Here is a 115343-nt window from a genome sequence, read left to right on the forward strand (position 1 = left end):
GCAGGTTCAAATCCTGCCCCCGCAACCAATCTTGTCATTACAACAAAACCCCGTCAGAAAATCTGGCGGGGGTTTTGCGTTAACGACAAAACTCCGCAGACTTTATGTGACGGCGGCCCCAGGTGCCAAGCTCATCAAGCCGCCAACCACTAGCCTGCCCGCGTTCAGCGCATCACAATAGACGCCAAATATACGTCCGTTCTTGCGCACAATCGTGATTATTCGACACGGCCTTGGAGTCCATAGAGCGAAACTGTGAGCCTTGGATTGTCGGCATTGAATATGACGGGTTTGCCGTTACTGGCCATAGCGTTCCTGAGCGCTTCGCTGCAGAAGGCTGCAATCGGTTTGTTGTCAAACCTCCGCGGGAGGGCCGATATAGAAGCCATCGAGGAAGAAATTCAGCGGGTTTGCCTGTCTTCGTACCAACGTTGATTTAAGGCAGAAGCTCGGTCGAGCCTGCATGCCGGGGCAATGCGGAAGGTGAGGGATGCACTATCCCTCACCTTTGAAATCAATGAAAAATTTCTGCAATGATGGTGCCGAAGATGAATGTTCCGGCGTTGGCGACCAGCGATACGACGATGATGCGCCAGCCAAGCTGTTTCAGGATTGGCAGATCCTTTGCCAGTGATAGGCCAGCGAAAGCGAGCACTGGAGTGACTAACGGCAACAGCGCCATCTTCGTCGCGAGGGGGCTCACATATGCCGCAAGAGGTGAAAAAGGGGCCGTGGCCAAGATGGCGAGCAGCGAAACCCAGCAGACAAGAGGAATCTTGAGGAACGCCAGCGTGTGGTGGATCAGGTAGCCGCAGATTGCAATGCCTCCCATGATGAGCATTGCTGGCAGTGCGACAGTCGGTGAGGTTCCGGTTGCGATCCAGTTGCCAATCAGCGCGGTGCTGCCAGAAACGATCAACGTTAGGGCCATGAGCCATAGTGGCGTGTGTTCAGCTTTTGAAACAGACGAAAGGGCCTCGTTCATTTCGTTCGACGTGCCCCGGGTGTTGCCATACACGGAACGCTTTGGCGACAGGATCGGTTCAAGCTTGTTATAAAGCCAGTTGGCAATTGGTAGCGACAGGAACAGAGTAAAGTAGGTGCCAACAGTGGTGGTCAAGAGGTTGGCCGCAGCCGCAAAAGCAGCAATCTCCTTGGCGTCAGCTGGATGCTGCGCCGTTATGGCTGCGACGGCCGCAGACATCATGCTGCCAGAGCCGACACCGGCACCCATGGCCAGAGACCATGGATGGAAAATGCCAAGACCCGCCATGGTTCCGGCCAGAAAGGCGATGAAGAGGGCACCGAGCACTGTTCCAATAACATATTCCGCAAGCACGCCTCGACCTTCTGCCGAGTTCATGCCGTAGCGTTCAGAAATAATGGCAACGGAGAATTCCCGGCCAATGGAGAATGTTGCGCCAACAGCTTCACGCTTGATACCGAGCATCAAAGCGAGCGGCAGGGCAAAGACCATTGTGCCAAGGAAGTGGCCAAGTTCCTGAAAGACAAGCGCCCAGCCCGCCGAGGCGATCTTCGGCAGCGATTCTCCAATGATGAAGCCAAGCTTTACAACGAAGAACGCGATTGCCACCTGAATCAAGGCCGAGGCTGTGAACTGTGCCTGCACCGACGAGGCACGCTGCCCCGGCATGTTGCGATGGATGATGCTGATGACCGCTCCGATGAGGAGCGCCCAGACAATTGGAAACAGCACGACGTTGGTGATCCCAAGCGGGATTGTTATGTTGCCGATGGTCTCAGCTACCAGAACAGCAAAAATCATCGCCACGCTGATAAGAATGAAGTGAGCGAACAGATTGCGCGGTGATGCCGCCGCGCCGGAGGTTGGCGTGTAACTCGACATGTGCATTCCCCTTTTTTTGTTTTGCCTTGGCCGTTGCACGGAGCCAGGACTGCTGGAACATACGCAGTGAACGTCACCGCTCGTGGTTTGTGTAGCAGGCCAGTTCGGGACATTGTGTTGCAATTGATGCAACAAGGGGTTGGAGGAGGGAGAGAACCATCGGTAGTCGGCCTTTAAGACAAAAAGGCCGCCGCCCACGATGCGCGGGCTGCGGCAAGTGCATGTCCGTTTCGTTTTGTAAGAGCCGGTTCAGCGGTCAGCCAGCGACATAGCCGAATGTCACCGCCGGCTGGGCGGCGGTTTCCACCCACACACTCTTGGCCTGTGTGTAGGCCATCAATGCATCCCGGCCGCTGGAACGACCGTAGCCACTGCGGCCGAAGCCGCCGAAGGGCGACATGACGCTGATCGTCTTATAGCCGTTGATCCAAAATGTCCCGGCGCGCACCTGTGCCGCAATGCGATGAGCGCGACCGACATCCCCGGTCCAGACGGCCCCCGCCAGACCGTAAGGGTTATCATTTGCCAGGGCAATTGCCTCCTCCTCTGTGTCGAAGGGGGTGACGCCAACCACAGGTCCGAAAACTTCTTCTCGGGCAATGCTCATCTCAGGCCTGACGTCGTCCAGGATGGTCGGCGCGAAATAGTAGCCGCCCGTGTGATCAAGGCTTTCCGGCCGTGCTCCACCCGCGACCAATTGCGCGCCTTCGCCGATGCCCTGCTGCACCATGTCGCCAATCTTCGTCCATTGGCGCAGATTGTTGATCGGACCCATGTGGGTCGTATCGAGAGAGGGATCACCGACGGGAATGCGGCTCGCGGCTTCGACATACTGTTCAACGAACTGGCGATGGATGGAGCGGTGGACCAAAAGGCGCGACCCGGCAACACAGCTTTGCCCAGCACCACCAAAGATGGCTGCCTGCGCTCCGGCAATGGCTCGCGAAACATCAGCATCGCTAAAAACAATGTTGGCGGATTTTCCGCCAAGTTCCAGAATGCAGGGTACGACGTTTCGGGCGGCACTGGCAGCAATCATCGAACCGGCAGCGGCAGAGCCGACAAAAACCACCAGAGCGGTCTTGGAATGCGAGACTGCGGCCTGGCCAGCGGTTGGTCCGGCACCCGCCAGCACATTGACAAGCCCTTTTGGCGCACCGCCTTTTTCGCAAAGGAGGCCCAAAATAAGGGTGCTAAGCGGTGTCAGTTCTGATGGCTTGATGACCACGCCGTTGCCAGCGCAAATTGCAGGCGCGATCTGCCAGCCGCCGGTAAACAAAGGCGCGTTCCATGGGGTGATCTGGACCACGACGCCGACCGGCTCATGTCGCGTGTAATTGAGGTGGCTCGTTGGGACCGGTATGACCTCGCCATGCAGCTTATCGCACCAGCCAGCATAATATTCGAACATTTCCGCGACCTTGATCACCTCGCCACGAATGTCACGGATCGGTCGCCCAGCCGAGCGGCTTTCGATTTCGGCAATAACTGCGGCATGTTCGCGGATCTTGCGACCGATTTCGTTCATCACCCGTCCGCGAGCAGAGGCCGTGAGCGTCATCCACTCCCTTTGTCCGCGTTCGGCAGCCAGCATTGCCGCATCCACAACGCTTTGATCGGCATCGGCAAACGTCGCAAATTCCTTGCCGGTGGAAGGGTCGGTCAAGCTCAGGGTTTCACCCTTGCCTGTCATCAATTCCCCACCAACCAGGCTACCGATGACGTCGCTGCCGAAGAGATCTTTCAGAAGTTCGCGGATTCGCGCACCGGGTTCCACGCTCGTTTTCAAAGTGTCCATTTATCTGTTCCGCCTTTAGTTTTTCTGCTTGAACGCGCCCATGCGCGTGAAATCGTCACTGTCTGCCAGATCGGCAGAGCCGGCCCACAAGCTCGCGACCTGCTCTGACAGCGGAAGCTGTGCTCCGGTGCTGTCGGCCAGCTTCTTGGCCAGCCGCACATCCTTGCGCATCAACCCCATGGAAAAACCGCTATCGAAGCGATCGGACATAACCCAGGTGGGGAAATGGACGTCGCTGATCATCGATTTGCCGGAGGCGGCGTTGACCACGCGAAGTGCTGCTTCCGGATCAATGCCAGCCGCAAGGGCGAGTTTCAGCCCTTCACTGGTTGTGATCATGTGGGCTGCCGCAAGCAGATTGTTGACGAGCTTTGCCACATTGCCCGCACCACTTGGCCCCACATGCAGCGCCTTTGCGGCCATGGCCTCAATGACGGGACGGGCAAGGGCGAGGTCTTCTTCAGAACCGCCAATCATCATTGTCAGCTTTCCTGATGCTGCACCCGCTGGACCACCACTGACGGGCGCATCCAAAAACCCATGGCCAAGGGACGCCAGCCTGTTTGCGAGATCACGGCTGACATCGGGTTCCGAGGTGGAGGTGTCGATGATGATCACGCGCTGGCCAGACTTTGCCTGAAACAAATCCAGATGACTTTCAACGACCCCTGATACATCCTGTGCCGTGGGCAGTGAGAAGACAAGAAAATCGCTCACGGTGATCACCTCGCCGATCGTCAACAGAGGTTCGACACCAGCGTCTTCGGCGAGCTTGCGGCGATCCGCAGACAGGTCGAATCCGACCGTTCGAAATTTTTTAGTGACAAGTGTCTGGGCCATCCCAAGTCCCATGCTGCCAAGCCCGATGACCCCCACGGTCGTTGTTGCGTCCGGCATCTCGTTCCATCCTTCTATTGGGCGCGATTTGGTCACGCGCCTTGACCTTGTCAGGCTGACATCAGAGGCCGTTTCACGCTAGCGGTGGCATCAACAACAATGCGTTGCAACGAGGGCAACACCCCGTCAATTGCTCTTGAAGGCCGACATTGCCGTTGCGAGATGGCTTGCAAGCCGTGTAACTGAATTGGGAAGACGACGGCGTGCCTTGACCATCAGATGAGCGCATGCCTCGTTCAGCAGCGGATCGGAAAGCTCAATTGCTTCGACGGTTCCGCGCGCAAGCTCTGTCGCAACCGCAAAGCGCGGCAGATACGTTACGCCAAGACCCGCGACCACAAAACGCCGCAGCGCGTCTACAGAGGTTGTGACCACCAGCGGTGCCATGGCGTGTCCGTTATTCGCGGCCACGCGACCAACAAGATCGGTCACGCCATGCCCTTTCCCCAGCAGGGCGCAGGGTAGAGACATGCACTGGATAAGCGGAAGCGTCTGCTGCCCCACCAGCGGGCTTGATGGATGAAGGATGGCGCATAAAGGCTGCCGTGAAATTGCAAGTGATCTCACCTTCGGCTCTATAACCGGATTGTAGGCGATGCCGATGTCGGCGTCCCCGTCAATCACGGCCTGCATGACCCCATCCGTCCCACCAAGGTGCAAATCGTAGCTGACCGAGGGATAGACATCGGCAAAGGCTTTCAGCCCATGCTCGATCAGGTCTGCCAGAAAGCCCTCACCACAGCAAATGCGTACACGACTTTGCTGAACACCCTTTAACTGTTCCAGTTGTTCCTCGAGAAGTCCTCCGTCCTCCAGAACCCGTTTGCCATGCTCGAGTACGAGGACACCGGCGTCCGTCAAACTCACCCCACGGCTGCTGCGATGAAAGAGCGGCAGGCCGACATTTTTCTCGATATCCGCCACCTGTCGGCTGACGATGGAGGGGGCAATCGACAGATGGTCCGCAGCACTGCGGATCGACGTGTAGCGAACCACGGCCATGAAAATCCGAAGGGCCTTGGCGTCAAGTATCTCCATGTTTTATCTTCCATTGGTATCCGCCACTGCAGGCAAATATTCGCAGTGGCAATCCGGCCATCCTTACACTGGCTTGCCGGTTCCTGAAAAGGCGACGAAAACATTGCCATAGATCGCAGCATCAGTCAGCCGTATGCTGTCTTGATTGATAACCGCCGGAACCGCGCTTTCCTCCAGAATGGCTGCAACGCGATCGATATCAGGCACCTTGATGTGAACCGCTACGCAGCAGGGGCCGTCGCTCTGGTTCAGGTCCACTGGCAGAGCACCGTAACGGCGCTCAATGCCTGCTCGGTTCGTCACCACATAGGCACCGCGCCCGCTCCGGGCACCGAAGCCATCCTCAAGTGCAAACAGGCTTGCCTCGCCGTAAAGCCCTGCCAGACGCTGACGTACGGCAGGCTGGTGCTCTTCGTCTGCCATGATGGTCAATTGCGAATAGCAAATTGCGCCATTGCGGTGCGTGCTCCATTGCGGCACATAGATCAGATCGGGCCGATGCTGCTGGCAGATGAAGTTGGAAAGGCGCGGCATCGCGTCGGACGCCAGGATCTTCAGCGTCGTTGCCGTACGGTCGGGCGTTCCATCAACACGTTTGACGTCGCGTCCGAATTCGATGGTACCTTGGCAATCGATCCCACGCCGCGCAACCTGTTCAGCATCGGCTTCCGCCGCATCGCTGTTGAGCGCTGTCAGGGCAATGCCTTCGCGCTTGCGAAGATGGTCATGAACGAAACGACCAAAACGAAAATTGCCAGCTGCATAGCTGTCCAGCAGGGTCTCGTCGTAGATGCTGACAAGCTCGATCAGCGAGCGATCCATGATCGCAATGCATGTGCTGGTTCCCCACGGATGGCGGCTTTGCGGCGCAAAGGTGAAGCCCAGCGCGCGATAGCGCATGACAGCTTCGTCAAGATCGCGCACGGCAATCAAGGGGTGATCGATGCCAAGAAATCCGGTCATGCTGAAATTCCTCTTCCATTAAATGCCTGTGAAAGACGCTTCCGTGCGCGGCTTGCTCGTTGCCGGGACACCGGCCACGGTTGTCTCTGGTTCAACATCGCGCAACACAATTGAACCAGCCGCAATCACACTGCCCGCTCCGATATCTATGCCGCCGAGAAGAATGGCATCCGCGCCGATCGTCACATTCGCGCCCAGCCGTGGATGGCGCCGCGTGCCGTTGTCTTTCAGCGTGCTGCCGAGGGTTACCCCGTGCCAGATGCTGACGTTATCGCCGATGATCGCGGTTTCACCAACCACGAAGCCAAGACCGTGATCAAGCCAGATCCCTTGGCCGAACACTGCGGCCGGATGGATATCCGTCGAAAAGGCCCGTCCGAACAACGTCTTCAGGGCCAGCGCAAGATCCGTCTTTGCGCTCATCCAATAATAATGCGCCACTCGATGGCCAAGAAGCGCATGGATGCCCCGCGAATAGAGCAGGGTGGCCGAAAGTCCACCAGGCTCGAAATTCTTGCGCGCGGTCGTCTCAATATCGGTGATGGCAGCACGAAAGCCGTCAGTGTCAGAGTTGAAAGCAACAGTAGCAAGGTTCCGAACATTTGATGAATCGCTCTGGCCTCCCGTTGCGCTGGCCAGAACATCGGCGAGCAAATCAGCGGGATTGTTCGCGGCCTCCGGTGAAAGACCAAGCAAAGCGGGAATCTCCGGCTGACGCCGGTACAGGTTCTGAACCTCTGCCACAAGGCGTTGGGCAAAAAGTTCAATGTCACTCTCCTGACCGTTCATGGCGGACATTCTTTCTCTCGGTAAAACTCTGATGGTCGAAGTGTTCACAATATCACTCGCCAGGTCTAGTTAATAATTCTAAGGTTACTCATTAGCAAAACAGGATGGTTTCAGTGGATTTGCAGAGACTTCGAACCTTGCGTGAGCTTCACCGTCGAAAGACAATGGCAGCCGTGGCCGATGCCTTGCTAATCTCTGCTTCTGCCGTGTCGCAGCAGATTGCGCTTTTGGAAGAGGACGTGGACACGAAGTTGATTGAGCGTCGCGGTCGAGGCGTCACCTTCACGCCTGCCGGGCTCAAGCTGGTTGCGCATGCGGCAAACATCTTGGGGCTGGTTGAAGTGGCCAGAACCGACCTTGCCGAATTGAAGCAGACCATAGCGGGCGAGATCCGGATTGCCGCCTTTCCGTCTGCTGCTGCAACGATCGTGCCTGCCGCCCTTCAGATGATACAAGAGCGTTATCCGCAGCTCGATGTTATCCTGACCGCGATGGAACCTTCAGAGGGACTGGCGGCACTTCGTGCCTGGCAGACCGATCTCGCTCTCATCGACGACCTTACTGCAACCACCGGCGCAACAGACGAGCGCGTGGACCGGATATCCCTGCATGAGGATGAGCTTTTTGCCATTCTCCCTGCATCGCACGCGCTTTCCACTGCCAAGACCGTGACCTTGCAGGATCTGCATAAAGAGAAATGGGCACTGGATGTGGCCTCGCATGTCTACAGCGATGTGCTCCGCGACCGCTGCAGGCAGGCGGGCTTCGAGCCGCAGGTCAAAGGCTTTTGCAATGATTTCGAGGTGGTGTTGGCCTTGATCAGGGCGGGCTGCTGCATATCGGTGATGCCCGGTCTGCGCCTACGGCACATGGAGCGCGACATTTGCGTCAAGCGCTTGAGCCCGCCGATAAGCCGAAGCATCATGATGGCCGTACGGGCAAATGAAAGGCGCAACCCCGCCGTGGCTGTCGTTGTTGATGCATTGCAGCAGGCTGCGGGCGGCCTCACAAAAGCTGAACCCATCCAGCAATCCTCTTGAAATCTGGAGGCGTTGCGTAAGAAACAACATTGCGTTGCGCCGGTTTACGCTTCAAACGCACGGCACAAATTGCCAAGATGGCAGATGTCACCTTCGCTCAAAGCTCAGGAATTCGAAATGATTGCTCTTTCGTCAGAGAAACTTCAAGAGGCCGTTCGCTGGCGGCATCATCTGCATGCCCATCCTGAGCTCGGTTTTCAGGAGACCGAAACGGCACGTTTCATTGCAGAACGGCTTTCCGAATGGGGTTATGCCGTTCGCACCGGCTACGGTCGCACCGGCGTTATTGGCACTCTGACAAAGGGAAGTTCGCGCAAGGTGCTGGGTATTCGCGCCGATATGGACGCGCTTCCCATCCTTGAGGAAACCGGAGTTGACCATGCCTCCAAGACCGCAGGGGTGATGCATGCCTGTGGACACGATGGACATGTGACGGTGGCGCTCGCCGCAGCACGGGAGCTTGTCACCGAAACGTTTGACGGAACGGTTCATTTCATCTTCCAGCCGGCCGAAGAAAATGAGGGCGGTGCCCGCGCGATGGTCGAGGACGGCCTGTTTCGCGATTTTCCCATGGATGCAGTGCTGGGGATGCACAATTGGCCAGCCTTGCCGGTTGGCACTCTGGTTGCGCGTGATGATGACATGATGGCAGCTTTTGGCACATTCGAAGTGCGGGTTATTGGCCGTGGTGCCCATGGCGCGATGCCGCATGAGGGGGCCGATCCGCTTTTGGCCGCCTCCCAGATTGTCAGCGCGCTCAACACCATTGCCAGTCGCAATGTCTCGCCCTTAAAGGCCTCTGTCGTGTCGGTCACACAGATCCACGGCGGCGACGCCTGGAATGTGATCCCCGAACGTGCCATGATCCGCGGCACAACACGCTGGTTCGACGCCGATGTGGGTGATACCTTGCAGGCAAGGATCGAGCAAACCGCCCGGTCCGTGGCCGAAGGGTTCGGATGCCGCGCCGAGATCGACTATCAGCGCCGCTATCCGGCAACGATCAACAATGCCGCAATTGCAGCCATGGTCCGCGCAAGCGCTGCCGCCATAAACCTGAATGTGTTGGATGCAGCGCCATCGATGGCGGCGGAAGACTTCGCCTTCATGCTCAACGAAACACCTGGCTGTTATTTCTGGCTGGGCGCTGCTCGGACCGGGGGTGACAATCCCGGCCTGCATTCGCCCCGCTTCGACTTCAACGATACCGTCATTCCCGGCGCTGTCGAGATGTGGCGTTCGACAGCGATCAATTTCCTCGCATAGGGCGAATATTCGAGATTTTGGACAAGCACCGCCATGGCAAGACGGTCGAATATGGCTCTGCGCGGCAGATCATAGCGATACCAAACCAAGACTATACGCAAATCTTGCTCACCACCGTGCCGGATATGCGGATTGGCAGGCTCGATGAGAAGCTGAAAAAGCAGATCCTTTGTCCATGATGCCCCACGCATGACCCCGTTCGCGTTCCCTGTGACGATCCGATCATGGTGCACTGCGCTATAGCACTGGCCAGGCGGGAAATTCATTGACGAACTTATAAGATTCATAATATGACTCATATTATGAGTTGAGGATAGGAGACATCGATGTATCTTGGAACGCAGCTTCCGGCCCGCCATGATGATGATTATCGGGTTATGAAGCAGCTGGGCGTCAACCATGTGTCGGCCAACCCGGACGGTTCATGGCTCGATTGGGACCGTGAAACACTTGAAAAATTCCGCGACAAGCTTGAGACCTTTGGCCTGACGCTCGACATGTTGCTTTTGCCCATGCCGTCTTCACCGGTCGACACGCAGGAATGCAAGGACATCCTGCTTGCAGGCCCATCGCGTGATCAGCAAATCGATTCCATCTGTAACCTGATTGAACAATGCGGTGCGGCGGGAATTGCGTCGGTGCGCTATAATTTCAACTATATCGGCATTCCGCGAACCCCTATGGAACCGGGCCGGGGCGGCTATATGGCCGAGGCCTTCCGCTGGGATCTGGTGGATGCAGATGCAGAAGGCCCCGCCGGGGTATTGGCGGAAGAAACGATCTGGGAGCGTATAGACTATTTTCTGGCGCGCGTTGTTCGGGTCGCGGAGAGCGCCAATGTTCGTCTGGCCTGCCATCCACACGATCCGGCGACACCGCCGGGCTATATGGGCGTTACGCGTGTGCTCGGCACGGTGGACGGCATGAAACGCTTCGTTCAGATGCATGAAAGCCCCATGCATGGCTTGAATTTTTGCATTGGCACATTGGGCGAAATGCTCGAAAACGTCAGCGATGCGCCCGACGTGACACGCTGGTTTGGCGAGCGCGGCAAAATTATGAACGTCCACTTCCGCAATATTGCCGGAAATCGCTATTCCTTCCGCGAGAGCTTTCCAGACGATGGCGATATCGATATGGCGAAGGTCATCGAGGTGCTGCGTGAAACCGGCTACCAATACATGGTGATGCCAGACCATGCGCCAACCCTTGCTGGTGAAAACCAGCAGCAGGTGGCTTTTGCCTATTGCTACGGCTATATCGCAGCCCTTTTGCAAAGCCGGACCTGAGGTATTCTACAGAAGGAATGACGTTTTACAGCGCCGTGCACCATACAAGGTCAACGGCGCTGTAAAGCGCGGCGCATTGTATTGAATTGTATGAAACAGCGCTGTGAGCATTCCCCTGTGTGGGTCATCTTTCAACATTGGTAGTTGTATGATGAATCCATCGGAGTTCAGCGAAAATAACGCGTTTTTGGCTATGCCACCTTCAGCCAACACCCGGAATTGGCGAATGCCGAAATGCGGAGCAGAGAGGCTGCACGATTCCCTGAAAGGGCAATTCAACGGCGAATATATCGCCGCCAGTGCCGTTTTTCTCAAGGCTGGTGATATAGGCGGTTTTTAACTCGCGTCCGGCAAAACAGATATTGGTGGGATTGGACACAGGCACCGTGATCTCTGCATCGATCCTGCCTTCCGGCGTCAGTCGCAACACACGGCCGGAATCACTTGCGGCAATCCAATAACACCCATCCACATCCATCGCCGCCCCATCAGGCCTTCCGCCGAGCGTTTTATAATCAGCGAACAGGGTGGGGTTGGTTCGCTCTCCCGTCTCGGGATCAAAGCGATAGCACGTCACTCCCACATTCGATATGTGAGAATCCGAGACATACATCCTGCGCCCGTCGGGGCTCCATGCAAGGCCGTTTTGCACGCGAAACTGTCCGCCGCGCGGTGTCACATCGCCGTCTCGCTCCAGCGAAAACAATTGACCCCAAGCGTCCGGCTCCGCAGGCGTTGGCGACAGCGAGCCAGACCAGAAGCGCCCTGAAGGATCGCAAGCACCATCATTCATGCGCCAACCAATACCAAGCTTTGGGCCAAAACCAAAGGTAAAAACCGGGCCATCCCTGCTGAGTTCGAGGTGAGCAAACCCTCTTTCGGTGCCAGCGGCGAAATGACCGTCACAGGATGGCACAAGGCAGCCAATGGTGAAGGCGAGTGGAAAATCCGTGACGCAGCCCGTTGAAATGTCGAGCTGAAACAGACGCCTTCCGACGATATCCACCCAATAGAGGCAAGCCTGCTCCGCGTGCCATACCGGGCTTTCCGCAAGAGCGGAGCGGGGCGTTGCCACCCGTTCAGCTTCGAAGCGGCGTATGGAGGCAGAATTGGTCATGGCTTGCGTGCAATCCGTTTTTCGCTTTTGCGGTCAAAAATCAACAGCTTTTCCGCATTCGGACGCAACGAAATCACTTCTCCGGGTTTCAAGCTGCTGCGCTGTTTTGAGGCCACGAAAACCTCACCCAATGGCGTATCGCAGATGACCGTGGTGTCCGAGCCTGTGGTTTCCACCGCCTTCACCTTGCCCGCGATTGCGCCCGCTTCGCCATTGTCCGTGATATCGAAATGCTCGGGACGAATGCCTGTCAGCACATCACGGCCACCTTCAACCGTGTAACCGTGCGGCAGGAGAATGCTGGAATTGCCACCTTCAAGCCGCAAGCTATCCGCGCTTTCGCCAATTTTGGCGGGCATCATGTTAATAGCTGGTGAGCCGATAAAGCCGGCCACGAAAACACTATCGGGCGTATCATAAAGCTCAAGCGGCTTGCCTGCTTGTTCTACGCGGCCATCGCGCAACACCACGATCTTTTGCCCCATGGTCATGGCTTCCACCTGATCATGCGTCACATAGACCGATGTTGTGCCGAGCCGACTGTGCAGATCACGGATCTCTCCGCGAACCTGCACGCGCAGTTTGGCGTCCAGGTTCGACAGTGGCTCATCGAACAGGAAGGCGCTTGGGTCGCGGACGATCGCCCGGCCCATGGCAACGCGTTGACGCTGTCCGCCGGAGAGCTCGCGCGGCAACCGCTCCAGCAAGGCCTCCAATCCCAGCATTTGCGCAACCCGGTCGGTCTTTTCGATGATCTCTGCTTTGGGGCGGTGAGCCAGGCGCAGCGCAAAGCTCATGTTTTCCCGCACTGTCATTTGCGGATAGAGCGCATAACTTTGAAACACCATGGCAATGTCGCGCTGCTTGGCCGAAAGCCCGGTGACATCGCGCCCGCCAAATGTGATGGTGCCGTGTGACAAGGGTTCCAACCCCGCAATGATGCGCAGGAGGGTTGATTTTCCCGATCCACTTGGCCCAATCAACACGCAAAACTCGCCTTCATCGATGTCCACGGACACGTCGCGGATAACGTCGACTGCGCCGAAAGACTTCGAAACGTTATGGAGTGCGATACTGCTCATGCCTTTACCTCTTGGAGTTCACGCAACTGGCCTCAGCCCTTGACGGCGCCGGACATCAGCCCGCGATTGAACTGCTTTTGCAGCAACAGATAGACGATGACGCTTGGTGCCATTGCCAGCATTGTCGCTGCGATGAATACATTGGGACTGATCAATTCATCGGCCTTTAACATGCCGAGAACCACAGGAACCGGATAGAGCGACTGGTCGTTGATGACGATCAGTGGCAAGAGATACTGGTCCCAGATCATGATGAAGCCGAAGATAATCACGGTGCCCAGGGCCGGTTTAACCAGAGGCAGGATCACCTTGGTAAAAATTTGAAACTCATTGGCACCGTCAATCCGTGCGGCATCCTCAAGCTCCTTTGGCACAGCGCGCATGAATTCAGTCAGCATGAAGATAGAAAAGGCCCAACCAACAACCGGCAGGATCATCGCCGCATAGGTGTTGTAAATAGAGGCATCGACAATCGGCAATTTGCCCTGGATGACCAGATAAAGCGGAATGGCAATCACCTCGTCGGGCAGCATCATCGTGCACAAAAACAGCAGGCTGACGATGGCGGCACCGGGGAATTTCTTGCGCGCCAGCGCATAGGCGGCCATGGCGCTGACAATGACCTGACATGTGGTGCCAACCACCACGACAATCAACGAGTTCATCAGGTAGCGCCAGACCTCATGATCAACCAGCGCTGTTTTGAAATTGGCAAGTGTTGGCTGTTCCGGCCAAAAGAACATTTGTCCCGGCTGGAGAACACGACCGCTGAACGCGCTCACCGCGATGCCCCAGAACGGTCCGACAAAAACAACAAGCACGACGGCGAAGAACAGGAGCCGCAAGGCCTTAAGAGAAAGCTGACGGGTCATGGCGCTAGTCCTTTGCAATCCATGCCTTGAGCCGCAGATGGATCAGGGTCAGTAGGATGGTGAAAATCAGCAGCAGGAACGACACGGCAGACGCATAGCCATAGTTGAACTCGTTGAAACCCGCCTTGTAAATATAGGTCATGATGGTTTCGGTCGAGCCAGCCGGTCCGCCGCCGGTGGTGGCATAGACCTCGGCAAAGACCCGAAAGCCGCGGATCAGGGACAGAATGATGACCACTGAAATGGCCGGGATGCTTCCCGGCAGCGTCACATGCAGGAGCTTGCGCCACCAGCCTGCACCATCCACGTCGGCGGCATCATAAAGCTCACGGTTGATACCTGCCAAGCCCGCGATGAAGATCATCATGTCGTAGGGCGTGTCCTTCCAGACTTCGAGCAGCACAAGCGTACCAAGAGCCTGATGCGGATCACTGAGAAAGCCTTGCGGGGCAATACCGAGATAGCCAATCAAGGTATTGACGACACCGTAAGGCGCTGAATTGAAGATCAGTTGCCAGACCTGTGCCAAAACGGCGGCACTGGTGATGGCGGGCAGGAAGATTGCCGTGCGAATAATGCCGAGGTGGCGTGCCGGTCCTTCAAGGCCAAGTGCTAAGGCGAAGGCGAAAATAATTGAAAACACCAGCGAAAAGATGACGTAAATTGCCGTATGCCCAACGGCAATCGCCAAATCCTCGCTGGCGAAGGCGCGGGTAAAATTCGCGAACCCCACCCATTTGCTGGCGCTGTAAAATTGCACGTCGTAGAACGACATCTGCAATCCGCTCAGCATCGGATAGAATTTAAACCAGGTGAAAATAATCAGCGCTGGCAGCAGAAACAGCCAAGGTGACAGGCTTTCGCGCGAAAACCGACCGCGTTTGCCAAATCTTGCATCTTGCGAAGACATAACCGGCTTGGGGGAGGTGTCTGGCATCACGTCTCCATGTTCATAAAAAAGGGCCGCCGTCGGGCTATGCGACGGCGCGCCCGGAGTTCAAATCGGTTATTTCGCAAGAACGCCTTGAGAGGCGAGGGTGGTGGCGATATCGGCATCCAGCTTTTTGAGACCTGCCGGAATATCAGAGTTGCAATCGGCGAGGATCTTGTTGAAGCCATCGGCGATCAGCATGCGGAAGGGCTGCCAATCTGGAACGGCTGGCACATAATGGCTATGCTTGGCATAGGTTTCAGCAAACACATCCCAACGCGGGTCCTTGCGAACCTTTTGCAAGGATGGATCGTCGATCACAGGCAAGCGCACCATGGGCGGCAAGCCGTTATCAACGGCCATACCGGTCAACTGTCCCTGAGGAGAAATCAGATATTCCGCAAACTTGCGCGCTGCATCAGCATGTTGGCTTCCCTTCATGAAATAGATGCTGGTGCCTTCTGCAAGCGATTCAGGACCGCCACCGGGACCGCTTGGTGGTGCAACCACCTCGAATTTGTCCTTGCCAGGCTGCGTATCATAAGCCGAAATATTGTAAGGGCCGGTCAAATACATGCCGGTCTGACCAGACCGGAAAGCCGGATTCACATCTGCCGTGGTGGCATTGATTGCACCGGGCTGCGTTAGCCCTTCGCAGACCATGGAGCGCACGAATTTCATGGTTTCTGCACCGGCCTTGGAGGAAAGTGCGGGGACATAGCCGCCATTCTTTTCCTCTACGAACTGACCGCCAGCCTGCCAGAGAAAATTGCTGATGAACCAGGATGCGTAGCCGCGTGTGGTGGAGGCTGGCATGGTGAAGCCATAGGTGTCGTTCTTGCCGTTTCCGTCCGGATCCTTCTTGGTGAAGGCCTCGGCGACGTCATGAAGCTCCTGCCAGGTTGTCGGGGCTTTCAAGCCAAGCTTGTCCAGCCAATCCTTGCGGATGAACAGGCCAAAGGATTGAGCCGACATGGGAACCGCATAATATTTGCCATCGTTGGACTGCGCGCTTTTCCACGCCGCTGGCAGCACTTTGTCGCCCCCCGTGATGTCTTTCGGGTTAACCTCTTCAAGAATGCCGATCTTGAGAAGATTTCCCAATTGCCCTGAATCGTTGAGGACAAGATCTGGCAGGTCGTGGCCTGCCGCTGCGCGCACAACGCGCTGCTCGAAATCATTCATCGCCTTGTAGAGTTCGACTTTGATGCCGGTTTCCTTGGTGAATTGTGCGGCCATCTCCTCAAGGGTTTTGATGGATTCCGTTGTTTCGCGCGACCAGACCTTGATTGTCTCTGCGCTGGCCATCTGCGGGGCAATCAACAACCCCGCTGAAAGCGCAGTCATCGCTAAAAAATTCATCCTGCTCATTGCAATCCTCCCTGTTTTATTTTCCGGTATCATTGCGCGGACCATCCGGGTGACCTTCCCCGGATGTCTTCCCAAGGAAGACTTGGCCTTCAGATGTGCAATGAGCCTCCCAGCTCGCTGGACCCGCGCGGCGTCAATCTCACACCGTGTTTCAGGCGGCCTTCTGGCGTTGGTAGGGCGCGATCAGCGCCTCCAACATGCCTTCTTCTTCCGCCGATAAATCGCAAAGAGGGCTGCGAACCGCGCCCGCATCAAACCCTATCAGCCGCACACCTGCCTTGATGGCCGCCACCGCATATCCTTTGCCGCGATTGCGAATGGCCATGAAAGGATAGAAGAATTCGTTCAAGATGCGCTCGCACTTGGACCGTTCACCGGCCCGCAATGCCTTGTAAAACTCAACGGCAAGCGCCGGGACGAAATTGAACACCGCCGAAGAATAAGTGGTGAAGCCCGCACCCAGATAGGCCTCCGCAAACAATTCAGCCGTCGGCATGCCGCCGAGATAGGTCAAGCGATCACCCATTTTTGCCGAAACGTGGCGCACCAGACCGATATCACCGGTTCCGTCCTTAAATCCCACCAGATTGGGGCATTCGTCGCAAAGGCGCGCCAGTGTGTCGGGTTGCAAGATTGAATTGTCGCGATTGTAAACCATCACGCCAATGCCCACCGACTGACAGACCCGCTTCACATGGTGATAGAGACCCGCCTGTGGCGCATCAATGAGGTAATGCGGCAAAAGCAGAATGCCGTCAGCACCGGCCTTTTCCACCGAGCGGGCGATGTCTACTGCAATCTCTGTTCCGTAGCCGCAGCCAGAAACAATGGCCGTGTTGCCCGCAGCTTCTTTCGCAGCCCTGACGATGTCTGGGATTTCGTTTGGTGTGAGCGAAAAAAACTCACCCGTTCCGCCTGCTGCGAAAAGCACCGGCGCATCATATCCCGACAGCCACTCTACATGACGCTGATAGCTGTCCTTTGCAAAAGCGCCCGACGTGTCGAAATGCGTCACGGGAAAAGATAAAAGCCCTGATCCCAGCGCTGTCTTGATGTCTTGCGGATGCATTCAGTCGCCCTCTCAATTCCTGAATTGAGATAAATGCTAGCAGCTGATGGCAGGCGCGTCAACAACTCATACTATAAATTCATCAAACTTCTCTGATGGGCTAAGCGATACCGGGATAAGCTGCCTTGTATATGGATTTTCATTGCCGCTTTGGCGGCAGATTCGTCGCCATTTGTCACCGCCTCGACAATGGCTTCATGCTCTTTGTGAATCTGCAGAAGATAATTGCGCTGAGATGCAGGTTCAGCACCTTGTGCCAGCGCCGAGCGCGGAATCAAATTCTGGCCAATCATCACCAAAATCTCAGCAAAACGGGGATTGCTTGTTGCACGAGCAATCGCCAGATGCAGTGCAAAATCGGCCTCAGCCGTCGGCTTTCCCGCCTCGAGAAGGATGAGGAAATCGCGGTGGCGTTCCCAGATTGCGCCTTCCTGCTGGGGTGAGCGACGCAAGGCGGCAAGCCCCGCAGCTTCTACCTCAACGGCCAAGCGCAATTCAAGAAGCTCCAGCACCGAGGACATATGATCTCGGTTAAAATCTTGAAAAGGAAGAGAAACTGGAACGGGAGGTGACAGCACGAAAACGCCAGCGCCCTGGCGCGGCTCCACCAGTCCGTCGGATTTCAAGGCAGCAATTGCCTCGCGGACCACAGTGCGGCTGACCGCATAGCGCGCCGTCATCTGTGCTTCGCTCGGCAGGCGATCACCTTTTTGAAATTCGCCAGCGACAATTGCGGCTCTCAGCTTTTCCACCAATTGGGTGACGAGTGTTGCCTTGCCGCCCTGCTCTGGGGTGTGCTGTTTTGTTTCGCTTATCAATAATTCCATTCCCTTTGCCTTGCGTGGCAACAATGTGCGGGCAACAATCTCACAGCTTTCACGCGACTTCAAGAGAATTGCCACAAACTCATATGATAGGTTGTCGTATAGCCTTGCTTGGTTTAAGGTTCTGCTATGACATTTTCATCGAAACCGCGCATCGGGAGACTTCCGTGCATCGACTCTTGATTACCGGCGCAGCTGGCGGCATTGGCCAGATCATGCGCCGGAAGCTGGCTCCTTTGGCCAAAATATTACGCCTTTCCGACATCTCAGACATGGGGGTCGCTGCTGAGAATGAAGAGCTTGTAATCTGCGATCTGGGTGACAAGCACGCGGTGATGGAATTGTTGCGCGACTGCGACGCTATTGTTCACCTCGGTGGCATGTCTGGCGAGGCACCTTATTCGCAGATATTGAACGCCAATATTACCGGCAGTCTCAATCTTTTCGAAGCGGCCCGCGCCCATGGGATGCCGCGAATTCTGCTCGCCAGTTCGCAGCACACTGTTGGCTTTTATCGGCAGGATGATTATCTCGAGACCAGCGCACCGATGCGCCCGGATGGCCTTTATGGTCTGTCGAAATGCTTTTCGGAGCTCATGGCGCAGATGTATTTCGATAAATTCGGTCAGGAGACGGCCATTGTGCGGATCGGCTCCTGTTTTGAAACACCGCGAGACCATCGCATGCTTGCGACCTGGCTCTCCTTTGACGATTTTGTCTCGCTGACTGAGCGCGTGTTTTCGGTGCCAAAGCTCGGTTGTCCGATTATCTGGGGTGTTTCAAACAATGATACGCTATGGTGGGACAATAAATCTGCCAATTTCCTGGGTTGGAAGCCAAAGGACAATTCGGGCGATTATCGCGCGTCTATTCTAGCGAATGTTCCCAGACCTGATCCCGGCAGTGTCAGCGCCCTTTTCCAAGGTGGCGACTTCACGCAAAAGCCGATTGTGCACGATCTGTAGACGAGGACTGGTCCGACTTGGTAAAGTGTTGCCAGTTTTGTGCTTTGCCCGCGTCGCGGAAGGCAGAAGCGACTGTCTGGACATGCCCATAAAAAATGGAGAGGGCACGCCTGATCTTTGATAGGGGTTAGCACAAGAGGCCAGACAATGCCATCTCGCCACGAGTTGGCGCTTCGTGCAGCGCAAACGTTTGGAAAATCTCAGAATCCGCATCCCTATCGGGCTGAGAAATGGTCGTCATGCCGCAACGTTATCCCGAGCCTAGAGTCTGTCTGGTTCAATGTGAACCTGACAGACTCCAGGCTCGGGTTTTATGAAATGTGGGATTGCGGCGCGCAAGGTTACGATCTGTGCAACAAGAGGGTCTTGAGCCATTCATGAACAGGCGGGGCGGCGGCCAGCAGAGAGCCGCCTTCTGTTGGTGTGGTGCCAACGAGGGATGTGACGCGCGCGCCGGTTTCTTCGGCTATGAGTTTGCCTGCGGCATAATCATAGTAGCTCAGGCCATCTTCGAAATAACCGTCAAGGCGACCGGCGGCGAGATAGGCGAGGTCGAGCGCTGCGGAGCCAAGGCGACGAATGCCAGCAGTGTCATTTGTTGCCTGGTCCAAAGCCCGAAAGAAGGCGTCTCGGCTGATGGCCTTCAATTGTCCGCGAACCGGCATGGACATGGAGATGATGGCGTCTTCGGGCTGTTTTGGCTGAATTTTCGCCAAGCGCGTGCCATTCAGCGCTGCACCTTTGCCACGCACGGCGGTGAACATGTCTTTGCGCAACGGATCATAGACAATGCCGAGGATTTCACCTGCGTCATCGCAGAGCGCGATGCTGACAGCAAAATACGGAATGCCCCAGATGAAATTGCTGGTGCCGTCCAGCGGATCGACGACCCATCTTTGTGCGGCATCGGCCCTCTTTACGCCGGTTTCCTCGCCTAAGAAACCGTAATCGGTTCCGGCTTTTGCAAGCACAGATGCAATTGCCGTTTCGGCTGCGATATCAGCCTTGGATGCATAATCACCAAGCGCCTTGCGCTGCACAGCGTCTCTTGGCATCTGGCCGAAATGAGCCAGCAATTCCTCGCCGCCAGCAAGGGCCGCTGCGCGGGCAATGTCCATCAGATCATCAAGTGGCAGGTCTGTCATGGTTTATGCCCCGGTTGGAAGATAGGTAAAACGCTCAAAAGCGACGCCAACGGGCGTGCCGAGATCGAGTGCATTACGGGTTTCGATTGAAATCAGTGGGCCATTCTGCAGTCGCAGGCCGTGCGTCCAGGCCTTGCCCATATAGCGTCGATCTTCGACCACAGCATTGAACAGGCCGTGGCCGCATTCTCGAACAATGACCTGCTCGGGTCGCACCATCAGTGTGGCGGGGCCGGAGCGGTTTTCATCGGCAAGAGGCAGCCTTGGTCCATCCGAGAGGAGAAACCCTTCGCCATCAAATGTGCCATCAAGGAAGTTGGCACTGCCGACAAATTCGGCAACAAAGCGGTTGGCTGGTCTTGAATAGATCGTCTCTGGATCGGCGAGATGTTGCACCAAGCCGTGTTGCATCACGGCGATCCGATCCGACATTTCCAAGGCTTCTTCCTGATCGTGCGTGACATAGATTGCTGTCAGGCCGAGCCGCTTTTGCAGGGTCCGCAATTCGTGACGGAGGGAAACGCGCAGGCGGGCATCGAGATTGGACATGGGCTCGTCCATCAAAAGCAGAGGCGGATCAATAACGAGGGCGCGGGCCAGCGCAATGCGCTGTTGCATGCCACCGCTCATCTCCGAAGGATAGCGCGTTTCTACGCCATGCAGCTCCACTTGTGCCAGCGCAGCGCGCACTCTTTCCGTGATGTCGCTTTTGGCAACCTTGCGCAGTTTCAGGCCATAGGCGACATTGTCGAACACCGTCTGGTTTGGCCAAAGTGCATAGTTTTGAAAGACAAAGCCGATGTTTCTGTTCCAGGCGGGAATGGTGGTCACGTCCGCGCCATTAAACAGGATGCGGCCGTGATTGATGGGGTGAAAACCGGCGACGGCGCGCAAAAGTGTGGTTTTGCCGCAGCCGGACGGCCCAAGCAGGGTGAAAAATTCACCGGGGCGGATCGTGAAGCTGACATCCTTGAGCACGGCATTGCTGCCGAAGCTCTTGGAGACACTGTCGATCACGACTTCGCAGCCTCGGGGCTCAGCTCCGGTTTCAGCTTGTTTTGAAAGAGTTTCAACCACCGGATTTTCCTTGGGTTTGGCCATAGCGAACGATGAAATAAAGCGGGATGTAGATGATCAGCATCAGCAGAATGGTTTGCGCCGCGGAAACGCCGAAATCGGCATCAACCAGTGTGTTTTCGAAGATCACTGCAGTCATCGGCTTCCACGGCGGGCGATAGAGAACGATGGTCGAGGAAAGCTCGGTCACGATATGCAAAAACGTCAGTGTCGCACCCGTTACAGCGCCTGCGAGAACCAGAGGGGCTGTGATGCTGATAAACACCCGCATCGGCCGCGCCCCGAGGCTGATTGCGGCCTCCTCGAGTGCTGGGTGCACGCGGCGTAAGGCTGCCTCGGACGCTTTAACAGTAAAGGGCAGATTGCGGATCAGATAGGCCAGCGCCAGAATGAACCATGTGCCAGTCAGCTGCAGTGGTGCCTTGTTGAACATCATGATGAGGCCGATACCCAGAACGGTGCCGGGAATAACATAGGGCATCATCACCGTCAGGCTGAGAATGGGCGCAATGATCCTGTATCGCTTGCGGATAATGACATAGGCGATGCCAAGTCCGAGTGCGGTTGCGCAAAACGTGCCGGCAATGCCGAGTGAGAGGGTGACCCAGGCAGCGCCTAAGCCGGTTTTGAACATGGTCGTGTAATTGGCGAGCGTAAAGATTGCCCGCGGCAGCCCAACTTTCCACTCGAGGAAGCTGGAGACGAGCACGGTCAGATGAGGAGTGAAGGCCATGAGCAGCGCCAGCCCCACAGCCAGCAAGATCAGGGCGTGTCCAATTGGTGATAGTGGCTTTTTGTCCAGACTGCGCGACGAGACAACGGCGAAGCCACGCCGCGCGAGATAGATCTGCTGTGCCATCAAAAACAGGCTGGAAATGCCGATCAGCACGACAGAGCCGGTGGCCGCCAGCGCTGGATTGCGGCCCGCTTCGCTGAGAAACGATGTGTAGATGAGCACGGGCAGCGCGTTGACATCAAGGCCGATGATGCGTGGGGTTCCGAAGTCGGACAGGGCGGCCATGGTCGCGAGATAAAGGCCGGTGATGATGCCAGGAAGCGCCAAAGGAATTTCAATCGAGAAACGGACGCGGGAGGGAGCGGCACCCAGACTTTCGGCCGCTTCAATATGGCCGGCATCAAGGCTGCGAAATGAGCTGTGGCTGAGCAGGAAAATGATCGGGAAGACCAGCCAGGTGATGACCCATATCACGCCATGCAGACCGACAATCGACATGTTGTAGCCGAGATAGGTGGTTATGACACCGTTGCGGCCCAAGAGCAGACGCCAGGCATAGGCCCCCAGAAACGGCGGCGACACAGAGGCCATGGTGATCAGAAATACGATTGCAGTGCTGCCAGCGACTTGATAGCGGGCGAGACAATAGGCAAGCGATACGCCAATCACGGCGGCAAGCGCGGTTGATGTCAGGGCAATAATCAGGCTGTTGACGGTTGCCGAGAGCGTCTCGGACCGCGTGAAGAAGTCGAGATAGTGAACAGCAGACAGCGACAGCGCCGAATTTTCGAAGGTGACGTAGGCATTGGCGGCGTGCGACAGCACCACCGAAGTGTCCGCCTGCTGTTTGATGTCGAGAATGGCAGGGGCGGAGTTGGCGAAGAGGCTGCGCGGTGCTTGCTGAGACAGGGTGAAGCGGGTTTGCCCGATGGTGAGTTCAACGCTGCCGTTTTCATTCCTGCGACCTGAAAGGTTTTGTGGACTGCTCAAAAGCAGGGTTTGCGCGTCCTTGGTCTCGATCGTCAGGTCTTGGGCGGACGTGAGTGCGACATCAAGCTGACCGTTGCGTGCTTTAACACTGTAGCGGCTGGTCATTTCCGGGACGGACTGAAGGCCGTCCCGGTTGTGCAGCATCGTGAAGCGGCCTCCTTCTTCAAGGAGCGAAGCCGCCATCAGCCGGAGTTGCGGGACGATAATCGTCAAGCCGCAAAGCAGAAGCGCGACGATTGAGAAGAGAAGCCAATTGTCGCGCAGTAGCCTCATTTGCTGCGAACTTCCTGAAAGCGGGCGACCACGACAGCGCGCGGATCCATGGCTGACACAATATTCAGCGAGGCAATGTCGGGAAGGGCGGCAGGCGGAGGCGTGTCCTTGCGTGCCGAACGGCGCACGGTGGCATCACGTACGATTTCATGGGCAGCCTTGGTACCAAGGAAGTCGATGAAGCTCTTGGCTTCGGTGAGATGCTGCGCCCCCTTGACGATTGCCTGGGCATCGATCTGGCCCGTGACAGCATCGGTTGGATAGACGATTGCGATTGGCAAACCCTGAGCTTTCCACTTGGCACCAAGATCCTCGTTGATCCAGCCCACGGCGGCTTCGCCGTCACGCACGGCATTGAAGGCATCGTCTGAACCGGGTGCGATGCGTGCGGATTTCGCGAGCTTGCCAATGAAATCCCAACCGAAATCGCCAGCCAAAGCCGATAGAATTGTGTAGCCGGTGCCGGATTTGGCCGGATCTGGAATGATCAACCCGCCCGCTTTGGCGAAATCTGGCGATAGCAGGTCTTTTTGCGTCTTCGGCATGGAAGCGGCATCGATCCGCTTGGTGCTGACAATCAAAGGCTGGAGAAGAACCGTAAAGGGATGCCAGACATGATTGGGATCGACGGTCACCATATCGGCATCAGACGGGCTTTGATAGGCTTGAAACAGCGCTGCGTTTTCCTCAAAGGTCTGGGTTGGGCCGCCCCACATGACGTCTGCCGATGCATTGCCAGCCTCGGCGCGAATGCGCTCGACAATCTCGCCCGTGCCGCCGCGCACAATCGTGACCTTCACGTCCGGATGGGCTTTGGCAAATGCCTCCAGAATGGGCGCGGAGGTCGTTTCGCCATGGGCGGTATAGACCACCAGTTCGCCGGCATTGGCGATGCCGAGAAGTGATGCTGACGCCAATGCGCCCGCCAGTATTCGCCGCAAGGTCCATTTCAGCATGTCAGTTCCCTTTCAAGTTAACGATGAGGAAGGCCGCCAATTAATTCCATTAAGAGGATTAAAAATCAAGTGGCGGTTTGGGCCAATAGACCTAATATATTGCAGTTATGTGACGAAAATGATCTTCCGTGCTTTTTATTGCTTGCTTGACGGGTGATTTTTCGCCTGATAAAATCCTGTGAATAGAATAAATATGAGCGATTTTCATGACCCTTATGGGCAACAATCACACCTATTCGGGCCGATATAACCGGCGTCTCGTTTTTGATCTTATCCGCTCAGGAGAGGCGGTAAGCCGGCGGAGCCTTGTTGATGCCACGGGATTGAAGCCCCAGACGATGTCCAACATCTGCAAGGATTTAATTGATCGGATGCTGGTGGTGGAAACCACCCGGCTTGAGGGTGCGCGCGGCGCACCCCAAAAGGCGTTGCGCATTCGGGCAGAGGCGGGGTGCAGCCTTGGGGTTCACATTGATCGTGATGGTCTTCTTGGAATCCTCTGTGATCTTTCCGGGCGCGAACTTGGGCGGGAGAGGGCGACCGCTTCTCTCGCTGACCCCAGAGATACGATCAGTGCGATTGCCGAGATGGCAAAGCGTCTGAGGCTTTTGGCTCCCGATGCTGCGGCTTGGGGCGTCGGGGTTGCCATGCCGACCCTGCAGGAAGCGGAGTTTGAGCACTCCGTTGGCCCGCCGGGATGGGATGCCTGGAGCCGTCTGCCCGTGGCCGAAGCCATTGAAGAGGCTTGTGGTCTTCCTGTGATCATTGAAAATGATGCAACAGCAGCAGCCGTTGCCGAATTGAGGATCGGGCGGGCCTGTGGTCTTAGCCACTATATTCATGTGTTCGTTGGTCATGGTTTGGGTGCCGGGATTATCAATGACGGCATGCCGCTTCAGGGATTTTGGAACAATGCCGGGGAAATCGGCCTTCTGACCTGGCCGTCCGAGCTGGCATGTGTGGAAGCCGCAGGTCAAACGCCGTTTTCGATTGATGAGCTTGCCGCGATGCTGGGCCGCGAGAGCGGTGAGATTTTCGCACCCGGCCAGTTGGAGGCTCTCTATAGTCAACGCGATAGCGTGCTGATGCGATGGCTTGATCTTAATGCCCGACGGTTGCGCCTGCTGGTTTCGCTTTTGGAAAACATGCTTGATCCGCAGACCATTGTCGTTGGCGGACATTTTCCGGCCGTTCTGATCGATTCTCTGATTGATAGAGCCTATCCGCTTTTGCCATCTGTGAGCGCGCGCAGCGAGCGCGAGATGCCGCGCCTGTGCGCGGGCGCACTCGGGCCGGAAGCAGCAGCCCTTGGGGCTGCGATGTTGCCGGTGATTGCCCACGGCAGCCCGGACTTCCGGCGTCTTTCTTTCATGCGTGGCCGCAGTCAGTCCATTGATTTTGAGAGGCGTTTTGATCGTGTCGCGGGTGCGCCGTCGGACGATGATACGTCACTGTAATCCATTAGCCCTTACGAACGGAACTATAGTATGAAGATCGCAGTCGCCGGGCTTGGCTTTCGGCTCGCCAATGTCATTGCCTCATTTCGAAAGGCATGCCCCGAACTTCAGGTGGTCGGTCTTGTCGATCCAAATCCTGCAGGGCTGCCTGCTCTTGTGTCGGCGGGCATGCCAGAGCCGCGTGCTTTTGAGACGGTTAGCGAAATGCTGGCTGCAACGCAGCCAGACCTGTTCATGGTCGGCTCTCCCAATCTCTTTCATCTGGAGCATATCACGGCTGGATTGCGGGCCGGGGTGCGGGTTTTTACCGAAAAGCCTGTGGTGATCGACGAGGATCAGACCATGAAAATGGCGGCCCTTTTGGCGGAATATGGCCATGACCGCGTGCTTGTTGGCTTGGTTTTGCGTTACTCCGATCTCTATCGGGATCTGCGAGCCGCGCAAGCCAATGGTCATATCGGCTCGATAACCTCTATCGAGGCATCAGAGCATATCGCACCGTATCATGGTGCGTTTTTCATGCGCGACTGGCGCCGCCATACGCGCTATGCTGGCCCCTTCCTGTTGGAAAAATGCTGCCATGATATCGACCTCTACGGCAGCGTGGTTGGCCAGCGGGCCTCTGCCGTCGCCAGTTTTGGCGGGCGCAAGACGTTTATTCCCGAAAACAAGCCAGAGCACCTGTCCGCTTTTCAACAGGAGCAATATTATCAAAAGCCAAGTGGCTGGCAGGAAGGCGACGCTGTGTTTGAAAGCGACGGCGATATTATCGACTATCAGACAGCGATTGTCGAATACGACGGCGGAGCCACCATGGCTTTTCACACCAACCTCAACGTTCCCGATCAGTTTCGTCGCTTCTGTGTGATCGGCACGAAGGGCATGGCGGAAGGCGACTTTATCCGCAATCGTTTCCAGGTCTATTCGGCCATCTCGGGTGAAAAGCTGGTGGAGCGCAGCTATGATGGCGTTGAGAGTGATCATTATGGAGCGGATGATCAAATGGCGTCAGATATTTTTTCGCATCTCACGCAAGGTGCGCCGTTGCCGGTCAATATTGTTGCCGCTCTGGAGGCTGGACTGGTGGCAATCAAGATTGAAGAGGCGCGCCGCACAAGACGCACCCTTGAGCTTGCCGAAACGTGGCAGCGATTTGACGATGCGCTTGATGCGCCCCGTCTTGCCGTGTGATGGGCCAAAGCTATGAATGATACCAGTCTTTCCCCATCTATTCGCATTCGTAACGCCCGCGCAACCGACGAGGCTGCGGTGCTGGATATTTGCCTGCGCACGGCCGATCGCGGTCATGATGGCACCCACTGCTATAGCGATCCCCGGCTTCCGGGCTTTGTGTGGGCGTTGCCCTATCTGCGGATTTGCCCGGAAAATGCCTTCGTGATCACCTGCGACGACGTGGTGATGGGTTATTGCGTTGCGGCTTCTGACACCGTTCTTTACGAGGACCGCCTTGAGACCGAGTGGTGGCCGATGTTGATGGCAGAGCTTGAGAGTTTTTCTGCGACCACAGCGCAGGATGAGAATGTGCTGGCCTATATTCGAAACGCCCCGCGGACCCCGCCGCAGATAACGGCACCCTATCCGGCCCATCTGCATATCAATCTCCTGCCAGCGCTGCAAAAAGGCGGCCATGGCGCGAAGCTCATGCACCATCAGCTGCAATCTCTTCGCGATGCCGGTGTTTGCGGCGTGCATCTCGGCATAGACCCGCGCAACGAGGGCGTCATGCGCTTTTACAGCAAATTCGGCTTTGCCGAAATCGACCGGACGCCTTCGATCATCATGGGGAAAAGTCTGGTTTGAGCGCCGGGAAAATTCAAGGGGCGTTCAACGGAGCATCGTGCAGAAAATCGAAACCGGCACGATGCTCTAACCTCCCCGCACAGATCGGCGCCAGATCAGGTCTGGCTCCAAAAGCAGGCGCGATACGTGGAGCAGATTATCGGTTTCCTGTGGGTCGCAAAGCCATGAAACCGCGGCATTGGCAATGGCCTGCAAGGGCTGGGCAAAGGTTGTCAGCTTATACGATTCCCAAGCTGCCTGCTCAATATCATCGAAGCCGACAAGACAGAGTTGCTCTGGCACGCTCAGGCCAAATTCGAGACGTGCGGCATCCATGAAGCCACAGGCCAGCAGATCAGTGGCGCAAAAGACGGCTTCTGGCCTGATCGCTCGTGTCAGCAACCGATGTGCCAGAACCTTTCCGGCCTCATAGCCGGTCCAGCCAAACCGCTCCACGCACACCTCCATGCCCAATGCTTTGGCGGCAGACACGAAGCCCCGTTCGCGGGCCATGAGGCTGGGCGTTCCAGCCTCTGAATTGGCAAAAGCAACAGTGCGACAACCGGCTCTCTCGAACACCAGCGCGACGCGGCGTCCAGCCTCCTCATCCTTCAGATTGATCCTTAATGGTCCCGGCTGGTCGTCATCACGGTTGATCAGCACCATGCGCTGGCCATTCTTCAGGCAGAGCTGGGTGATCGATTTATCCGGCAGGCCCGACAGGATAATGGATGCTTCTGCCTGATAGCGGATTGCCTGTCGCAGAGCGTTGCCCACACTGTCATCGGAGCGATCCGTGTTGATCAGCATAACAACTTTGCCAGCGTTTTGCAGGTGGATTGTCAGCTCTCTGAGCAGCGCCGAGCGATAGGGCGTTGCCGCATCGGAAACAATCAAACACACAATGCCGCTTTCGCGGCGCATCAGCCCCCGCGCCAACTGGTTAACGTGATAGCCCAACTCTTCCGCAGCCTGCAGCACCCGGCGGCGCGTTTCTGCAGACACGCTGGCTCCCGGCGTGAAGGTGCGCGAAACCGCAGACCGCGACACGCCTGCGCGTTCTGCCACATCATGCGCACTGATAAAGGGCTTTGAGGCCACGCCTTCCACCTTTCAAAATCGATACCCCACTCCCCATAGAATGCACAAGAGTGCATCATAATAAAGAGCCCAATATCAAGAAAAGACGATATTTCAGGCTTGACTTGCACCAAAGGGGCGGGCAGTCTTTGCACACGCTTGCAAGCGTGGCGGTGTGGAGGCCGTCGAATGGGAGGAAGATCATGAAATTGAACCGTTTAATCGCGCTTTGCCTCACTGCAGGCGCATCCATGTTTGCCATAGAGGCCCATGCCGCCGGTGATTTGAACATCATTTGCTCTGCCGATCCGGAAGTGTGCGACGTGATGAAAGCTGCTTTCGAGAAGCAGTCTGACATCAAGGTCAATATGGTGCGGCTCTCGGCGGGGGAGACTTACGCAAAAATTCGCGCTGAAGCCCGCAACCCCAAGACCGACCTTTGGTGGGCGGGCACGGGTGATCCGCATATGCAGGCGGCAGATGAAGGCCTGACGCAGGAGTATAAATCGCCCCTGTTCGACCAGTTGCAGGGCTGGGCGCAAAAGCAGGCAGAAAGCAGCGGCTTTAAAACTGTCGGCGTCTATGCTGGTGCACTTGGCTGGGGCTACAATACCGAAATTCTTGCCAAGAAAGGCCTGAAGGAGCCAAAATGCTGGGCCGATCTCCTTGATCCGTCCTATAAGGGCGAGATTCAGATTGCCAATCCCAATTCATCAGGCACAGCCTATAACACGCTGGCAACGCTTGTGCAGATCATGGGCGAGGACAAGGCTTTTGACTATCTTGCCAAGCTGAACGGCAATATTTCCCAATATACCAAATCGGGTTCAGCACCGGTGAAAGCCGCAGCGCGAGGCGAGGCAACGATCGGCATCGTGTTTATGCATGATGCTGTGGCCCAGACGGTTGCTGGCTTTCCGATCAAAACCGTGGCCCCCTGTGAGGGAACCGGTTATGAAATCGGTTCGATGTCGATCATCAAAGGGGCTAGAAACCTGGACAATGCCAAAAAATGGTATGACTGGGCTTTGAGCGCTGAAGCGCAATCGCACATGAAGGAGGGCAAATCCTTCCAGCTTCCATCCAACAAAAACGCGGAAATTCCGAAAGAAGCGCCCCGTTTTGAAGCGATCAAGCTGATCGATTACGATTTCAAAACCTATGGCAGTTCGGAAAAGCGCAAAGCGCTGTTGTCGCGCTGGGACAAGGACATCGGCGCACAGGCCAATTGATCCAATCTGGAGTTTGTCGGGCAACACGGAAACCCGTCAGAAACGCGCGCCCGGCGGCGCTCTTATTCGCGCCGGGCGCTTGATCCTCTTAAAATGGATGACATCATGACCAATAGCATCCGTCGGCTGGACTGGGTTCTGCTGGCCAGCCTTGTCGCGCTGACCTGCTTGCCCTGGTACCGCATTGAGTCAGGCTTCTTCGGCCTTGGCTGGTTGTCCGGCTTTCCCAATGATCCGCAATCGGCACCCGCCGTTCTGGAAATCATCCTGTATGGCAAAGCTTGGTTGATAGCCTTCGTGGCCGTCTTTGGCCTTGCCCTTTGGGCGCGCTGGATCAAGGAGCCACACAGGCGAGGGGCCGTGCTGGTCGCCTGCGGGGCGTTTGGCGTTTTGTTTCTGGCCTTGCAGGGGCTCGCCATCACATCGATTGGCTGGACCTGGCATTTTCCCGAATTGCTGTTTGGGCCGCTATCTGACGGCCAATCGTCCATAGGGGCCGGGGCGACGCTGACCGGCATTCTTTGCGTGTTGCTGTTTTCGTTCGGCTTAGCGGATCGGGGCGTGATGAAGGGCGATGCCTTTGTGGTCAGCGCCATCAGCCTGCTTATTTTTCTCGTGGTCATTTTTGTCTTCTATCCGGTCATCAGCATGTTGGTGGCAGCCTTTCAGGCGGTCGATGGCTCGTTTGACCCAGATGGTTTCATCCGCAATATGCAGGACCCGTCGATCTGGAGCCTTGATTGTCTGATGGGCGGCGCGCGCTGCGGCGTGGCGTGGCGTACATTCTGGCTGGCCATTCTGACTGCCACGGGCGCCACCACGATTGGCCTGTGCTTTGCGCTCATCGCCACCCGCACCCGCTTTCCCTTCAAACCGCTTCTGAGAGTATTGACGATTCTGCCGATCATCACGCCGCCCTTTGTCGTGGGCTTGGCGCTGACCCTGTTGTTTGGGCGTTCCGGCATGGTCACCGAGGCCTTATCATGGCTCTTTGGGATTGAGCCCGGACGCTGGCTTTATGGACTGACCGGTATCTGGATTGCACAAGTGTTGTCGTTTACGCCGATTTCCTTTCTTGTGCTGATCAGTGTTGTGGAAGGGGTCAGCCCGTCCATGGAAGAGGCGTCGTTGACGCTTCGGGCCGATCGGTGGCGCACATTCTGGAAAGTTTCACTTCCCCTGATGAAGCCTGGCTTGGCCAATGCCTTTCTGATCAGTTTTATCGAAAGCATGGCGGATTTTGGCAATCCCATGGTGCTGGGTGGAAGCCATGGCGTGCTGTCCACCGAAATCTTCTTCGCCGTGGTTGGCTCACAAAACGATCCTTCACGGGCCGCCGTGCTTGCCATCATCCTGCTTGCCTTCACCATGTCGGCCTTTCTGGCGCAGCGGTTCTGGCTGGCGGGCAAGAGCTACGCAACCGTGACCGGAAAAGGCGATTCCGGCTCCCATATTGCTTTGCCCCGGCCGATTTCACTGGCTGTGCATTCTGTTGTTTTGCCATGGATTGCCTTTACCATCGTGGTCTATGGCATGATCTTCTATGGCGGTTTTGTCAAAACCTGGGGTCTCGACAATAGCCTCACCTTCCAGCACTACATCAAGGCCTTTTCCATGGGCTGGCGAGACAGCGGCGGCATTGCCTGGACCGGGGTGGCGTGGAATTCCTTCTGGACCACGATGGAAATTGCGCTGATTTCTGCACCGCTGACGGCCATTGTCGGCCTTCTGACCGCCTATCTGATTGTACGTCAACGGTTTGTCGGGCGCGGATTGTTCGAATTTGCCTTGATGATGAGCTTTGCCATTCCCGGAACGGTCATTGGCATCAGCTATATCATGGCGTTCAACCTGCCACCCGTTGAGATGACCGGCACGGCCTTGATCCTCGTTGCCTGCTTTGTATTTCGCAATATGCCGGTGGGCGTGCGGGGCGGCGTGGCCGCCATGAGCCAGCTGGATAAAAGTCTGGATGAGGCGTCGCTAACCCTTGGGGCCAACAGTTTTCGCACTATCCGCAAGGTCATTCTGCCTTTGCTGCGCCCAGCCATCACCGCAGCCCTTGTCTATTCCTTCGTGCGGGCCATCACATCCATCAGCGCGGTCATCTTCCTCGTCAGCGCCCAGTATAACATGTCCACCGCCTTCATCGTTGGACTGGTGGAAAATGGCGAATATGGCGTTGCCATTGCCTATTCCTCGGCATTGATCGTCGTCATGACGGTGATTATCACCGGCTTCCAGCTTCTGGTGGGACAGCGCAGACTTCGCCGCGAAAATCGCATCACCCTTTCAGCACCCGCTGCAGCCAATGCACCCGCTATTATCAAGGAGACAGCCGCATGAGCAAAACCGCTCCCGGTTCCGTCGTGTTTGAGAATGTCACCAAAACATTCGGATCCTTTACCGCTATTCCCGATCTGTCGCTGACCATTGAGCCGGGCACATTGGTGACCTTGCTGGGGCCTTCCGGCTGCGGCAAAACCACCACGTTGCGCATGTTGGCAGGCCTCGAACATCCCAGTGCGGGCCGTATTCTGATTGGCGGCAAGGACGTCACCATGCTGCCCGCCAATGAGCGGGATGTGTCGATGGTTTTTCAGAGCTATGCGCTGTTTCCGCACATGAGTTCGCTGCAAAATGTTGCTTATGGTCTGGAATCCTCCGGCATCAAAGGCAAAGAAGCGCGTGAACGCGCCGAAGACGCGCTGACGCTCGTGGGCCTCTCGGGCATGGGCCACCGCTTGCCCGCCGAGCTTTCAGGCGGCCAACAGCAGCGTGTTGCCGTGGCCCGCGCGCTCGTGCTGGAGCCGCAAGTGCTGCTGCTGGATGAGCCGCTGTCCAATCTGGATGCACGCCTGCGCCGCCGGGTGCGCACCGAAATTCGTGAATTGCAACAGCGGCTTGGGTTTACAGCCGTTTACGTCACCCACGATCAGGACGAAGCACTGGCGGTGTCTGATCAGATCATCGTCATGCAGGGCGGCAAGATTGCCCAGAAGGGCACACCAAGGCAATTGTATGACCGCCCGGCCTCCGCCTTCATCGCCGATTTCATGGGCGAGGCCAATGTGCTGGCTTGCACGGTGACCGCCATAGACAACGGAACAGCTCTGGTCGATATCAACGGCCTGCACCACCGCATGCCCTGTGATGCCATCTCATTAGGCCCGGCAGAGCTTGCCGTGCGCCCCAATGCGATCTGCCTTGAGCCTGCAAAAGCAGGGGATGGTTTTACCGGCAAGATCATCCATTCCGCCTATCTCGGTGACCATGTGGAGTATGAGGTGGAAACGGCCAGTGGCAATCTCTTTGTCGTTGGCCCCGTGGTTGAGACCCCGCTTCAGCCTGCTACCACAGTTGCTATCAGCCTCAACAATCAGGGTATTGCCTTTATTGGCATGTAACCTTTCCTTTCTGCCAAGGATTTTCGTGATGACCATACAGCCCAACCTTGAAATAGAAGCGCGTTTCGCACTGGCCAAAACGGCGGCACAGGAAGCGGGTGCGCTTGCCTATCGATATTTTCAACAGCGCGAAACTTTGGTCATCGAAACCAAGCATGATCCGCAGGATGTTGTTTCCATTGCCGACCGCGAAGTGGAGCAATTGCTGCGCGCGCGTTTTGCGCAAACCTTTCCCGGTGATGGCGTTTTGGGCGAGGAATATGGCCTTGAAGAGGGAACCTCCGGCTTCACCTGGGTTGTGGACCCGATTGATGGCACCAGCCCCTTTGTCAACGGCATGCCAAACTGGTGTGTGTCCATCGCATTGCTGCAGGCAGGACGCCCGGTGGTGGGGGTGATTTACGCGCCCTGCCATAACGAGCTGTATGCCGCAGCCGATGGACTGGGGGCAAGCCTCAACGATCGCAACCTGAGCCTTGATCCCGCCCGCACCATCCGCAATGCCGTGACGGGCATTGGTGCCAACAATTATGTCACCCCGGCTCTTGTTGCGGGAATTGTCGAGCGACTTTTGGAGGCGGGAGGCAATTTCATTCGCAATGGCTCAGGCGCATTGATGCTGGCTTATGTCGCCGCTGGCAGGCTGGTTGGCTATTATGAACCCTATATGCATGCCTGGGATTGTCTGGCGGGCTATTGCCTCGTCAATGAAGCGGGCGGCTGGTGTCATCCTTTTCCCAGCCAAGGAGCGGGATTGGTGAAAGGCGCGCCCGTGCTGGCCTGCGCACCGGGCGCGGTTGAAGACTTGCGACAGATCGCAGGCATTTGACATTCGTCAGGTATGGCAGTCTGTCAGGTTCAGATTGAGCCTGACAAACCCCAGCGCCCTCCATCTTATTTGCCCGAGGAAAAGAGCCGAAAAGCGCAAGCTGCGCTTTTCGGATAAATCCGATGGGAGCACGAAAACCGAGAGCGTCATGCGGTTCTTGAATGCACAACACGCCGCCCACGGTGGAAAAACAGACTTCATTATTTCAATAATCGTTGAATTATTGAAATTTTAATGCATAAGCTCAAAAGCCACAACCGTTCGCGGCACAAGTGGCAGGACGGCAGGGCAAACGAAACCGGGTTTTCAGGGTGGGGATAAAAATTCTGAGAGCCGAGAAATCGCTTTTCCGCAGCAGCAGGATGTTCAATGCAAGAACAACAGGTTTTGGCGGCATTCAGCGCGCTTTCGCAGCAGACGCGTTTGCGTGTTATTCGAAAGCTTGTGGTGGCAGGCCCTACGGGGCTGGCGGCAGGGGTGATTGCTGACGCGGTGAATGTGTCTGCATCCAACATCTCATTCCATCTGAAAGAATTGGAACACGCCGGATTGATCACCGCCCAGCGCGAGGCGCGGTCGATCATCTACAGCGCCAATTATGACACGCTTGGCGGCCTCGCGCGCTTTCTCATGGAGGATTGTTGCGCTGGCCAGTCTGCCACCGGTTGCACGCCTCGCGATGAAACCGCTTCAGATTTGTAAGTCACTGATAATGTGAATTTTCTGTATGCAATGGAAGGACTCTCATGGTTGATCTGCCAGCTGCCGCGCTTGACTTCATCCGCCAGCCTGATCTGGATGCGCTTCGCCCGCCGTTATCACAGCACAAGCCGCGTATTCTGATCCTTTATGGGTCGCTGCGTAAAATCTCGTTCAGCCGATTTCTGGCGCAAGAGGTGGCACGGCTTTTGGAGCACTTTGGCTGCGAGGTGCGGATCTTCAATCCTGAAGGGCTTCCTCTGCCCGATGGCGCACCGGAAACCGATGCCAAAGTGCAGGAATTGCGGGCGTTGTCGCTGTGGTCTGAGGGCCATGTCTGGATCAGCCCTGAGCGCCACGGTGCCATGACCGGCATTATGAAAGCGCAGATTGACTGGTTTCCATTGACGACCGGCTCCGTGCGCCCAACCCAAGGCAAGACATTGGCCGTCATGCAGGTTTGTGGCGGTTCACAATCGTTCAACGCGGTTAATCAGCTGCGCATTCTGGGTCGGTGGATGCGGATGATCACCATTCCGAACCAGTCATCGATTGCCAAAGCCTGGCAGGAGTTTGATGAACAGGGCCGCATGAAGCCCTCAAGCTATTATGATCGCATTGTTGATGTTTGCGAAGAACTGGTCAAGTTCACCCTTTTGACCCGCGATGCCTCTGATTATCTCACGGATCGGTACAGCGAGCGCAAGGAAGATGCTGCAAAATTAGAACAGCGGGTGGATTTGAAATCCCTATGAGCGAGCGCCCGCCAATTGCCACCATTCTCGCTCTGGGCCTGACCCAGATCATTGGCTATGGAACCCTCTATTACAGCTTCAGCATTCTCGCGCCGGATATGGCAAAAGATCTTCACTGGTCCAGCGAGTGGATTTTTGCAGCCCTCTCCGTTGCTCTTCTGCTGGGCGGCCTGAGTGCGCCGTGGCTTGGTAGGGCCATGGACCATTTTGGGGCGGGTTGGGTGATGACGGCGGGTTCTGCAATCGCCGCAACTGCCCTTGTCGCCTGCGCTTACGCACCCGGCAAAACAGGCTTTGTCGCGGCTCTGATTGTGATCGAGGTTGCCGCCAATCTGGTGCAATATGGGGCGGCCTTTGCGCTGCTTGTGCAGGCAAGCCCCCACACGGCCCAACGCAGTATCACCTATCTCACGCTGATCGCCGGTTTTGCCTCAACGATCTTCTGGCCAATCACCACTCTATTGCACGCCCATCTGTCATGGCAGAATGTCTATCTGGTTTTTGCGGGGCTGAATTTGCTCGTTTGCCTGCCTGTGCACGCCTGGTTGGCTTTTGGGCTTGCCAGAAACACAACCCGCAAGCAGGATAGCGCAAAAGAGGTGGTTGAGGGGTGTCTTGGCCCAGACATACGCCCCCTTGGTTTTCTGCTGATGGTGGTTGGCTTCTCTTTGCAATCTCTCGTCAGTGCAGCAATTCTGGTGCATATGGTGCCGCTGCTGTCGGGGCTTGGGCTGGGGGCAACCGCTGCCATTGTCGGTACGGTGTTTGGTCCGTCGCAGGTTCTCAGTCGGTTTACCAATATGGTGCTTGGCGGCAATCTGCCGCCACTGGCTCTGGCAACCATTGCCTCCGCATTGATCCCCGGCGGCGTGCTGATCCTTATTGTTACAGCGCCCTCGGTTGTGGGAGCCATGGCCTTTGCCCTTGTCTTTGGTCTGGGCAGTGGTCTCTTCAGCATTGTCACCGGCACATTGCCGCTGATGCTGTTTGGCAGCGATGGTTACGGTCGGCTTCAAGGCAAAGTGATGGCCGCACGGCTGATTGTTTCGGCCACCGCACCCTTTGCGCTGGCGTTTGCAATTGTGCATATCGGTACATTTGTGTCGCTCACCATCACAGCGGTGCTGGGCGCTTTTGCCGTCGTCGCATTTCTTTCAATTGCACATCTGCAACGCCGTGCACCCTCTCTGGTGCAGAAAGCCTCGCTGTAGCGCTTATGCAGATTTGGCTTTGTCAAAATATTTGCGGCCCATCCACAGTGCCATTTGCACCAGCAGGATCAGCACCGGCACTTCAACCAATGGGCCGATCACGGCGGCAAAAGCCACTTTTGAGCTCAACCCGAAAGCGGCAATGGCGACGGCAATGGCCAGCTCGAAATTATTGCCAGCCGCGGTAAAGGCCACTGCCGTTGTGCGCGGATAATTGCTGCCAACAGATTTCGCCATCCAGAAGCTGATCAGAAACATCACGAAGAAGTAGATGATCAGCGGAATGGCAATTATCACCACATCGCCCGGCAGGCGCACCACATCGCCACCCTTGAGGCTGAACATGGCAACAATGGTAAACAGCAGCGCTGCCAGTGTGATCGGGCTGATTTTGGGCAAAAATACCGTCTCGTACCATTCCCGTCCTTTGGTGGCGGTGAGGATGCGGCGTGACAGATAGCCCGCCAAAAAGGGAATGCCGAGGTAAATCAGCACCGCTTCTGCGATTGTCCAGAACGAGACCTCAATCACACTGCCTTCGAGACCAAACAGCGGTGGCAGCACGGTGAGAAACAACCAGGCGTAAACGCTGAAAAACAGGATTTGAAAAATGGCGTTAAACGCAACAAGTCCGGCAACATATTGGTTGTCGCCCTTGGCGAGTTGGTTCCAAACCAGCACCATGGCGATGCAACGGGCAAGGCCAATCAGGATCAGACCCGTCATATATTCAGGATAATCGCGCAGAAACACCACCGCCAGCGCAAACATCAGCACCGGACCAACAATCCAGTTTTGCAGCAGGGAAATGGCCAGGACGCGCTTATCGGCAAACACTTGTGGCAGTTCTTCAAAGCGCACTTTTGCAAGCGGCGGATACATCATCAGGATCAGGCCAATGGCAATGGGAACATTGGTGGTTCCCACAGACAGGCTATCAAGGGCGGCTGGCAGGCCGGTGAAAACGGTGCCCAGCAGAACGCCAAGTGCCATGGCGACAAAAATCCAGACCGTCAGATAGCGGTCAAGAAAAGACAGCCGCAGTGTTGGTTGTTTCGGGCGCATGGGCCTTCTCCTGACAGATGTGATGATCCGCAGCCGTAATATCCAGGGGCAGCGAACAAGTTTGCATAACGGCAAGAATGTTAAACGACCCGGTTGCCATTGGGATCAATCACCACCTCGCCGTCCTCCTTGGTAAAGGCGGCTTTTTGGTCAAGGGGCAGAATATCAAGCACCGCTTCCGAAGGCCTGCAAAGCTTGACACCCATGGGCGAGACAACAATCGGGCGGTTGATCAGGATGGGATGCTGCATCATCGCATCAACCAGTTGCGCATCGCTCAGCGCCGGATTATCCAGACCAAGTTCAGCAAAGGGTGTGCCCTTTTCGCGCAAAAGATCGCGCGGCTGCATGGTCATGCGGGCAATCAATTGCTCCAGCAGGGCGCGCGACGGTGGTGTCTTCAGATATTCCACCACATGCGGCTCAATCCCGGCGTTACGGATCATCGCAAGCGTATTGCGCGATGTGCCGCAGTCTGGATTGTGGTAAATGATGATATCCATGCAAGTGCTCATGCGTGATTTGGCCTTTTAGGGTGAAACAGAAAATCTTGGATACGGGAAGCTCGCGGGTGACATGCCGTGGTCGTTACGACTTGGCTTTTTGAGGAGAGCAGCAGGGCGCAAGATCGGCAATCAGCGGTGCGCACAGTTCAGCCTTGCCGCCGCAGCAATCTTTTAAAAGAAACAGCGTCAATTCACGCAACTTTTCCATCTCCGCTCGATAGGCAATGACCCGACTTTGTCGCTCAGACGAAACCAACCCCGCCCGAGACAGAATGTTGAGATGGCTCGACATGGTGTTTTGCGGCACTTCAAGAGTGCGGGCGATTTCGCCGGCAGGCAATCCCTCCGGCTCATGCTTGACGAGCAGGCGAAATGTTTCAAGCCGAGTTGGCTGAGCGAGTGCCGCAAGGACGAGAATTGCGTTTTCAATTTCCATATATCCAGAATAATAGAAATGAGTCTATTGTCAAGATCATCTTCAAACGATGCCATTTCTGAGCGCCTGGATTTAGCTCTTCGTGGCCTTTGCAATCCTCGGCTGCTTCATCCATGTTTTAGGATTTTTTTGAGGCGATACAGGGCGCTCCCTGATTGACAAATGCGGGCGATCGCGCTTCTATTTGAACAGGTTTGAACAGGTTTGAACAGGTTTGAACATGTTCATTATACAGGTCTGGATAAATCGGTCTTTATGAAAAACACATTGTCGCCAGGCGCGCCTAAACCCAAGCAGATCGCCAATGAACTGGAGCAGGACATCCTCTCCGGCAAGCTCGGCTTCGGGGATCGCCTGCAAAGTGAAAGTGAGATGGTGCGGCGCTTTTCTGTGAGCCGCAACACGTTGCGCAAAGGTCTTGAAGAGCTCAACAGCCGAGGTTTGATCACCACCAGGGTAGGCATTGGTTCTTTTGTGACCTTCAATGGCAAAACCATCAACGATGCTTTCGGGTGGTCAAAGGCGCTGGCCGATGTTGGTGCGGCAACCGCCACACGCATGTTGCGGATTGAAGTGCTGGAAGATGCGGCTCTTTCGGAAATGCTGGGGCTGGAGTTGAACACCTATATCGCCATTGATCGCCTGCGCTACCTTGTTGAGGACGACCGGCCCATTTCGCTCGAGCGAAGCCGTCTTCCTTTGGTGCCAGAGTTGGAAATGGTGCCGCTGAAGGGGCTTGCTGCGGGCTCCTTGCGCGAAACCCTGCGCGAGGCAGGCCTTGTGCCAGCCAGCGGCGAGGAATGGGCTGATATTGAAATGCTGAATGCCATGGATGCGGATCTTCTCAAATGCCCGGAGGGATCGGCATTTTTACGCACACGACGGCTAAGCCGGGATGAGGAGGGCAGGCCGATGGAATATGTTGTCAGCCTGCTTCATCCAACGTTTTTTGCTTTGCATCTGGAGTTCTGACCATGACGGCAGCTTTGTCGATCAAACGTGACCGGGCGCTGGCCGCACTGATGGGTGGTGCACTTGGCGATGCCATGGGCATGCCCACGCAACTTTTGTCGTCCCGGCAGATCCATGCGAGCTACGGCAAGGTCGAGGATTTTGTCGCGCCCACGGACGATCACCCCGTCTCAAAGGGACTGCCAGCTGGTGCCGTTACCGATGATACGGAGCAAACGCTTCTGCTCGGCGATGTGCTGCTCCATTCCGACCAAGGTTTTGATCATCTTCGCTGGATTGATGCGCTGGTGCGCTGGGAAGACGGCATACGCGCGCGCGGCGGCTATGACCTGCTTGGCCCGTCCACCAAGCGTGCCATCGATGCCATTCGCAATGGTGTTGCACCCGAACGGGCAGGGCGGTTTGGCGATACCAACGGTGCCGCCATGCGCATAGCACCCGTCGGCATTTTGGTGCCGCCATCCGACGCGCTGATTGCGCGGGTGGCAGACACGTGCCGCGCCACTCATAATACCTCTATTGCCATATCGGCCGCAGCCGCTGTCGCAACGGTTATCAGTGCAGGCATTGATGGTCTGGGATGGTGTGATGCGGTTCTTAAAGCGGTTGATGCCGCTCGCGCTGGCGAAAGTCAGGGCGCTTGGGTGGCCGGTGGGCGGCTGTCATCGCGCATTGCGCTGGCTTTGGAGATGGCGGCCCGCGTCAAGACAGAGGCCGATATTCGGGCAATGTTTGATCTGCTCGGCACCAGCGTTGCCTCGCAGGAATCTATTCCCGCGGCCTTTGCAACGCTTGTGGTTGCCGAGGGCGATTGCTGGAAGGCGGCCGTGATTGCGGCCAATCTGGGTGGCGATACCGACACCATCGGCGCAATCGCGTGCTCCATGGCTGGCGCTTGCTCTGGCATGGCATCTCTTCCCGCTGATAAAATCCAGAAATTGAAAGGTTTTGACGCCAAAGCCGCAACGGCGTTGGCCCATCAACTGCTTGATCTCAGATTGAGCAATTCAGGCGGTAACGCCAATGGATGAACCGCGGCTTCTGCATTTTGGAAGTGCTGTTGTGGATTTCATTTACCGGATCGTGCATTTGCCGCAGCCTGGTGATGATTTGATTGCATCCAGCTTTCTACAGATGCCGGGTGGCGGCTTTAACATGATGGTTGCTGCGCGCCGCAGTGGCGTGAAGACCGTGTTTATGGGCCGGATCGGTGACGGTGTTGCAGGCTCCCTGCTGGAAAAAGCGTTTGAGCAGGAGAAGATTGATTGTCTTTTGCCAAAAATACGCGGTGAGGACACCGGGGTGTGCATCGTCTTGGTGACGGGTGACGGCGAGCGCACCTTCGTCTCCCATCCCGGTGCCGAAAGCAGGCTGCAGGCCGCCGATCTTCAAGCCATCAAGACAGGGCCGAACGACTGGTTTTTCACGTCGGGCTATACGCTTGCCTATCCCGAATGTGGTGCCCAACAGGCCGAATTTATTGCAGGCTTAAGGCCGGAGCAAACATTCGTTTTCGACCCCACGGGCATTGTCGGCGAAATTGCGCCGCCCATTCTGGCATCGGTTTTGAAGCGCACCGACTGGTTGAGCTGTAACCGCGACGAGGCCCGGACCATCACAGGCCTAGTAGAGCCTGAGGCTATGGCAGACGCATTGCTCAACATCCATTGCCCGCGCAGCAGAGGTGTGGTGATCCGCCTTGGAGCGGAGGGGGCCTATCTCGCTGAGCGTAACCAGAAGCTGCACTTCGCGCCAGCCTTCAAGGTTGCGACCATCGACACCAATGGTGCAGGCGATTGCCATGTCGGAGCGTTCATAGCCGCCTTGATGCGGGGCGAAACACCAACATTTGCTCTGCGCTATGCCAATGCGAGTGCGGCGCTTTCCACCACCAAACACGGCGGTGCGACCGCGCCGACACGCACAGAAATCGATCTGCTCCTGACCGGCACCGGGGAAGAATGATCGATCAATAAAAAGGACGACGGTGCAGCCACTGAGAGGAACATGTCATGAAAACATTCACAATGCTGACGGCCTCCGCCGTATTTGTCGCCCTTGCCCAAACTGCATCGCTTGCTGCCGAGGTCCATGTCCTGAACTGGAAGGGCTATGGTGCTGATGAGCCTTGGGCCATTGCCGCCTTTGAAAAAGCCACCGGCAACACGGTGATCAACGACTTTTTCAACTCCGAGCAGGAAATGCTCACCAAGCTGCGGACCAATCCGGGCCTGTATGACGTCGTGATGATCAATGCCGCTTTCAATGATCAGGCAACATCCGAGGGATTGATTGAGCCGATTGATGCCTCAAAAATCGCCAATTATGCCGATCTTGGTGCCGACAAGAGTAAATCGCCCATGCTCAACCACAATGGCAAGGTCTATGGCGTTCCATGGGTCTGGGGCCTGACCTCGATTGCCGTCAACGACAAGGCCTTCGATAAAACGCCAACCTCGATTCAGGTGATGTGGGACCCAGCCCATAAAGGCCGTGTGGTTTTGCGTGACGATGCGCTTGAAGCCATGCAGTTTGGTGCAATCGCCACCGGCCAAAATATCAATAACATCAAGGATCTGGATGCGGTGAAAGCCAAGCTCACCTCATTAATGCCGCAGATCCGCACGTTCTGGAGTGCAGAAAACGACTGGAACCAGATGGTTGCGGCAAACCAGATCGACGTTGGCACCTATTGGAGCGGCTCGGCGGGACGCGCCAAGAAAAATTTCAAGCTGCCCGTGACTTTTGTGGTGCCAGAAGAGGGTGCTGTGGGTTGGCTTGATGCCTTTTCCATCCCTAAAGGTTCCAAGAATGTGGCCGGTGCGGAGGCTTTCATCAATTACATGATTGATCCCTCCTTCTACGTTCAGTGGGATAATAAAGTTGGCGCACCGGTGTCTGCCAATACCAAGGCGGTGGCGCAATTGCCGGCTGATTCTTTTAATCGCGCCGTGTTGGGCGACCCCAAAGTCGCAAACCGTATTCAGTTTCAGGCACCGGTGCCGGATGACGTGCGTCAGAAATATCTGCAAATCTGGCAGGAGCTCAAGGTCAACGTCAAGTAACGGTCTTGCAGGCGGGAGGACAGCAGATGGCAGGTGGTTCATCAAACATCTCACGCAAAGGCGCTGCTGCGAAGGCAGCACCACTGCTGCTTCCCGCCTATCTTTGGTTGACACTTGCGATCTTTTTGCCGCTGTCGGCCATGATCTTCTTCAGTTTTGCAAGCAATATGCCTTTGAGCGGCAAGCCGTGGTCGCTGACGCTCGGTCATTACGGCGCTTTCATCTCAAGCGACATCTACGCCAGATTGTTGCTGACCTCGCTCAGACTCGCGTTTGACGTGACATTCTGGTGTTTGGTTTTGGGCTTTCCTGCCGCTTATGTGTTGGCCAAAGTGCTCAAGGGTCGCAGCCGTGAGGTTGTTTTCCTGCTGGTCATTTTGCCGTTCTGGAGCAACGGACTTGTGCGGGTGTTCTCCTGGGCCATGGTGCTGAGAAGCGGCGGTATTCTTGATAGCATCTTGAATGCCATCCTGCCGTTCAAGATCAATATTGATCTGATGTATTCCTATCCAGCGGTGATCATCGGCCTTGTGCACTCCTATGTGCCCTATATCGTGCTCACCTGTTATCTCAGCTTGCAGGCCATTGATGACAGCATCATCGAGGCTGCGCGCTCGCTTGGTGCGTCACGCTTCACGGTGTTGAGGCGCTTGATACTGCCGCTGTCTCTGCCCGGCATTGTTGCTGGTGCTGTGCTGGTGTTTGTGCCCGTGATCGGATCTTTCATGGAGCCACGCATTCTGGGTGGTCGCACTGGCACGTTTTACGGCACTGTGATCGAAGACCAGTTTGTTGCCGTCTACAATTGGCCGTTGGGTGCCGCTCTGTCTTTCATCTTGCTCGCGGTGGTTTTGCTCATTCTGGCGTTGGCGTCGCCCATCCTGCGGAGGTCGTGATGAAGAGGCTAACGCGCCTGCTGAACGGTTTTGGGCGGCTCTATATCGGCCTGCTTTTGGCGTTTCTGTATTTGCCCATCATCATTATGGGGCTTATGTCTTTCAATGCGTCGCCTTTTTATATGCTGCCTCTGGAGTGGTCGACAATCTGGTATCAGGCGCTCTGGCAGGATCATCAGTTGATCCATGCGGCTTTGAACAGCCTGAAAATTGCGATTTTGACGACAGTCATCGCCACAACATTGGGCACGTCAGCCTCTCTTGCGCTGTTTCGGTATGATTTCAAAGGCAAGGCAATTTTGCAGGCTTTGCTGTTGCCGCCCATTGCCATTCCGTGGCTGATCACCGGCACAGCGATGCTGATCTTTTTCTTTGGCGTGGGCATTGGCCGTGGCTTGCATGCCATTCTTCTCGGGCATGTTGCTCTTGCCTTGCCCTACGTGATCATAGTGGTGAATGCGCGGCTGAAAACCTTTGCACCAGAGCTGGAAGAGGCGGCACGCTCGCTTGGAGCCAACCAATGGCAAGTCACGTGGCGCGTCACACTGCCTTGGCTTTCGCCCGGCGTAATGGCTGGCGCACTCTTTGCCTTTGCGGTGTCGTTTGATCAGTTTGTCGTTTCCTATTTTCTGGCCACACCCGGCCAGACCACGCTTCCCGTGGAGATTTATGCCGCGATCCGCAAGGGTTTTACCCCGGAGATCAACGCCGTCTCGACCATCATCATCGTGGTGTCCATGGCCCTGATGCTGATCACCGCACGCTTCTACAAATTCGGAGGAAATGACTGATGGCCAGTGTCGAGGTCAAAAACATCTCCCGCAGCTTTGGCCTTTATAAAGCGCTGGACAGTGTTTCCATTCGTTTTGAGGATGGTGGTTTCTATGCACTTCTCGGTCCCTCCGGCAGCGGAAAAACCACGCTTTTGCGCATGATCGCAGGTTTCGATTTTCCTGATCAGGGCCAAATCGAAATGAACAATGAGAGCGTTGAGCAGGTGCCACTGGAAAAGCGCAATATTGGCATGGTGTTCCAAAACTATGCGCTGTTTCCCAATATGAATGTGTTCGACAATGTGGCCTTTGGCTTGAGTGTTCGCGGGCTGGCGCGGGCTGATATTCGCAAACGTGTTGGTGATGCGCTGGATCTTGTGCAATTGGCCCATTTGGGTGCGCGCCGTCCTCATCAGCTTTCAGGTGGCCAGCGCCAGCGCGTGGCACTGGCGCGTGCCATCGTCATCAATCCTCGCGTGCTCTTGCTTGATGAACCCCTCGGTGCGCTCGATAAATCGTTGAGACTGGACATGCAGGTGGAACTCAAGCGTATTCAGCGCGAGATCGGCATCACCACCATTTTCGTCACTCATGATCAGGAAGAAGCCCTGACCATGAGTGACCGCATCGGTATTCTTCGCGCTGGCCAACTGATTGAGGAAGGCACGCCAGAAGAGATTTATAACCGCCCCCGCACTTCGTTTGCGGCCACATTTTTAGGCGAGGCCAATATTTTTGAAGGGGTTTGGAAATCCGGAGCGCTTGAACTCGCTGATGGCAATCGCATCCCTTTGCCGGGCCATGTCAGTCTCGGCTCGGATGGCGCATCTGGTCGCTGCATGGTCAGGCCTGAGCGCATCAAAGTGCTGACAGGCCATGACCAGAAACCTCTCAATCCAACAGACACAATGCTGACAGGCCATCTGACGCGTCGGCTGTTTTCAGGCAACTGGACAACGCTGTTTGTTGATCATGCGGGCCAGAGCCTGCGTGTGGGCGTTCCCAACGATAGCCCTTTGCCAATTGCTGAGGGCGATGCGCTCACCCTGACATGGACGGCTGATAGCGCGGTGCCATTGCGGCATTGATCACGCAGGCCGCGTTCAGTTTTGTGTCAGCATTGCGCCATAACACCCCCCTGAACATTTCGTTTGAACCTCGCGAGGCTGCATTGCGCGTGAAAACTAGAGTCTGTCAGGGAAAACCGGATTCCACTTTTTCCTGACAAACTCGAAGCGATGGATCGGCTGAAAATCGACTACATAATTCTTTAAATCGGAGTCAACTTAAAGAATTATGCAGAAAATCAAAAGTGTTACAGCGTTCTTTGCGCAGTTGATAAAATGCAAGGCTCTGTAAATTGTTAGCTTATCTTGCTGCGCGCCTGCACAGCCTGCCCGATATGCCCAGCAATGGTTCGCCGCTGCACCTTCTATCGATGTGATAGTTTTCTTTCTTAAGTGATTCAAAATGTGGAGAAAAATTATGCAGTAGCGCAGGTCGCAGGCGCGTGTTATCCGAGAAAAATTGGCAGACTGAAGAGTGCTTGTCACGCCGCACGGCTGGTCCTTGAAGATGAAAATACTGTGAAAGCTTTAGTAGAATGAACAAGGATCGTGCCATTGTTTGGGGTTTGCTCTCGCTCCTCATCTTGAGATTGCTGGCGATGCTATGGGTGCCGCTCACGGACCCTACAGAGGGGCGTTATGCTGAAATTGCCCGCAAAATGGTCGAAACCGGCAACTGGATAACACCGCAGTTTGATTATGGTGTGCCCTTTTGGGCAAAGCCGCCATTGCATACCTGGGTGTCGGCGGCAGGAATTGCGCTGTTTGGTGCCAATCCTTTTGCCGCAAGACTTGGCATATTGATGGCAACCCTCGCAACACTGGCTATCCTGTGGCGCTGGGGATGCTCGATTGTCGAGCGGCGAACGGCCTCGGTGGCCGTGTTGTTAACCGCAAGCTCCGGGCTGTTTTTCGTCTGCGCTGCCTATGTTCAAACCGATATGCTCCTGACACTTGGTGTCGTTGCCTGCATGGCGGGCTTTTATGGTGGACTGAAAGGTGATCGCCGTTGGGGATGGTTGTTTTTCATAGGGATCGTTATTGGCCTTTTGGCGAAAGGCCCTGTTGCAGGCGTTCTTTCAACCTTTCCCATTTTTATCTGGATGCTCTGGCGCGGCGGCTGGCGCGATCTTGGCCGTTTGCCTTGGGTTGGCGGCACAATCATGTGTGTGGTGCTGGTTGTGCCATGGTACGTTGCGGCAGAAATCGCCACGCCGGGCTTTCTCCACTATTTTCTGATTGGCGAACATATCCAGCGCTTTTTACAGCCGGGCTGGAAAGGTGATCTTTACGGTGCGGGTCGCGAACAGCCAAGAGGAACAATATGGTTGTTCTGGATTGCAGCCACCTTGCCTTGGAGCCCGCTTATCCCGCTTTTGATCTGGCGTCAGCGAAAGGGGAGCATGCGTGACAAAGATGGTCTGCGGCTCTATCTTTTGCTGTTTGCCCTCACGCCGCTGTTGTTTTTTACTGCAGCTGCCAACATTTTGATCGCCTATGTGCTGCCCGGCATCCCCGCCGCAGCCCTGCTTGCTGCGATCTTGTGGGCCCAAACCGGGCGCTCTGGTGTGCGCTGGATGACGATTGGCATGATTGAAATCGTGGTGCTTGCGCTGATGGTCATTGGTGCTTCGTTTATGAGCATCAGCACCTCGCCCCTGCCCAGCGACGGCCCGATTGTGTCGGCCTATTCGGGGCAAGGTCGCCTTGCTATCCTCGATTCACGCAGCTTCTCTGCCGAGTTTTACACCAAGGGCAAGATTACCAGATTTAAAACACCGAATGAGCTTGCCCAGTGGATGAAGCCCGGCGACGGTGTGTTGGTGCGAAAAGATGAGCGCGCCGCCTTTGTTGCTCGTTTCGGAACCTCCGTTCACCCGTCTATAGAGGATGCAAATTACATTCTCTTTATCTGGAATGGCCCTGTCAAAACATAGATCTGCCAAAACATAGATCTGGCGAAAGCTTCAGAATGCGTGTGGATGGTGGTGATTGCCCAACCATTGAGAAAAGCGTTTAACAGCAGAGTTGGAGCGTGAACAAAAACCGCGCAGGATCGTTAGCCTGTGTGGCGAATGGAGATTGATATGAGTGTTGCGTTTACCAAAGAAGACAGTGCTGAGACAGCAGCGGAAACGCAATTGCCCGAGCGCCCCATTTCGCCCCATCCCAATTTTGTCACGCTATCGGGATTAAAAGCGCTGGAATTACAGCTGACGCAAGCCCGCGCTGACTATAATGTGGCGAGCACCATTGAGGATGTCAATGAACGGCGGCGTCAAATGGCAAGTCCATTGCGCGACCTTAATTATTTTACGGAACGGCTCCATACAGCGCAGGTCATGCCTGAACCAGCCACGGGCGGTCGCGTAGCCTTTGGCAGCACAGTTACCTTTGCGCGCGACGATGGGCGCGTGCAGACCTATCGGATTGTTGGAGAGGATGAAGCCGACCCGAAGGCGGGGTCAATTTCCTATGTTTCCCCTGTTGCAAAAGCTTTGATGGGAAAATCGGTCGGCGATGAGGTCAGTCTGGGGCCGCAGGCTTTGGAAATTACAGCCATCAGTTAACGCCGAACACCTCGCATCTTTTTGGCTGAGGTGGCGCTGCTCTATTGAAACCCAGGCATCCTCCTCCTTTGCATGCAATGGTGATCGAAAGGTTGACTCCGATTGTTGACTATGGTTGATTGTTGACAATCGATCACCGAGTGCGAAGGCCCGCCATGACCGTTTCACAGTCGCAGAATTTTATGCGCGTGCCAAAGGCGACGTTTCGTGCGCATATTGCCGATGGCTTGCGAAACGCGATTTTAAGCGGAGAAATTGCGCCGGGTGCACAGGTGACAGAGCAAAGTCTGGCCGAGCAGTTTGGCGTTAGCCGTGGGCCATTGCGAGAGGCCATGCGCCAACTGATTGATGAAGGTCTTCTTGTGACCGTACCTTACACCGGTACCCATGTGGTGGAGCTTTCTGTTGAGGATGTTCGGGAGATTTATTCTCTGCGGGTGACGCTCGAGATATTTGCATTTGAATTGGTCTGGTCACAGCGTGATGAGGGTTTTCGGCGTGGTCTTCTGGCCCGCCATGACGCCCTCACGCATTGCATTGATGCACAGGATGATGTCGGCAGCATTCATGCAGAGCTTCAGCTTCACGGCTTTGTTTATGAGGCGTCCGCTCACAAAATTCTGATCAAGACATGGGAAAGTATCCGCGGCCGTCTTCAACTTTACTGGGCAGCCCATCATCGTGCCCACGGAATTCGCGGCCCGCGCCGTGATGGTCACGACAGCTATGTCGCCACAGCACTTGGTGAGGATCTGGCCGCGATGCGCGCGGAAATCCACAACCATATGGCTCGGGGCGGGCAGCAGACGGAAGATTTCCTGTTGGGTCTGGCAAAGCACAAAGACCCAGCCACGTTTGCATAAAAACCATCATAAGAAGCCTTAAAGGCCATTGAACAGGTTATGAACCACAGAGGACGAACTCCATGAGCACCAATCGCAGAACATTTATGGCCCTATCCGCAACTGCCCTGGCCAGCAGCGCATGGCCAGCATTTGCGCAAGGCACATCGACGCTCGACCGTATCAAGCAGGACAAGCAACTTCGCATCGGTGTGACCTCGGCAGAACCATGGTTTTTCAAAGATCCGATGACGGAAAAATGGACCGGTGTTGGCGTTGCCATGGGTGAAAAGCTTGCCGCCAATCTTGGCGCAACTCTGGTGCCGGTTGAAACCACCTGGGCCAATGCAGTGGCGGCGTTGCAGGCCAATCAGATTGATCTGATGTTTGTTCTGGACCCCACCGAAGAGCGCAAAAAGGCAATCGATTTCCCCGAAGCTCCGCTGTTCTATTATGCCATGGGCGCGCTGGTGGCGCAGGATTCGCCCATCAAGTCATGGCAGGATATCGATAAATCCGGCATTCGCATTGGCGTCACCTTGGGCACGTCGCTCGACAAGAACGTGACAGCCATGGTCAAGACGGCGGAAATCAACCGTTTCTCCAACAATGATGAGGCCATTGCCGCTTTCGCGTCTCGCAGGGTTGATGTGGTGGTGCAGTTTCACCCCGCTCTGGTGGTGCAATATGCCCGCCTGAAACTGGGCAAGGTGATTTTGCCAACGCCTGTTAATCCCGTTGCCACCAGCGCAGGCCTTCGCAAGGAAGCCAACCCGGCTTTCCGCGATTGGGTGAGCGAACAATTTGCCACGCTCTACAAGGAAGGCGTGCCAGATCAAATCTTTGATGCCTATTTGAAATCAAAGAACATTGATCCGAAGGGCATTCCCGGTCTGGTCAAGGAAGCCTGGCAATAAGCCGATAGACTTGCGGGAGGGCTTTGTTCTTCCCGCCCAATATCACCTCGCAATAAAACGACGCTCGCCAGTATCCTGAGCGACAAGGGCTTCGCACGTCTAAAGGGTTCAGCCGTTATGAACTACCAATGGGATTTTTCCGGTGTCTTTGCGAGGTGGGATCTGCTGCTCACAGGCTTGGTCAATACGATTAAAATCGCTGGGATTTCGATTGTTCTCGGCGTGCTGGTGGGCCTTGTTTTGGCCTTTGCCAAGCTTTCGCCGCGCCGATATTTCTCCTTGCCTGCGTCGATTTTCATCGAGTTTTATCGCAACACACCGCCGATCATTCATTTTTTCTGGTTCTTTTATGCGCTGCCGATGCTGGCCAATATTAGCCTTGATCCGTTCACGGCTGCGGTTTTGGCGCTCTCCACCCAATCGGGCGCGTTTTATGCCGAAGTGTTCCGAGGCGGCATTGTCTCGATCGAACAGGGGCAATGGGAAGGGGCAAAATCGCTTGGCATGAGCCATGGGCAGATGATGCGCCGGATTATTCTGCCGCAGGCGATGACCCGCATGTTTGCGCCTTTTGTCGAGCGCTCGTTTGAGCTGACCAAAACCACGGCGCTGGCTTCAACGCTGGCCTATGCCGATCTTCTCTATCAGGCGATGATTGTGAACAGCGAGACGTTCCGACCACTGGAAGTCTACACCACAATTGCCCTGATGTATGTCATCTTGCTGGTCACGGCCAGCACGCTCGCGCGGATCGCTGAAGCGCGTCTGACAGCCTACCGCTGAGGAATGTTGCGATGAATTATCAAATTGATTTTCCGCTCATCCTTCAAAGCCTGCCCGTCTTGTTTCGCGGCTTGCTGGTGACGATTGAGCTGTGGGTGCCGAGCATTCTTCTTGGGTTGGCGGGTGGATTTTTGCTGGCTTTGGCGCGGCTATCGAAACGCAAGGCGCTTCGAATTCCAAGCCTCGTTTACATTGAGCTGTTTCGCGATACGCCGGTGCTGATCCAGCTGATCTGGTTTTTCTATGCCTTTCCAATCATCATCGGCGTGCAATTGTCACCCTTTACCGCAGCACTGCTGGGTCTGGGGCTGAATACGTCGGCCTATAGCGCCGAGATTTTTCGAGGTGGCATCCAGTCCATCGGTCATGGGCAATGGGAAGGCGCAAAGGCGCTGGGCATGCGCCAGTCCAAAATCCTGCGCCGGATCATTTTGCCGCAGGTGTTCAAGCGCATGCTGCCGGCCTTTACCAACCGCGCAATTGAGGTTGCGAAAATGTCATCGCTGGCATCGGTGCTCTCAGTGCATGAGCTGATGTATCAGGGGCGGTTGTTGAGTTCGACCTATTACCGCCCGCTCGAAATTCTCACCACGGTCGCCTTCATTTATTTCGTTCTCATCTACCCCGGCACATGGCTGTCTGCGCGCCTTGAAAAGCGCCTTGCGGCAAAAGCCTGATCCTGCTGGTTAAAGGAGCCCCCATGAGTGAGCCTATTCTTCAGGTGTCGAGCCTGCACAAAAAATTCGGTGATCTTCACGTTCTCAAAGGCATTGATTTTTCGGTTGAGCCGGGCGAGCGCGTGGCCATCATTGGCGGCAGTGGTTCTGGCAAAAGCACGTTTTTGCGCTGCCTGAACTTTATGGAAATGCCCACCAGCGGCACGGTTGCCCTTGACGGCAAAGAGATTGGCAAACCAACCGGCAAAGATGGTGCGCGCCTTTATCCCGAAGCCGAGCTTTGTGCCGTGCGCGAGCGGGTTGGCATGGTCTTTCAGCAGTTTAACCTGTTTCCTCACATGACGGTGCTGGAAAACACCATGGAAGGGCTTGTGACCGTCAAGGGCATGAAGCGTGCGGCGGCAAAAGAACGCGCCATAAAAGAGCTTGAAAAGGTTGGCCTTGGCGGAAAATTCGATGCCTATCCGGGCCGTCTTTCTGGCGGACAGCAGCAGCGCGTGGCTATTGCCAGATCGCTGGCGATGGAGCCTGAGATTTTGCTGTTTGATGAGCCAACGTCCTCGCTTGACCCCGAATTGGTGGGTGAAGTGCTCACCGTGATCCGCAAGCTGGCCGAGGAAGGGCGCACCATGTTGCTGGTCACCCACGAGCTTGGCTTTGCCTATCACTTCGCCACCAAAGTGATTTTTCTGGCCGATGGTGTTTTTCACGAAATCGGCACGCCCGATGAGGTGTTGAAAAATCCAAAGCAGGAGCGCACCCGCGCTTTTCTCAACCGCTTCACCGAGTTCGCGTTCTGACCGAACGAATCTGATACAAAAACAAGGACTTTTACCATGAACGCAGTTGCCGCCAGCAATACCAGCTCTCAGGGCTATATGGCCGATCCTCGCAATGACAATGTTTTGATTTACGTAAACGGCGAATATTTCAAACGTGATGAGGCCAAGGTGTCGGTGTTCGATGCTGGCTTTGTGTTGGGTGACGGCGTTTGGGAAGGGGTTCGTCTCGTCAACGGCAAAGTCATCGCACTCGATGAGCATCTGGATCGCCTCTACGAAGGTGCCAACTCCATTCAACTGGATATTGGCATGACCCGCGAAGAGCTGACCACCACGCTCTGGCAGGTGTTTGAGAAGAACGGCATGACCGATGGTGCCCATGCGCGCCTGATGATTACGCGCGGCAAGAAAAAAACGCCCAATCAGGACCCCCGTTTTGCCATGGGGCAGGCGACTGTCGTGATTGTTGCCGAATTCAAGCTGCCCAAGCCAGAGTCCAAATCAAAGGGTCTGTCGCTTTTGACATCGGCTGTTCGGTGCAGCACGCCCGATGTGTTTGACCTGCGGCTCAATTCTCACAGCCGCCTGAATTTCATTCATGCGCTCATTCAGGCCATCAATGCTGGTGCCGATGAAGCCTTGATGCTCGACCCCCATGGCTTTGTGGCCAGCTGCAATTCCACCAATTTCTTCATTGTGCGCGGGGAGGAATTGTGGACCTCGACCGGACGTTTCAATTTCAACGGCATCACTCGTAAAAAAGTCATAAAGCTCTATGCAGAAGCGGGCTACGTTGTGCGCCAGCATGATTTTACACTTGCGGAGGTTTATGGGGCGTCTGAAGCCTTTGTGACAGGCACGCTTGGCGGCATTACCCCGGTAACCCGCATTGACGGTCGCCCGGTGGGGGATGGCAAGCCCGGCCCGATCACGCAGCGCATTGCAGATCTCTACGCTGAATTTATCGCGCGCTAGAGTTTGTCAGGGAAAAGTGGTTATCAGTTTTTCTGATCAGACATACGAAAACAAAACAATCGAGCGTCTGCCCGGTTCAATCTGAACCGGGCAGCGTTTACGAACGGAGCAGATTGAATGGTCAATCTTGACCAGTCCGGGGGCGTCAAGGCGGCGACCCCGGACAGAAAATGGTTCAAAATACCACATCGTCTGCGCGCCATTGTGCGTGCAGACGAGACTTGGCTTGTTGTGCTTGCCGCTTTCATTGGTGTCATGGCGGGCGGCTGTGTTGCGTTTATGGTGGCAAGTATCCAGTGGTTTCACCACGTTATGTTTGCCATTGAGGGCACCGAGGTCAGTGGTGCCGCCTATATCGAGCCTTGGCGCGCCGCTCTTCTCCCCGCAATTGGCGGTATGTTGCTCGGCCTGGTCGGTTGGATTTCTTTGAGGCGCGCCCGCATCGCCATCATTGACCCGGTAGAAGCAAACGCGCTGCATGGGGGGCGCATTCCCATGGGTGGCAGCCTGCTTCTGGTGCTGCAAACCATGATTTCCAACGGTTTTGGTGCCTCTATCGGCATGGAAGCTGGTTATACGCAGATAGGTTCGGCGATAGCCTCTCGGCTTGGACAAATCTTCCATGTGCGCCGCGGAGATTTGCGCATACTGGTGGGCTGTGGTGCCGCAGGTGCCATTGCTGCCGCCTTTGATGCGCCTTTAACCGGTGCGTTTTATGCCTTTGAGCTGATTATCTCGACCTATTCCATTGCCTCACTGGCCCCCGTGGTGGTGGCCTCGATTACCGCCGTTGGCGTGGTGCGCCTGTTGTTGACCCAGCCATCCTTTGAGGTTGGCTTTGCCGGAAACTTGAGCGCGTCGGATTACTCGCTGGTGCTGGTCATGGCCATTGTCAGCGCGCTTGTGGCCATCATCATGATGCGCACGGTCACGCTTGTGGAGATGCTTTTTGCCAAGAGCCGTCTGCCGGTGTGGATCCGACCCACCATTGGCGGTTTGTGTGTGGGCGCGATGGCGCTGGTGACACCTGCTGTGTTGTCATCTGGCCATTCGGCGCTGCATGTCGGCTTTGGTGCCTATTATACCGTGCCCGTACTTTTAACGATGATTTGCCTCAAGGTGCTGGCGTCCGCCATCTCCATTGGCTCTGGCTTTCGCGGTGGCCTTTTCTTTGCCTCGCTGTTTTTGGGAGCAATGCTTGGCAAACTGGTGGCGATTGGCTGGATGATCCTGTTTGGCCTGCAAATTCCGGGGTTAGTGGTGGCCATTGTCGGCATGTGCGCCATGGCCACGGCTGTGCTGGGTGCGCCGCTGACCATGGCGTTTTTGGCGCTGGAAACCACGGGCAGCCTGCCTTTGACCATTGCCGTTCTAGCGGCTGCCGTGGTGTCCTCGGTCACAGCCCGCCGTATTTTTGGCTATTCTTTTGCCACATGGCGCTTTCATCTGCGCGGCGAATCCATCAGGAGTGCAGCGGATATTGGCTGGATTCGCGAACTCACGGTTGGCCGCATGATGCGCAAAGATGTGCGCACCGTGATGGATGACACGGATATTGCAAGGCTCCGGCGCGATTTTCCGCTTGGGGCAACCCAACGGGTGATCATCGTTGATCGTATGGATCGTTACATCGGTATTGTGCTGATTGCGGAAATCCATGGCGAGGTGCCAGATGGCTCAACAGCACGCGATCTGGTGCATTTTGCCGATACGGCTCTTTTGCCCAATTTGAATGTGCGCGAAGCAATGAAGGCGTTTTCAGCGGCAGAAGCCGATGCGCTTGCCGTGATTGACAGCACGGAGAGCCGAAAAGTGATTGGTTTGCTGGCCGAGCAACATGCCATGCGCCGCTATAATGAGGAGCTGGACCGTCGCCAAAACGAAGGAAATCCATATACTTGACATCGAAAATGCCAAGCTCTGTGGCTGATAATCTCCTTCAATGAGCGTGTTTCTTGGCACATGGGGTTGAAATGCGTGCTGAAGGGTGATCACGATCACCGTGTTCAGTCCTCGTCTTCCCCTTGTTTAAAAGCCGAGAACAGCATGTCGATTTCAAACAGATTATACCGGCCTTTTGAAAATTTTATTCGACCCCTCGATATTGCCTATCGGCCCATGCCGACGAAGGGGCCATTCGCGGTTCTCATGCATTTTATTGGCATGTTTCGCGGTGTGCTGATTGCCCTTGCGCTGTCATCCATGGCGATGGAAGCCATCAATCTCGCCATTGTCTGGGGGCTTTCCGTCATTGTCGATGGTGTGAGCCAAAAGGGGGCGGCGCAATTCTTGCAAACAGAGTGGCCGCTTTTGGCATGTCTCGGGATTTTGATTTTTCCCGTCATGCCCATCGTTTCCTTTTTGCTCAACACGCTCAATTCGCACACGCTGGGCATTGGCATGCCAGCGGCCATTCAATGGCAGGGGCACAAAGCGGTTGAACGCCAGGATCTCGCGTTTTTCCATGATCTGTTTGCAGGGCAGGTGGCTTCGCGGCTGCAACAGGTATCGTCTGCTGTTCAGCAGCAAATTATTGCGGCATTTCAGGTGGTGCCGCGCTTTTTGTTGCAGCTTGTCGGCTCGGTGTTTTTGCTGCTGACTCTATCCTGGCAGCTTGCCTTGCCGGTAGTGGTCTGGATTGCGTTGAATGTCGCGCTCAGTGTCAAGCTGGCACCGATCTTCACCGAGCGATCGCGCAAAACAGCCAAGCAACGGAGCCTGGTGTCGGGTGCCATTACCGATCTTTATAGCAATATGCAGATGATCAAGCAGTTTGCTGCCGAAGACAGCGAAGCCGGGGCCGTTCGACGGATCATTCAGAGGAGCATCGATACACAACACGCCGAGCAGCGCATCTATCGTACCTCAGAGCTGATTGTTGTGGTCCTCAATATGGTGCTGTGGCTGGTGATGTTGTGGATTGGCTTTGCAGGCCTTCTTCATAAGACCCTGACGGTTGGTGAGTTTGTTGGCTCCGTCTATATTCTGCAAAGGCTATCAACGCAGATTTATACATTTTTGGGCATGGGCCAGCAGATTTTTCAGGCCATGGGAACCATCAAGGACGCCATGCCTGTGATGACAACGCCACCAACCATCACCGATCAGCCTGATGCGGCAAGCCTTGAGGTGCGCAAGGGTGAAATTCGTTTTGAGGATGTCTGTTTCGCCTATAAGGCGGGAAAACCGGTTGTCGATCACTTGTCGTTGACAATTCAACCCGGCGAGAAAGTCGGGCTTGTTGGTCTTTCCGGGGCTGGAAAAACAACACTGGTCAGCTTGTTGCTGCGGTTTTATGATATTGGCGCAGGACAGATAACAATTGATGGGCAGAATATTCGCGCTGTCACGCAAAGCAGCCTTCGCCGCAACATTGGCGTGATCGCCCAGGATGTGGCGCTGCTGCATCGCTCAGTGGGTGACAATATCCGTTACGGCAGGCCAGAGGCCAACCAAGAGGCAATCGAAGCGGCAGCCAAAGCCGCCAAGGCTGACAGTTTTATCGCGGATCTGACCGATGGTGAAGGGCGCAAAGGCTATGACGCTTTTGTGGGAGATCGCGGCATCAAGCTTTCCGGAGGTCAGCGGCAGCGGGTTGCCATTGCGCGGGTGCTGCTAAAAGATGCGCCAATTCTGGTGCTGGATGAGGCGACATCGGCCCTCGATAGCGAATCAGAAGCCGCCATTCAGGAAAAGCTCGACCTTGTCATGCAGGGCAAGACCGTGATTGCCATCGCCCATCGGCTTTCCACCATTGCCATGATGGATCGGATTGTTGTTCTGAACCAAGGCCGCATCGTTGAAGAGGGCAGCCCGGCCGAGTTGATCGAACGAGACGGTCTGTTTTCCCGTTTGTGGCTGCGGCAAACCGGCGGCTTTATTCCCGAAGATCTCGGTGCTTGATCTCTCCTTGCATGTATTCCTATCGGCACCTTTGGCTACAATCCTGAATTGCTTCTTTCGACGGCATTTCAGTTATTGACCGCGCCCGCTTGACAGATGCCGAACCACTCCATAATAAATTCGTCAGCGTACCGAACAAAATAAGGATGAGCTGCGTGTCTGGTTCGGCCAACAAATTCAATGTCGGAATATCCATTGCCCATCATGAACGCGAAGTCGGCTCTCACCAAAGCTGCGTCATCGGTATAGACCTTGGCGGCACCAAGCTGCTCGCCGGGATTGCCAACGCTGATGGCGATATTTTGACAAGCCTTGAACAGCCGACCCATCATGGTGAAGACGGCTCTGTGCTGGATCAAATGGTTGCGCTGATTGCCACACTTCTTGCCAATGTCGGCCGCACCCCAGGTGACCTGCTGCGCGTCGTCATCGGTGTTCCTGCGGCAGTGGATCCCAAAACCGGCCTCGCGTCGCTCTCGCCAAATTTGCGCCTGCCAGCCGACCGCTCTCTTGCAAACGTGATGACGGCAGGCTTGAGCGCGCAAAATATCAGCTGTCCGGTTGTCGTCGAAAACGATGTCAACCTTGCTGCCCTTGCGGAATCGACGATTGCTTTGCCACAGGGTGATGACACCTTGGCCTTTATCTCGTTTGGAACCGGCGTTGGCATGGGTTTGGTGGTCAATGGCGCGCTCTGGCGCGGCGCTTTTGGCCGGGCAGGCGAGATTGGTTATCTGCCTTTCGGCGCGACACCCCATGCGCACGCACCCGGTTCGGAAAATGGTCTGTTTGAGGATGCCGTCGGTTCAAAGGGCATCCGCGCCCGGTTTTCCTCCGATCGCCAAACAGTGACCGACTTATTCGCCAATGCTCGACAGGGCGACGGTGCGGCCCAAGCCGCCATTGAAGAAATTGCCCAAAATGCTTCGGTTGGGTTGGCGGCTGTCCATGCATTGCTTGATCCCTCCATGACAGTGATTGGTGGCGGCATCGGCACGCAGACGGAGTTTTTTGAGGCGTTGAAGCGCCACTTGAAGCCTTTGTTGCCTTTTGAGTGCCGGATTGAGCCAAGCCGGTTTGGCGGACAGGCGGGCATGATCGGGGCTGTGACGCTGGCCATTCAGGGAGCAGTCAAGCATTTTAAGGGCTTGCAAGACGTGTGTTAAGTTTTTGTTTTTCGCCGGGTGGAAACAATGGGTGCCTGCATATCTAACGCAGCGCCAAAGGAGAGCGACATGGAACAGGTGAAACCTTTGGCGCGAGCCAGACAAGACGGCTTGGTGGAGAGCGAACAGCCGTTGCAGCTGGCCTTTATGGCTCCTCGCTTGCAAGGTGATTTCTTCCCGGAAGGACGTCTGGAGCTTTCCCTTTGGGGCTGCGGGCGCATGGCCAATATTTTTCTGGCACCATGGAGCGGCCCTTTCACCTATGCGCCAAACCGCATTACAGCAGACGGCCACGGATTGTATGTGGCCCAATCGGCTCCGGTGCTGGCCATCGTCGGCGCATCGATCAAGTCCGTTCGCCCGGCGCGCCGCTGTGCCTGGTGGGGCACGCTGACGGAGCCACAAAAGATTGTCCGGCAGGGTGCGCGGCGTATCGCGACAACCCCTTGGGGCATCACCATTGTCGAAGAGCGCGGCAACGGTGTGGTTGTCATTGCCGCAGGTGCAAGCGTTGAGGAAGCAGAGCGCGGCATGGCGCTGTCGGTCGATGTCATCATGGCCGAAGCCGGTGCCTATATTGAGCGCTGCGATCTTCTGCCTGTCGCACCGCCTTTGTTGCGCAGCATGGCTGTGCAAAGCGCCCATGCGTCGCTCTCCAGCATTCGGCGGGCTGAAGATGGATCGTTCTTGGGGCTTGCCGCAGGGCAGGCCTATAGCGCGCCGACGCGGACCTATTATCGCGATGGCTATTGGACGCTGCAAGCGCTGTTGTTTCTCGATATTGAGGCCGTGCGTGACCAGATTGATCTGTTGGCAACCGGCATCCAGCCCGATGGTGAAGCACCAAGCGGCGTGATTTTGACCGGGCCGCAGCAGGGTGAGGAATGGGAGAAATTCCGCACCACCAATGCCGATTACATGGAGCACAAGCGCCGCACCGACTGGTGGAGCGATCATTTCGACAGTCCGTTGTTTTTCATTTTGACCATCGGCGACTATATCCGTGTGAGCGGTGACAAGACGGTTTTGACCAAGCATTGGCAGACAGTCGAGACGATTTTCCGTCGTTATCTCGGTTTCGATCACAATGGTCTTGGCCTGCCGATGAAGCCGCGCCATGATCGCGATTGGGCGGATAACGTCTATCGCCATGGCTATGTGGCCTATAATCTGGGTCTCTGGGTTGGGGCGCTGGATTTTCTGGCAACCTATGCCGGTGACATCAGCGCGGATGTGGCGGAAGAAGCACGCCAAACGGCCATAAAGGCCCGCTCATCGCTGGATGAGGCGTTGCTGACCCCAGGTGGTTGGTATGCGGATTACGGCACCAAGCAGGATTTTCTTGAGGACCACCTGACGCTGGACAGCCTGACCTTGCTGCGGTTTGAGGCTTGCGGCAAAGAGCGTGCCAAGATTGTTCTTGGCAAGGCAGAAGTTATGCTGGAAACCCGCAACAATGATAAGCAGCCCTACGGTGATTGGGGCGTGATGTGCGCGTGGCCCCCATTCAAGCGGCCTGCCGACACCCGTGCCAAATCAGCCTTTGCCTATCGCTACCACAACGGTTCTGATTGGCCTTATCTCTCTGGTCTCTATGCCGAGCAGCGTTTGAAATACGGCCTGAACGGCTGGGATTATCCGATGTTGCGTTGGTGGAAAACCAGTCTTGAAAATGGCTGGATCGGCTCAGTTGAATATTTCGCGCCGCCATTTGGTCGCGGCTCGCTGCTACAGGGGTGGACCGGTATGTCTGCTGCGGCCATTTTGGAATATAAGCCGCAGATCGAAGCCGCCATTGCTGCGGGCTTGACAGAATAAATGAAAATGGCCGGGGAGACCCGGCCATTTTTCTACTGCATAATTCCTTAAATCGGAATCGATTTAAGGTGAAAATTATGCCGCACATTAAAAGCAATACAGCGCCGAGCGCCATATGTGGCGCTCGGCGCTGTATTGCTTGATGACGATGATGATCAGGCTGCAAATCGGGCGTCTGCGGCAGCAGAGTCCAAAAACCAAAGAACACGATTGTGGGTTTGCAGGGCCGAGGCCGGACAATCTTCTGAAAATGTGCCGCAATGGGCATCGCGCACGGCATCTGCTTTTGCAGCACCCGTGGCGAGCACCACAATTTCGCGGGCTGATAAGATTGTGCCAATGCCCATGGTGATCGCGGAACCCGGCACTTTTCCACCGTCAAAAAACTTGGCGTTTGCGGCCAGCGTCTCCTCATGCAACTCCACCAGACGTGTGCGGCTGTCAATCGCGGAACCCGGCTCGTTAAAGCCGATATGGCCATTGCGACCGATGCCGAGCAGTTGCAAATCGATGCCACCCGCTTTGACAATCATGGCTTCATAGTCGTTACCAGCGGCAGCCGACGCATCAAGGGATGCCTCTGGCAGAAAGGTTCTATTCTTGTCGATATCGACATGATCAAAAAACAGTCTGTCCATTGTGCTGCGATAGGAGCCGGGATCAGATGGAGACAAGCCAGCATATTCATCGAGATTAAACGTGGTGACACCTGAAAAACGGACATCGCCGCGTTGATAGGCTGCGATCAGGTGGGCATAAACCGGCTCCATGGTGGCACCGGTTGCAAGCCCCAGAACGGCATCTGGCTTTGCCTTCACCGTGTTGATGATGTGGGCCGCAACCGCCTGCGCGGCCGCGTCAGATGTGGGAAAGATGTGCCGCTGGCTTGAGGAGGTCTGCATAGTCAGTGTGCCTTCGTCGTAGATGAGCAAGTCCAAAACATCAAACCGAAACGTCGAGCGATGTTTTATTATTATGGTGCAATCAGGCTGCCATCCGCTCTGCGCTTGGCAAATGATAGACCGCTTTCCCCATGGAAAATATGAATATTGGCCGGGGTGACGCCAAATTCAATCAGATCATTTTCATCAACCGCAACATGGCCAGAGAGATGTACAATGGTTGACGTGTCGCTGCCCTCAATTTTTCCATAGACATAGGTTTCCGTGCCAACACTCTCGGAATAATCGGCGCGGAAGCTGATCTTGTGATCACTCGCTGGCGATTGTGCGCGCAAATGGAAGTGATTGGGGCGAATTCCCAAGGTTACGCTTTGGCCGACAGAAGCCGTTGAGCCATCGACCGGCACCGCAACAAGTCCAAGGCCAGCAACTTCGACGGTGACTTTTTCGGCTTCCACCTGACGGAGTGTGCCCTCATAAAAATTCATCTGGGGGGAGCCGATAAAACCGGCCACGAATTTATTGGCAGGAAAATCAAACAACTCAAGCGGTGCGCCAAATTGCTCAAGATTGCCGCCGTTCAAAACCGCAATGCGGTCTGCCATGGTCATGGCTTCAATCTGGTCATGGGTCACATACACCATGGTCGCCCCCAGCCGCTTGTGCAGACGGCTGATTTCACCACGGGTTTGAACCCGCAACGCAGCGTCCAGATTGGAAAGCGGTTCATCAAACAGGAAGATTTTGGGGTCGCGGACGATGGCGCGTCCAATGGCCACACGTTGGCGCTGGCCACCAGACAATTGTTTTGGCAAGCGATCAAGCAGCGGCTCAATTGCCAGCATGCGGGCGGCTTCCGCCACCTTGCCATCAATCTCCTGCTTGCTGAGCGAGAGGTTTTCCAACCCGAACGACAGATTTTTGCGCACCGTCATATGGGGATATAGTGCGTAAGACTGGAAGACCATGGCAATGCCGCGATCGCCGGGCTGCAGATGGGTCACATCCTCATCGCCGATGACGATCTGTCCTTTGGATGTGGTTTCCAGACCCGCAATGATTCGCAGCAGCGTGGATTTTCCACAGCCGGATGGGCCTACCAGCACCACGAATTCGCCGTCGTTCACCGCCAGATCAATTCCGTGGAGAATAGGGTGGGCTCCATATTGCTTGACCACGCTCTGCAGCGTTAGACCTGCCATTGTCTCTTCCCTTTGCTTGGTTGCTTCACGCAGGCTATAAGGCGCGAACACAATTCATAAGCTCACTCTGCGTATTTCGTCATAGTTCGTCAAGGTGCCGAACATAAAATTCGACAAACAGGCGTTTCTTGGTGGTGATGAGGGAATGCGCGCTTGACACTTTGTTTTTCTCATATTTAATTCGTCTTGGTAACGAACAAATTCGAGCTGCATTGAATTCCACCAGAGGTAGCTCGCCGCACACTTTTCGTGAAGCATGGTTCATCAGGGGCAGGAGTCCTTGGAAAAAAGGGGAATGTGATGAATATTTTGAAGTGGATGGGCAGCGCCGCATTGGCGGTCACGGTCATGGTGTCAACAGCGTCGGCAGCCCAGCTCAAGGTTCTGTGGTATATTGACGACGATGCACAGGAAGCGGTGGTTCGCAGCCTTTTGGACGAATATACAGCCGCCCATCCTGAAACGACCTTCGATCTCCAGATCACGCCTTACAGCGGTATGATTCAGAAGTTTCAGCAATTTGCGGCGTCTGGCATTATGCCCGATGTTGCGCTGACATCCTCGATGGAACCAATTATTCGCCCATTCCTCGCTGACTTCAATAAAGAGATTGGCCCTGAGTGGATCAACGATTTCGTCAAAGGCTGGGCCGATGGCGCGCGCCTTGGTGACAAGGTTATTGCAGCCCCGCTTGATGTGACTTCCACCGGCATGTTCTTCAACACAGATGCCTTCAAAAAAGCCGGTGTGGAAATTCCGTCTCAGGAAAAGGGCTGGACCTGGGAAGAGATGGTTCCCAAGCTGAAGCAGGTGGCTGAAAAATCAGGCACGCGCTATCCTCTGGTTTGGGATGTCTCGGCCAGTCGCTGGATTGTGCATCAATTCCAGTACGGCAATCACATTTTCTCGGAAAAAGCCCCTGTCAAGGTGGTGATGGACGATGCCAAGTGGACCAAGTCTCTGGATGATTTCATTGCCATGAGCAAGGATGCCATGCCGCCCGGTCTGTGGAGCGGCGCAAGCTCGGATAATCCAAAAGAGCTGTTCATGGGCGGTCAGGCTGTTGCCTACATGTCTGGCAGCTGGCAGATTCCAACTCTGGCTGAAAAGGCCAGCTTCAAATGGCAGGCAGGCCCCACGCCTTCGGGCACGGTTCGCTCTTCCATTTATGGCGGCGACTATCTGGTGGCCTTCAACACCAGCCCCAACCTGAAAGAATCGATCTCCTTCATCAAGTGGATGACGGGACCAAAAGCACAGGCTGAATTTGCCAAGAAAATGGGCGTTATTCCCGCCAATTTGAAGGCTGACACCGTGGACTACGGCAACACCATGGCGTCTGACGCGGTCAAGACCATGCAGGGCGAGCTGAACGCAAGCCCGGTCTATGCCGCCACTGACCAAGCCTGGCCGCAGATGCAGTCCGTTTGGGGTCCAATGAAGGCAGCCGTGTCGCAAGCCGTGGCTGGCCAGATCACCTCCGCAGAGGCGATTGCGCAGATCCACAAAGCCGCAACCGACGCAGTTGAGGCCCAGCAGTGAGCGCTCATCTCACACCAACGAAGACGGCGGCCACTCGGCCGTCGTTTTTCCAGTGGCGGACGTTGCGGCGGTTGTCGTGGCCTTACTTCCTGATCCTGCCAACCATGGCGCTGATCGTGGCTTTTTCCCTCTATCCGCTGGTGCAGGGCTTTTATATGTCCTTGTTCAAGCGCGGTGTGGTGGTGTTGCCGCAGGTGCCGCAAACACTGCCGCAATATGTGGGCTTTGATAATTTCATTCACCTGCTCGACAATGCCGATTTCAGGGTCACATTGCTGAAAACGGTCGGTTTCGTGGTCGTTGCCGTTCCGCTGAATATTATCCTGTCGCTGTCTCTCGCCATTCTTTTGCAACCGCAGACCCGGCTGTTTGCCTTTGCCCGCACGGTGGTTTTCTTCCCGTCCATGATCAGCTTGCTGATTATTGGCATCACCTGGCGCTGGCTGTTCGGTTTGAACAACGGCTTGGTCAATTATCTGCTCTCTCTGGTCAGCATCGCGCCGGTGCCGTGGCTTGAGCAGGATACCATGGCGCAGATTGCCGTGGTTGTCGCTTGGGTCTGGTGGCAGGCGGGCGTCAATATGATGATCTTTTTGTCGGGCCTGACGGCGATTTCGCCGGATTATTACGAGGCAGCCTCGATTGATCGCACCAGCAAATGGCGACAATTTACCCATATTACCCTTCCGCTTTTGCGGCCGACATTGGCTGTTGTGCTGGTGCTGTCGTCCATCGAGGCCTTCAAAGTCTATGAACTGGTTGTGTCACTGACGGGCGGTGGTCCGGGCAAGGCAACGGTTTATCTGATCCAGACGATTTATGACACAGCGTTCCAGATGCCGATGAAAGCGGGCGTTGCCGCGGCCCAGTCTGTGGTTCTGTTCTGCGTTTTGATGGTGTTGGCCATCATTCAGCTGCGCGTTGCAAGGAGTGCAAAATGAAGAATCCTTATTCGCCTACGCGGTTGGTCCTTCTGGCACTTGTTCTGGTGGTTTTCATGCTGCCGCCCATCTGGCTGTTTTTGTCTGCGCTCAAGCCGCAGGCAGAGATTTTTCAGTGGCCGCCGACGCTGTTTCCAGAGCATCCAACGCTGGTGAACTTTATCAACACCATGTCAAAGGCGCGGTTTTTCACCTTCTTTAAAAACTCGGCCATTGTTTCGGTGCTGTCCGCTCTACTGTCTGTCACCATCAGCGTCATGGCAGGCTATGCGCTGGCCAAATTCCGCTTCAAGGGCGACACGATTTTCTTTTTGTTGATCATGTCATCCCTGATGGTGCCGTTGCAGATCATTTTAATCCCGGTGTTTCTGGTTTTGAAGGATCTGGGCATGCTGGATACGCTAGCGGGCGTTATCATTGCTCCTGCGGCCACGCCAACCGGCGTGTTCCTGATGCGGCAATATATTCTCAACATTCCCGACAGCCTGCTTGAGGCGGCGCGGTTGGAAAAGACACCGGAATGGCGGATTTTGTGGCGCATTATCGTGCCGCTATCGCTTCCTGCTATCGGCACGCTTTTGGCCTTCAATCTCGTCTGGCGCTGGAATGACTATCTCTGGCCGTTCCTGATCATTACCAATCAGGACCAATGGACCTTACAATTAGCGATTGCCAACTCCATTGGCCGCTTTGGCATCGATTGGCCAAAGCTGTTGTCGATGTCGGTTTTGTCGGTTCTGCCGGTTCTGGTGGTGTTCACCGCTTTGCAGCGCTTGATGATGGGCGGCATTATGGCGGGTGCTACCAAGGAATAATCGAAATCACTCCTACAGCGGCGCGCGCCAAATGTGGCGCACAAAGGACGCTGTAGCGCTTTAAATCGATTCCGATTTAAGGAATTATGCAGTAGACGGAAACACCCGCAGATGATGCGTCATCTGCGGGTGTTTTCGTTTCCAATCTTTATTGTGTTGAGATGGGCAGGCGCATTTCGCTTGGCAGATCCTGCGGCGAAAACAGGGCGTTGTGCACCTGATTGAGCGCGATTGCGACAGCGCCCATCAACGTCGAGCGCGACGCCAAAGCACTTGCCTGAACCACAATGGCGCGCCGCGTGCAGGCTGGCAGGGCCTCTTGAATAAACTGCACCATCAGCGGATGCCTGCCGACATTCCCGCCCAGAATAACCTTTTGCGGGTCAAGAATGGCATCAACAGAGATGATCAGCAACGCACTGAGCCTTGCGGTTTCGCGCACGGTTGCCAAGGCATTTTCTTCGCCTTGCTCGGCCCGAAGCAGAATGTCCCGCGCCGTAAGCGTGGCAGTGCTGTCGCCATAGCGTTCAACAATGCCCCGCGCACTGATGGCGCATTCCAAAGCGCCGCGCTCCAGACTCTCGAGCTGGTAGGGATCGGCACCAAAAGGCAGATAGGATATTTCACCCGCAGCCCCCTTTGCGCCGCGCATCAGTTTGCCATTGACCAAGGTGCCCAGACCAATGCCGGTGCCCAGCGAAATCAGCGCAACCGAATCCAGCCCCACGCCGCTGCCCTTCCAGCTTTCGCCAATCACCGCCGCATTGACATCGTTCTCGATCACAACATCACAGCGCAAAAGCTCTTGCAGCTTTTTCACCACATCCATGCTGGCAATTTCCGACATGTTGGGCGCAAGCGAGAGGGTTCCGGTTTCTGGATCAACAACGCCGGGCGTGGCAACGGCGGCCAGCAAAATCTTGCTGCGGGCAATCCTCGCCTTTTTGAGGCAACTGTCCACGAGATCACTGACGTGTTGCAGCAAGGCTTCGCCCGAGCGGCCATCGCATCCGGTTTCAATCTCTTCAACGATCGTGCCGACAATATCGACAATGGCGATGCGGATGGTGTTGGCTCCCAGATCAATGCCGATGACGCAACCGGCGTCTGGCACCACTTCATAGGTCACGGCGCTGCGCCCGACCTTGCCAGACACCACACCTTTCGCTCGCACCCAGCCGGATTCTTCCAATGTGCGGATCACTTCCGACATTGTTTGCTTTGACAATCCGGTCTTTTTGGCCAAGTCCGCGCGCGAGGTTGAGCCCTCGTGCAATAGAATTTCCATGGCGGCACGCACAGAAATCTGGCGAAGCATGGGCGGCGTGCTGGTCCGGATGTTCATGCGTTTGGACTCTCCATTGCGTCAGGTGCTGCGATTGGTCGTGATTCTTATGTTTTAAAATATCGCATGCGCACCATGCTGCTGCAAACCATTCGTTCGACTGGCGAATTATTTGCTGGGCGAAAAATGCCGCATGCGGTCTTGGCAAACGCCGCCATGAAGGACTTGGAACATTGGTGGAGGCAGGCCGTTACCTTCCTGCTTGATCAATGTGTCGGACGTTTCGTTTGATACACGCGCGCCCCAGAGGTGCGGATGGCTTTTACAGCTATGAGTGGATTGATCAGGGTCAAGATCGTCTGCGCGGCACGGGACTAACATCAAGCTGTGTCCTGCATTGGTTGGATCGGTTCCGGCACAATGCTCGAAGGCCGCGAAGAGCGGCGCATATATGCGCGGCCTTTGGCGAGCGTGACCACGAGTTAAAAAGCAAAGGACTATTCAATGGCTTACGCAACAAGAAATCCTTACACGGGCGAACTCATCAAGAGCTTTCCTGAGGCAAGCGACCAGGACGTGAAGGCAGCCATTCAAGCGGCTGACACGGCCTTTAAACACTGGCGCACAGTCAGCTTTGCTGAGCGCGCCAAAGTAATGCACGCTGCTGCCGAAATTTTGCGCCGCGATGTCGATGAATACGCAAAATTACTGACGCTGGAGATGGGCAAAGTTGTTGCTGAGGCGAAAGCCGAAGTACAGCTATCGGCTGATATTTTCGACTACTATGCCGTCAATGCCGAGCGCTTGCTTGCGGAAGAGCCTCTGCCGGTTGCCAATGTTTCGGAGGGCCGGGCCATGCTGGTCCATGAGCCGCTTGGTGTGTTGTTGGCAATTGAGCCTTGGAACTTCCCTTATTATCAGATTGCCCGCATCATCGCGCCGCAACTGTCCGCTGGCAATACGATGCTGTTGAAACACGCCTCCAACGTGCCACAATGCGCTGCCGCTTTTGAAAAATTGATGTTGGAAGCGGGCGTGCCACAGGGCGGCTTTACCAATCTCTATGCCACCCGCGATCATATTGAAATGATCCTCAATGATCCACGCGTCCATGGTGTAGCGCTGACCGGCTCGGAAGGGGCAGGGGCTGTTGTTGCGTCTCAGGCTGGCAAGGCGCTGAAGAAATCGACCCTGGAGCTGGGCGGAGCCGACGCATTTGTGGTGTTGGCGGATGCTGATCTGGAGAAAACGGTTAAATGGGGTGTGTTTGGTCGCCATTGGAATGGCGGGCAGGTCTGCGTCTCATCCAAGCGGATGATCATTGCTGATGAAATCTATGACGACTTCCTGACCAGCTACAAGACGGGTGTGGCCGGTCTGAAAGCGGGCGACCCCTTTGATCCAGAAACCACGCTGGCTCCGCTCTCATCGCAAAGTGCTGCGGATGAAGTGAAGCAAAAAATCCGCGAGGCGGTGGAGCTTGGCGCGACGGCTGTGGAAGTGGGGCCGCCCGTGCCCAATCAGGGTGCGTTCGTTCAGCCGACAATTTTGACAGACCTCGCGGACGACAACCCGGCCCGCCATTGGGAATTCTTCGGCCCGGTTTCCATGTTGTTTCGTGCCAAAGACGAGGCAGACGCCATCCGCATTGCCAATGATACGCCCTTTGGCCTTGGCGGGTCGGTGTTTACCCGCGATACCAAGCGCGGGGTCGAAGTGGCGCGCCAGATTGAGACCGGCATGGTGTTTATCAACCATCCCACCATGGTCAAAGCGGACTTGCCCTTTGGTGGTGTAAAGCGCTCTGGCTATGGTCGCGAATTGCTGGGCCTTGGCATTAAGGAATTCGTCAACACCAAGCTGATTGACGTGGTGGACATCGACGCACCATTCTAAAATAAAACCCCGCGCAGTTTCAGGCTGCGCGGGGTTTTTCAATATTAGACGCGCTCCAGCGCAATGGCGATGCCTTGGCCAACGCCGATGCACATGGTGGAGAGCGAATAGCGCCCACCGGTGAGCGACAGCTCCAACGCCGCCGTGCCGGTAATGCGCGCACCGGACATGCCCAGTGGATGGCCAAGGGCAATGGCACCACCGTTTTTGTTCACACGCGGATCGTCATCGGCAATGCCAAGCTGGCGCAGCGTGGCAAGGCCCTGCGAGGCAAAGGCTTCGTTCAACTCAATCACGTCAAACTGGTCTTGCGTCATGCCAAGGCGGGCCATCAATTTTTGGCTGGCAGGCGCTGGACCAATGCCCATTACCCGTGGCGGCACACCTGCCGTGGCACCACCCAGAACGCGGGCAATCGGCGTCAGGCCATATTTTTTCACAGCTGCTTCCGAGGCAATGATCAGGGCCGCCGCACCATCATTGACGCCCGATGCATTGCCAGCCGTGACCGTGCCACCTTCTTTTTTGAAAGGCGTGCCCAGTTTCGCCAATGTCTCAAGCGTGGTGGCCCGGGGATGCTCATCCTTTTCAACGATGATCGGGTCGCCCTTGCGCTGGGGAATGATCACAGGGGTAATTTCCTGCGCCAAACGGCCATTTCCTTGTGCCTTTGATGCCTTGTCCTGACTGCGAACGGCGAAAGCATCCTGATCTTGCCGCGAGATTTTATAGTCCTCGGCAACGTTCTCGCCGGTTTCCGGCATGGAATCCACGCCATACTGCTTTTTCATCAGCGGGTTAACGAAGCGCCAGCCAATGGTGGTGTCATAAATCTCGGCGCTGCGCGAAAAGGCACTTTCGGCCTTGGGCATCACAAAGGGTGCGCGGCTCATGCTTTCCACGCCGCCAGCAATCATCAACTCGGACTCGCCGGATTTGATGGCGCGGGCAGCGGCAATAATCGCATCCATGCCGGAGCCGCACAGCCGGTTGATGGTGGTGCCGGTGACAGAAACGGGCAGCCCGGCCAACAGCAGGGACATACGGGCAACATTGCGGTTGTCTTCGCCGGCCTGGTTGGCGCAGCCGAAAATCACATCGTCAATGGCTTCCCAATCCAGGCTCGGATGGCGGGCCATCAGCGCCTTGAGGGGTACGGCTCCCAGATCATCGGCGCGGACCATGGCCAATGATCCGCCAAAGCGACCGATGGGGGTGCGGATATAATCGCAAATATAAGCGTCCGTCATGATCTTGTCCTTAAAGCTGCGGCACGACGAGATCGGCCACCGGGCCATCTGTGTGCAGGGGCGCACCGGTCATTGCTTGCAATTCGTCCATGGTCATCGCGGCCAGTTTTTCGCACACCACAAACCGGCCGCCCTTGATGTCAATCACCGCATGGCTGGTGTAGACGCGGGTAATGCAGCCAACACCCGTGAGCGGGAAGGTGCATTTATCGAGCAGCTTGAACTCACCCTTCTTGCTCACATGCTCGGTGATGACAAAAACCTGCTTTGCGCCATGCACCAGATCCATAGCCCCACCGACGGCAGGCACGCCCTTGCTGCCAACCCGCCAATTGGCGAGATCACCATTTTGCGCCACCTGATAGGCACCCAGAATGGCCACATCGAGATGGCCGCCGCGCACCATGGCAAAGCTGTCAGCGTGGTGGAAGAAGGCAGCGCCGGGCTTGAGTGTTACCGCTTTTTTGCCAGCGTTGATCAAATCCCAGTCTTCTTCGCCTTCTTTTGGCGCTTCACCGAAATTTAAAATGCCGTTTTCGGTGTGAAAAATCGCCTGCCGCCCCGGTGGCTGGTATTGTGCCACCATTTCGGGAAAGCCAATGCCGAGGTTCACGTAAGCGCCATCGGCAATGTCTTGGGCTGCACGCCAGGCAATCTGTGCGTTGGAAAGCTTGATGTCTTCGCGGGTATCTATTGTCATTTGTAAGCCGCTCCGGCGCGGATCAGCGCTTCTTCCTGTTGCGGATTGGCGATCTCAACGACGCCGTCGACAAAAATACCGGGGGTGATGATGATTTCGGGATCGATCTCTCCGGGAGTAACAATCTGCGAGACTTGCGCAATGCTCTTCTTGGCGGCCATGCACATCAGAGGGTTAAAGTTGCGGCCCGCTTTGCTGTAGGTGAGATTGCCATGCAAATCACCGATATGGGCTTTGACGATGGCAAAATCGGCTTTCAGCCAGCGCTCCTGCACATAGGAACGGCCATCAAACTCGGCAATCACTTTGCCTTCGGCAAGCTCGGTGCCGTAGCCGGTGGGGGTGTAAAAGGCCGGAATGCCAGCGCCACCTGCGCGGATGCGCTCGGCCAGCGTGCCCTGCGGCACCAGTTCCAGCTCAATTTCACCGGCGAGATAGCGATCTGTGAAAGCGCGCGGATCGGATGAGCGGGGAAAGGAGCAGATCATTTTTTTGACCAGCCCCGCATCAATCATCGCGGCAATGCCAATGCGACCATTGCCAGCATTGTTGTTGATCACGGTGAGGTTTTTAGGCCTTTTGTCGATCAGTGCGTGAATAAGTTCGATTGGTGCACCAGAGCCGCCAAAGCCGCCAATCATGACGGTGGCCCCGTCAAAAATCTCGGCCACGGCCTCTGCCGCACTCTTAATGGTCTTGTCCATGGGGATCTCCCGGTTGTGAATGCGCAAGTCCAGCCCGCGCGCCTCCAAGCCTGACGTTAGGCGTGTGGACAACCGGCAGCAAGTATTTTGTGCGATAATTGACATTTGTTCAAATATCGCACAAAATGTACAAATAACCGGAGCGGCGATATGCGCGAAACAGATTTTATGGGCGGTTTTGCCAAAGGGCTGAAAATCATCGAGGCTTTTGATGAGGGCACACAACGCCTCTCGATTGCTGAGGCCTCGAAAATATCGGGGCTGGACCGCGCAACAGCACGTCGCTGTTTGCTGACCTTGGCACAGCTCGGCTATGCAGATTATGACGGTAAATTTTTCTCCCTGACGCCAAAAATCCTGCGCCTCGGCCATGCATGGCTTTCCGTTACGCCACTTCCCGCCATTTTGCAGCCTCACCTTGATCAGCTTTCAGAAAGGGTAGGGCAGAGTGCGTCGGCCTCCGTGCTGGATGGAACCGAAATCGTCTATATCGCCCGCGCATCGCAGCGACGGATCATGTCGATCAATCTCACCCCCGGAAGCCGCCTTCCGTGCTTTTCTGCCTCCATGGGGCGGGTGTTGCTGGCGGCCTTGAGCGATCAGGAGGCGCGTGAGGTGCTGGATCGATCCTCTTTGGTGGCCAACACGGCGATGACCAAAACCGACCCGGATGTGTTGATGGCGGAGATTGCCGCAGTGCGTGCCAATGGTTATGCGATTATTGATCAGGAATTGGAAATCGGTCTCTGTTCCATCGCGGTGCCGGTCTATGATGATCGGGGAAAGGTGGTGGCCGCCATCAACATCGGTGCGCCCGCAGCGATTATTCCGGCCGTTGAAATGGCAGAGCGCTTTTTGCCCGCGCTGCTGGCCACGCAAACCTCATTGCGCCCCCTGCTACGGTGAAGTCGCGCTCAAATCGTGGGTGAGCTTTGCCTGTTTTTGCCATTCAGCCACCCGCCAGGCTCTTGGCGTCATCCCGGTCTCCCGGACGAAAAATCGTGAAAAATAAGCGGGATCACCAAAGCCAAGATGCAGAGCGATAGCCTGTACCGAGGCATGGCTGAAGATAAGCTCCTGCTTTGCGGTTTCAACCTGTCTGGCAGCAATCAATTGTTGCAGGGTCAGGCCGGTTTGTGACCTTATGATGCGGTTAAGATGGGTGGTGGAAAGCCCCATGTGTTCGGCGTAAAAATCTGCGCGCTGTTGTTGGCGAAAATGCGCATCAACAAGCGTGCCAAGGCGAACCATGCGTTCAGCATCCTGACCCATGGGTTGGCGGGTTGCTGCGTTTTCGGGCGTGAGCAGCAAAAGCACGGTCGTGAGATAGCTTTCCAGCAGCGCATTGCGGATGGATCTTTCTGCGCCAAATTCCAGCAAAATCCGCTCCATGGTGTCATGGATATGGCCGCAATCCGGGTGATTCGTCAGCGATAACAGCGTCGGGTGCATAAAGGTGTTTTGCAGATTTGCGCGCACCGGAAGCGGCAGGGCTGCGGGCAGCACGGTGATGATCATGCCCTTGATGGAGCGTGAAAAGCGAAATCCGTGATCAAACCCGGGTGGAACCACAATCGCGGTGGGCGGCGCAATGGTGTGCGTCTGCCCATCTAGCCATGCATCACCCTCTCCGTCGGAAATGTGCAAGATCTGTAAAAAGCTATCATGGCGGTGAATATCGATCTCGAAGCGGTGAAGACTGCTGCGGGAATAAAGCGTTTCGCAATGCAGCCAAAAATCAAGGCCTTTCGCGCTCTCTTCACCATAGAGTCGATCAATCTGAACACTGTTCATTTTCGTGGCCTTTTGAATAATGTTCGGATAGTGCAATTTTCTGTGCAAAAAATCCATTGAGAAGCGCAGTCATCGGCGTCAATTTTTTGACAGAGAGCATTTTCGGGAGGAATTCATGCGTACTCAAGTTGTTATTATTGGCTCCGGCCCTTCTGGTCTGCTGCTTGGGCAATTGCTGCACCGTCGCGGCATTGACACAGTCATTCTTGATCGCGTCAGCCGAGACTATATCCTCGGTCGCGTGCGGGCCGGTGTTTTGGAAGAGGGCATGGTGCGCATGATGCAGGAGGCCGGAGCATCGGCCCGGCTGGAAAGCGAAGGCCTGCCGCATGATGGTTTTTCGCTGGCCTTTGACGGGCGCGATCACCGCATCAATCTGCATCAGTTGACCGGCGGCAAGCGGGTGATGGTCTATGGCCAGACGGAAGTAACCCGCGATTTGATGGATCACCGCAATGCTGCGGGTGCCACCACCATTTATGACGCTGCCAATGTGCAGCCCCATGATTTCGATGGTGAAACTCCCTATGTCACCTTTGAGCAAGATGGCGTGTCGCATCGCATTGACTGCGATTTTATCGTCGGTTGTGACGGCTTTCATGGCGTGTGCCGCAAATCTGTGCCGGAGAAATCAATCAAGGAATTCGAGAAGGTCTATCCCTTCGGCTGGCTTGGCATTATGGCAGACGTGCCGCCTGTGTCGCATGAGTTGATCTACGCCAACCACCCCCGTGGTTTTGCGCTCTGCTCCATGCGCTCCCACACCCGCAGCCGCTATTATGTGCAGTGCTCGCTGGACGATAAGGTTGAAGAATGGAGCGATGACCGCTTCTGGGATGAGATCCGCCGCCGCCTGCCAGCGCAACACGCCGAAGCCATGGTGACGGGGCTATCGTTTGAAAAATCGATTGCGCCGCTGCGCTCGTTTGTCACCGAGCCCATGCGGTTTGGACGACTGTTTCTGGCCGGTGATGCCGCCCATATTGTGCCGCCGACAGGAGCCAAGGGGCTGAACCTTGCCGCCAGCGATGTGCATTACCTCAGCGAAGGGTTGATCGAATATTACACTGACAAATCCTCAGCCGGAATTGATGCCTACTCGGTCAAGGCGCTATCTCGCGTGTGGAAGGCTGTGCGGTTTTCCTGGTGGATGACGACAATGATGCATCGGTTCCCAGACACAGGAGATTTCGGCCAGCGTATTCAGGAAGCCGAGTTGGATTATCTGGTGCATTCCACAGCGGCCTCAACATCGCTTGCCGAGAATTATGTGGGTTTGCCCTATTAAAAGGTTATCGCCCTAACCCCTCCCAAGGCCTGCTGCCGCATCGCGGATCGCTTGCATGAGAAGCGATTGCGGCAGCGTCGGGATGGCATCGGTGCGCACCGTGAGGCCAACCGGGCCGCGGGTGCTGGACGAGTCAATGGGCAGGGTTGTCAACGTGCCTTCCGCAATGTCACCGGCCACAACGCCTTCGGAAATAATCCAGATGGCGTCGCTGCTTTTGAGAAAGGCACGGCCAAAAGCATCCGAAACGGTTTCAATCTGGTTGGGAAGGGCAGGGATGCCATTGGCGATCAAAAAATGATCAACAAACGGCCGGATGATCGAGTTTCGTGTTGGCATCAGCACCGGAAATTCACGAATGCGATCAAACAGCCCTGTGTTGACAGACAACAAGGGGTGGCCTGCCCGCACCGTAAAAAGCACCTGCTCGGAATAGAGATGTTCAAATGAAAAGCCGGTCATTTTTTCCGGGCTAGCAAGGCGGCCAACCACGAGATCAAGCTCGCCCACGCGCAACTGCTCCAGCAAAACCGCATTGTCGCCGGTGACAATCTTGATCCGGCTGCCGGTGTTTTCATTCAGAAAAGCCGTCATCGCTTTGGGCATGATACGGGTGGATACGGTGGGCAAAGCGCCGACGCGAACAGGCGGGCCAAGCTGGGCGCTGTCATGCGAAACCGAATCGAGCGCTTGCCGAAGCGCCGTCATGGTGGCACCCGCATGGCGCAAAAATATCTCCCCGTGGCGGGTGATGATGATGCCACGGCCTTCGCGCTGAAACAGCGCAACGCCAAGCACCTCTTCCAGTTCACGGATGGTTTTCGTCACCGCCGGTTGGCTGACATGCAGCACGTCTGCGGCCCGCATCACGCTTTTTTGCCGCGCGACCTCGACAAATGTTTGCAGATGCCGAAATTTGATACGCTGTTCGATCATGGTGATTTCATAACTATATGGTTATTTGCGGCGGAGATAATCTCATTTTACTTAACCGTATGGTCGCTTCAATATCAAGTCAGGAGGAGAAGGCATGAATTTTCTCAAAACGTCGTCCACGGTCATTCACTACCGTGCGGTGGGGCTGGAAACCGGCAAGCCGGTGATTGCCTTTGCCAATTCGCTGGGCACCGATTTTCGCATTTGGGATGATGTCATTGCCCGCCTTGGCGATAGATTTGCCTTTGTGCTGCATGACAAGCGGGGGCACGGCCTCTCGGATGTAGGCTCGGCACCCTATTCGATTTTTGACCACGTCGATGATATGGCGGCTGTTCTGGATCACCTCAATCTTAAAAACGTTATTGTCTGCGGCCTGTCTGTGGGCGGCTTGATTGCACAAGGGCTTTATGTGCGCAGGCCTGATCTGGTGAAGGCGTTGGTGCTGAGCGATACCGCCCATAAAATTGGCAGCGACGAGATGTGGAACACCCGCATCAAGGCTATTCAAGCCAATGGCATCGGCTCGTTGCTGGAACCAATTATGGAGCGTTGGTTCACGCCACCCTTTCGTAGCCCCGACAATGCCGTTTATGCGGGCTGCTGCAATATGCTGGTGCGCCAGACGGCGGATGGCTATTGCGGCACGTGTGCTGCCATTCGCGATGCGGATTTTACCGCTGATGCTGCGCGGATTGCGGTGCCGACGCTTTGTGTGGTTGGTGATCAGGATGGCTCGACGCCGCCTGCATTGGTGCGCGCTCTGGCTGATTTGATACCGGGCAGTGAGTTCGTGGAAATCGAAAATGCCGGGCATATTCCGTGTGTTGAGCAGCCGGACGCCTATGTAGCGGCGCTGTTACCCTTTCTTGAGCGGTACGCTTAAATCCAAACAACATGATTTAACCGAGGCGATTTTTGAGCCGGTGATGAAGGCTATTTTAAAAAATTGCGCAATGGAGACAATGGCATGGCTGATCAAACACCCAATTCTGATGCGTATCGGCGTGGTATGGTGACCCGCCGTTCTGTGTTGGGTGACGCCCATGTCGATCGCGCCCAAGTGAACACCACCAGCTTTGATGCTCCCTTTCAAACCCTGATCACGGAAGGGGCGTGGGGAACGGTTTGGTCTGGTGATCAATTCACCAAGCGCGAGCGGTCCATTGTTACCATCGCACTTCTGGCCGCCTTGGGCCAGGATGAGGAAGTGGCCATGCATGTGCGTGCAACAGCCAACACCGGTGCCACCCGCGAAGATATTCGCGAAGCGCTGATGCATGTGGCCATTTATGCCGGTGTGCCTGCCGCCAACCACGCCATTAAAATTGCCAAGGGTGTTTATGCTGAGATGGATCAGCAGGCCGCCACAAAAGGCGGATAATTTCGCGTCTGTATCGATTGCTTTGATAAGAGATTGAGGAGGAAAAACATGAAAAATACTCTGCCCGAGACAGGGCCGTTTTTTGCGCGCGATCGCGCCATGCATCCGCAAGCCTATACGCCGTGGTATAAAACCAGCGTGCTGCGCTCGCCGCAGCGGGCGCTGATCTCGCTGGAAGGTACCAAGAGCGAAATCACCGGGCCGGTGTTTGGCCATAACATTTTGAATGAGCTGGATAATGATCTGATTTGCAACTATGCCAAGCCCGGCGAGTTGGCCATTGGGCCGCGCATTCTGGTGCATGGCCGGGTGCTGGACGAGCGCGGCGTGGGTGTCGCCGGTGCGTTGGTTGAGTTCTGGCAGGCCAATGCCGGTGGCCGTTATCGCCACAAGAAAGAGACCTATCTGGCCCCGCTTGATCCCAATTTTGGTGGTGTTGGCCGCACCATTACCGACGAGAATGGCTATTACTGGTTCAAGACCATTCAGCCCGGCCCTTACCCTTGGCCCAATGGCGTGAATGATTGGCGCCCCGCCCATATTCACTTTTCCGTCTTCGGCCATGGCTTTGCCCAAAGATTGATTACTCAGATGTATTTCGAAGGCGATCCGATGATCTGGCTGTGTCCAATCGTCAAGACGATCCCGGATGAAGATGCCATCAAGCGCCTCGTGGCTGCTTTGGATATGAACGCCACCGTCCCGATGGATATGCGCGCCTATAAATTTGACATTGTGCTGCGAGGACGTCGCTCTACCCTGTTTGAAAACCGTAAGGAGGGCAACTGATATGGTGCAGCCACTCGGATATTTGAAAGAGTCCGCCTCGCAAACCGCTGGACCTTACGTGCATATCGGTTGCACGCCGAATTTTTCGGGCATTCACGGCGTCTTTGAGACCGACCTTGGTTCAGGACCGCTTTACAACGACAAGACCCGTGGTGAGCGCATCACCATTCGCGGCCATGTGTTTGATGGCGGCGGCAATACGCTGAAGGATGCCCTGGTGGAAATCTGGCAAGCTGACACGGATGGGCTTTATAACAGTCCATCGGAAACGGCTGGCAAGGCTGATCCCAATTTTCTGGGCTGGGGCCGTTGTCCCGGCGATATGGCCACGGGCGAATTTGTGTTTGAAACTATCAGGCCCGGCAAAGTCCCCTTCAAGGGCGGAAAGTTCATGGCACCGCACATTACCTTTTGGGTGGTTGCGCGTGGCATCAATCTCGGTTTGCAAACCCGGATGTATTTTCCAGAAGAGGAAGCGGCCAATGCCGAAGATCCGCTTTTGGCCCGGATTGAGCACAAAGTGCGGGTTCCAACCCTGATTGCTCGCAAAGACGGCAGCGCTTACGTGTTTGATATTCACCTGCAAGGTGAAAACGAAACCGTGTTTTTTGATATTTGATGGTGCCATGAGCGTAAATCTTTTTGATCACCCTTTTCTCAGTGGCTTGTTTGGCGACGATGACGTTGCGGCACTGTTTTCTGCCGAGGCCGATATTGCCGCCATGGTGTCGTTTGAAGTTGCCCTTGCAAAGGCACAAGCTGAGCAGGGGGTGATTGAAGAGGAGGACGCGCAGAGTATCGCAGCCGCTTTATCTGGCTTTAAGCCCGATATGGACGCGCTCAAGAGGGCCACGGCCCGCGATGGCGTGGTTATTCCCGAACTGGTCAAGCAAATGCGCCAGGCTGTTGGCGGCACGGCTTCGGAAAAACTGCATTTTGGCGCGACCAGTCAGGATGCGATTGATACAAGCTTGGTCTTGCGCCTCAAGGCGGTGGCATTGCTGCTGGATCAGCGGCTTGAGGCTTGCATTGCGGCATTTGCACAGCTGAATGAGAATTTTGGGGCACAGCCCCTGATGGGTTACACGCGCATGCAGCCCGCTATTGCGATCACTGTGTCGGATCGGATTGCAGCATGGTGCGCGCCGCTTGAGCGCTACCGCGCCCGCCTCGCCAATTATGTGGCAGATGGCTTTGCCGTGCAGTTTGGCGGTGCTGCAGGCACGTTGGAAAAGCTGGGGGAGCAAGGTGGGGCGGTTCGCACAGCACTCGCTGGCGGCTTGGGTCTTTCTGCTGCCACGCAATGGCATAGCCAGCGTGATCGCATTGTCGAATTTGCCGATCTTCTCTCGCTGATTTCGGGCAGTCTTGGCAAATTTGGTCAAGACATTGCGCTGCTGGCCGAAGTGGGCAAGGAAATACAGCTCAGCGGCGGCGGCGGCTCGTCTGCCATGCCCCACAAGCAAAATCCGGTGGCAGCGGAAACGCTGGTGTCGCTGGCGCGGTTTAACGCGGTTCAGGTCTCTGGCATGCACCACAGCATGGTGCATGAGCAGGAGCGCTCAGGTGCTGCCTGGGCGTTGGAGTGGATGTTATTGCCGCAAATGGCTGTGGCAACGGTTGCGTCGACGCGCACGGCCCATCATCTCATTGGGCAGATTGTGCGGCTGGGCGGCTGACGCCCCTTATTTTGTTACGTCAATCACCACACGCCCTCGGGTCTTGCCCGCCAGAATGGCATCAGCCAGAGCAGGTAGATTAGACATTGGCTCCACGCTGGTCATGGCCGCAAGGTGGTCGCGGTTAAGGTGCTTGTCGAGATAATCCCAAGCGCGAACACGTTTTGCCATCGGCGTCATCACCGAATCGATGCCGAGCAACGTCACGCCGCGCAAGATAAACGGCATGACGGTGGCAGGAAGATCGGCACCGCCCGCAAGGCCGCAGGTCGCCACCGCGCCGCCATACACGGTTTGGGCAATGACATTGGCAAGTGTGGTGGACCCCACCGTGTCAACAGCCCCAGCCCACCGCTCTTTTTGCAATGCGCCACCTTTATCAGCGAGGGAGGCCCGGTCAATAAACCCGGATGCCCCTAGACTGCTCAGATAAGCGTGGGTTTCAGGCCGTCCAGTCGAGGCGGTGACGCGATAACCAAGGCTCGATAAAAGGCTAACCGCAATGGAGCCAACACCGCCAGCGGCACCGGTGACAACAACTTCACCAGCATTGGGCTGAATGGCACCCCAATCCTCAAGTGCCAAAACGCAGAGAGCCGCGGTGTAGCCCGCCGTGCCAATGGCCATGGCTTGTTCGAGCGAAAACCCGTCCGGCAAGCGCATGAGCCACTCCGGCTTGACCTTTTGAAAGCGCGTATAGCCACCGCCCTCGGTTTCCGTCATGCCAAAACCGTTGACGACAACGCGATCACCGGGTTTCCAGTCAGGCGAGCGGGACTGAACCACGGTACCCGCCAAATCAGCACCCGCAACAAGCGGTGTGCGGCGGGCAATGCGGCCAGCGCCGGTAAAAGCAAGGCCATCCTTGTAGTTCAAGGTGGAATAGGCCACTTCCACGAGAACATCATGATCGGGAAGGTCCGTCAGCGCCAGCTGGCGAAACATGCCTTTGGGCTTGCCATCGACCTGATCGATAACCACAGCCGTGAATGTCTCAGTCATGATGCATCCTCCCAGATCAGCACGTCATGAACACGTTATGCTCGGCGAAGGTGCCATGGTTGCCACGGCAACGCCAGCCTCTTTGTGTGTGTCGCTATGAGAGTTTATGTGCGAAAAATATGCACATTTTGGGACAAAAAACAGAGTGGCTGATTATCCTCTGATTTCAAAGGGCTGAGGTGATCTTCTCACCGGTGCCATTTTTGCCACTCTCGCGAAAACAACGGGTTAACGTAAATAAATTGCACCACTCTTCGACGATTTACCGCGCCATCGAAACGAGTGGTTAACCTTTATTTTTTACTTCTTTTAGACACAAGCGTTCTTTCTCACCTGAGTGTCAGTTATCATGCGTCTTCCAACACAGAACCACTCTCGTTCCGATGATCACTCCGATCTTGATGATCAGGATGATGGTGCCCTGTCTTATGGCAGTGATCGTCAGGGATTGATTCCCGATGACGCAAAAAAAGTGCCTTTGGAGCCGTGGCAATCGGCTTTCGTGCTGGGGCCAAATGTTCGCTTCACGCGCACTCCGGAAAGCGTTATTGCACGTCGCCGCGAGGCTGAAGCCGCAGCCGAGCTGGCAGCGGCAGAAAAGGCAGCAGCGGAGGCGCAAGCCCGTGCCAACGCGCCTCAGCCCACCGTGTCTTACACCACGTCAACCATGACGTCGCAAAACGCCAATGTTTTTGTTTCCACCGCCCCGACCAATTCCTTTGGCCTGCCCAAGACCGGCAGTCCGTTGATTGTGCCGCGTCGCAGCCCTCCACCGCGCCCGGTTGATGCCAAGCCTGTGGTGGCGGAGCCCTCAGTGGTTGCCGAGGTTCAACTCCCAGACGTTCAGTCCTTAGAAGTACAAGTCGAGCCTGTTGTTATGATTGCACCCCAGTTAGCCTCCGTTGCCCCGGCAATGCTTGATACGGCCAAAATGGATGCTGTTGCATCGCCTGATTTGGAAGCCACCCGCCTGCGCCAGGCCGCAGCGGCCATGCGCATGGCCGAAGACATTGCCGTCCATCTGCACGCGGACGACACGCAACCCGAAAAACCAGCTGCCCCGAAAGTTCTGCCCGCTTTGACAATCCATGCACAAAAAGATGAAACCGTCACGTTCGCTTCTGGCAAATTGGAGGTGTCGGACTTTGCATTTTTTGAAATGATGTCGTTTGACGCGGCAGAGATTGCACCGGCTGCCCTGCCTGAGCCGGTTGCCTATGTGCCGGTGTCTCGCCCCATCACAATGCCGCTCTATGGTTCGGTTGCAGCCTTTTATCGTGAAATCAAGGTTCGCTCTGCAGTAAAGGCAAACGAGTACCGGCTTTGGCAATGGTCGGAATTTCCAGTCTCGGCCAATATTTACCCTCCGGTGACGATCCCGGTGCTCGCCAAGAGCGCGGTGCCTGCGCCACAGCCCGTTGCGCCTGTCATGACTGCTGTGGCACCTGAAAAGATTCTGCCTCAGCCGGTGGTCGAAGTCGTTAAACCACAGGCGGTTCAGGTGGTTGAGGGCTTGGTGGCTCAGCCAGCTGTGCCCACACCCATCGAGCCCGCTTTTGTCGAGCCTGTGCCTTTTGAACCCGTTGCCGTAGAGACGGCTCCTGCCGAAGTGCTGCCAGCTGTTTCCAGCCGCTCGTTCTCGGAGAGCCCGCGCGCAAACCGCGCAATTGGTGGCTTGGAAATGAACCGCAACCATCCTTTTGACGGCGAATATATCTTCCCGTCCATCAGCCTGTTGCAAGAGCCGCCAGCGGTGCGCGCAGAAGCCATGCTGCCAGAAGCGCTGGAGCAGAGCGCTGGCCTGTTGGAAAGCGTGCTGGAAGATTTCGGCATTCGTGGTGAAGTGATTGATGTGCGTCCCGGTCCGGTTGTAACGCTCTATGAATTCGAGCCAGCCCCCGGTATTAAATCATCGCGGGTCATTGGCCTTGCCGATGATATCGCCCGGTCCATGTCGGCGCTGTCTGCCCGTGTGGCCGTTGTGCCCGGCCGTAACGTTATTGGTATCGAATTGCCAAATGCGGTGCGCGAAACCGTCTATTTGCGCGAATTGATTGAATGTGAAGATTATTGGGAAACCCGCTTCAAGCTGGCGCTTTGCCTTGGCAAATCCATTGGCGGCGAGCCGGTGATTGCCGAACTTGCCAAGATGCCGCATTTGCTGGTGGCTGGCACCACCGGTTCTGGCAAGTCAGTTGCCATCAACACCATGATCTTGTCTTTGCTCTACCGACTCAAGCCAGAAGAATGCCGCTTGATCATGGTTGATCCGAAAATGCTGGAACTGTCGATTTATGATGGCATTCCGCATCTCTTGACGCCTGTGGTGACGGACCCGAAAAAGGCCGTGATGGCGCTGAAATGGGCCGTTCGCGAAATGGAAGACCGCTATCGCAAGATGTCGCGTCTTGGCGTGCGTAATATTGATGGTTACAATGCCCGCGCGGCCCAGGCCCGTGAAAAGGGCGAGGTCATTACCGTGAGCGTGCAGGCAGGCTTCGACCGCCAGTCGGGCGAGATCCTTTATGAAGATCAGGATCTTGATCTGTCGCATATGCCGTACATCGTCATCATCGTTGATGAAATGGCCGATCTGATGATGGTGGCTGGCAAGGAAATCGAAGGTGCTATTCAGCGCCTGGCGCAGATGGCGCGTGCGGCGGGTATCCACCTGATCATGGCAACTCAGCGTCCGTCTGTGGATGTGATTACCGGCACGATCAAGGCCAATTTCCCAACCCGTATTTCCTTCCAGGTGACATCGAAAATCGACAGCCGCACCATTTTGGGCGAACAGGGGGCCGAACATCTGCTGGGGCAGGGCGATATGTTGCAAATGGTGGGCGGTGGCCGTATCTGCCGCGTGCACGGGCCGTTTGTATCGGACGCAGAAGTAGAGCAGGTGGTTGCGCATTTGAAAACGCAAGGCCGCCCCGAATACCTCGGCACCGTGACCGAGGAAGACGGATCAGACCCTGCACCGGCCGCAGTGGCCGCCGCGGTTTCGGATGAGACCTATGAGCGCTCAAGCGCAACAGGTGGAGACGAGAGCGACGAGCTCTATGAAAAGGCTGTGAAGGTTGTGTTGCGCGACCAGAAGTGCTCGACCTCCTATATCCAGCGTCGTCTGTCTGTTGGCTATAACCGTGCGGCGTCTTTGGTGGAGCGGATGGAGCGCGAAGGGCTGGTGGGTGCTGCCAATCACGTTGGCAAGCGCGAAATCATTGCGGGGTCAGCAATAGAGCCTGCCAATAGCGGCATTGGCTTTAACGACGGCGAATAATGGATTGTGACATCAGCGGCAGGCGATAAAGCGTCTGCCGCTTTTTCTGTTCAGATGGCTTATATCGGCGTTTTACCATTTGCGTGGTGGATCAACTGGCGAATGTCGCACAGGTGCTGCCAATTTTTGGTCTTTGACTCAGATGATTTTTCAAGGTTGCAATAAAACTCTTGAGGTGGGCCGGTTTGTTGCTGCCGTAAAGATCCACCACCACAACCTTTGGCGATGGCACCTTGTCGCTGAGGGCAACGCGGGCAATGCGGCTTCGGTCGCTGGTGAAGTTATTGTTGGAAATTGTGTTGAGCAGTGAAAAGCCCAGCCCGCCCGCCACGGCGGTGCGCACGGTTTCATAGGATGTGGTGCGCAATGCCACATGCGGGCGTCTGGCAATCATATCAAACATGGTCAGCAGGTAGACAGAGGTCTCCGGCAGATCGAGCAGGATGAAGGGGTAATCCGCCAATTCGTCTAGCGATACGCTTTCTCTTCGGGCCAAGGGATGATCTGGCGGCAGTGCGGCATGGGTTGGCAATTCACAAATGGTGGTGGAGCTGCCCGCAAATGTGCGGCCAACATCGACGGTGACGGCAAATTCGATGTCGCCTCGGACCAACCATTCGCGCAGCTGTGGTTGACTGCCCTCCAGAAGATCAATCGTGCCAACATTGTTGTGCTGCCGAAATTCCTTTAAAATATCGATCATATAGGCCGGCCCAAAGGGCACAAAGCAACCGACACGAATATTTTCCGGTGTGCTATGGCCCATTGTGCCCAAAGAGCGGGAAAACTCGGCCTCAGCCTCCAGCAACGAGTGGGCAATGCTCAAAAAGCGCTCGCCTTCCTGCGTGATCAACACGCCGCGCGCTTGTCTGCGATCGAATATTTTTGCATCCAGCGCATTTTCCGCCAGCGTGATCGCCGCCAGAATGGAGGATTGCGAAATATGCAGCGTCTGCGACGCTTTTTGAATGCTGCCCTGCCGAGCAACCTCGGTCACATAGCGGATTTGGCGCAAAGAGAGATTCATAAGTGCCACAATTCCAAAAAATGGAGAAATATTTCACGAAAAATATACTTTATGCAAAGCTAGAAAATAGGCAACCATCTCGTCGGCTCAAATGTTGGGCAAAAAACAGGTGAAACGGTGAACCCTCGTTGCAGAGCGCACTGTTTACAGCCTGCAAAAAAAGAATGAGGAGAACGGTTCAGTGAAGATTTCCCGCAGACAGCTTTTGGGAACAGCCGCCGCAGCCACCGCCGCATCTGTTTTGCCTTTTGGAATTGGCAGCGCCTATGCCAATACCCCGCTTTTGAAAGTTATTCCCCACGCCGACCTGAAGATTGTCGATCCCATCTGGACGACCGGCTACATCAGCCGCAACCATGGCTATATGATCTACGATACGCTTTTTGCCATGGATGCCGAGCTGAACCCACAGCCGCAGATGGTGGATACGTATGAGACCAGCAGCGACGGATTGGTCTGGACTTTTAAGCTGCGTGATGGTCTTGCCTGGCATGATGGGCCTGCGGTGACGGCGGCAGATTGCGTTGCCTCGCTAACCCGCTGGGGTAAGCGCGATGGCATGGGCCAGCGCTTGTTTACGGTGATTTCCAAGCTGGAAGCGACTGATGACAAGACCATCGTGATGACGCTGTCCAAGCCATACGGCCTTGTGCTTCAGTCTCTTGGCAAGATCTCTTCCAACGTACCGTTTATGATGCCAAAGCGCATTGCTGAAACCGATGCCAGCGAGCAAATCAAGGAATCGATCGGGTCTGGCCCGTTTATCTTCAAGGCCGATGAATGGGTTCCCGGCTCCAAGGTGGTCTATATCCGCAATGAAAAATACGTCCCACGCAAAGAGCCACCGTCTTCTGCGGCAGGCGGCAAAGTTGCCAAGGCCGATCGTGTTGAGTGGATCACCATTGGCGACCCAACCACAGCCATGAATGCTTTGGTCTCTGGCGAGGTGGATTACTGGGAACAGGTGCCGCCGGATCTTGCCCCGCTTGTGGATGGCAACGAAGGGGTCAAAACCGCCGTGCTCGACACGCTCGGCTCTATGGGCATGGCCCGTTTCAACAGCCTTGTTGGTCCAACCGCGAATGAAAAACTGCGTCTGGCCATTGCCAAGGGCTTTAAACAGCAGGACTTCTTGCAGTCTGCCATTGGTAATCCTGATTATTTCAAGGTCAGCGCCAGCATTTATCCGGCAGGTTCAACATTTGCCTCGGATGTCGGTGCCGACATGGTGGATGGCGACCTGGAGGCTGCCAAGAAAATGGTGGCTGAATCGGGCTATAAGGGCGAAAAGCTTGTGGTGCTTCAACCCACCGACAACCCTATTCTCTCGGCGTTTGCGCTGGTCTCTGCCGAAAAAATGCGCGCCATGGGCATAAATGTGGATTTGCAAGCCATGGACTGGTCAACGGTTCTGTCTCGCCGCGCCTCCAAGGACGATATGGATCATGGCGGCTGGAGCATTTTCTTCACCTGGTGGATTGGGGGCGATTCCATTCATCCGCTGGCCAATGTGCAATTTGGTGGCAATGGTGAAAAGGGTTGGTTTGGCTGGGCCAAGGATGATCAGCTGGAGCAGTTGCGCAATCAGTTTGCCGAGGCAACCGACCTCGCCAAGCAAAAGGAAATTGCCAGCGCCGTGCAAAAACGGATTTTCGAAATCGCTCCTTTTGCCAATCTGGGCACATTTTTTGTGCCTTGCGGCTATTCGGAAAAGGTGACGGGCATGATCCAGTCGCCGGTTCAATTCTTCTGGAACATGGATAAGGCTTAATCGGTCTCCCCCTCCAGACATGGCGAGGCATGTGCGCCTCGCCAACCTTTGAACCTCATTTCGAAAGGTGGCGACCATGTGGTTTTTCATCGCGAAACGGATCGTCGCGACGATTCCGGTGCTGATCATCGTTGCATTCATTGTCTTTCTTCTTGTACGCTTGGCCCCCGGCGATCCTGCTGTGGTGATTGCCGGAGATTACGCCACACCTGCGCAAATCCTTGCCATCCGCGCCAAGCTGGGTCTGGACCAGCCCATCGGCATGCAATTTCTGCTGTGGATGGGTCGCCTGCTTCAAGGCGATCTCGGCATGTCAATTTTCACCAATATGCCGGTGACAAAGCTGATCAGCCAGCGGCTTGAGCCAACCGCCATGCTGGCCTTGGTCACCATTGTTTATTCGACGCTGGTTGCCGTGCCCCTGGGCGTGATTGCCGCCTGGAAAGAAGGCAGCATTATTGATCGGCTGATCATGGTGTTTTCGGTCATTGGTTTTTCTGTGCCGGTGTTTGTGGTTGCCTATATGCTGATCTATGGTTTTTCCATCAGTCTCAAATGGTTGCCAGTGCAGGGCTACAAAAGCCCGTTTACGGACCTCGCAGGCTTTACGCGCCATCTGGTGCTGCCGGTTCTTGCCCTTTCCGCCATTTTCATCGCTCTGATTGCCCGCATGACCCGCGCAAGCGTGCTGGAAGTGTTGCAGGAAGATTATATCCGCACAGCCCACGCCAAAGGGCAGGTGGAAAGCAAGGTCTTGCTGGTTCACGCCCTTAAAAATGCGGCAGTGCCGATTATCACCGTGATTGGTTTGGGTGTGGCCTTGCTGATTGGCGGCGTGGTGGTCACAGAGACGGTTTTCAACATTCCCGGCCTCGGCCGCCTTGTGGTTGATGCGGTGCAAAAGCGGGATTACCCGATCATTCAGGGGCTGATCCTGTTTTTCTCCTTCATCTACGTGATGCTCAATCTGCTCATCGATATTGTTTACACCTTTGTTGATCCGAGGATACGCTATTGACCGCGCTTGCCCAAACGCCTGCCCGCCCGATGCGCGGTTTTTCCATCGTGTCGGTTGCCCGGCGCTATCCTTTTGCCTTCGCAGGTGGTGTTGTCATCCTGATCATGGCGCTCGCCGCGGTGTTTGCGCCTTGGCTTGGCACGGTTGATCCGATTGCCATGATGCCATCCAACCGGCTCAAGCCGCCATCCGCCGCAAGCTGGTTGGGAACGGATATGTTTGGCCGTGATATATGGTCGCGTGTTGTCTATGGTTCACGCATATCCCTGTCCATCGGTGCATCCGCCTCGATCATTTGTGTGGTGATCGGCCTTTTGATTGGTCTGTTTTCCGGCTATTTCAGATGGGTGGATGCCATTGTTATGCGCATCATGGATGGCCTTATGTCCATTCCCGGCATTTTGCTGGCCATTGCGCTGGTGGCCATTTCCGGCACGGCCAATATCTATACGGTGGTGATTGCCATTTCCATTCCCGAGGTTCCACGCATTGTGCGGTTGGTGCGCTCGGTGGTGCTGACGGTGCGTGAAGAGCCCTATGTCGAAGCGGCAATTTCGCTTGGCACACCGCTTCCCAAGATTCTTGCCCGGCATATTTTCCCCAATACCGTGCCGCCGCTGATTGTGCAGGCCACCTATGTCTGCGCCAACGCCATGTTGACCGAGGCGATCCTGTCTTTTCTCGGTGCCGGCATGCCGCCGGAATTGCCCAGCTGGGGCAATATGATGGCCGAGGGGCGAACTTATTTTCCACTGGCTCCATGGATCGTGCTGTTTCCCGGTCTTGCTTTGGCGCTGACCATTCTGGCGGTCAATGTGCTGGGTGACGGGTTGCGCGATCGTCTTGATCCCCGCATTGCAAGGAAAATGTCATGACACATAGCGACAAGCCAGTCCTTTCAATCGAGAACCTGACCGTGCGTCTTCCGGACGGAGCAGACCGCAGAAATGCCGTCAGCAACGTCACTCTCACCGTCAATCCTGGTGAAATTGTGTGCGTGGTTGGCGAATCCGGCTCCGGTAAATCGGTCAGTTCGCATGCGGTGATGGGGCTGCTGCCCAAGGAGCTGCAGGTGGCCACAGGTCGCATTCTGGTGAACGGCGAAAACGTTGTTGAGAAATCGCCCAAAGAGCTGCGCGCCATGCGTGGCACAGAAATGGCGATGATTTTTCAAGAGCCAATGACCGCACTCAACCCGGTTATCAAAGTGGGCGAGCAGATTGACGAGGTGTTGCGCATTCACACGAAGCTCTCCGCAAAGGAGCGCTATGATCGGGTGATTGACATTATGACGGCTGTGAACCTGCCCGATCCGGTCAGCATGGCCAGTGCCTATCCGCATCAACTGTCAGGCGGCCAGCGTCAACGCATCATGATTGCCAGTGCTTTGGTGCTCAATCCCAAAGTGTTGATTGCAGATGAGCCGACCACCGCGCTGGATGTGACAACGCAAGCGCAGATTCTCAAATTGATTTATGAGATTCAAAAAAGCCGTGGCATGGGCGTGCTGTTTATCACTCATGATTTTGGAGTGGTGGCCGAAATTGCCCATCGGGTTGTGGTGATGCGCCGAGGAGAAGTGGTTGAAACCGGAACAGCCGATGAGGTGCTGAACCGCCCCCAGCACGAGTATACCAAAATGCTGATGGCCGCCGTGCCCGGAACGGTTCCACCCTATCGTCCCTCCAAGGCCGCGAATAAAATCGGCTTTGAAACGGTCAAGCTGGAAAAGACCTATGGCGGGCAAAGCGTGTTCAAAAAAGACCGTGTTGTGCACGCTCTCAAAGGGGTGGACCTGCGTGTGCGAAAGGGCGAAACACTGGGTATTGTTGGTGAATCCGGCTCAGGAAAATCGACCTTTGCCCGCTGTGTGGTGCGCTTGATTGATCCAACCGCAGGTGCGGTTTTGATTGGCACGGAAGATATTGCCCGGATGAGCCAGCGGCAATTAAAGCCCAACCGCAAGCGGATTCAGATTGTCTTTCAAGATCCCTATCGCTCGCTCAACCCGCGTGTCAGCGTCGGGCAATCCATTATCGAGGGGCCGATGAATTTCGGTGTCAGCGAAACGGCGGCCTTGGCCAAGGCGCGCGATTTGATGGCCCTTGTGGGCTTGTCGCCAGACGCGCTGGATCGCTTGCCGCATCAGTTCTCGGGCGGTCAGCGCCAGCGCATTTGTATTGCGCGGGCTTTGGCCATGGAGCCGGAGATTTTGATTGCCGATGAGTCAGTGTCTGCCTTGGACGTGTCTATCCAGAAGCAGGTATTGGAACTGCTCGATCGGGTGCGCGAAGAGTTTAATCTCGCCGTTTTGTTCATCACCCACGATCTGCGGGTGGCGGCCCAAGTGTGTGACCGTATTGCGGTGATGCATCGCGGTGAAGTGGTGGAACTTGGCGAGACTGCGGCCATGTTTGCCAATCCAACCCATGAATATACCCGTGCGCTCTTTGATGCCGCACCCGGAAAAAATCACAGATTTGGACAGGTGGCTGCGGTTTAGAGAAACCTTTCGAATCCAGTTTTACGCATAACGCAACAGGCGTCTTACGATTGAGCAAAAGAGGAATGATCCATGAGCGTGAGGCGTGTTGCCTTTGGCGGTTTTATGCATGAAACCAATACATTTGCGCCCAGCAAGGCGTTTTATGAGGACTTTGAGCGCGGCTGGGGTCCACTGCCCTTTGTGCGGGGTGATGAGATTGTCACGCGTGTTGGCAGCATCAATATCGGCATAACCGGTGCGCTGAATTGCGCGCAAGCCGCGGGCTGGGAGATATGCCCCGCCTTGTGGTGCGGTGCCACGCCATCCGCCCATGTTGAGGCAAGCGCCTATGAGCGCATTGTCAGCGAATTGATTGAGCGGATTGTTGCATTTGGTCGGCTGGATGGCATTTATCTTGATCTGCACGGCGCGATGGTGGCAGAGCATATCGATGACGGTGAAGGGGAGCTTCTCAAACGGCTTCGCCTTGCCGTGGGCCCTGGCGTTCCGATTGCCGTGAGCCTTGATCTGCATGGCAATATCACGCCTGAGATGGTGGAGAATGCCGATGTCATGGTCGGCTATCGCACTTATCCCCATGTCGATATGGCAGAAACGGGAGAGCGGACCGCCGTCGCGCTGGATCAGATCATGCAATCTGGCGTGCGACCCGCCAAAGCGCTTCAGACCATTTCCTTCCTGATCCCGATTTCGTGGCAGGCAACCGAGCTGGAGCCGTGCCGCTCAATCTATGCCAAGGTTGCGGCGCTGGAGACGGGCGATGTGACATCGCTTTCCTTTTTTCCTGCTTTTCCGGCCGCCGATTTTGACGGATGCGGGCCAACGGTGATCGCTTATGGACAAAGCGAAAGCGCTGTAAGGGGCGTGGCTAAGGCTATCGCCAGCATGGTTGAAAGCCTTGAGGATGCTTTTGATGGCAAGGTCTATACACCGATTGAGGGTGTGAGGGCGGCCATGGCGATTGCCGAAACAGCGAGCAAGCCTGTGGTGATTGCCGATACACAGGATAACCCCGGTGCAGGCGGCGATGCCAACACCATGGGCATGCTGCGTGCGCTGGTGGAATGCGATGCCCAGGATGCGGCAATTGGTTTGATTTACGACCCCGCTGCGGCGGCCGCAGCCTTTGCCGCCAAGGAGGGCAGCGTGGTAACGCTTACTATAGGCGGAACATCCGGCGTTGCGGGCGATGCGCCCTTTACCGCCGAGTTTCTGGTTGAGAAAGTCTCGGATGGTCGCTTTCAAACCACCGGGCCGTATTACGGCAAGAGTGACATGGATGTCGGCTTGGCGGCATGCCTTCGCCTGGGGGGCGTGCGGGTGGTGGTCGGCTCCCACAAGGTGCAAATGGCCGATCAGTCCATGTACCGCTTCGTCGGAATTGAGCCGACAGCCATGAAAATTCTGGTCAACAAAAGCTCGGTGCATTTCAGGGCTGATTTTGCACCGATTGCGAGCGCTATTCTGGTCTGTGCCGCTCCCGGTCCCATGCCGGTATCGCCGATATCTTTGCCCTGGACGAAATTGCGCAAAGGGCTGAAGCTGGCTCCCAATGGTCCGGTTTACGCTTAAAGAAAATGTATAGGAGGAACATCCGAAATGTCCGTTATTGAAAAAATTGAAAGCTTTAAGGGCGATCTGGTCGATATTCGTCATGACATTCACATGCATCCCGAAATTGGCTTTGAAGAAAAGCGCACCAGCGCCATCGTGATCGAACATCTGCAACGCTATGGTGTTGAGGTGCATAGCGGCATTGCTGGCACAGGTGTGGTTGGCATCATCAAGGGCACCAAAGGTGAGGGGCCGACCATTGGCCTTCGCGCCGATATGGATGCTTTGCCGATGGAAGAGATGACCAATCTGTCTTACGCGTCCAAGCATCCCGGTGTTTTTCATGGCTGCGGCCATGATGGTCATACCACCATGTTGCTGGGCACGGCCCGCTATCTGGCTGCCCATCGCGATTTCGCCGGTACAGTGGTGCTGATTTTTCAGCCCGCCGAAGAAGGCCTTGGCGGTGCGCGCCGGATGATTGCTGAAGGGCTGTTCGAGCGTTTTCCCTGCGATGAAATTTACGGCATGCACAATCGGCCCAATGGCAAGCCTTTTGAGGTGTATATTTCGCCTGCGGCGGCCATGGCGGGCGCGGACTTTTTTGATATTCACATCACCGGTGCAGGTGCCCATGCCGCCATGCCTGAAGTTTCAAAGGATGTGATTGTTGCCGCAACGGCCCTTGTGCAGGCGCTTCAGCCCATTGTGTCGCGCAATGTGGCGGCATCGAAAAGGGCGGTTTTGTCCGTGACCCAGATTCACGCAGGCACGGCCTATAATGTTTTGCCGGGTGAGGCGAAAATCACCGGCACTGTGCGCTATCTGGATCGCGCGGTCAGCCAGCTTGTTCATGAGCGTATGACGGCGGTTTGCGAGGGAATTGCCCGCACCTATGATGTTGAGGTGCAGCTGGATCATCGCAATGTCTTCGATGTGCTGATCAACACCACGTCGCTGGTTGGCCCCTATGCCGAGGCCGCCGCCGACATTGTTGGTGTGGAAAACGTGTTTACCGATGCGGATGCCGTGATGGGCAGCGAGGATTTTGCCGACATGCTGGCAACCGCCCCCGGCGTTTATTGCTCTATCGGCCATGCAGGCACGGTGCCGGTGCATAATGCGGGTTTTATCTTTGACGATAATTTGCTGCCGGTTGGTGCTGCGATTTTTGCGCGCATTGTGGAGCGCCGCTTAGGGGCCGCTTGAGCAGGCAATGGGAGATGAGCATGAGTGCAATTCAATTGCCGTTTAACACGGATGAAATTCTGGCGGGCTTGAAGCCGTGGGTGGAGTGCGAAAGCCCGACATTTGACGCAAGCGCCGTGAACCGGATGATGGATCTGGCCGCCTATGATCTCGCAGCAGCCGGTGCCGTGATTGAGCGGATTCCGGGGCGCATGGGCTTTGGTGGCTCGGTGCGGGCGCGCTTTCCCCATACCGATATGGGCAAGCCCGGCGTGTTGATATCGGGCCATCTCGATACGGTGCATCCGGTTGGTACTTTGGCGCAAAATCCCTGGCGCGTTGAGGGCAATCATTGTTACGGCCCCGGCATTCAGGACATGAAAGCGGGCTGCTATATGGCCGTGGAAGCGATGCGCCACATCGCGATGGCGGGTTTGCAGACGCCGCTGCCGGTGACCATTTTGTTCACGCCCGATGAAGAGGTCGGTACACCGTCCACCCGCGATCTGATCGAGATGGAAGCGCGCAAAAACCGCTACGTTCTGGTGCCCGAACCAACGGACCCAAAATGCGGTGCAGTGACTGGCCGTTATGCCATTGCCCGCTTCAAGCTGCGCACATCGGGCCGGGCCAGCCATGCCGGATGGGCGCTCAAAGATGGGCGCCCCGCCATCCATGGCATGGCCAGAAAGATCATTGAGATCGAGGCCATGTCCAGTGAGGATTGCACCTTTTCGGTGGGTGTTATCCATGCCGGACAATGGGTGAATTGCGTGGCGGACAGTTGCGAGATCGAGGTTTTGTCCATGGCCAAGCGTCAGCACGATCTGGATGCCGGCGTGCAGAAGATGCTGGCCCTGGCCGGGGAGGCCAATGACATTCAAACCGAGGTTTGGCGCACCTATACCCGCCCTGTCTGGGAGGCTGATGAAGGCACGCTTGCACTTTTTGAGATTGGCAAAAGCGTTGCCGCCGATATCGGTTTTGTGCTCACTCACGGCAGTGCCGGCGGCGGATCGGATGGAAATTTCACTGGCGCTCTGGGCATTCCGACGCTTGATTCCATTGGCGCGCGTGGGGCGGGATTGCACACGCCCAATGAGCATATTTTCATCGATAGTTTGACAGAGCGAAGCCGGTTTATGGCGGGGCTGCTCATGCGCCTTGGTGGGCAAGGGTGATGACGTGTCACAACGCGAGGGATTTGAGATGAGCAATTTTTCCACCACACAGAAGATAAGCAAGCAGCTTGTGACATCACGCGGTGGGATCGTTGCTGCGCAACATCGCACGGCAGCCGAAGTTGGTGCTGCCATTCTTGCAGCCGGTGGTGATGCCATTGACGCGGCCATTGCCACGTCTTTCGCGGTGGGTGTGGTTGAGCCGTGGATGAGCGGCCCCGCAGGCGGCGGGGCCATGGTGATCTGGCGGGAGGCTGAGAAAAAGGCCTATACGCTGTTTTTTGGCATGCGCTCGCCCAAAGCGCTTGATCCAAACGACTATCCGCTCGATGGCAGCGGTCGCTCCTCTGATCTCTTTCCATGGAAAACAGTGGCGGATGATCGAAATGTGCAAGGGGCTACGGCCATTGCCGTGCCAGGCACGGTGGCAGGCATGGAGCTTGCCCATCAGCGATTTGCAAAACTGAGCTGGAAGGCGCTTTTGCAGCCAGCTGCGGCTCTTGCGCAAAAGGGCATGCTGGTGGATTGGTATGGTTCGATGCTGATTGCCTCTGCCGCGCGCGATCTGGCAAAAGATGCTGATTGCGCCGCCCAGTTTCTGGATGACGGCACGTGGCCGATCATGTCGGGATGGACGGCCTCGGAAAAGCGACGCCTGAACCAGAAGACACTGGCCGCAACCTTGGAAAGACTGGCCGACAAAGGCCCGCGCGATTTTTATGAGGGCGACATTGCCGCCGCCATGGTGGGCGATGTGCAGGCCAAAGGCGGATGCCTCAGTCTGGACGATCTGGCGACCTATCGCGCCGAGTTGCGCGATACAATCGAGGTGCCTTATCGCGGCGGCGTGGTGCATGCTGCGCAAGGTCTGACTGCGGGGCCAAATATTGCTGAGTGTTTTGCAATGATGGAAGGCGCATTTACCCCCGGTGATGCGCCAGATGGTGTGAGCTATGGCGAAATGGCGAAAGCGCTGAACGCGACCTATCAACGGCGCTTGCGCGAAATGGGGGATTGTGACGCACCACATGCGCCCTCCTGCACCACCCATTTTTCGGTGGTCGATCGCGATGGCAATATGGTGGCTGTGACCCAGACATTGTTATCGATTTTTGGCTCAAAGGTAATGTCGCCGTCCACAGGCCTGATGATGAACAATGGCATCATGTGGTTTGACCCGGAGCCCGGCAAGCCCAACTCGCTGGCCGCCGACAAGGGCTGCTTGATGAATATATGCCCGGTCATTGGCAAAACCGCCGATGGGCGTCAATTTGCCGTGGGCGCGTCCGGTGGCCGTAAAATCTTGCCCGCCGTTTTGAACCTCTCATCCTTCATTGCCGATTTCGGCATGGATCTCGAGGAAGCCTTTCATCAGCCAAGGATTGACTGCTCGGGCTCCGGCAAGATCACTGCCGATGAAGATCTGGCACCCGAGGTCATTGCCGCCCTTTCAGACATTGCACCAACCAGCACGACCAAAAGAACCATTCTACCCTTTGATTTTGCCTGCCCATCTGCGGTGATGCGTTGCAATGGCATCAACAGCGGCATGACAGAGCCGGTGTCGCCATGGGCCGATGCTGCAATTGAGCCAGTGGCTTAGAGTGTATCCGCAAAGGCGGCCTTGCTTTCATTTGAAATCAATCAGGAAAATATCATGAAAACTGTGATGCGTTGGGATGAGTGGTTTAGCCAGGATGGAATTGGCCTTAGCAATCTGGTGCGGTCGGGCGAGGTGACAGCCGCAGAGCTTGCCGCTCAGGCGGCCAGCGCCATTGCCAGCATCAATCCCGACATCAACGGTGTTGTTGAAGTGTTTGAAGACGCGGTTGCCGATCCCTGGGCCAATGGCACGGATCAGGATGGTTTGTTCAAAGGCGTGCCGTTTTTGTTGAAAGACCTTGGGCCAACCATGAAGGGCAGGCTTCAGGAAATGGGCTCGCTTTACATGAAAGGCAACCGCGCAAGCGCCGACAGTTTTTTGGCCACAAAGATCAAGAAAGCCGGTTTGAACGTGATTGGTCGGACAACAACGCCAGAATTCGGCTGCTGTAGCTCGGCCGAAAATCCGGCGGTCTACGTGACCTGCAATCCTTGGGATACGCGATACACCAGCTGCGGCTCGTCTGCGGGTTCTTCTGTGATGGTTGGGGCTGGCGTGGTGCCGCTTGCCCATGGCACGGATGGCGGCGGATCTATTCGTATTCCGGCGGGCGTCAACGGTGCCATCGGGCTGAAATCGTCAAGGGGCACGTTTTCCATCGCCCCGGCTGGCTCGGATTTCACCTCTGTTGTCTCCACACAAGGCTGTATTAGCCGTACGGTGCGCGATACGGCGGCCTTTGTGGATACGTGTCGCGGCGGCGCGCCGGGCGAATTTATGCCCTACTGGACGGCGGAGGTGCCGTTTTTGACTTTGATCGAGCGTGACCCAAAACCGCTTCGCATTGCCGTGTCACACGAGTGGGGCGTTTATAGCGCATCGCCCGCGATTGTCGCAGAGCTTGAGCGTGTTGCGCGTTTCTTGGAAAGACTTGGTCATTATGTGGAATGGGGGCCGCTGCCAGACATTGATTTCGCCAAAGCCTATGCCGCGCAAACCACCTGCTACATCACCAATTTTGCGCAGACGGTGAACAGCCTGCTGCGGTTGAAAGGGCTGGAAAAACCACCGGAGGATCTGATCGAGCCGATGAATATCCGCATATGGGAACAGGGCAAGGATGCCACCTATACCGAGCGCGCTGATATGCAATTGGCCTTCAACGCCACAGCCCGCGCTTTTGGTGCATTTTTTGAAGAGTGGGATATTATTCTGACGCCCACCACGTCGAAAGAAACACCGCTGTTGGGCACCACAGAATATTTGACCATGACAGACAATCCATCGGCACTGGATTGGTTTGCCAATCTATGGGGCTTTTTTGCTTATACGCCGCTGACCAGCCTTTGCGGAACGCCCGGCATTTCCTTGCCGCTGGCAAAGCAGGCCAACGGCATGCCGCTTGGCATGCTGGCGCAGGCGGCGCAAGGCAAAGATGGGCTGTTGCTTCAGCTTGCCGCGCAGATTGAGCGCGCCATTGATGGCAAATGGAACAATGGCGATAAGCCGCAGGTCCACGTCACCAGACTGAAGGCGGCAGAGGACTAAAAAACAAAAGCCGTGCCCTCGACGCTGAGATAGACAAAATCTCCGGGTGAGGGCAAATCCAGCCGCGATACGCGGATGGACAGTGGCTGGGTGCCATTTGATGCAACTTGCGTGTTCAATGTCACGGTGCCGGTCGCCCCGGCAAAATCGATGTCAGTGACTTCAACGGGGCGAATATCCGGCTGTGCTTGCTGGCTGATCGAAATTTGCTCGGGTCTCAGCATGATGTCGCGTTGTCCCGATGCCGCGCCCTCGACAGGGATTTTCCCAAGAACGCAGTCTGCAACTCCGTTGGAAATTGTGGCTGGTAAAAGAACCGCATCGCCCAGAAACAGGGCTGTTTCGCGATCAACAGGGCGCTCATAAAGGGTGCGCGGCGGGCCAACTTGCACCACGGCACCCTCGCGCAACACGGCAAGCTGATCGGCAAATGACATGGCCTCGGTTTGATCATGGGTGACGAGAATGGTGGTGATACCGGCTTGGGCAAGCAGCTTTGACACCGCTTTGCGCATGGTTTCGCGAAGGCCGGTGTCGAGCGCCGAAAACGGCTCATCCAACAGCATCAGCCGCGGTTGCCGCGCAAGGGCGCGCGCCAATGCCACCCGCTGTTGCTGTCCGCCTGAAAGTTGATGCGGGCGTCGGCTTAGCATGACGGCATCCAGTTCAACCATATCGGCCAGATTGGCAATGCGCTTGTCGCGATCGGGTGCTGCGCGCTCAATGCCAAAACCGATATTATCAGCAATGCTGAGATGGGGAAAAAGTGCGCCATCCTGCGACACTAGGCCGATGCCGCGCTTGTGAGCGGGGATCAAAAAGCCCGCATCTGCCTGCAATTGCTGATCGAGGGTAATGGTGCCCGCGTCTGGGGTTTCAAAGCCGGCAATCAGCCGCAGAAGTGTGGATTTTCCAGAACCGGACGGGCCAACGATTGCCGTTCTGCTGCCCTTTGCGATGCTAAGCGATACAGCGTTCAAGGCTTGCGTTGTGCCATAGCGTTTGCTGACGGCGTGAATATCAAGAAATGTCATTGGCCAGCCGTGCGTTTGGATTGCGATTGCAGCAGAAGGGTGAGGGGCAGGGATAAAACCACCATCATCACCGCATGCGGCGCTGCCGCCACATAGTCTATCTCACTGGTGAGCGACCAGAATTTTGTTGCCAATGTTTCCACGCCATTGGGTGCAAGCATCAGTGTCGCGGTCAGTTCATTGGTAATGCCCATGGCCACAAGCGCAATACTGGCCGCAGCACCTGGGGCTGCCAGCCGCATGGTGGTGAGCCAAACGGCCATGGTCGGGCTTTTGCCAAGGCTCATGGCGGCGCGCTCCAGCTCAATCGGAGCTTGGGCAACGCTGGCCCGCAGGCCAACCATGGCGCGGGGCAAAAACAGCAGAATATAGGCGATAATCAGGGTGGCAAAGGTTTGATAGAGCGGCAAAAAAAGCCGCACGGTAATGGTGACCAGCGATAGGGCGACGACAACACCCGGCAGCGAGCCGACATAGTAATGGCAAGCTTCCAGAATGCGCTGAAAACGGCTTGGTGCGCGCACCGACAACCACGCCATCGGCGTTGCTGTCACCATGGCCAGAACGCCCCCAGCCAGAGCCAGCACAATGGTCTGGATGAAGGCATTGCCAACGGTGTCCATCCGCCAAATACTTGCACCACCGATATAAAGCCAGCGAAGCAGTGTATAGGCAGGCACACCCAGAGCTAGGATGGCAACAATGGCGGGAAGCAGCAATGCCGGTATGAGGTAGACGCCAAGTGCGCGGCGCTGGACGGGCCTGATCGAGCCTGAGCCGACACGGGCATAACGCTCCTTGCCGCGTAAAAGGCTATCGAGGCCCAGCAGTAGAATGCAGCACAGCACCAAAACGCCGCTCAGCATATTGGAGGCCGCGCTGTTATAGGCGGATTGAAATTGATCAACGATGGCCGTTGCAAAGGTATCGAAGCGGATCATGACAAACAGACCGTATTCCGACAGCAAATGCAGCGCTACCAACAAGCCGCCCGCAAAAATAGCCAGACGCAATTGTGGCAAAACCACCCGAAAAAATACCCGCCAAGGCCCAAGCCCCAAAGATGCCGCGGCGTCTTCTATGGACGGGTCCAACCGCCGCAAGGTGGCTGCAACGGGCAGGTAGATAAACGGAAAATAGGCAATAACCGAGATGAAAACAGCGCTCCACAGCCCATGCATGCCGGGTGCAACGCCAATCCATGCGTAGCTGTGCACAAAGGCTGGCACGGCCAGCGGCGTGACCATCAACCACGACCATAGATTGGGAAAGGGAAGGTGTGTGCGCTCAATAAGCCATGCCAGAGCAACGGAAAGTGTGACGGTGATGGGCAGGGTTGTGGCTTCCAACAACACCGTATTGATCAGCAACTCGCCAACACGGCCACGAAAAACCAGCTCAACCACGGTTTTCCAGCCGACGTCTATGGTGACCCAGACAATAAACCCGAGCGGGACGAGACTGACGAGGGCGACGATGCTGGCAATGGCAAGAAGACCGACATGCGATGTGGACCTGCGGAAGGCAAAACGCCTGCCACCCGGAACCAATGCCTGCATAGTATGTGCCTGTCGTCTGTTATCTTGCAGCAAGATTGCCTGATCACTCTTGGTTCTCTGCGCTCAAATCGCGCAGATAAAAAACGATGCAATCGCTTTTTTCAAAGCGATTGCAGATGTCTGGCCTAAGCCTTTCTTGAGCAAAAGACAATAGTTTCAGACGTCACCAACAGGTGACGCAGAGCATTACAAAATGCCGGCTGCCGTCATCATTTCTGTCACTTTTTGGTTGTTCAGCTTGGAAGGCTCAACCTTTGGCGCATCAAGATCCTTGAGGGGAACCAGCTTAGGATTGGATTCTGCGCCTTTGGCGACAGCATATTCAAACGAGGTGCCGTTTTTGAGAATGGCCTGACCGTTTTTGCTGGTCAGGAACTTCAAGAACGCCTGCGCATCCTTCATGTGCTGGGTGGATTTGATGATCCCGGCACCCGATGTGCTCACAAACGCACCTGGGTCCTGATGCTTGAAATAATGCAAGGCAACATTCTTGCTGTTTTCGCCGGTCTTGGCCTGATCACCAAACCAGTAGTAATGATAGATCACCGCGCCTTCAACTTCGCCAGCATTCACGGCCTTCATGGCTACGCTGTTGCCTTTGTAGAACGTGGCATTTTCTTTGAGAGCCTTCAGCCACTTGGCTGTTGCTTCTTCACCCTTCAACTCCAGAAGAGCGCTGACAATGGCCTGAAAATCCGCACCGGAAGGTGATGCTGCCCAACGGCCTTTCCAAGCTGGATCGGCCAGATCCAGCAGCGACTTTGGCAGCTTGTCGGCACTCAGCTTGTTTTTGTCGTAGGCAAAAACGGTTGAGCGGGCCGCAATACCAACCCAGTGGCCGTTGGTTGGACGGAACTCGGCAGGCACTTGCTCAAGCGTGTCCTTGTCGACCGGGGCAAACAGGCCAGCGTTGTCAACCAAGGCCATGGCCGGAGAATTTTCAGTCAAGAACACGTCGGCCGGGGAGGCGACACCTTCCTGCACCAATTGATTGGCAAACTGCATATCGCTGCCCTGACGGACTGTCACTTTAATGCCGGTGGCCTTGGTGAAGGCATCGATCCATTCACGCCCCAAGCTTTCGTGCTGCGCGTTATAGACAACGATCCCTTCGCCGTCGGCGGCAACGGCATAGGAAGCAGGGCCTGTGGCCAAAAGCGTGGCGAAAACAGCAAGGGCCTTTGCCCCACGAATGCGAGAGGTTTTCAAGTTTGTCTCCTGTGAAAGCTACTTGGTCTGTGCATTCGATTAGATAAGCTGACTTAAGAAGTCAAGTTCTATGCGCAAGATACACGGAGACGTTAAGCAGAGTGACAATATTCTAAAGAATACATTTGGAATATGTCACGGCTGGTTTGCAACCGGCATAGGTATTGCGGCCGCGCCATCTGTAAGGGTGCCGCTGCCATTGCGCACAACAACGGCGTTTGACGCAAGATTGAGGCCCGCCTGCTTGAAGGCGCTCAACAGCCTGCGAATGCCCTCGCGCTTGATAATGCTAGGATTTCCGGGGCGAGACGTGAATTTGAAACGAATGACCATCGAGTTTTCGGTCACCTCTTGAATACCCTGCATTTTCAGTGGCACGAGGAATTCGTGGCCAAATTCCGGATCTTCCAGCATGGCCAACCCCACTTTTTTCGCCGTTCGGCGGATGGTGTCCAACTCGGTATCGCGGTCAAAGCGCAGCTCGAATTTAATCGTGCCCCAATCGCGGCTGAAATTGGTCACTGCAGCAATTTGACCGAAGGGGATGGTATGAATTGGGCCGTTCTGGTGGCGAAGCCGGATGGATCGCAGCGAGATTTGCTCGACGGTACCCTTCAATTTTCCGGTATCGATGTATTCACCAATGCGGAAAGCATCTTCGGCGAGAAAGAAGATGCCGGAGACCACGTCTTTCACCAGTGTTTGCGAGCCAAAGGATAAGGCCAGACCCAAAACGCCAAAGCCTGCCAGAAGCGGTGCGACATCAACACCCAGGGATGACAATGTCACCAGCAGGGCAATGGAAACCACAGCGCCCAACACCAGATTGCGCACCACGGGCAGCACTGTGGAAAGCCGGCTTGTTGTCTTATGTGCGCTGTCATCATGGCCCGGCAATGCCACGCCCTTTTCCGGTGAGACCGCTTCAAAATATTTCCAGAAGAAGCTGCATGTAAACCAGCTACAGACAGCCGCAAAACCAAATTGCTGAAGATGGATCAACCAGGTGGATGTTGAGATGCCTGCGCCATCCAGCAGAGGCCGCCACATGAGGAGGGTAAACTGGATGCCGAAAATCCAGCATGCCCCGGCAAAGGGAATGCGCAAGGCCCACAGCAGCACCGAGGGAAATCCCGGCCCGGATATGGCTTCCCGTTTGTTGCCGAGCAGGCGAAACAGCGCTGAAAGGCCGCGCCCCAAAATGGGCATGAGCACGAACAACACCTGACTTGCCCCCGCCACCCGCGACCAGGTGGCGTTTTGCGCGGTTCCCGCAACCAGAAAGCCGAGCAACCAAATGAAGATGGCAGAAAGCGCGTAGAAATAGACGGTTGCCTTGCCGACGGCCCGCGACAGGCCATTGGCATCGCGGCCGGAAAATGCAGCGGCTATGTCGTTACGCCCGACAATGACCCAGGTGAGTTTGTAAATGGTGAGGATGGTGGAGCTTAAAAACAGCCAGCCATCGGTGGCCATCGGGTCCAGCCCACGGGTATCTGCCAGTCTGAGGGTGGCGGCAATGATGCCGGAAAGGGCACCAAAGCCGATGGTCATTCCAAGATGCCAGCGGGGATTGGCGATGTCCAGCAACGGTCCTGATGATCCATTGTGGTAAAACAACAGGCGACCTGCGGCCGCAAATGCGGCGGTCAGCGATACTGTTTGGATGATACCGCTGGCAACTTCACGCGCAAAGGAGCCCGATGCCAGTGACATATGCACGCTGCTTCGGGTGATGGCCAAAAATAAAACCAGCGCGCACAGATCGCCAAACAGCCGAAGCGCTGCTGTCCACGCCTTGGCCAATGGTTCGCGATCCGATTTTAATTCTGGTGAAAGCCGCGTGAAGATGAACAGAAAAACCAATGCTGCCGCTAACCCGGAGAAGATAGCGATGGCAACGGTGTCGCTGACATCCTTCATGCCTGAATCTTCTTCGGAGAGCGAAATCCAGCTGTTGTGAAAGGCGGTAGGCAGACCGTATAGCCCGGTCAGCGCGATATCGCCGCCGCGAACCAGGGTTGCCAGGATTGTGCTATAGGCCGACATCATCATATCGGCTTCCGCCGCCGCGGTGCTGGGTTGTGACGGGGTGGCAGCGGGTGCGTTTTTCCAGTCGACCTCAACAGGCTTTCCGAGGCTTTTGGCAGCATTCAACGCTTTTTCAATGTCGCTGCTGGTTTGACCCGGGCCGATATGGATGGTCACGGTTTCATCGGCTGCAAAGGAGTGCGATGGCAAACTGAGAGAAACGGCGATGAGCAAAAACAAAAAAACGAGACGTTGAAACGAGAACCGCATGTTGCCGTTCATAGGGGTGTGTCTCCAGCCATCGCCATTCTGATCCACGCCACCCGTGGCTCGGGGGCTGTGCCCAGAGACTACCTCGAAAAAGGTAGATTTTTGATAAATGACTGTGGCGAATTTGGCACGGTTGCCCACTACCTTGATTTTCAGCAAAAAACCGTCTTGGCATCCATTTTTCAACCGTCTACACTTTTTGCATTATCAACGCGCTCAAAGGGAGGTTTATGATGGCATATTTTTCAAAATCTCCCGTGGCATCAGCCAATATCGCGACCGGCGTCCGATTTGGCTCTATCCCGGATGCCGCTGCATAGCAGCTCCTTTCGTTGATTGCTCAGCCGTTCGAGTTCTGGGCTTCTCATCTTTCAAATTCTAAATTCTGCCGTTGGCATCTCTTTGCGTACGGCTCTCTCCTTCTCTATTTCGTGAGGCCGGTGGTTGCCGGAATTTATTATGCTGTTTGGAAAAAAATCCCGGAGGACCGGGGCATTTAGGGACGTTTTTCGTTTTTGTGGGGTTCATTGGCGGCGTCAGCCGGGCCGGGCTGCGTTTATGGTTTGCGCAGTCTTGCTCTCAACGCTTGCCGATGTTCTCACGCCGCTCTTTTCTGGTCGCCTGGTCGATGCCGTTGTCACCGGTCAGGCCAACGATGCGGTGACCTGGCACAACGCCATGACCGCGTTTGGCTGGCTGATGGCGCTCTCGGTGGGGGCGGTCGTGCTGCGTCACGCAACCTTCACCACCATCATCCAGTTTACCCTGCGCAGTATGGCAGACATTGCGGGCGATGCGTTTTTCAGAATTCAGCGGTTTTCCAGCGATTGGCATGCCAATAGTTTTGCGGGCTCGACGGTGCGCAAGGCAACGCGCGGCATGTGGGCGCTGGATTTGCTCAATGATACTGTTTTCGTGGCGCTGTTTCCGTCGGTGGTGATGCTGATAGGATCAACCGTGCTAATGGCGTGGCATTGGCCAATGATGGGCCTGCTGGTTGGGGTCGGGTCTTTGGTGTTTCTGGTGTTCACGGCCAGCATGGCCTTGGGCTACGTGGCCCCGATGGCAAGCCTCGCCAATAGCTGGGATACCCGTCTGGGCGGAGCGTTGGCTGATGCGGTGACCTGCAACGCTGTTGTGAAGGCCTTTGGGGCGGAATCGCGCGAAGATGAGCGGATTGCCCGCGTGGTGCGCAAATGGCAGGACCGCACACGGCGCACGTGGACGCGTGGAACCTTGAATGGTTCTTTGCAAGCCGCGTTGCTCACCGTGTTGCGCGGGAGCGTTCTGGGCCTTGCCCTGTGGCTTTGGGCCAGTGGCCGGGCCAGCGCAGGTGATATCACTTTTGTGCTGACGGCGTTCTTTATCTTGCAAGGTTACCTGCGTGAAGTGGGCATGCACATTCGTAACCTTCAAAGGTCGGTCAATGATATGGAGGAACTGGTGTGGCTGCATGATCAGCCTCTGGGTATCGAAGATATGCCCGGTGCCAAACCGATCCGCATCACCGAAGGCCGGATTGAGTTTGACCGCGTGAATTTCCATTACGGCCGCCATTCCGCGCCGCTGTATCGGGATTTTTCGGTCACGATCAAGCCGGGCGAGCGTGTGGGGCTGGTGGGTCATTCCGGCTCTGGCAAGACCACGTTTGTCAAGCTTATCCAGCGGTTGCATGATGTGAATGGTGGCATGATCCGCATTGATGGGCAGGATATCTCCCGCACCCAGCAGGCGGCATTGCGTCGGCAAATTGCCATTGTGCAGCAGGAGCCTATCCTGTTTCACCGCACCTTGGCCGAAAACATTGCCTATGCAAAACCGGGTGCCAGTGCACGCGAGATTGAAAATGCGGCTCGGCTTGCCAGCGCGCATGGCTTTATTGAAGCCTTGCCGAAAGGCTATTCAACCATGGTTGGAGAGCGCGGCATCAAGCTTTCGGGCGGTGAGCGCCAGCGTATTGCCATTGCCCGGGCATTTTTGGCCGACGCACCTATTCTGATCCTGGACGAAGCAACATCAAGCCTTGATTCAGAATCGGAGATGCTGATTCAACAGGCCATGGAACGGCTGATGCAGGGACGCACAACATTGGTTGTCGCTCACCGTCTGTCCACCGTGCGGGCCTTGGACCGTCTGCTGGTGTTCGAGCATGGCCGGATTGCGGAAGAGGGCACGCATGCAAGCCTGATCCGCATCAATGGCGGCATCTATCGCGGCTTGTTTGAGCGGCAGGCTCTTGAATTGACCAAGGGCCTGGTGATTGGCGAGTAAGAGGCTGGCGAATGGATGATCAGTGCAGTGACCTGGCCGAGGCGACGTCCTCGGCCAGTTTGCGATGGTGATTATGAGGCTTGTTTTGCCAGAGGTGCTTTTGCTGCCTTCCGGTGCTTTGTGCGCCAATCGCCCAAGAACAACAGGATGGGTGCTGCAATAAACACAGACGAGATTGCGGCCACCACAATGCCAAAGACCATCGGTACGGCAAAGCTCGACACAGCACTTCCGCCCCAGATGGCCATGGGCAAGAGCGCCAGAAATGCCGTTGCAGAGGTGTAAATGCTGCGCGCCAATGTTTCGTTGATGGAGAGATTGATCACATCGCGCAGCGGCATGGATTTATAGAGCCGCATATTTTCGCGCATGCGGTCATAAACCACCACTTTGTCATTGACCGAATAGCCCACCAGCGTTAGCAGCGCCGCAATGGCCGTGAGGTTGAAATCCATGCCTGTCAGGGCAAAGAAGCCCAAGGTTTTGGTCACATCCAGCACCAGCGTTGCAATAGCACCGACCGCAAACGGCCATTCAAACCGCACCCAGATGTAAGCCATCATGGCAAGGCTGGCCAGCACCACGGAGAGGAAACCGGCTGTCGCCAACTCACCACTCACTTTTGGACCAACAACCTCGGTTTTTTGCACATTGCTGGTTTTATCGATTACCACCAACTCGCTGCGGAGTTTCTCGACCGCTGCGGTCTGGGCTTCCTCGCCACCCGGCTGGCGCTCCACGCGCAGCAGGAAGTGCTTTGGATCGCCAAACTGTTGCAAGCCAACATCGCCAAAACCAAGGCTCTCCAGTCCCTTTCGGAAGGATGCAAGGTCGGCGGGATCTTGGGTGGAAACCTCCATCTGGATGCCGCCCTTGAAATCCACACCGTAGTTCAATCCGGGGGTGATGAAGAGCACAACAGAGGCCACCGACAAAACGGCGGATAGGCCAATGCCAATGAAGCGCGCATTCATGAAGGGTATTTTGGTGCCCTCAGGCACCAGGTTCATGGAGAAAAGCGACTTTATCTCCAGCGTTTTCAACTTCATGCGGCCGACCAGCGCGATCATGGCAACCTTGACGATGGAAACCGCCGTGAACATGGAAATAACAATGCCGAGGCCCATGGTGACAGCAAAACCGCGCACAGGACCAGAGCCGAACCAAAACAGCAAAACCGTGGCAATCAAGGCGGTAACATTGCTGTCGATGATGGTGGAGTAAGCTCGGCTGAAACCGGCATCAAGAGCTGCCATGGCCGAGCGGCCTTTGCGGGTTTCTTCGCGGATACGCTCATTGATCAAGACGTTGGCATCGACTGCAAGACCAATGCCAAGCACAATCCCCGCAATGCCGGGCAAGGTGAGGGTGGCCCCCAGCAAGGTCAATCCGGCAAAGGTGAGAATGACATTCAAGGCAAGCGCCAGATTGGCCAGCAGACCCCACGCACCGTAAAGCACAAACATGAAGGTGACGACCAGACCAAAGCCAATCAAACCGGTCATGATGCCAACCGAAATGGCGTCGGCACCAAGATCTGCCCCGACGGTTCTTTCCTCAACCACGGTGAGCTTGGCGGGAAGGGCACCGGCGCGCAACAGAGCGGCAAGGTCGTTGGCCGACTGCACCGTGAAATTGCCCGAAATCTGCCCCGCACCGCCGGTAATTGGCTCGTTGATCACCGGTGCGCTCAAGACTTTGTTGTCCAGCACAATGGCAAAGGGTTGCCCCACATTGGCGCGGGTGATTTCTGCAAATCGTTGTGCGCCGGTGGTATCGAAACGAAACGAAACAACAGGCTCATTGTTATTCTGGTTGAAGCTCACCCTTGCATCCGTCAGGTGATCGCCTGACAGGGCGGCGCGCGACAAAATCTGGAATTGCTGGCCTCTATCGTCTGAGAGCGTTTCGGTGCCCGCGGGCATCCGGCCATCAGGACCGGGATTGGCCATGAGATGAAAGCTCATCTTGGCTGTCGAGCCCAGCAGATCGCGCAACCGTTTTGGATCTTGAACGCCAGGAAGCTGCACCACAACACGGTCTGTGCCAGCGCGCTGAATTGTAGGCTCCGCAACACCCACTTGGTCTACACGTTTGCGAATGATCTCGAGGCTTTGATCAACGGCTGCGGTAACACGGTCCGCCAGACCTGCATCGGTCAGTGCGACGATGATTTGCGAGCCAGCACCCGTCATGGCAAGGTCAGAGCTACCCGTGACGCCCACAGGCGTGGCGAGTTTTTGCAGCGCTGTTAGAGCTGCTTGCCTTTGGGTTTCATCACTCAGCGTGATGACCAGTTGTTTGTTATTTTGCCGCAAGGAGGTTACGGGTATTTTCGCCTCACTCAGTGTTTGTCGGGCATCCTGCATCAATGTTTGCAGACGTTCTTTCACAAGATCGGCTGAATCCACCTCCAGCACCAGATAGGAGCCGCCACGCAGGTCTAGTCCCAGAGAAACACGGTTGTGGGGTAGCCAGGATGGCATTTTATCGAGGGTGGATTGTGGCAAAATATTCGGCAAAGCCGTCAAGAGGCCGAACATGATCACAAGGCTATAAATAGCCAAAAGCCAGCGTGGCGTTTTCATCTATCTCATTCCATATTCTATGGTTTCAACCACGCCCATTGGCCTGAAAAATGGCGCAAAGCAGCGGGTTAAATCCATTATAAAGCTCTGGCGCGGAATGCGCCGATCTATGCATCAGGAATGTTGCAACGGTGGCGCGCGCGGCTGATGCGCGCTGCGATAAGATGAATGCGCAAGCGTGGTATGCTCCCACCCGCCTTGTGGCGCGGCCCGCTGAGGTGGAGTGATGGGCGAGACATCAACGACAACGACGGGAATATCATTGGGAGGTGGCCCTCCTTTGTTGTCGTCGCGATCTGCATCACGCAGATGTCTGCTTTCGTTGCGCGCAGACAGATGAACCTTGCCACGGAGCGCGCTGAAATCAAGATCATTGGCACTATGGCTGGGACCAAATGTGGTGCCCGGAAACCACGGAAGAAACAGGAGGTAAGCCAGCAGAAATGCACACACCGCCAACACGCTGCCGTCACTATGGGGGCGCGGGCATGTGGTGCGTATGGCGGGCCGAAATCCGTAACGTTTCATAGGGGCTCGGGTAACACGTCTCTCAGTCACTTGTCGACCGTTAAAGCAGCTTTGCGCTCACAGGCCTCGATTTGGCAGGGTTTTGTCTCACAAAACCCTTAGGCAGACGACGAAAATCCCACGGATATGAGATGTGAAGGAGAGTGGCATTTTGCCATTGCAATTGGCTTGCGCATGGCGATCTCGCAGTGAGATAGTCGTCCATCTTCACGAGTCGCTGACACAGGTTCGGTGTCCAATATGAAAACATACATCAAAAGCCTAGCACACAGAGATCGAACCGAGGCAAGTGACCGCCATCTCGCTTTTTACCTCACCTTTATTGCTGGCGCAGCCAATGCGGGCGGGTTTATGGCCGTGCATCAATACACATCCCATATGTCCGGGATTGTTTCATCCCTTGCTGATAATCTTGTTTTGGGAGAGCTCGAATTGCTGCTTTCCGGTTTCACCGGATTCGTGTTTTTTCTGTTTGGTGCAGGCGTTTCGGCAATCCTCATCAATTGGGGGCGTCGTCGCAATCTGCGCTCGATCTATGCTCTTCCTTTGGCCCTGGAAGCCTCATTGCTGGCGGCGTTTTCGCTATCGGGTTTTCTCGGGCCGATTGGCCGTGATCTCGCGCTCATGATTATTGCGCTCCTGTGCTTCGTTATGGGGTTGCAGAACGCGATTATCACCAAATTGTCAGGCGCGCGCATCCGCACCACCCATGTGACCGGATTGGTGACCGATACAGGCATCGAATTGGGTAAACTGTTCTATTGGAATGGCCGTCACGTCGCGCCAGACGGGCCGCCAGAGGTAAGGGCCGATCTGCCGAAATTATGGCTTCTTTCGCGCATGGTCTTTCTGTTTTTTCTGGGCGGTGTAACGGGGGCCATCTCGTTCCAACATATCGGCATTTCGGCGGCAATCTTTCTTGCAATTCCCGTTGCCGTACTTGCCATTTTCCCCCTGCTGGAGGACTATAACGCACGCGGCAAGAAGGAATAAAAACGCACGTAAATTGAATGGTTTCTCAGCATTTTGTTGTTATGGTGTTGACGTTACGTTTTGTCTGGCTATAACCCAAAATCAGAATCGATAACAAACCATATCGATACGGTCAGAGTTCGCTCTGGCATTGAAGGAAGAGTGTCCGAGTGGTTTAAGGAACCGGTCTTGAAAACCGGCGTGCGGGAGACCGTACCGTGGGTTCGAATCCCACCTCTTCCGCCATGCCTAAAATTAATCAAACAAAATCAATTATTTAAAAGGCAAAGTGTCAAACTATTGGGCGCGGTTTGACAATTTATGTTCTATTTTATCCCCGCCTTGAAGGTGTGGCTCGGCTTGGGTTGCGAGTTCTCGGCAGTTGGCGGCGATGGTGTAGCGGGTTACTTCGTCAAGTGATTTATGCCCGCTGATTGACAGATATGGCGCGTGACCTTTCGCTTCAATGAAGTTACCCAAGCGCTTGAGCATATTACCTGAGGCGATGGGTTGTGCCTGTGACAAAACGCACATTTCCCGAATGTTCGTCATATCCTATAGATGATTGAATGTATTCAATTTTTCAAAGGAACTGTTCAATGACGAGTGACTGGGTGGATTGGTTCCCTATCGTCTTCTTTCCGTTAAAGATTATCGTGCTCGGCACAGCCATGTTCTTTGCTATCAAATGGCATCACGATCAAGATAAAGCCGAGAAGAAGAGAAACGAAACAACGGCATCGCAGGCGAGCGCCGAACACCCCCTCAATACCGCAGATTAGGCAATTGGCGTGTCGACGAGAGCGAGGATGGCACCTGTTCATGCAGGAGCCATCGCCGGTGCGCAAGACCAGGCTGCTATTTCCACTGCATAATGTTCGCCTTAAATCGATTCCGATTTAAGGAATTATGCTGCAATCTGGCAGAGCTTGAATTCGTGTTCGGAAAATCTCTGCGCCTTGCGAAATTCGATCGAGAACAGCGTCCAATGCCCAGAATTTCTCATGAATATCGTAAGGCACCGCGCGGCTATCGACATGAGCAAATGTCCCGAGACGCTGGTGAAAGAATTTGGCGAGTTTCGGATAACCCATCGGCTCGCACATCGCCGAAAGCGCCAGAAAAACATCCAGTTCTGCGGCTAAATCCGCGTGTTTGTGACCGTGATCTTGCAGCCAGCGGTAGAGGTCGGGATGGAAATTATTCATCACGCCACAAAAGCCGCCGCCGCTGACGGTCATCGCCGGATAGGCAATGGCTGCATTGGCGTTGCAGATCAAAAATGGTGTGCCTTTGGTAATTTCAGCGCGACGGGTGACCACCTCCAAGTCGCAGGAGACGTCTTTCAACAAAACAAAGCGGCCAGTTTGCGCGCAAAAGTCGATTTCGTCATCGCTCAACAAACGCCGATAGGGTGCCGGGCATTCGTACATGCCAAGCGGCATATCGGTAGGGAGGGCGGATAGCAGCGCATCCAGCGTCGCACGTACAGTGCTTGCACCCTCTGTTGCTGTGGCCAATCGATTGCTGACCAAAATAACGCCATCTACGCCGGTTTTTGCGATGGCGCTCAACTCGGTAATTTGGTCGTCCAGACCATCCGACACATGGCCAGAGGCAACAACAGGAATGCGACCGGCCACTTTTTCTGCCGTGAAGCGTGAAAGCTCAACGCGCTCATCCAACGACAGAAACCGCATTTCGGACGATTGGCAGGCGGCAAAAAGCGCTTCCGAGCTGTTGGCGATATACCATTCAATCAAGGCTTCAAGGCCTGCCCAGTCAATTTTATCGTCCGGGGTGAAAGGCGTGATCATGACGGGAATAATACCAGAAATACGGGTGGTCACATGCCGCTCCTATAAAAACGAAGAATAAAACGATCCCAAACCGCAGGCTCAGCCGGAATAGCCGAAGAGCTTGGGGAGCCAGAGCGTGATTTCAGGAAACAGGATCATCAACACGAGCGCCAGCACCAGTGCGGCGATGAAGCCCCAGATTTCCGAAATAATCTCTTTGAGTGGAATGCCTGTCGTGGCGTTGATCACGAAAAGCAATATTCCATATGGCGGCGTCACCATGCCAATCATGGTGTTCACCACGGTCACCACGCCGAAGTAAATGAGATCAATACCCAACTCGCGGCAGGATGGTATGAACAGCGGGATGATAACCAGAATGATGGTCGATGCATCCAGCACGCAGCCCAGCAGCAGCAGCAGAATATTGACCCCAAACATGAACATCAGCGGAGAAACATGAATGCCGCTCAAAGCATGCGAAATTGACACGCCGATATTTTCGGACGCGACAATATAGTTCAGCACCAAAGCGCCCCCAATCACCAATCCCACGGATGCTGAAGGGCGCGCACTTTCCACCAGAATGTTATAGAAGGACTTGATTGTCAGGGTGCGATAGAAAACGGCTGCGAGAATGAGGGCATAGGCCGCAGCAACGGCAGCTGCTTCTGTCGGCGTGGTAATGCCGCCATAGATGCCATAGAGCAGGATGGCTGGCATGAGAAGTGCCGGAAATGCTTGCGCCGTGAGGCGCGGGATTTCACGAAGTGGCACGGGCTCTTCTTGGACCATATCATGCTTGTAGGCATGAATGACATTCATGATCATCAACACAGCACCCATGACCAGACCGGGCATGACGCCGCCGAGAAACAAATATCCAATCGACGTATTGGAAACCAGCGCAAACAGCACCATGGGAATAGACGGCGGAATAACCGGGCCGATGGTGGCAGATGCCGCTGTTAAGGCGGCGGCATAGCCGCCAGAGTAATGGCCACTCTTGCGCATCATGTCGATGACAATGCGGCCAACACCGGCAGCATCGGCCACAGCCGATCCTGACATGCCTGAAAAGATCAGCGATGATACCACATTCACATGGCCCAATCCGCCCTTGAAGCGGCCAACTGTTGCCACGCAAAACTTCAACAGGCGTTCGGAAATCGCACCCGCATTCATGATGTTGGCAGCAACAATAAACAGCGGCACCGCAAGCAGGACGAAGCTGTCGTAAAGGCCTGAAACCATCTGTTCACCGGCAATAGCCGGGTCTTGGCCCTTTGCCACCAGATAAACGATAGAGCCAACAATGATCGAATAAGCGACAGGTGTGCCAATCGCGGCAAGGCCCAAAATGGCGATGAGGCATAGTGTCAGGGCAAGGCTCATTGGTCTGCTCCAGCGGTGGAAGCCGAGGCTTCGTCTTCTACTCCGTGTTTGAAAAGAGTGACGATTCTCCAAAGCTGGGCTGCAATCACCGCCACCAGAAAAATGGCGTAGATGCTGTAGATGTCGCGCATGGGGACACGGAGCGTGGCACTTTTCTTGATTTTAAGAAAATCAATCCAGCCCCAGGTTGGCTCCAGTGACCACAAAAATGCGGCAGCGATGGCCAGTGCCGAAATGAGCGCCATAACCCTGCGAGGGCCGCGCGGCACAGCCATGTAGAGAATGTCGAAGCGGATATGATCACGCTCGCGAACAATAAATGCCCCACCGAAAAATACCATCCAGAGCCAGAAGATCAAACAGAGTTCCAACGTCCAACCAAATGGTGCATCCATGACATAGCGTGAATAGATTTGCAGAAGAAAGGTTGCAAAAAGCCCAAACATCATCAATGCACTGATGGCTTCTGCCCCTTTTCGGAGCCAATGAAAAATAGCGCCCATGCAGGCCTCCCAATGTGCGGATCACGATCGTGCAAACCGCGCCCGAGATCAGCTCGAACGCGGCACGCTTTCTGATCAGCTCGCCAGAGCGTTGATTTTATCCAGCATGCCCTTGGGCCATGATGCCGCATATTCGCTGCTCAAAAACAGCTTCTGCACGTGGTCGCGGAATGCTTTGATGTCAGGCTCATAGACATCCAGACCTTTGTCTTTGAGGAAAGCGATAAGGTCGTCTTCCTTCTTCAACTGGTTTTGCCGTCCGAATTCAGCCGCATCATTGGACGCTTTGAGAAGGGCTGCTTGCTGATCTGCGGGCAGGGCATCAAACACTTTTTTGGAAATCGCCAGATAGTTCAGATCGACAAGATGGGATGTGAGGCAAATCTGTTTGGTGACTTCGTAGAATTTCGCGTCCACCACAGTCGGCAACGGATTGTCTTGTCCGTCGACCGCGCCGGTCTGCAAGCCGGTATAAATCTCGGTGAAGGCCATGGGCGTCGGGTTTGCACCAAGGGCTTTTCCAAGGAACTGCCAGGCATCTGTGCCCGGCATGCGCAGGGTCACGCCTTTGAGATCGGCGGGTGTCTTAACTGTCAGTTCGGCCTTGGATTTGCGAAGATTGAGCTGGCGACGACCGAGATACATGACGGTCAAAAGCTTGACGCCGAGGTCATCCTCAACCTTCTTCTTCATCGGCTCCATCAACGGATCATTGAAGACCTTCACCTGATGGGCGGCATCCTTATGGACATAGCCTGCGGAAAAAATCGAAAACTCAGGAAAAAACACCGCCAATTCCTGCGCCGAGGTAATCGCCATATCGAGATTGCCGCGCGAGATGGCCTCCAGCTCGGTGCCCTGCTTGAACAGCGTGGCATTCCAATGCGGCTCGAACGTCGCAAAGCTGGCAATGGCCGGCGCAAATTTCTCGATAAGTGCGACGGCGCGCTGGTCTGTCTCAGAGGCCGGTGACGATAGGCGAAGCACTGGTTTGCCTGCGGCAAAGGTGCTGGATGCAAAGGGCAAGGTTGCTGCTGCGGCCGCCATGGCGAGTGCCGAGCGGCGCGTGAATTGCTTGTTCATTCTATTCCTCCCAATCAGAATTCTGGCATTTGACGCCAGTTGCAAGCGAAAAGTCCAACACGTAGCTGTGTTGCAACCCACTCAATCCACCCCTCCTCAAGGCCGCACCGAGTTCTGCTCAACCTCTTTATAACTTATTAATCGAGCGTGACAAGTCACTAACATGTTAGTAAGCTGTCAAAATGAAATGAGAGAGACGCGATGAACAGCCTTACCCCTTCTGCCGATGATGATGGTACAGCTAAGGCCACCAATCGGGCTGGCACCGCCACGCTCAGACAGGTGGCCTATGACAGCATTGAAGATTTGCTGAACAACGGCGGGCTCAAGCCGGGTGATGTTGTTTCTCAACGCGAGCTTATGGAAAAAACCGGTGCAACGCTTGGCGCAGTGCGCGAGGCCATCCCGCGTCTCGAAGCAGAGGGCCTGCTGATAACGTTGCCCAAGCGCGGGCTGATGGTGCCCAGTCTCGATATTACGTTCGTGCGTGACGCCTATCAAATGCGCACGATGATTGAGATGACCTCCGTGCCATTTGCAATCAAACACATTTCAAAATCTGTCATTGCCGGGTGGATTGATTGGCACAACAGCGCGATTGACCACTTGGATCGCGGCGATGAAGAGGTCGCACAGCGTTTGCAGCGCCTTGATTGGGACATTCATTTGCAAATGGTCAGCGCGATCGGAAACGCGTTGATCACCAACGTCTATCGTGTCACATCAATCAAAACCCGCATGGTCGGCCAATCACGTATTCGGGTTACACCGGCCAATGCAAGCCGCGTGATTGGTGAACATCTGGCCTTTTTGAACCCTCTTTATGCTGGCGATGAGGTTGAGGCGACAAAGGCGCTCTGTCAGCATATCGACAATTCCCTGACCCTTGCCTTGGGTGGAACATTATAGCCGTATCTGCCTGGGGCTCATCACTTCGATGAATGGCGAAACAAATACCAGAGGAAAACCAGGCTCATGAGGGCCATGACGAACCAGGTGATGGCGTATTGAAGATGGCTGTTGGGGAATTTTACCTGCGTGAGGCCACCGACTGGAAACGTGCCGCCCGTGGCGGATTTGTCTGCATCAATGAAATAGGGCGCAACGTTGCTCAGATCCCACTTGCTGGCGATGGCTGCGACATCGCGGGAATACCATCTGTCATCTTGCGGCACGTTTGAGCGCAAAAGGGTGCCGTTTGGCTCAGACAGGCGGAGCAGGCCTGTAACCGTCACGGGGCCAGTGATCTGACCCTCAAGACGGGTGGATGGCGCT

102 protein-coding genes and 1 tRNA gene (1 of these 103 running past the window's edge) are annotated in these 115343 nt (G+C 55.6%); 61 read left to right on the forward strand and 42 right to left on the reverse strand.

From position 1 onward, the window contains the following. Positions 1-181 (forward strand): hypothetical protein (locus BJF95_RS24255; protein WP_210187752.1); only part of this gene is annotated, 181 nt, incomplete at its 5' end. A gap of 333 nt (positions 182-514) precedes the next feature. Here BJF95_RS24255 and BJF95_RS22320 read toward each other — a convergent pair. The 6 genes from BJF95_RS22320 to BJF95_RS22345 all read right to left on the reverse strand — a co-directional run bounded on the left by BJF95_RS22320 (position 515) and on the right by BJF95_RS22345 (position 7361). Continuing rightward, positions 515-2065, reverse strand: coding sequence for a DUF3100 domain-containing protein (locus BJF95_RS22320; RefSeq protein WP_210187753.1), 1551 nt, complete (start codon positions 2063-2065; stop codon positions 515-517). Between the two features lie 58 nt (positions 2066-2123). Next, on the reverse strand, positions 2124-3665 hold the full coding sequence (locus BJF95_RS22325; RefSeq protein WP_075641720.1) for an aldehyde dehydrogenase family protein: 1542 nt from the start codon (positions 3663-3665) through the stop codon (positions 2124-2126). A gap of 15 nt (positions 3666-3680) precedes the next feature. Next, a complete protein-coding gene (locus tag BJF95_RS22330; protein WP_075641721.1) occupies positions 3681-4562 on the reverse strand; it encodes an NAD(P)-dependent oxidoreductase in 882 nt (293 codons plus the stop codon). A 126-nt stretch (positions 4563-4688) separates the two neighbouring features. Continuing rightward, on the reverse strand, positions 4689-5600 hold the full coding sequence (locus BJF95_RS22335; RefSeq protein WP_075641722.1) for a LysR family transcriptional regulator: 912 nt from the start codon (positions 5598-5600) through the stop codon (positions 4689-4691). A gap of 63 nt (positions 5601-5663) precedes the next feature. Continuing rightward, on the reverse strand, positions 5664-6563 hold the full coding sequence (locus tag BJF95_RS22340) for a VOC family protein (protein ID WP_075641723.1): 900 nt from the start codon (positions 6561-6563) through the stop codon (positions 5664-5666). Between the two features lie 18 nt (positions 6564-6581). Next, the gene (locus BJF95_RS22345) at positions 6582-7361 is read right to left on the reverse strand and encodes a DapH/DapD/GlmU-related protein (protein WP_210187754.1); all 780 of its coding nucleotides are present in this window, start codon (positions 7359-7361) and stop codon (positions 6582-6584) included. A gap of 104 nt (positions 7362-7465) precedes the next feature. Between BJF95_RS22345 and BJF95_RS22350 the strand changes: the two genes are divergently transcribed. The 3 genes from BJF95_RS22350 (at position 7466) to BJF95_RS22360 (ending at position 10947) form a co-directional block, all read left to right on the forward strand. Continuing rightward, positions 7466-8392, forward strand: coding sequence for a LysR family transcriptional regulator (locus BJF95_RS22350; protein ID WP_075641935.1), 927 nt, complete (start codon positions 7466-7468; stop codon positions 8390-8392). A gap of 117 nt (positions 8393-8509) precedes the next feature. Then, a complete protein-coding gene (locus BJF95_RS22355; RefSeq protein ID WP_075641936.1) occupies positions 8510-9658 on the forward strand; it encodes an amidohydrolase in 1149 nt (382 codons plus the stop codon). A gap of 326 nt (positions 9659-9984) precedes the next feature. After that, positions 9985-10947 (forward strand): mannonate dehydratase, encoded by a 963-nt coding sequence (locus BJF95_RS22360; RefSeq protein WP_075641724.1) that lies wholly within the window; start codon positions 9985-9987, stop codon positions 10945-10947. Between the two features lie 202 nt (positions 10948-11149). Here BJF95_RS22360 and BJF95_RS22365 read toward each other — a convergent pair whose 3' ends face one another. The 7 genes from BJF95_RS22365 to BJF95_RS22395 form a co-directional block, all read right to left on the reverse strand. After that, positions 11150-12064 carry an SMP-30/gluconolactonase/LRE family protein gene (locus BJF95_RS22365; RefSeq protein ID WP_075641725.1) on the reverse strand — a complete coding sequence of 305 codons (915 nt, stop codon included), beginning with the start codon at positions 12062-12064 and terminating at the stop codon, positions 11150-11152. Continuing rightward, on the reverse strand, positions 12061-13146 hold the full coding sequence (locus BJF95_RS22370; RefSeq protein WP_075641726.1) for an ABC transporter ATP-binding protein: 1086 nt from the start codon (positions 13144-13146) through the stop codon (positions 12061-12063). The genes BJF95_RS22365 and BJF95_RS22370 overlap by 4 nt, the downstream gene beginning before the upstream one ends. Positions 13147-13178: 32 nt before the next feature. Next, positions 13179-14018: a carbohydrate ABC transporter permease gene (locus tag BJF95_RS22375; protein WP_075641727.1), complete on the reverse strand. Its 840-nt coding sequence runs from the start codon at positions 14016-14018 to the stop codon at positions 13179-13181. Positions 14019-14022: 4 nt separating this feature from the next. Beyond that, complete coding sequence (locus BJF95_RS22380) at positions 14023-14955, reverse strand: carbohydrate ABC transporter permease (RefSeq protein ID WP_210187755.1); 933 nt, start codon at positions 14953-14955, stop codon at positions 14023-14025. A gap of 69 nt (positions 14956-15024) precedes the next feature. Next, a complete protein-coding gene (locus tag BJF95_RS22385) occupies positions 15025-16320 on the reverse strand; it encodes an ABC transporter substrate-binding protein (protein WP_075641728.1) in 1296 nt (431 codons plus the stop codon). Between the two features lie 151 nt (positions 16321-16471). Continuing rightward, a complete protein-coding gene (kdgD, locus tag BJF95_RS22390) occupies positions 16472-17389 on the reverse strand; it encodes a 5-dehydro-4-deoxyglucarate dehydratase (RefSeq protein ID WP_075641729.1) in 918 nt (305 codons plus the stop codon). Between the two features lie 71 nt (positions 17390-17460). Further along, a complete protein-coding gene (locus tag BJF95_RS22395; RefSeq protein WP_075641938.1) occupies positions 17461-18216 on the reverse strand; it encodes a FadR/GntR family transcriptional regulator in 756 nt (251 codons plus the stop codon). Positions 18217-18380: 164 nt separating this feature from the next. On the opposite strand from BJF95_RS22395, the gene BJF95_RS22400 reads away from it, so the two are divergent. Continuing rightward, the gene (locus BJF95_RS22400; protein WP_075641730.1) at positions 18381-19178 is read left to right on the forward strand and encodes an NAD-dependent epimerase/dehydratase family protein; all 798 of its coding nucleotides are present in this window, start codon (positions 18381-18383) and stop codon (positions 19176-19178) included. 341 nt (positions 19179-19519) lie between these two features. Here the strand turns inward: BJF95_RS22400 and BJF95_RS22405 are convergent, their stop codons facing one another. Genes BJF95_RS22405 through BJF95_RS22420 form a run of 4 tightly spaced genes read right to left on the reverse strand, consistent with a single transcriptional unit; the run spans position 19520 to position 24355 of the window. Further along, positions 19520-20323, reverse strand: a complete 804-nt coding sequence (locus BJF95_RS22405) for an inositol monophosphatase family protein (protein ID WP_075641731.1) — start codon at positions 20321-20323, stop codon at positions 19520-19522. A 3-nt stretch (positions 20324-20326) separates the two neighbouring features. Next, a complete protein-coding gene (locus tag BJF95_RS22410) occupies positions 20327-21400 on the reverse strand; it encodes an ABC transporter ATP-binding protein (protein WP_075641939.1) in 1074 nt (357 codons plus the stop codon). Then, positions 21393-23399, reverse strand: coding sequence for an ABC transporter permease (locus tag BJF95_RS22415; RefSeq protein WP_075641732.1), 2007 nt, complete (start codon positions 23397-23399; stop codon positions 21393-21395). Before BJF95_RS22415 ends, BJF95_RS22410 begins: the two co-directional genes overlap by 8 nt. After that, on the reverse strand, positions 23396-24355 hold the full coding sequence (locus BJF95_RS22420) for an extracellular solute-binding protein (protein WP_075641733.1): 960 nt from the start codon (positions 24353-24355) through the stop codon (positions 23396-23398). Before BJF95_RS22420 ends, BJF95_RS22415 begins: the two co-directional genes overlap by 4 nt. 206 nt (positions 24356-24561) lie before the next feature. Here BJF95_RS22420 and BJF95_RS22425 point away from each other — a divergent pair, with 206 nt between their 5' ends. From BJF95_RS22425 to BJF95_RS22435, 3 genes are read left to right on the forward strand one after another with little or no spacing between them, the layout of a single operon-like run. After that, positions 24562-25812: an ROK family protein gene (locus BJF95_RS22425; RefSeq protein ID WP_075641734.1), complete on the forward strand. Its 1251-nt coding sequence runs from the start codon at positions 24562-24564 to the stop codon at positions 25810-25812. Between the two features lie 30 nt (positions 25813-25842). After that, positions 25843-27003: a Gfo/Idh/MocA family protein gene (locus tag BJF95_RS22430; RefSeq protein WP_075641735.1), complete on the forward strand. Its 1161-nt coding sequence runs from the start codon at positions 25843-25845 to the stop codon at positions 27001-27003. A gap of 12 nt (positions 27004-27015) precedes the next feature. Beyond that, positions 27016-27633: a GNAT family N-acetyltransferase gene (locus BJF95_RS22435; protein WP_075641736.1), complete on the forward strand. Its 618-nt coding sequence runs from the start codon at positions 27016-27018 to the stop codon at positions 27631-27633. A 66-nt stretch (positions 27634-27699) separates the two neighbouring features. Here BJF95_RS22435 and BJF95_RS22440 read toward each other — a convergent pair whose 3' ends face one another. Beyond that, positions 27700-28713 carry a LacI family DNA-binding transcriptional regulator gene (locus BJF95_RS22440; protein WP_075641940.1) on the reverse strand — a complete coding sequence of 338 codons (1014 nt, stop codon included), beginning with the start codon at positions 28711-28713 and terminating at the stop codon, positions 27700-27702. Between the two features lie 182 nt (positions 28714-28895). Here BJF95_RS22440 and BJF95_RS22445 point away from each other — a divergent pair, with 182 nt between their 5' ends. The 7 genes from BJF95_RS22445 to arsK all read left to right on the forward strand — a co-directional run bounded on the left by BJF95_RS22445 (position 28896) and on the right by arsK (position 36825). Next, complete coding sequence (locus BJF95_RS22445; protein WP_075641737.1) at positions 28896-29924, forward strand: ABC transporter substrate-binding protein; 1029 nt, start codon at positions 28896-28898, stop codon at positions 29922-29924. A 105-nt stretch (positions 29925-30029) separates the two neighbouring features. Continuing rightward, positions 30030-32270 carry an ABC transporter permease gene (locus BJF95_RS22450; protein ID WP_075641941.1) on the forward strand — a complete coding sequence of 747 codons (2241 nt, stop codon included), beginning with the start codon at positions 30030-30032 and terminating at the stop codon, positions 32268-32270. After that, positions 32267-33331: an ABC transporter ATP-binding protein gene (locus BJF95_RS22455; protein ID WP_075641738.1), complete on the forward strand. Its 1065-nt coding sequence runs from the start codon at positions 32267-32269 to the stop codon at positions 33329-33331. Before BJF95_RS22450 ends, BJF95_RS22455 begins: the two co-directional genes overlap by 4 nt. 28 nt (positions 33332-33359) lie before the next feature. Next, complete coding sequence (locus BJF95_RS22460) at positions 33360-34160, forward strand: inositol monophosphatase family protein (RefSeq protein WP_075641739.1); 801 nt, start codon at positions 33360-33362, stop codon at positions 34158-34160. 369 nt (positions 34161-34529) lie between these two features. Beyond that, positions 34530-34862 (forward strand): ArsR/SmtB family transcription factor, encoded by a 333-nt coding sequence (locus BJF95_RS22465; RefSeq protein ID WP_075641740.1) that lies wholly within the window; start codon positions 34530-34532, stop codon positions 34860-34862. 44 nt (positions 34863-34906) lie between these two features. Beyond that, on the forward strand, positions 34907-35614 hold the full coding sequence (gene arsH / locus BJF95_RS22470; RefSeq protein WP_075641741.1) for an arsenical resistance protein ArsH: 708 nt from the start codon (positions 34907-34909) through the stop codon (positions 35612-35614). Further along, positions 35611-36825, forward strand: a complete 1215-nt coding sequence (gene arsK / locus BJF95_RS22475; protein ID WP_075641742.1) for an arsenite efflux MFS transporter ArsK — start codon at positions 35611-35613, stop codon at positions 36823-36825. The genes arsH and arsK overlap by 4 nt, the downstream gene beginning before the upstream one ends. A 3-nt stretch (positions 36826-36828) precedes the next feature. Here arsK and arsB read toward each other — a convergent pair whose 3' ends face one another. The 3 genes from arsB to BJF95_RS22490 form a co-directional block, all read right to left on the reverse strand. Continuing rightward, the gene (gene arsB / locus BJF95_RS22480; RefSeq protein ID WP_075641743.1) at positions 36829-37890 is read right to left on the reverse strand and encodes an ACR3 family arsenite efflux transporter; all 1062 of its coding nucleotides are present in this window, start codon (positions 37888-37890) and stop codon (positions 36829-36831) included. 80 nt (positions 37891-37970) lie between these two features. Next, complete coding sequence (gene arsC / locus BJF95_RS22485; protein ID WP_075641744.1) at positions 37971-38393, reverse strand: arsenate reductase (glutaredoxin); 423 nt, start codon at positions 38391-38393, stop codon at positions 37971-37973. A gap of 85 nt (positions 38394-38478) precedes the next feature. Beyond that, positions 38479-38832, reverse strand: coding sequence for an ArsR/SmtB family transcription factor (locus BJF95_RS22490; protein ID WP_075641745.1), 354 nt, complete (start codon positions 38830-38832; stop codon positions 38479-38481). A 255-nt stretch (positions 38833-39087) separates the two neighbouring features. Between BJF95_RS22490 and BJF95_RS22495 the strand changes: the two genes are divergently transcribed. The 19 genes from BJF95_RS22495 (at position 39088) to BJF95_RS22585 (ending at position 60038) form a co-directional block, all read left to right on the forward strand. Then, complete coding sequence (locus tag BJF95_RS22495; protein WP_075641746.1) at positions 39088-39804, forward strand: GntR family transcriptional regulator; 717 nt, start codon at positions 39088-39090, stop codon at positions 39802-39804. A gap of 2 nt (positions 39805-39806) precedes the next feature. After that, positions 39807-40835: an ADP-ribosylglycohydrolase family protein gene (locus BJF95_RS22500; protein WP_075641747.1), complete on the forward strand. Its 1029-nt coding sequence runs from the start codon at positions 39807-39809 to the stop codon at positions 40833-40835. Continuing rightward, complete coding sequence (locus BJF95_RS22505) at positions 40828-41769, forward strand: PfkB family carbohydrate kinase (protein ID WP_075641748.1); 942 nt, start codon at positions 40828-40830, stop codon at positions 41767-41769. The genes BJF95_RS22500 and BJF95_RS22505 overlap by 8 nt, the downstream gene beginning before the upstream one ends. A 47-nt stretch (positions 41770-41816) precedes the next feature. After that, complete coding sequence (locus BJF95_RS22510) at positions 41817-42869, forward strand: ABC transporter substrate-binding protein (RefSeq protein ID WP_075641749.1); 1053 nt, start codon at positions 41817-41819, stop codon at positions 42867-42869. A 26-nt stretch (positions 42870-42895) separates the two neighbouring features. After that, positions 42896-43765, forward strand: coding sequence for an ABC transporter permease (locus BJF95_RS22515; RefSeq protein WP_075641750.1), 870 nt, complete (start codon positions 42896-42898; stop codon positions 43763-43765). Beyond that, positions 43765-44556, forward strand: coding sequence for an ABC transporter permease (locus tag BJF95_RS22520; RefSeq protein WP_075641751.1), 792 nt, complete (start codon positions 43765-43767; stop codon positions 44554-44556). Before BJF95_RS22515 ends, BJF95_RS22520 begins: the two co-directional genes overlap by 1 nt. Then, positions 44556-45626: an ABC transporter ATP-binding protein gene (locus BJF95_RS22525; RefSeq protein ID WP_075641752.1), complete on the forward strand. Its 1071-nt coding sequence runs from the start codon at positions 44556-44558 to the stop codon at positions 45624-45626. The genes BJF95_RS22520 and BJF95_RS22525 overlap by 1 nt, the downstream gene beginning before the upstream one ends. A 515-nt stretch (positions 45627-46141) precedes the next feature. After that, complete coding sequence (locus BJF95_RS22530; RefSeq protein WP_075641753.1) at positions 46142-47542, forward strand: ArnT family glycosyltransferase; 1401 nt, start codon at positions 46142-46144, stop codon at positions 47540-47542. Between the two features lie 150 nt (positions 47543-47692). After that, the gene (greA, locus tag BJF95_RS22535; protein ID WP_075641942.1) at positions 47693-48175 is read left to right on the forward strand and encodes a transcription elongation factor GreA; all 483 of its coding nucleotides are present in this window, start codon (positions 47693-47695) and stop codon (positions 48173-48175) included. A gap of 155 nt (positions 48176-48330) precedes the next feature. Further along, positions 48331-49038 (forward strand): GntR family transcriptional regulator, encoded by a 708-nt coding sequence (locus BJF95_RS22540; RefSeq protein WP_139317604.1) that lies wholly within the window; start codon positions 48331-48333, stop codon positions 49036-49038. Between the two features lie 62 nt (positions 49039-49100). Next, the gene (locus BJF95_RS22545; protein WP_075641754.1) at positions 49101-49934 is read left to right on the forward strand and encodes a transporter substrate-binding domain-containing protein; all 834 of its coding nucleotides are present in this window, start codon (positions 49101-49103) and stop codon (positions 49932-49934) included. Between the two features lie 117 nt (positions 49935-50051). Further along, positions 50052-50717 carry an amino acid ABC transporter permease gene (locus BJF95_RS22550; protein WP_075641755.1) on the forward strand — a complete coding sequence of 222 codons (666 nt, stop codon included), beginning with the start codon at positions 50052-50054 and terminating at the stop codon, positions 50715-50717. 11 nt (positions 50718-50728) lie between these two features. Beyond that, positions 50729-51394: an amino acid ABC transporter permease gene (locus tag BJF95_RS22555; protein WP_075641756.1), complete on the forward strand. Its 666-nt coding sequence runs from the start codon at positions 50729-50731 to the stop codon at positions 51392-51394. A 23-nt stretch (positions 51395-51417) separates the two neighbouring features. Then, positions 51418-52194: an amino acid ABC transporter ATP-binding protein gene (locus tag BJF95_RS22560; RefSeq protein WP_075641757.1), complete on the forward strand. Its 777-nt coding sequence runs from the start codon at positions 51418-51420 to the stop codon at positions 52192-52194. 36 nt (positions 52195-52230) lie between these two features. Continuing rightward, the gene (locus BJF95_RS22565; RefSeq protein WP_075641758.1) at positions 52231-53151 is read left to right on the forward strand and encodes an aminotransferase class IV; all 921 of its coding nucleotides are present in this window, start codon (positions 52231-52233) and stop codon (positions 53149-53151) included. Between the two features lie 117 nt (positions 53152-53268). Continuing rightward, positions 53269-55053 (forward strand): chloride channel protein, encoded by a 1785-nt coding sequence (locus BJF95_RS22570; RefSeq protein ID WP_075641759.1) that lies wholly within the window; start codon positions 53269-53271, stop codon positions 55051-55053. 144 nt (positions 55054-55197) lie between these two features. Further along, positions 55198-57054 (forward strand): ABC transporter ATP-binding protein, encoded by a 1857-nt coding sequence (locus tag BJF95_RS22575; protein WP_075641760.1) that lies wholly within the window; start codon positions 55198-55200, stop codon positions 57052-57054. Between the two features lie 155 nt (positions 57055-57209). Next, entirely contained in the window at positions 57210-58220 is a 1011-nt protein-coding gene (locus BJF95_RS22580; RefSeq protein ID WP_245297403.1) for an ROK family protein, read from the forward strand. Positions 58221-58289: 69 nt separating this feature from the next. Next, positions 58290-60038 carry a GH116 family glycosyl hydrolase gene (locus BJF95_RS22585; protein WP_075641761.1) on the forward strand — a complete coding sequence of 583 codons (1749 nt, stop codon included), beginning with the start codon at positions 58290-58292 and terminating at the stop codon, positions 60036-60038. Between the two features lie 155 nt (positions 60039-60193). On the opposite strand, the gene nagB is transcribed toward BJF95_RS22585, so the two are convergent. Together nagB and BJF95_RS22595 are read right to left on the reverse strand one after the other, a co-directional pair. Next, positions 60194-60940 carry a glucosamine-6-phosphate deaminase gene (gene nagB, locus BJF95_RS22590; RefSeq protein ID WP_075641762.1) on the reverse strand — a complete coding sequence of 249 codons (747 nt, stop codon included), beginning with the start codon at positions 60938-60940 and terminating at the stop codon, positions 60194-60196. Between the two features lie 71 nt (positions 60941-61011). Next, the gene (locus tag BJF95_RS22595; protein WP_075641763.1) at positions 61012-62142 is read right to left on the reverse strand and encodes an ABC transporter ATP-binding protein; all 1131 of its coding nucleotides are present in this window, start codon (positions 62140-62142) and stop codon (positions 61012-61014) included. A 300-nt stretch (positions 62143-62442) separates the two neighbouring features. Here BJF95_RS22595 and BJF95_RS22600 point away from each other — a divergent pair, with 300 nt between their 5' ends. From BJF95_RS22600 to BJF95_RS22610, 3 genes are read left to right on the forward strand one after another with little or no spacing between them, the layout of a single operon-like run. After that, positions 62443-63684: an ABC transporter substrate-binding protein gene (locus BJF95_RS22600; protein WP_075641764.1), complete on the forward strand. Its 1242-nt coding sequence runs from the start codon at positions 62443-62445 to the stop codon at positions 63682-63684. Continuing rightward, on the forward strand, positions 63681-64625 hold the full coding sequence (locus BJF95_RS22605) for a carbohydrate ABC transporter permease (RefSeq protein ID WP_075641765.1): 945 nt from the start codon (positions 63681-63683) through the stop codon (positions 64623-64625). Before BJF95_RS22600 ends, BJF95_RS22605 begins: the two co-directional genes overlap by 4 nt. Next, positions 64622-65440 (forward strand): carbohydrate ABC transporter permease, encoded by an 819-nt coding sequence (locus BJF95_RS22610; protein WP_075641766.1) that lies wholly within the window; start codon positions 64622-64624, stop codon positions 65438-65440. Before BJF95_RS22605 ends, BJF95_RS22610 begins: the two co-directional genes overlap by 4 nt. Before the next feature lie 148 nt (positions 65441-65588). On the opposite strand, the gene BJF95_RS22615 is transcribed toward BJF95_RS22610, so the two are convergent. Next, a complete protein-coding gene (locus BJF95_RS22615) occupies positions 65589-66785 on the reverse strand; it encodes an ROK family transcriptional regulator (protein ID WP_075641767.1) in 1197 nt (398 codons plus the stop codon). A 66-nt stretch (positions 66786-66851) separates the two neighbouring features. Here BJF95_RS22615 and BJF95_RS24160 point away from each other — a divergent pair, with 66 nt between their 5' ends. Together BJF95_RS24160 and BJF95_RS22620 are read left to right on the forward strand one after the other, a co-directional pair. Further along, positions 66852-67016 (forward strand): hypothetical protein, encoded by a 165-nt coding sequence (locus BJF95_RS24160; protein WP_175577312.1) that lies wholly within the window; start codon positions 66852-66854, stop codon positions 67014-67016. Between the two features lie 213 nt (positions 67017-67229). Next, on the forward strand, positions 67230-68621 hold the full coding sequence (locus BJF95_RS22620) for an NAD-dependent succinate-semialdehyde dehydrogenase (RefSeq protein ID WP_075641768.1): 1392 nt from the start codon (positions 67230-67232) through the stop codon (positions 68619-68621). A gap of 44 nt (positions 68622-68665) precedes the next feature. On the opposite strand, the gene pcaF is transcribed toward BJF95_RS22620, so the two are convergent. Genes pcaF through BJF95_RS22635 form a run of 3 tightly spaced genes read right to left on the reverse strand, consistent with a single transcriptional unit; the run spans position 68666 to position 71275 of the window. After that, on the reverse strand, positions 68666-69871 hold the full coding sequence (pcaF, locus tag BJF95_RS22625; RefSeq protein WP_075641769.1) for a 3-oxoadipyl-CoA thiolase: 1206 nt from the start codon (positions 69869-69871) through the stop codon (positions 68666-68668). Positions 69872-69881: 10 nt separating this feature from the next. Beyond that, positions 69882-70571, reverse strand: coding sequence for a 3-oxoacid CoA-transferase subunit B (locus BJF95_RS22630; protein ID WP_075641770.1), 690 nt, complete (start codon positions 70569-70571; stop codon positions 69882-69884). Then, positions 70568-71275 (reverse strand): 3-oxoacid CoA-transferase subunit A, encoded by a 708-nt coding sequence (locus BJF95_RS22635; protein WP_075641771.1) that lies wholly within the window; start codon positions 71273-71275, stop codon positions 70568-70570. The genes BJF95_RS22630 and BJF95_RS22635 overlap by 4 nt, the downstream gene beginning before the upstream one ends. Positions 71276-71425: 150 nt before the next feature. Between BJF95_RS22635 and BJF95_RS22640 the strand changes: the two genes are divergently transcribed. Next, on the forward strand, positions 71426-72181 hold the full coding sequence (locus BJF95_RS22640; RefSeq protein WP_075641772.1) for an IclR family transcriptional regulator: 756 nt from the start codon (positions 71426-71428) through the stop codon (positions 72179-72181). Here BJF95_RS22640 and BJF95_RS22645 read toward each other — a convergent pair. After that, complete coding sequence (locus BJF95_RS22645; RefSeq protein ID WP_075641945.1) at positions 72173-73069, reverse strand: helix-turn-helix domain-containing protein; 897 nt, start codon at positions 73067-73069, stop codon at positions 72173-72175. The genes BJF95_RS22640 and BJF95_RS22645 overlap by 9 nt on opposite strands. 115 nt (positions 73070-73184) lie before the next feature. On the opposite strand from BJF95_RS22645, the gene pobA reads away from it, so the two are divergent. Continuing rightward, positions 73185-74357, forward strand: coding sequence for a 4-hydroxybenzoate 3-monooxygenase (pobA, locus tag BJF95_RS22650; RefSeq protein WP_075641773.1), 1173 nt, complete (start codon positions 73185-73187; stop codon positions 74355-74357). Between the two features lie 12 nt (positions 74358-74369). On the opposite strand, the gene pcaQ is transcribed toward pobA, so the two are convergent. After that, the gene (gene pcaQ / locus BJF95_RS22655) at positions 74370-75293 is read right to left on the reverse strand and encodes a pca operon transcription factor PcaQ (RefSeq protein ID WP_075641774.1); all 924 of its coding nucleotides are present in this window, start codon (positions 75291-75293) and stop codon (positions 74370-74372) included. Between the two features lie 94 nt (positions 75294-75387). Here pcaQ and pcaD point away from each other — a divergent pair, with 94 nt between their 5' ends. The 5 genes from pcaD to BJF95_RS22680 all read left to right on the forward strand — a co-directional run bounded on the left by pcaD (position 75388) and on the right by BJF95_RS22680 (position 79145). Next, positions 75388-76179 carry a 3-oxoadipate enol-lactonase gene (gene pcaD / locus BJF95_RS22660; protein WP_075641775.1) on the forward strand — a complete coding sequence of 264 codons (792 nt, stop codon included), beginning with the start codon at positions 75388-75390 and terminating at the stop codon, positions 76177-76179. An 84-nt stretch (positions 76180-76263) separates the two neighbouring features. Further along, the gene (gene pcaC / locus BJF95_RS22665) at positions 76264-76677 is read left to right on the forward strand and encodes a 4-carboxymuconolactone decarboxylase (RefSeq protein WP_075641776.1); all 414 of its coding nucleotides are present in this window, start codon (positions 76264-76266) and stop codon (positions 76675-76677) included. A 48-nt stretch (positions 76678-76725) separates the two neighbouring features. Next, a complete protein-coding gene (gene pcaH / locus BJF95_RS22670) occupies positions 76726-77466 on the forward strand; it encodes a protocatechuate 3,4-dioxygenase subunit beta (RefSeq protein WP_075641777.1) in 741 nt (246 codons plus the stop codon). Position 77467: 1 nt separating this feature from the next. Further along, entirely contained in the window at positions 77468-78085 is a 618-nt protein-coding gene (gene pcaG / locus BJF95_RS22675) for a protocatechuate 3,4-dioxygenase subunit alpha (RefSeq protein WP_075641778.1), read from the forward strand. Positions 78086-78092: 7 nt separating this feature from the next. Next, positions 78093-79145 carry a 3-carboxy-cis,cis-muconate cycloisomerase gene (locus BJF95_RS22680; protein ID WP_075641779.1) on the forward strand — a complete coding sequence of 351 codons (1053 nt, stop codon included), beginning with the start codon at positions 78093-78095 and terminating at the stop codon, positions 79143-79145. Positions 79146-79151: 6 nt separating this feature from the next. Here the strand turns inward: BJF95_RS22680 and BJF95_RS22685 are convergent, their stop codons facing one another. Then, positions 79152-80147 carry an MDR family oxidoreductase gene (locus BJF95_RS22685; RefSeq protein WP_075641780.1) on the reverse strand — a complete coding sequence of 332 codons (996 nt, stop codon included), beginning with the start codon at positions 80145-80147 and terminating at the stop codon, positions 79152-79154. Positions 80148-80496: 349 nt separating this feature from the next. Here BJF95_RS22685 and BJF95_RS22690 point away from each other — a divergent pair, with 349 nt between their 5' ends. After that, entirely contained in the window at positions 80497-83430 is a 2934-nt protein-coding gene (locus tag BJF95_RS22690; protein WP_075641781.1) for a DNA translocase FtsK, read from the forward strand. Positions 83431-83521: 91 nt separating this feature from the next. Here BJF95_RS22690 and BJF95_RS22695 read toward each other — a convergent pair whose 3' ends face one another. Further along, positions 83522-84457, reverse strand: a complete 936-nt coding sequence (locus BJF95_RS22695; protein ID WP_075641782.1) for a LysR family transcriptional regulator — start codon at positions 84455-84457, stop codon at positions 83522-83524. A gap of 181 nt (positions 84458-84638) precedes the next feature. Between BJF95_RS22695 and BJF95_RS22700 the strand changes: the two genes are divergently transcribed. From BJF95_RS22700 to BJF95_RS22740, 9 genes are all read left to right on the forward strand, one after another. Beyond that, entirely contained in the window at positions 84639-86228 is a 1590-nt protein-coding gene (locus BJF95_RS22700; protein WP_075641783.1) for an ABC transporter substrate-binding protein, read from the forward strand. A gap of 76 nt (positions 86229-86304) precedes the next feature. Next, positions 86305-87246 carry an ABC transporter permease gene (locus BJF95_RS22705; protein ID WP_075641784.1) on the forward strand — a complete coding sequence of 314 codons (942 nt, stop codon included), beginning with the start codon at positions 86305-86307 and terminating at the stop codon, positions 87244-87246. A gap of 29 nt (positions 87247-87275) precedes the next feature. Further along, positions 87276-88121, forward strand: a complete 846-nt coding sequence (locus BJF95_RS22710; RefSeq protein ID WP_075641946.1) for an ABC transporter permease — start codon at positions 87276-87278, stop codon at positions 88119-88121. Further along, on the forward strand, positions 88118-89749 hold the full coding sequence (locus tag BJF95_RS22715; protein ID WP_075641785.1) for an ABC transporter ATP-binding protein: 1632 nt from the start codon (positions 88118-88120) through the stop codon (positions 89747-89749). The genes BJF95_RS22710 and BJF95_RS22715 overlap by 4 nt, the downstream gene beginning before the upstream one ends. A 78-nt stretch (positions 89750-89827) precedes the next feature. Next, on the forward strand, positions 89828-91324 hold the full coding sequence (locus BJF95_RS22720; RefSeq protein WP_075641947.1) for a M81 family metallopeptidase: 1497 nt from the start codon (positions 89828-89830) through the stop codon (positions 91322-91324). 27 nt (positions 91325-91351) lie between these two features. Then, positions 91352-92515 (forward strand): M20 aminoacylase family protein, encoded by a 1164-nt coding sequence (locus BJF95_RS22725; protein WP_075641786.1) that lies wholly within the window; start codon positions 91352-91354, stop codon positions 92513-92515. Positions 92516-92535: 20 nt separating this feature from the next. Continuing rightward, on the forward strand, positions 92536-93675 hold the full coding sequence (locus BJF95_RS22730; RefSeq protein ID WP_075641948.1) for a M20/M25/M40 family metallo-hydrolase: 1140 nt from the start codon (positions 92536-92538) through the stop codon (positions 93673-93675). A 28-nt stretch (positions 93676-93703) separates the two neighbouring features. Beyond that, the gene (locus BJF95_RS22735) at positions 93704-95278 is read left to right on the forward strand and encodes a gamma-glutamyltransferase (RefSeq protein WP_075641949.1); all 1575 of its coding nucleotides are present in this window, start codon (positions 93704-93706) and stop codon (positions 95276-95278) included. A 54-nt stretch (positions 95279-95332) separates the two neighbouring features. After that, positions 95333-96826, forward strand: coding sequence for an amidase (locus tag BJF95_RS22740; RefSeq protein WP_075641950.1), 1494 nt, complete (start codon positions 95333-95335; stop codon positions 96824-96826). Here the strand turns inward: BJF95_RS22740 and BJF95_RS22745 are convergent. The 4 genes from BJF95_RS22745 to BJF95_RS22760 form a co-directional block, all read right to left on the reverse strand. Then, positions 96823-97860, reverse strand: a complete 1038-nt coding sequence (locus tag BJF95_RS22745) for an ABC transporter ATP-binding protein (protein ID WP_075641787.1) — start codon at positions 97858-97860, stop codon at positions 96823-96825. The two genes, BJF95_RS22740 and BJF95_RS22745, sit on opposite strands and share 4 nt — an antisense overlap. After that, positions 97857-99419 (reverse strand): ABC transporter permease, encoded by a 1563-nt coding sequence (locus BJF95_RS22750; protein ID WP_083638952.1) that lies wholly within the window; start codon positions 99417-99419, stop codon positions 97857-97859. Before BJF95_RS22750 ends, BJF95_RS22745 begins: the two co-directional genes overlap by 4 nt. Before the next feature lie 186 nt (positions 99420-99605). After that, positions 99606-100628, reverse strand: coding sequence for an iron ABC transporter substrate-binding protein (locus BJF95_RS22755; protein ID WP_075641788.1), 1023 nt, complete (start codon positions 100626-100628; stop codon positions 99606-99608). A gap of 135 nt (positions 100629-100763) precedes the next feature. Then, positions 100764-102941, reverse strand: coding sequence for a mechanosensitive ion channel family protein (locus tag BJF95_RS22760; RefSeq protein WP_139317605.1), 2178 nt, complete (start codon positions 102939-102941; stop codon positions 100764-100766). Between the two features lie 447 nt (positions 102942-103388). Here BJF95_RS22760 and BJF95_RS22765 point away from each other — a divergent pair, with 447 nt between their 5' ends. Further along, the gene (locus BJF95_RS22765) at positions 103389-105200 is read left to right on the forward strand and encodes an ABC transporter ATP-binding protein (protein WP_075641790.1); all 1812 of its coding nucleotides are present in this window, start codon (positions 103389-103391) and stop codon (positions 105198-105200) included. A gap of 71 nt (positions 105201-105271) precedes the next feature. On the opposite strand, the gene secD is transcribed toward BJF95_RS22765, so the two are convergent. Next, positions 105272-107788: a protein translocase subunit SecD gene (gene secD / locus BJF95_RS22770; RefSeq protein WP_075641791.1), complete on the reverse strand. Its 2517-nt coding sequence runs from the start codon at positions 107786-107788 to the stop codon at positions 105272-105274. 114 nt (positions 107789-107902) lie between these two features. Next, positions 107903-108316: a hypothetical protein gene (locus BJF95_RS22775; protein ID WP_075641792.1), complete on the reverse strand. Its 414-nt coding sequence runs from the start codon at positions 108314-108316 to the stop codon at positions 107903-107905. Between the two features lie 240 nt (positions 108317-108556). Between BJF95_RS22775 and BJF95_RS22780 the strand changes: the two genes are divergently transcribed. The 3 genes from BJF95_RS22780 (at position 108557) to BJF95_RS22795 (ending at position 110070) form a co-directional block, all read left to right on the forward strand. Further along, complete coding sequence (locus tag BJF95_RS22780) at positions 108557-109309, forward strand: YoaK family protein (RefSeq protein WP_075641793.1); 753 nt, start codon at positions 108557-108559, stop codon at positions 109307-109309. Positions 109310-109444: 135 nt separating this feature from the next. After that, positions 109445-109534: transfer RNA gene (locus BJF95_RS22785), tRNA-Ser, on the forward strand. 353 nt (positions 109535-109887) lie between these two features. Further along, the gene (locus BJF95_RS22795) at positions 109888-110070 is read left to right on the forward strand and encodes a hypothetical protein (protein WP_075641795.1); all 183 of its coding nucleotides are present in this window, start codon (positions 109888-109890) and stop codon (positions 110068-110070) included. 117 nt (positions 110071-110187) lie between these two features. On the opposite strand, the gene BJF95_RS22800 is transcribed toward BJF95_RS22795, so the two are convergent. The 4 genes from BJF95_RS22800 to BJF95_RS22815 form a co-directional block, all read right to left on the reverse strand. Then, the gene (locus tag BJF95_RS22800) at positions 110188-111138 is read right to left on the reverse strand and encodes a dihydrodipicolinate synthase family protein (protein ID WP_075641796.1); all 951 of its coding nucleotides are present in this window, start codon (positions 111136-111138) and stop codon (positions 110188-110190) included. A gap of 48 nt (positions 111139-111186) precedes the next feature. Beyond that, complete coding sequence (locus tag BJF95_RS22805; protein WP_075641797.1) at positions 111187-112482, reverse strand: TRAP transporter large permease; 1296 nt, start codon at positions 112480-112482, stop codon at positions 111187-111189. Continuing rightward, positions 112479-112985, reverse strand: coding sequence for a TRAP transporter small permease (locus BJF95_RS22810; protein ID WP_075641798.1), 507 nt, complete (start codon positions 112983-112985; stop codon positions 112479-112481). Before BJF95_RS22810 ends, BJF95_RS22805 begins: the two co-directional genes overlap by 4 nt. Before the next feature lie 75 nt (positions 112986-113060). Next, positions 113061-114068, reverse strand: a complete 1008-nt coding sequence (locus BJF95_RS22815; RefSeq protein WP_075641799.1) for a sialic acid TRAP transporter substrate-binding protein SiaP — start codon at positions 114066-114068, stop codon at positions 113061-113063. A 201-nt stretch (positions 114069-114269) separates the two neighbouring features. On the opposite strand from BJF95_RS22815, the gene BJF95_RS22820 reads away from it, so the two are divergent. After that, positions 114270-114977, forward strand: coding sequence for a GntR family transcriptional regulator (locus BJF95_RS22820; RefSeq protein WP_083638953.1), 708 nt, complete (start codon positions 114270-114272; stop codon positions 114975-114977). 20 nt (positions 114978-114997) lie between these two features. Here the strand turns inward: BJF95_RS22820 and BJF95_RS22825 are convergent, their stop codons facing one another. Beyond that, positions 114998-115343, reverse strand: partial view of an SURF1 family protein gene (locus tag BJF95_RS22825; protein ID WP_075641800.1) — the 3' portion only. Its footprint extends 386 nt past the window's final position; only the last 346 of its 732 coding nucleotides appear in the window; the start codon falls outside the window, past its right edge; the stop codon is at positions 114998-115000.

It is taken from the genome of Rhizobium oryziradicis (assembly GCF_001939045.1).
Classification (GTDB): Bacteria; Pseudomonadota; Alphaproteobacteria; order Rhizobiales; family Rhizobiaceae; genus Allorhizobium; species Allorhizobium oryziradicis.

Excerpts from the sequence above, each read along its gene's own strand:
- BJF95_RS22530 (WP_075641753.1), top strand. The coding sequence starts at position 46,142 with ATGAACAAGGATCGTGCCATTGTTTGGGGTTTGCTCTCGCTCCTCATC.
- BJF95_RS22775 (WP_075641792.1), bottom strand. The coding sequence starts at position 108,316 with ATGAAACGTTACGGATTTCGGCCCGCCATACGCACCACATGCCCGCGC.
- BJF95_RS22330 (WP_075641721.1), bottom strand. The coding sequence starts at position 4,562 with ATGCCGGACGCAACAACGACCGTGGGGGTCATCGGGCTTGGCAGCATG.
- pcaF (WP_075641769.1), bottom strand. The coding sequence starts at position 69,871 with ATGACGGACGCTTATATTTGCGATTATATCCGCACCCCCATCGGTCGC.
- BJF95_RS22630 (WP_075641770.1), bottom strand. The coding sequence starts at position 70,571 with ATGACAATAGATACCCGCGAAGACATCAAGCTTTCCAACGCACAGATT.
- BJF95_RS22685 (WP_075641780.1), bottom strand. The coding sequence starts at position 80,147 with ATGACTGAGACATTCACGGCTGTGGTTATCGATCAGGTCGATGGCAAG.
- BJF95_RS22635 (WP_075641771.1), bottom strand. The coding sequence starts at position 71,275 with ATGGACAAGACCATTAAGAGTGCGGCAGAGGCCGTGGCCGAGATTTTT.
- BJF95_RS22375 (WP_075641727.1), bottom strand. The coding sequence starts at position 14,018 with ATGACCCGTCAGCTTTCTCTTAAGGCCTTGCGGCTCCTGTTCTTCGCC.
- arsK (WP_075641742.1), top strand. The coding sequence starts at position 35,611 with ATGAGCGAGCGCCCGCCAATTGCCACCATTCTCGCTCTGGGCCTGACC.
- BJF95_RS22380 (WP_210187755.1), bottom strand. The coding sequence starts at position 14,955 with ATGCCAGACACCTCCCCCAAGCCGGTTATGTCTTCGCAAGATGCAAGA.
- BJF95_RS22495 (WP_075641746.1), top strand. The coding sequence starts at position 39,088 with ATGAAAAACACATTGTCGCCAGGCGCGCCTAAACCCAAGCAGATCGCC.
- BJF95_RS22515 (WP_075641750.1), top strand. The coding sequence starts at position 42,896 with ATGGCAGGTGGTTCATCAAACATCTCACGCAAAGGCGCTGCTGCGAAG.
- BJF95_RS22395 (WP_075641938.1), bottom strand. The coding sequence starts at position 18,216 with ATGGAATTATTGATAAGCGAAACAAAACAGCACACCCCAGAGCAGGGC.
- secD (WP_075641791.1), bottom strand. The coding sequence starts at position 107,788 with ATGAAAACGCCACGCTGGCTTTTGGCTATTTATAGCCTTGTGATCATG.
- BJF95_RS22705 (WP_075641784.1), top strand. The coding sequence starts at position 86,305 with ATGTGGTTTTTCATCGCGAAACGGATCGTCGCGACGATTCCGGTGCTG.
- nagB (WP_075641762.1), bottom strand. The coding sequence starts at position 60,940 with ATGCAGACCTCCTCAAGCCAGCGGCACATCTTTCCCACATCTGACGCG.
- BJF95_RS22735 (WP_075641949.1), top strand. The coding sequence starts at position 93,704 with ATGAGCAATTTTTCCACCACACAGAAGATAAGCAAGCAGCTTGTGACA.
- BJF95_RS22795 (WP_075641795.1), top strand. The coding sequence starts at position 109,888 with ATGACGAGTGACTGGGTGGATTGGTTCCCTATCGTCTTCTTTCCGTTA.
- BJF95_RS22565 (WP_075641758.1), top strand. The coding sequence starts at position 52,231 with ATGAACGCAGTTGCCGCCAGCAATACCAGCTCTCAGGGCTATATGGCC.
- BJF95_RS22765 (WP_075641790.1), top strand. The coding sequence starts at position 103,389 with ATGCTGTTTGGAAAAAAATCCCGGAGGACCGGGGCATTTAGGGACGTT.
- BJF95_RS22740 (WP_075641950.1), top strand. The coding sequence starts at position 95,333 with ATGAAAACTGTGATGCGTTGGGATGAGTGGTTTAGCCAGGATGGAATT.
- BJF95_RS22520 (WP_075641751.1), top strand. The coding sequence starts at position 43,765 with ATGAAGAGGCTAACGCGCCTGCTGAACGGTTTTGGGCGGCTCTATATC.
- BJF95_RS22820 (WP_083638953.1), top strand. The coding sequence starts at position 114,270 with ATGAACAGCCTTACCCCTTCTGCCGATGATGATGGTACAGCTAAGGCC.
- BJF95_RS22680 (WP_075641779.1), top strand. The coding sequence starts at position 78,093 with ATGAGCGTAAATCTTTTTGATCACCCTTTTCTCAGTGGCTTGTTTGGC.
- BJF95_RS22640 (WP_075641772.1), top strand. The coding sequence starts at position 71,426 with ATGCGCGAAACAGATTTTATGGGCGGTTTTGCCAAAGGGCTGAAAATC.
- BJF95_RS22505 (WP_075641748.1), top strand. The coding sequence starts at position 40,828 with ATGGATGAACCGCGGCTTCTGCATTTTGGAAGTGCTGTTGTGGATTTC.
- BJF95_RS22445 (WP_075641737.1), top strand. The coding sequence starts at position 28,896 with ATGAAATTGAACCGTTTAATCGCGCTTTGCCTCACTGCAGGCGCATCC.
- BJF95_RS22780 (WP_075641793.1), top strand. The coding sequence starts at position 108,557 with ATGAAAACATACATCAAAAGCCTAGCACACAGAGATCGAACCGAGGCA.
- BJF95_RS22420 (WP_075641733.1), bottom strand. The coding sequence starts at position 24,355 with ATGCTGAAATGGACCTTGCGGCGAATACTGGCGGGCGCATTGGCGTCA.
- BJF95_RS22460 (WP_075641739.1), top strand. The coding sequence starts at position 33,360 with ATGACCATACAGCCCAACCTTGAAATAGAAGCGCGTTTCGCACTGGCC.
- BJF95_RS22805 (WP_075641797.1), bottom strand. The coding sequence starts at position 112,482 with ATGAGCCTTGCCCTGACACTATGCCTCATCGCCATTTTGGGCCTTGCC.
- BJF95_RS22510 (WP_075641749.1), top strand. The coding sequence starts at position 41,817 with ATGAAAACATTCACAATGCTGACGGCCTCCGCCGTATTTGTCGCCCTT.
- BJF95_RS22610 (WP_075641766.1), top strand. The coding sequence starts at position 64,622 with ATGAAGAATCCTTATTCGCCTACGCGGTTGGTCCTTCTGGCACTTGTT.
- BJF95_RS22405 (WP_075641731.1), bottom strand. The coding sequence starts at position 20,323 with ATGACAGACCTGCCACTTGATGATCTGATGGACATTGCCCGCGCAGCG.
- BJF95_RS22500 (WP_075641747.1), top strand. The coding sequence starts at position 39,807 with ATGACGGCAGCTTTGTCGATCAAACGTGACCGGGCGCTGGCCGCACTG.
- pcaH (WP_075641777.1), top strand. The coding sequence starts at position 76,726 with ATGAAAAATACTCTGCCCGAGACAGGGCCGTTTTTTGCGCGCGATCGC.
- BJF95_RS22335 (WP_075641722.1), bottom strand. The coding sequence starts at position 5,600 with ATGGAGATACTTGACGCCAAGGCCCTTCGGATTTTCATGGCCGTGGTT.
- arsB (WP_075641743.1), bottom strand. The coding sequence starts at position 37,890 with ATGCGCCCGAAACAACCAACACTGCGGCTGTCTTTTCTTGACCGCTAT.
- BJF95_RS22355 (WP_075641936.1), top strand. The coding sequence starts at position 8,510 with ATGATTGCTCTTTCGTCAGAGAAACTTCAAGAGGCCGTTCGCTGGCGG.
- BJF95_RS22415 (WP_075641732.1), bottom strand. The coding sequence starts at position 23,399 with ATGAGGCTACTGCGCGACAATTGGCTTCTCTTCTCAATCGTCGCGCTT.
- BJF95_RS22690 (WP_075641781.1), top strand. The coding sequence starts at position 80,497 with ATGCGTCTTCCAACACAGAACCACTCTCGTTCCGATGATCACTCCGAT.
- BJF95_RS22540 (WP_139317604.1), top strand. The coding sequence starts at position 48,331 with ATGACCGTTTCACAGTCGCAGAATTTTATGCGCGTGCCAAAGGCGACG.
- BJF95_RS22570 (WP_075641759.1), top strand. The coding sequence starts at position 53,269 with ATGGTCAATCTTGACCAGTCCGGGGGCGTCAAGGCGGCGACCCCGGAC.
- arsH (WP_075641741.1), top strand. The coding sequence starts at position 34,907 with ATGGTTGATCTGCCAGCTGCCGCGCTTGACTTCATCCGCCAGCCTGAT.
- BJF95_RS22645 (WP_075641945.1), bottom strand. The coding sequence starts at position 73,069 with ATGAACAGTGTTCAGATTGATCGACTCTATGGTGAAGAGAGCGCGAAA.
- BJF95_RS22435 (WP_075641736.1), top strand. The coding sequence starts at position 27,016 with ATGAATGATACCAGTCTTTCCCCATCTATTCGCATTCGTAACGCCCGC.
- BJF95_RS22430 (WP_075641735.1), top strand. The coding sequence starts at position 25,843 with ATGAAGATCGCAGTCGCCGGGCTTGGCTTTCGGCTCGCCAATGTCATT.
- BJF95_RS22490 (WP_075641745.1), bottom strand. The coding sequence starts at position 38,832 with ATGGAAATTGAAAACGCAATTCTCGTCCTTGCGGCACTCGCTCAGCCA.
- BJF95_RS22560 (WP_075641757.1), top strand. The coding sequence starts at position 51,418 with ATGAGTGAGCCTATTCTTCAGGTGTCGAGCCTGCACAAAAAATTCGGT.
- BJF95_RS22455 (WP_075641738.1), top strand. The coding sequence starts at position 32,267 with ATGAGCAAAACCGCTCCCGGTTCCGTCGTGTTTGAGAATGTCACCAAA.
- BJF95_RS22425 (WP_075641734.1), top strand. The coding sequence starts at position 24,562 with ATGACCCTTATGGGCAACAATCACACCTATTCGGGCCGATATAACCGG.
- BJF95_RS22340 (WP_075641723.1), bottom strand. The coding sequence starts at position 6,563 with ATGACCGGATTTCTTGGCATCGATCACCCCTTGATTGCCGTGCGCGAT.
- BJF95_RS22465 (WP_075641740.1), top strand. The coding sequence starts at position 34,530 with ATGCAAGAACAACAGGTTTTGGCGGCATTCAGCGCGCTTTCGCAGCAG.
- BJF95_RS22620 (WP_075641768.1), top strand. The coding sequence starts at position 67,230 with ATGGCTTACGCAACAAGAAATCCTTACACGGGCGAACTCATCAAGAGC.
- BJF95_RS22710 (WP_075641946.1), top strand. The coding sequence starts at position 87,276 with ATGCGCGGTTTTTCCATCGTGTCGGTTGCCCGGCGCTATCCTTTTGCC.
- BJF95_RS22370 (WP_075641726.1), bottom strand. The coding sequence starts at position 13,146 with ATGAGCAGTATCGCACTCCATAACGTTTCGAAGTCTTTCGGCGCAGTC.
- BJF95_RS22715 (WP_075641785.1), top strand. The coding sequence starts at position 88,118 with ATGACACATAGCGACAAGCCAGTCCTTTCAATCGAGAACCTGACCGTG.
- BJF95_RS22555 (WP_075641756.1), top strand. The coding sequence starts at position 50,729 with ATGAATTATCAAATTGATTTTCCGCTCATCCTTCAAAGCCTGCCCGTC.
- BJF95_RS22325 (WP_075641720.1), bottom strand. The coding sequence starts at position 3,665 with ATGGACACTTTGAAAACGAGCGTGGAACCCGGTGCGCGAATCCGCGAA.
- BJF95_RS22345 (WP_210187754.1), bottom strand. The coding sequence starts at position 7,361 with ATGTCCGCCATGAACGGTCAGGAGAGTGACATTGAACTTTTTGCCCAA.
- BJF95_RS22595 (WP_075641763.1), bottom strand. The coding sequence starts at position 62,142 with ATGGCAGGTCTAACGCTGCAGAGCGTGGTCAAGCAATATGGAGCCCAC.
- pcaG (WP_075641778.1), top strand. The coding sequence starts at position 77,468 with ATGGTGCAGCCACTCGGATATTTGAAAGAGTCCGCCTCGCAAACCGCT.
- BJF95_RS22385 (WP_075641728.1), bottom strand. The coding sequence starts at position 16,320 with ATGAGCAGGATGAATTTTTTAGCGATGACTGCGCTTTCAGCGGGGTTG.
- pcaD (WP_075641775.1), top strand. The coding sequence starts at position 75,388 with ATGAATTTTCTCAAAACGTCGTCCACGGTCATTCACTACCGTGCGGTG.
- BJF95_RS22745 (WP_075641787.1), bottom strand. The coding sequence starts at position 97,860 with ATGACATTTCTTGATATTCACGCCGTCAGCAAACGCTATGGCACAACG.
- pcaC (WP_075641776.1), top strand. The coding sequence starts at position 76,264 with ATGGCTGATCAAACACCCAATTCTGATGCGTATCGGCGTGGTATGGTG.
- arsC (WP_075641744.1), bottom strand. The coding sequence starts at position 38,393 with ATGGATATCATCATTTACCACAATCCAGACTGCGGCACATCGCGCAAT.
- BJF95_RS22695 (WP_075641782.1), bottom strand. The coding sequence starts at position 84,457 with ATGAATCTCTCTTTGCGCCAAATCCGCTATGTGACCGAGGTTGCTCGG.
- BJF95_RS22585 (WP_075641761.1), top strand. The coding sequence starts at position 58,290 with ATGGAACAGGTGAAACCTTTGGCGCGAGCCAGACAAGACGGCTTGGTG.
- BJF95_RS22365 (WP_075641725.1), bottom strand. The coding sequence starts at position 12,064 with ATGACCAATTCTGCCTCCATACGCCGCTTCGAAGCTGAACGGGTGGCA.
- pobA (WP_075641773.1), top strand. The coding sequence starts at position 73,185 with ATGCGTACTCAAGTTGTTATTATTGGCTCCGGCCCTTCTGGTCTGCTG.
- BJF95_RS22730 (WP_075641948.1), top strand. The coding sequence starts at position 92,536 with ATGAGTGCAATTCAATTGCCGTTTAACACGGATGAAATTCTGGCGGGC.
- BJF95_RS22545 (WP_075641754.1), top strand. The coding sequence starts at position 49,101 with ATGAGCACCAATCGCAGAACATTTATGGCCCTATCCGCAACTGCCCTG.
- BJF95_RS22615 (WP_075641767.1), bottom strand. The coding sequence starts at position 66,785 with ATGAACATCCGGACCAGCACGCCGCCCATGCTTCGCCAGATTTCTGTG.
- BJF95_RS22450 (WP_075641941.1), top strand. The coding sequence starts at position 30,030 with ATGACCAATAGCATCCGTCGGCTGGACTGGGTTCTGCTGGCCAGCCTT.
- BJF95_RS22360 (WP_075641724.1), top strand. The coding sequence starts at position 9,985 with ATGTATCTTGGAACGCAGCTTCCGGCCCGCCATGATGATGATTATCGG.
- BJF95_RS22725 (WP_075641786.1), top strand. The coding sequence starts at position 91,352 with ATGTCCGTTATTGAAAAAATTGAAAGCTTTAAGGGCGATCTGGTCGAT.
- BJF95_RS22760 (WP_139317605.1), bottom strand. The coding sequence starts at position 102,941 with ATGAACGGCAACATGCGGTTCTCGTTTCAACGTCTCGTTTTTTTGTTT.
- BJF95_RS22815 (WP_075641799.1), bottom strand. The coding sequence starts at position 114,068 with ATGAACAAGCAATTCACGCGCCGCTCGGCACTCGCCATGGCGGCCGCA.
- BJF95_RS22525 (WP_075641752.1), top strand. The coding sequence starts at position 44,556 with ATGGCCAGTGTCGAGGTCAAAAACATCTCCCGCAGCTTTGGCCTTTAT.
- kdgD (WP_075641729.1), bottom strand. The coding sequence starts at position 17,389 with ATGCATCCGCAAGACATCAAGACAGCGCTGGGATCAGGGCTTTTATCT.
- BJF95_RS22750 (WP_083638952.1), bottom strand. The coding sequence starts at position 99,419 with ATGCAGGCATTGGTTCCGGGTGGCAGGCGTTTTGCCTTCCGCAGGTCC.
- greA (WP_075641942.1), top strand. The coding sequence starts at position 47,693 with ATGAGTGTTGCGTTTACCAAAGAAGACAGTGCTGAGACAGCAGCGGAA.
- pcaQ (WP_075641774.1), bottom strand. The coding sequence starts at position 75,293 with ATGATCGAACAGCGTATCAAATTTCGGCATCTGCAAACATTTGTCGAG.
- BJF95_RS22550 (WP_075641755.1), top strand. The coding sequence starts at position 50,052 with ATGAACTACCAATGGGATTTTTCCGGTGTCTTTGCGAGGTGGGATCTG.
- BJF95_RS22600 (WP_075641764.1), top strand. The coding sequence starts at position 62,443 with ATGAATATTTTGAAGTGGATGGGCAGCGCCGCATTGGCGGTCACGGTC.
- BJF95_RS22810 (WP_075641798.1), bottom strand. The coding sequence starts at position 112,985 with ATGGGCGCTATTTTTCATTGGCTCCGAAAAGGGGCAGAAGCCATCAGT.
- BJF95_RS22575 (WP_075641760.1), top strand. The coding sequence starts at position 55,198 with ATGTCGATTTCAAACAGATTATACCGGCCTTTTGAAAATTTTATTCGA.
- BJF95_RS24160 (WP_175577312.1), top strand. The coding sequence starts at position 66,852 with ATGCGCACCATGCTGCTGCAAACCATTCGTTCGACTGGCGAATTATTT.